The 115,343-nt window shown below is 35.0% G+C and carries 101 protein-coding genes, 1 tRNA gene, 4 pseudogenes, 1 riboswitch and 1 other annotated feature (2 of these 108 cut by a window edge); of the genes and pseudogenes, 20 read left to right on the forward strand and 86 right to left on the reverse strand.

Annotated elements, in window-relative coordinates; all coding sequences use genetic code 11:
• From LZ578_RS10335 to LZ578_RS10345, 3 genes are all read right to left on the reverse strand, one after another.
• Positions 1–374: the 5' portion of a Gfo/Idh/MocA family protein gene (locus LZ578_RS10335; RefSeq protein ID WP_235145098.1), read on the reverse strand. Its footprint begins 625 nt before the window's first position; the window shows 374 of its 999 coding nt (coding positions 1–374); its start codon is at positions 372–374; its stop codon lies off the left edge, out of view.
• A gap of 121 nt (positions 375–495) precedes the next feature.
• Positions 496–1,365 (reverse strand): aldo/keto reductase, encoded by an 870-nt coding sequence (locus LZ578_RS10340; RefSeq protein WP_235145099.1) that lies wholly within the window; start codon positions 1,363–1,365, stop codon positions 496–498.
• Between the two features lie 184 nt (positions 1,366–1,549).
• Positions 1,550–2,422, reverse strand: a complete 873-nt coding sequence (locus LZ578_RS10345) for a metallophosphoesterase (RefSeq protein WP_235145100.1) — start codon at positions 2,420–2,422, stop codon at positions 1,550–1,552.
• A 242-nt stretch (positions 2,423–2,664) separates the two neighbouring features.
• On the opposite strand from LZ578_RS10345, the gene LZ578_RS10350 reads away from it, so the two are divergent.
• The 4 genes from LZ578_RS10350 to LZ578_RS10365 all read left to right on the forward strand — a co-directional run bounded on the left by LZ578_RS10350 (position 2,665) and on the right by LZ578_RS10365 (position 6,689).
• Positions 2,665–4,164, forward strand: coding sequence for a DUF1538 domain-containing protein (locus LZ578_RS10350; RefSeq protein ID WP_235145101.1), 1,500 nt, complete (start codon positions 2,665–2,667; stop codon positions 4,162–4,164).
• Positions 4,157–4,834, forward strand: a complete 678-nt coding sequence (locus LZ578_RS10355) for a P-II family nitrogen regulator (RefSeq protein ID WP_235145102.1) — start codon at positions 4,157–4,159, stop codon at positions 4,832–4,834. The genes LZ578_RS10350 and LZ578_RS10355 overlap by 8 nt, the downstream gene beginning before the upstream one ends.
• Before the next feature lie 252 nt (positions 4,835–5,086).
• Positions 5,087–5,968 carry a transporter substrate-binding domain-containing protein gene (locus tag LZ578_RS10360; RefSeq protein ID WP_235145103.1) on the forward strand — a complete coding sequence of 294 codons (882 nt, stop codon included), beginning with the start codon at positions 5,087–5,089 and terminating at the stop codon, positions 5,966–5,968.
• A 46-nt stretch (positions 5,969–6,014) separates the two neighbouring features.
• The gene (locus tag LZ578_RS10365; protein ID WP_235146450.1) at positions 6,015–6,689 is read left to right on the forward strand and encodes an amino acid ABC transporter permease; all 675 of its coding nucleotides are present in this window, start codon (positions 6,015–6,017) and stop codon (positions 6,687–6,689) included.
• 65 nt (positions 6,690–6,754) lie between these two features.
• Here LZ578_RS10365 and LZ578_RS10370 read toward each other — a convergent pair whose 3' ends face one another.
• Positions 6,755–7,258, reverse strand: a complete 504-nt coding sequence (locus LZ578_RS10370) for a methylated-DNA--[protein]-cysteine S-methyltransferase (RefSeq protein ID WP_235145104.1) — start codon at positions 7,256–7,258, stop codon at positions 6,755–6,757.
• A gap of 198 nt (positions 7,259–7,456) precedes the next feature.
• Between LZ578_RS10370 and LZ578_RS12530 the strand changes: the two genes are divergently transcribed.
• The 3 genes from LZ578_RS12530 (at position 7,457) to ftsH (ending at position 9,807) form a co-directional block, all read left to right on the forward strand.
• Positions 7,457–7,582: a hypothetical protein gene (locus LZ578_RS12530; RefSeq protein WP_255763865.1), complete on the forward strand. Its 126-nt coding sequence runs from the start codon at positions 7,457–7,459 to the stop codon at positions 7,580–7,582.
• Between the two features lie 29 nt (positions 7,583–7,611).
• On the forward strand, positions 7,612–7,941 hold the full coding sequence (locus LZ578_RS10375) for a MarR family winged helix-turn-helix transcriptional regulator (RefSeq protein WP_235145105.1): 330 nt from the start codon (positions 7,612–7,614) through the stop codon (positions 7,939–7,941).
• Positions 7,942–8,007: 66 nt separating this feature from the next.
• The gene (gene ftsH / locus LZ578_RS10380) at positions 8,008–9,807 is read left to right on the forward strand and encodes an ATP-dependent zinc metalloprotease FtsH (RefSeq protein WP_255763983.1); all 1,800 of its coding nucleotides are present in this window, start codon (positions 8,008–8,010) and stop codon (positions 9,805–9,807) included.
• Positions 9,808–9,868: 61 nt separating this feature from the next.
• Here ftsH and LZ578_RS10385 read toward each other — a convergent pair whose 3' ends face one another.
• The 12 genes from LZ578_RS10385 to LZ578_RS10440 all read right to left on the reverse strand — a co-directional run bounded on the left by LZ578_RS10385 (position 9,869) and on the right by LZ578_RS10440 (position 20,330).
• Positions 9,869–10,342, reverse strand: coding sequence for a histidine phosphatase family protein (locus LZ578_RS10385; RefSeq protein ID WP_235145107.1), 474 nt, complete (start codon positions 10,340–10,342; stop codon positions 9,869–9,871).
• Positions 10,343–10,750: 408 nt separating this feature from the next.
• Positions 10,751–12,127, reverse strand: coding sequence for an MATE family efflux transporter (locus LZ578_RS10390; RefSeq protein WP_235145108.1), 1,377 nt, complete (start codon positions 12,125–12,127; stop codon positions 10,751–10,753).
• Between the two features lie 514 nt (positions 12,128–12,641).
• Positions 12,642–13,259, reverse strand: coding sequence for an aminopeptidase (locus LZ578_RS10395; RefSeq protein WP_235145109.1), 618 nt, complete (start codon positions 13,257–13,259; stop codon positions 12,642–12,644).
• 17 nt (positions 13,260–13,276) lie between these two features.
• Positions 13,277–13,573 carry a hypothetical protein gene (locus LZ578_RS10400; RefSeq protein ID WP_235145110.1) on the reverse strand — a complete coding sequence of 99 codons (297 nt, stop codon included), beginning with the start codon at positions 13,571–13,573 and terminating at the stop codon, positions 13,277–13,279.
• A gap of 34 nt (positions 13,574–13,607) precedes the next feature.
• Entirely contained in the window at positions 13,608–14,369 is a 762-nt protein-coding gene (locus tag LZ578_RS10405) for an IclR family transcriptional regulator (RefSeq protein ID WP_235145111.1), read from the reverse strand.
• Positions 14,370–14,465: 96 nt separating this feature from the next.
• Positions 14,466–15,737 carry a M20 family metallopeptidase gene (locus LZ578_RS10410; protein ID WP_235145112.1) on the reverse strand — a complete coding sequence of 424 codons (1,272 nt, stop codon included), beginning with the start codon at positions 15,735–15,737 and terminating at the stop codon, positions 14,466–14,468.
• Positions 15,721–16,686 carry a DUF1177 domain-containing protein gene (locus LZ578_RS10415; RefSeq protein ID WP_235145113.1) on the reverse strand — a complete coding sequence of 322 codons (966 nt, stop codon included), beginning with the start codon at positions 16,684–16,686 and terminating at the stop codon, positions 15,721–15,723. The genes LZ578_RS10410 and LZ578_RS10415 overlap by 17 nt, the downstream gene beginning before the upstream one ends.
• A 34-nt stretch (positions 16,687–16,720) precedes the next feature.
• Positions 16,721–17,536: an ABC transporter ATP-binding protein gene (locus tag LZ578_RS10420; protein WP_235145114.1), complete on the reverse strand. Its 816-nt coding sequence runs from the start codon at positions 17,534–17,536 to the stop codon at positions 16,721–16,723.
• Positions 17,537–17,552: 16 nt separating this feature from the next.
• Positions 17,553–18,203 carry an ABC transporter ATP-binding protein gene (locus LZ578_RS10425; RefSeq protein WP_235145115.1) on the reverse strand — a complete coding sequence of 217 codons (651 nt, stop codon included), beginning with the start codon at positions 18,201–18,203 and terminating at the stop codon, positions 17,553–17,555.
• Positions 18,200–18,484 carry an ATP-binding cassette domain-containing protein gene (locus tag LZ578_RS10430; protein WP_235145116.1) on the reverse strand — a complete coding sequence of 95 codons (285 nt, stop codon included), beginning with the start codon at positions 18,482–18,484 and terminating at the stop codon, positions 18,200–18,202. Before LZ578_RS10430 ends, LZ578_RS10425 begins: the two co-directional genes overlap by 4 nt.
• A gap of 15 nt (positions 18,485–18,499) precedes the next feature.
• Positions 18,500–19,372, reverse strand: coding sequence for an ABC transporter permease (locus LZ578_RS10435; RefSeq protein ID WP_235145117.1), 873 nt, complete (start codon positions 19,370–19,372; stop codon positions 18,500–18,502).
• Position 19,373: 1 nt separating this feature from the next.
• Entirely contained in the window at positions 19,374–20,330 is a 957-nt protein-coding gene (locus tag LZ578_RS10440; protein ID WP_235145118.1) for an ABC transporter permease, read from the reverse strand.
• Between the two features lie 284 nt (positions 20,331–20,614).
• Between LZ578_RS10440 and LZ578_RS10445 the strand changes: the two genes are divergently transcribed.
• The gene (locus LZ578_RS10445) at positions 20,615–22,213 is read left to right on the forward strand and encodes an ABC transporter substrate-binding protein (RefSeq protein WP_235145119.1); all 1,599 of its coding nucleotides are present in this window, start codon (positions 20,615–20,617) and stop codon (positions 22,211–22,213) included.
• Between the two features lie 130 nt (positions 22,214–22,343).
• Positions 22,344–24,344 carry a S9 family peptidase gene (locus LZ578_RS10450; protein WP_235145120.1) on the forward strand — a complete coding sequence of 667 codons (2,001 nt, stop codon included), beginning with the start codon at positions 22,344–22,346 and terminating at the stop codon, positions 24,342–24,344.
• Between the two features lie 68 nt (positions 24,345–24,412).
• Here LZ578_RS10450 and LZ578_RS10455 read toward each other — a convergent pair whose 3' ends face one another.
• From LZ578_RS10455 to LZ578_RS10465, 3 genes are read right to left on the reverse strand one after another with little or no spacing between them, the layout of a single operon-like run.
• On the reverse strand, positions 24,413–26,101 hold the full coding sequence (locus tag LZ578_RS10455; RefSeq protein WP_235145121.1) for a hypothetical protein: 1,689 nt from the start codon (positions 26,099–26,101) through the stop codon (positions 24,413–24,415).
• 1 nt (position 26,102) lies between these two features.
• Entirely contained in the window at positions 26,103–26,870 is a 768-nt protein-coding gene (locus tag LZ578_RS10460; protein ID WP_235145122.1) for an ABC transporter ATP-binding protein, read from the reverse strand.
• A gap of 22 nt (positions 26,871–26,892) precedes the next feature.
• On the reverse strand, positions 26,893–28,590 hold the full coding sequence (locus tag LZ578_RS10465) for a M3 family oligoendopeptidase (protein ID WP_235145123.1): 1,698 nt from the start codon (positions 28,588–28,590) through the stop codon (positions 26,893–26,895).
• 143 nt (positions 28,591–28,733) lie between these two features.
• Here LZ578_RS10465 and LZ578_RS10470 point away from each other — a divergent pair.
• Positions 28,734–28,823 (forward strand) — tRNA-Ser (locus LZ578_RS10470).
• Positions 28,824–28,902: 79 nt separating this feature from the next.
• On the opposite strand, the gene LZ578_RS10475 is transcribed toward LZ578_RS10470, so the two are convergent.
• The 20 genes and pseudogenes from LZ578_RS10475 to LZ578_RS10575 all read right to left on the reverse strand — a co-directional run bounded on the left by LZ578_RS10475 (position 28,903) and on the right by LZ578_RS10575 (position 48,675).
• Positions 28,903–29,610 (reverse strand): hypothetical protein, encoded by a 708-nt coding sequence (locus LZ578_RS10475; protein ID WP_235145124.1) that lies wholly within the window; start codon positions 29,608–29,610, stop codon positions 28,903–28,905.
• 197 nt (positions 29,611–29,807) lie between these two features.
• Positions 29,808–30,284, reverse strand: coding sequence for a polysaccharide biosynthesis C-terminal domain-containing protein (locus tag LZ578_RS10480; protein ID WP_235145125.1), 477 nt, complete (start codon positions 30,282–30,284; stop codon positions 29,808–29,810).
• A 5-nt stretch (positions 30,285–30,289) separates the two neighbouring features.
• Entirely contained in the window at positions 30,290–31,291 is a 1,002-nt protein-coding gene (locus tag LZ578_RS10485; protein ID WP_235145126.1) for a lipopolysaccharide biosynthesis protein, read from the reverse strand.
• 74 nt (positions 31,292–31,365) lie between these two features.
• Positions 31,366–32,028, reverse strand: a complete 663-nt coding sequence (locus tag LZ578_RS10490; RefSeq protein ID WP_235145127.1) for a sugar transferase — start codon at positions 32,026–32,028, stop codon at positions 31,366–31,368.
• A 19-nt stretch (positions 32,029–32,047) separates the two neighbouring features.
• Entirely contained in the window at positions 32,048–32,758 is a 711-nt protein-coding gene (locus tag LZ578_RS10495; RefSeq protein WP_311198576.1) for a CpsD/CapB family tyrosine-protein kinase, read from the reverse strand.
• A gap of 19 nt (positions 32,759–32,777) precedes the next feature.
• On the reverse strand, positions 32,778–33,539 hold the full coding sequence (locus tag LZ578_RS10500) for a YveK family protein (RefSeq protein ID WP_235145128.1): 762 nt from the start codon (positions 33,537–33,539) through the stop codon (positions 32,778–32,780).
• An 18-nt stretch (positions 33,540–33,557) separates the two neighbouring features.
• Positions 33,558–34,496 (reverse strand): dTDP-glucose 4,6-dehydratase, encoded by a 939-nt coding sequence (gene rfbB, locus LZ578_RS10505; RefSeq protein WP_235146452.1) that lies wholly within the window; start codon positions 34,494–34,496, stop codon positions 33,558–33,560.
• Between the two features lie 41 nt (positions 34,497–34,537).
• Positions 34,538–35,425, reverse strand: a complete 888-nt coding sequence (rfbA, locus tag LZ578_RS10510; protein ID WP_235145129.1) for a glucose-1-phosphate thymidylyltransferase RfbA — start codon at positions 35,423–35,425, stop codon at positions 34,538–34,540.
• A 19-nt stretch (positions 35,426–35,444) separates the two neighbouring features.
• Entirely contained in the window at positions 35,445–36,587 is a 1,143-nt protein-coding gene (locus tag LZ578_RS10515) for a DegT/DnrJ/EryC1/StrS aminotransferase family protein (RefSeq protein WP_235145130.1), read from the reverse strand.
• The gene (locus tag LZ578_RS10520) at positions 36,584–37,639 is read right to left on the reverse strand and encodes a glycosyltransferase (RefSeq protein ID WP_235145131.1); all 1,056 of its coding nucleotides are present in this window, start codon (positions 37,637–37,639) and stop codon (positions 36,584–36,586) included. Before LZ578_RS10520 ends, LZ578_RS10515 begins: the two co-directional genes overlap by 4 nt.
• 36 nt (positions 37,640–37,675) lie before the next feature.
• On the reverse strand, positions 37,676–38,941 hold the full coding sequence (locus LZ578_RS10525) for an O-antigen ligase (protein ID WP_235145132.1): 1,266 nt from the start codon (positions 38,939–38,941) through the stop codon (positions 37,676–37,678).
• A gap of 60 nt (positions 38,942–39,001) precedes the next feature.
• The gene (locus LZ578_RS10530; RefSeq protein WP_235145133.1) at positions 39,002–40,168 is read right to left on the reverse strand and encodes a glycosyltransferase family 4 protein; all 1,167 of its coding nucleotides are present in this window, start codon (positions 40,166–40,168) and stop codon (positions 39,002–39,004) included.
• Between the two features lie 81 nt (positions 40,169–40,249).
• Positions 40,250–41,284, reverse strand: coding sequence for a GNAT family N-acetyltransferase (locus LZ578_RS10535; RefSeq protein WP_235145134.1), 1,035 nt, complete (start codon positions 41,282–41,284; stop codon positions 40,250–40,252).
• 135 nt (positions 41,285–41,419) lie between these two features.
• Positions 41,420–42,415 carry a GNAT family N-acetyltransferase gene (locus tag LZ578_RS10540; protein ID WP_235145135.1) on the reverse strand — a complete coding sequence of 332 codons (996 nt, stop codon included), beginning with the start codon at positions 42,413–42,415 and terminating at the stop codon, positions 41,420–41,422.
• A gap of 77 nt (positions 42,416–42,492) precedes the next feature.
• Positions 42,493–43,527 carry a GNAT family N-acetyltransferase gene (locus tag LZ578_RS10545; RefSeq protein ID WP_235145136.1) on the reverse strand — a complete coding sequence of 345 codons (1,035 nt, stop codon included), beginning with the start codon at positions 43,525–43,527 and terminating at the stop codon, positions 42,493–42,495.
• Positions 43,528–43,581: 54 nt separating this feature from the next.
• On the reverse strand, positions 43,582–44,076 hold the full coding sequence (locus LZ578_RS10550; RefSeq protein ID WP_235145137.1) for a terminase gpP N-terminus-related DNA-binding protein: 495 nt from the start codon (positions 44,074–44,076) through the stop codon (positions 43,582–43,584).
• Positions 44,051–45,054, reverse strand: a pseudogene (locus LZ578_RS10555) (DUF6625 family protein). Before LZ578_RS10555 ends, LZ578_RS10550 begins: the two are co-directional and overlap by 26 nt.
• Before the next feature lie 22 nt (positions 45,055–45,076).
• The gene (locus LZ578_RS10565) at positions 45,077–46,144 is read right to left on the reverse strand and encodes a glycosyltransferase (RefSeq protein WP_235145140.1); all 1,068 of its coding nucleotides are present in this window, start codon (positions 46,142–46,144) and stop codon (positions 45,077–45,079) included.
• On the reverse strand, positions 46,137–46,778 hold the full coding sequence (locus tag LZ578_RS10570) for a sugar transferase (protein ID WP_235145141.1): 642 nt from the start codon (positions 46,776–46,778) through the stop codon (positions 46,137–46,139). The genes LZ578_RS10565 and LZ578_RS10570 overlap by 8 nt, the downstream gene beginning before the upstream one ends.
• Positions 46,771–48,675, reverse strand: a complete 1,905-nt coding sequence (locus tag LZ578_RS10575; protein ID WP_235145142.1) for a nucleoside-diphosphate sugar epimerase/dehydratase — start codon at positions 48,673–48,675, stop codon at positions 46,771–46,773. Before LZ578_RS10575 ends, LZ578_RS10570 begins: the two co-directional genes overlap by 8 nt.
• An 843-nt stretch (positions 48,676–49,518) precedes the next feature.
• On the opposite strand from LZ578_RS10575, the gene LZ578_RS10580 reads away from it, so the two are divergent.
• The 3 genes from LZ578_RS10580 to LZ578_RS10590 all read left to right on the forward strand — a co-directional run bounded on the left by LZ578_RS10580 (position 49,519) and on the right by LZ578_RS10590 (position 52,655).
• The gene (locus LZ578_RS10580) at positions 49,519–50,064 is read left to right on the forward strand and encodes a DUF4358 domain-containing protein (protein WP_235145143.1); all 546 of its coding nucleotides are present in this window, start codon (positions 49,519–49,521) and stop codon (positions 50,062–50,064) included.
• A 227-nt stretch (positions 50,065–50,291) separates the two neighbouring features.
• A complete protein-coding gene (locus LZ578_RS10585) occupies positions 50,292–51,521 on the forward strand; it encodes an MBOAT family protein (RefSeq protein WP_235145144.1) in 1,230 nt (409 codons plus the stop codon).
• 9 nt (positions 51,522–51,530) lie between these two features.
• Positions 51,531–52,655: a DHHW family protein gene (locus tag LZ578_RS10590; RefSeq protein ID WP_235145145.1), complete on the forward strand. Its 1,125-nt coding sequence runs from the start codon at positions 51,531–51,533 to the stop codon at positions 52,653–52,655.
• Positions 52,656–52,723: 68 nt separating this feature from the next.
• Here LZ578_RS10590 and LZ578_RS10595 read toward each other — a convergent pair whose 3' ends face one another.
• The gene (locus tag LZ578_RS10595; RefSeq protein WP_235145146.1) at positions 52,724–53,410 is read right to left on the reverse strand and encodes a DUF1361 domain-containing protein; all 687 of its coding nucleotides are present in this window, start codon (positions 53,408–53,410) and stop codon (positions 52,724–52,726) included.
• 133 nt (positions 53,411–53,543) lie between these two features.
• Between LZ578_RS10595 and LZ578_RS10600 the strand changes: the two genes are divergently transcribed.
• Positions 53,544–55,052: a YfcC family protein gene (locus LZ578_RS10600; RefSeq protein WP_235145147.1), complete on the forward strand. Its 1,509-nt coding sequence runs from the start codon at positions 53,544–53,546 to the stop codon at positions 55,050–55,052.
• A 143-nt stretch (positions 55,053–55,195) separates the two neighbouring features.
• Here the strand turns inward: LZ578_RS10600 and LZ578_RS10605 are convergent, their stop codons facing one another.
• The 17 genes and pseudogenes from LZ578_RS10605 to LZ578_RS10690 all read right to left on the reverse strand — a co-directional run bounded on the left by LZ578_RS10605 (position 55,196) and on the right by LZ578_RS10690 (position 75,839).
• Positions 55,196–56,197, reverse strand: a complete 1,002-nt coding sequence (locus LZ578_RS10605; protein WP_235145148.1) for an FUSC family protein — start codon at positions 56,195–56,197, stop codon at positions 55,196–55,198.
• A gap of 649 nt (positions 56,198–56,846) precedes the next feature.
• Positions 56,847–59,473, reverse strand: a pseudogene (gene mgtA / locus LZ578_RS10615) (magnesium-translocating P-type ATPase).
• 220 nt (positions 59,474–59,693) lie between these two features.
• Positions 59,694–60,815 carry a peptide-methionine (R)-S-oxide reductase MsrB gene (gene msrB, locus LZ578_RS10620; RefSeq protein WP_235145149.1) on the reverse strand — a complete coding sequence of 374 codons (1,122 nt, stop codon included), beginning with the start codon at positions 60,813–60,815 and terminating at the stop codon, positions 59,694–59,696.
• 175 nt (positions 60,816–60,990) lie between these two features.
• A complete protein-coding gene (ndk, locus tag LZ578_RS10625) occupies positions 60,991–61,386 on the reverse strand; it encodes a nucleoside-diphosphate kinase (RefSeq protein WP_235145150.1) in 396 nt (131 codons plus the stop codon).
• A 36-nt stretch (positions 61,387–61,422) separates the two neighbouring features.
• Positions 61,423–62,841 carry a glycosyltransferase family 2 protein gene (locus LZ578_RS10630; RefSeq protein ID WP_235145151.1) on the reverse strand — a complete coding sequence of 473 codons (1,419 nt, stop codon included), beginning with the start codon at positions 62,839–62,841 and terminating at the stop codon, positions 61,423–61,425.
• Positions 62,838–63,986 (reverse strand): HEAT repeat domain-containing protein, encoded by a 1,149-nt coding sequence (locus LZ578_RS10635; protein ID WP_235145152.1) that lies wholly within the window; start codon positions 63,984–63,986, stop codon positions 62,838–62,840. The genes LZ578_RS10630 and LZ578_RS10635 overlap by 4 nt, the downstream gene beginning before the upstream one ends.
• An 18-nt stretch (positions 63,987–64,004) precedes the next feature.
• Positions 64,005–66,113, reverse strand: coding sequence for a hypothetical protein (locus LZ578_RS10640; protein ID WP_235145153.1), 2,109 nt, complete (start codon positions 66,111–66,113; stop codon positions 64,005–64,007).
• Between the two features lie 51 nt (positions 66,114–66,164).
• Positions 66,165–67,655, reverse strand: coding sequence for a CotH kinase family protein (locus tag LZ578_RS10645; RefSeq protein ID WP_235145154.1), 1,491 nt, complete (start codon positions 67,653–67,655; stop codon positions 66,165–66,167).
• Positions 67,652–68,317, reverse strand: a complete 666-nt coding sequence (locus tag LZ578_RS10650) for a DUF4956 domain-containing protein (RefSeq protein ID WP_235145155.1) — start codon at positions 68,315–68,317, stop codon at positions 67,652–67,654. Before LZ578_RS10650 ends, LZ578_RS10645 begins: the two co-directional genes overlap by 4 nt.
• Before the next feature lie 14 nt (positions 68,318–68,331).
• Entirely contained in the window at positions 68,332–69,039 is a 708-nt protein-coding gene (locus LZ578_RS10655) for a polyphosphate polymerase domain-containing protein (protein ID WP_235145156.1), read from the reverse strand.
• A gap of 11 nt (positions 69,040–69,050) precedes the next feature.
• Entirely contained in the window at positions 69,051–69,791 is a 741-nt protein-coding gene (locus LZ578_RS10660) for a ComEC/Rec2 family competence protein (RefSeq protein ID WP_235145157.1), read from the reverse strand.
• A 265-nt stretch (positions 69,792–70,056) separates the two neighbouring features.
• Positions 70,057–70,737 carry a CPBP family intramembrane glutamic endopeptidase gene (locus LZ578_RS10665; protein WP_235145158.1) on the reverse strand — a complete coding sequence of 227 codons (681 nt, stop codon included), beginning with the start codon at positions 70,735–70,737 and terminating at the stop codon, positions 70,057–70,059.
• 277 nt (positions 70,738–71,014) lie between these two features.
• Positions 71,015–71,524, reverse strand: coding sequence for a heme-binding protein (locus LZ578_RS10670; protein WP_235145159.1), 510 nt, complete (start codon positions 71,522–71,524; stop codon positions 71,015–71,017).
• Positions 71,525–71,618: 94 nt separating this feature from the next.
• A complete protein-coding gene (locus LZ578_RS10675) occupies positions 71,619–72,488 on the reverse strand; it encodes an AbaSI family restriction endonuclease (protein WP_235145160.1) in 870 nt (289 codons plus the stop codon).
• Between the two features lie 28 nt (positions 72,489–72,516).
• A complete protein-coding gene (locus tag LZ578_RS10680) occupies positions 72,517–73,083 on the reverse strand; it encodes a hypothetical protein (RefSeq protein WP_235145161.1) in 567 nt (188 codons plus the stop codon).
• Between the two features lie 212 nt (positions 73,084–73,295).
• Positions 73,296–74,681, reverse strand: a complete 1,386-nt coding sequence (rlmD, locus tag LZ578_RS10685) for a 23S rRNA (uracil(1939)-C(5))-methyltransferase RlmD (RefSeq protein WP_235145162.1) — start codon at positions 74,679–74,681, stop codon at positions 73,296–73,298.
• A gap of 144 nt (positions 74,682–74,825) precedes the next feature.
• Complete coding sequence (locus LZ578_RS10690) at positions 74,826–75,839, reverse strand: diacylglycerol kinase (protein ID WP_235145163.1); 1,014 nt, start codon at positions 75,837–75,839, stop codon at positions 74,826–74,828.
• A 375-nt stretch (positions 75,840–76,214) separates the two neighbouring features.
• On the opposite strand from LZ578_RS10690, the gene LZ578_RS10695 reads away from it, so the two are divergent.
• A complete protein-coding gene (locus LZ578_RS10695; protein ID WP_235145164.1) occupies positions 76,215–78,782 on the forward strand; it encodes a vitamin B12-dependent ribonucleotide reductase in 2,568 nt (855 codons plus the stop codon).
• A gap of 90 nt (positions 78,783–78,872) precedes the next feature.
• On the opposite strand, the gene LZ578_RS10700 is transcribed toward LZ578_RS10695, so the two are convergent.
• The 4 genes and pseudogenes from LZ578_RS10700 to LZ578_RS10715 form a co-directional block, all read right to left on the reverse strand.
• Positions 78,873–79,082, reverse strand: a complete 210-nt coding sequence (locus tag LZ578_RS10700) for a hypothetical protein (RefSeq protein ID WP_235145165.1) — start codon at positions 79,080–79,082, stop codon at positions 78,873–78,875.
• A 188-nt stretch (positions 79,083–79,270) separates the two neighbouring features.
• Complete coding sequence (locus LZ578_RS10705) at positions 79,271–80,656, reverse strand: sucrose-6-phosphate hydrolase (RefSeq protein WP_235145166.1); 1,386 nt, start codon at positions 80,654–80,656, stop codon at positions 79,271–79,273.
• Between the two features lie 52 nt (positions 80,657–80,708).
• Positions 80,709–82,088: pseudogene (locus LZ578_RS10710) on the reverse strand (sucrose-specific PTS transporter subunit IIBC); the annotation flags it as partial.
• Between the two features lie 151 nt (positions 82,089–82,239).
• A complete protein-coding gene (locus LZ578_RS10715) occupies positions 82,240–83,283 on the reverse strand; it encodes a LacI family DNA-binding transcriptional regulator (protein WP_255763870.1) in 1,044 nt (347 codons plus the stop codon).
• Positions 83,284–83,429: 146 nt separating this feature from the next.
• On the opposite strand from LZ578_RS10715, the gene uvrC reads away from it, so the two are divergent.
• The 3 genes from uvrC (at position 83,430) to LZ578_RS10730 (ending at position 87,665) form a co-directional block, all read left to right on the forward strand.
• The gene (uvrC, locus tag LZ578_RS10720) at positions 83,430–85,217 is read left to right on the forward strand and encodes an excinuclease ABC subunit UvrC (protein ID WP_235145169.1); all 1,788 of its coding nucleotides are present in this window, start codon (positions 83,430–83,432) and stop codon (positions 85,215–85,217) included.
• 95 nt (positions 85,218–85,312) lie between these two features.
• Positions 85,313–86,164, forward strand: a complete 852-nt coding sequence (locus tag LZ578_RS10725) for a DegV family protein (RefSeq protein WP_235145170.1) — start codon at positions 85,313–85,315, stop codon at positions 86,162–86,164.
• A 74-nt stretch (positions 86,165–86,238) separates the two neighbouring features.
• A protein-coding gene (locus LZ578_RS10730) for an IS3 family transposase (RefSeq protein ID WP_235145171.1) occupies positions 86,239–87,665 on the forward strand; the annotation gives its coding sequence in 2 pieces (ribosomal slippage) (positions 86,239–86,716 and positions 86,716–87,665; 1,428 coding nt in all).
• Between the two features lie 86 nt (positions 87,666–87,751).
• On the opposite strand, the gene LZ578_RS10735 is transcribed toward LZ578_RS10730, so the two are convergent.
• The 8 genes from LZ578_RS10735 to LZ578_RS10770 form a co-directional block, all read right to left on the reverse strand.
• Positions 87,752–88,882, reverse strand: a complete 1,131-nt coding sequence (locus tag LZ578_RS10735; RefSeq protein ID WP_235145172.1) for an HIRAN domain-containing protein — start codon at positions 88,880–88,882, stop codon at positions 87,752–87,754.
• Complete coding sequence (locus LZ578_RS10740) at positions 88,879–89,748, reverse strand: hypothetical protein (protein ID WP_235145173.1); 870 nt, start codon at positions 89,746–89,748, stop codon at positions 88,879–88,881. Before LZ578_RS10740 ends, LZ578_RS10735 begins: the two co-directional genes overlap by 4 nt.
• 227 nt (positions 89,749–89,975) lie before the next feature.
• Positions 89,976–90,188: a YdbC family protein gene (locus tag LZ578_RS10745; protein ID WP_235145174.1), complete on the reverse strand. Its 213-nt coding sequence runs from the start codon at positions 90,186–90,188 to the stop codon at positions 89,976–89,978.
• Between the two features lie 99 nt (positions 90,189–90,287).
• Positions 90,288–91,682, reverse strand: coding sequence for a YfcC family protein (locus LZ578_RS10750; protein WP_235145175.1), 1,395 nt, complete (start codon positions 91,680–91,682; stop codon positions 90,288–90,290).
• A 106-nt stretch (positions 91,683–91,788) separates the two neighbouring features.
• A riboswitch (Lysine riboswitch) is annotated at positions 91,789–91,944 on the reverse strand.
• 85 nt (positions 91,945–92,029) lie between these two features.
• Complete coding sequence (locus LZ578_RS10755) at positions 92,030–92,689, reverse strand: SIMPL domain-containing protein (protein WP_235145176.1); 660 nt, start codon at positions 92,687–92,689, stop codon at positions 92,030–92,032.
• Positions 92,682–93,539 carry a nucleotidyltransferase domain-containing protein gene (locus LZ578_RS10760; RefSeq protein WP_235145177.1) on the reverse strand — a complete coding sequence of 286 codons (858 nt, stop codon included), beginning with the start codon at positions 93,537–93,539 and terminating at the stop codon, positions 92,682–92,684. Before LZ578_RS10760 ends, LZ578_RS10755 begins: the two co-directional genes overlap by 8 nt.
• 153 nt (positions 93,540–93,692) lie before the next feature.
• Complete coding sequence (locus LZ578_RS10765; RefSeq protein ID WP_235145178.1) at positions 93,693–95,129, reverse strand: MATE family efflux transporter; 1,437 nt, start codon at positions 95,127–95,129, stop codon at positions 93,693–93,695.
• Positions 95,130–95,153: 24 nt separating this feature from the next.
• Positions 95,154–95,633 (reverse strand): GyrI-like domain-containing protein, encoded by a 480-nt coding sequence (locus tag LZ578_RS10770; protein ID WP_235145179.1) that lies wholly within the window; start codon positions 95,631–95,633, stop codon positions 95,154–95,156.
• A 169-nt stretch (positions 95,634–95,802) separates the two neighbouring features.
• On the opposite strand from LZ578_RS10770, the gene LZ578_RS10775 reads away from it, so the two are divergent.
• Complete coding sequence (locus LZ578_RS10775) at positions 95,803–96,480, forward strand: CAP domain-containing protein (protein WP_235145180.1); 678 nt, start codon at positions 95,803–95,805, stop codon at positions 96,478–96,480.
• 76 nt (positions 96,481–96,556) lie between these two features.
• Here the strand turns inward: LZ578_RS10775 and argS are convergent, their stop codons facing one another.
• The 6 genes from argS to LZ578_RS10805 all read right to left on the reverse strand — a co-directional run bounded on the left by argS (position 96,557) and on the right by LZ578_RS10805 (position 102,085).
• The gene (argS, locus tag LZ578_RS10780) at positions 96,557–98,248 is read right to left on the reverse strand and encodes an arginine--tRNA ligase (RefSeq protein WP_235145181.1); all 1,692 of its coding nucleotides are present in this window, start codon (positions 98,246–98,248) and stop codon (positions 96,557–96,559) included.
• 84 nt (positions 98,249–98,332) lie between these two features.
• Positions 98,333–98,550, reverse strand: a binding site (T-box leader).
• An 84-nt stretch (positions 98,551–98,634) separates the two neighbouring features.
• Entirely contained in the window at positions 98,635–99,891 is a 1,257-nt protein-coding gene (uvsE, locus tag LZ578_RS10785; RefSeq protein ID WP_235145182.1) for a UV DNA damage repair endonuclease UvsE, read from the reverse strand.
• A 19-nt stretch (positions 99,892–99,910) separates the two neighbouring features.
• On the reverse strand, positions 99,911–100,705 hold the full coding sequence (locus LZ578_RS10790) for an alpha/beta hydrolase (protein WP_235145183.1): 795 nt from the start codon (positions 100,703–100,705) through the stop codon (positions 99,911–99,913).
• A gap of 122 nt (positions 100,706–100,827) precedes the next feature.
• Positions 100,828–101,106, reverse strand: a complete 279-nt coding sequence (locus LZ578_RS10795; protein WP_235145184.1) for a barstar family protein — start codon at positions 101,104–101,106, stop codon at positions 100,828–100,830.
• Positions 101,094–101,606, reverse strand: coding sequence for a ribonuclease domain-containing protein (locus tag LZ578_RS10800; protein ID WP_235145185.1), 513 nt, complete (start codon positions 101,604–101,606; stop codon positions 101,094–101,096). Before LZ578_RS10800 ends, LZ578_RS10795 begins: the two co-directional genes overlap by 13 nt.
• A gap of 38 nt (positions 101,607–101,644) precedes the next feature.
• Positions 101,645–102,085: a hypothetical protein gene (locus LZ578_RS10805; protein ID WP_235145186.1), complete on the reverse strand. Its 441-nt coding sequence runs from the start codon at positions 102,083–102,085 to the stop codon at positions 101,645–101,647.
• 178 nt (positions 102,086–102,263) lie between these two features.
• Here LZ578_RS10805 and LZ578_RS10810 point away from each other — a divergent pair, with 178 nt between their 5' ends.
• The gene (locus LZ578_RS10810; RefSeq protein WP_235145187.1) at positions 102,264–102,797 is read left to right on the forward strand and encodes a DUF2812 domain-containing protein; all 534 of its coding nucleotides are present in this window, start codon (positions 102,264–102,266) and stop codon (positions 102,795–102,797) included.
• A gap of 46 nt (positions 102,798–102,843) precedes the next feature.
• Here the strand turns inward: LZ578_RS10810 and LZ578_RS10815 are convergent, their stop codons facing one another.
• From LZ578_RS10815 to LZ578_RS10865, 11 genes and pseudogenes are all read right to left on the reverse strand, one after another.
• Positions 102,844–103,836, reverse strand: coding sequence for a diacylglycerol kinase (locus LZ578_RS10815; RefSeq protein ID WP_235145188.1), 993 nt, complete (start codon positions 103,834–103,836; stop codon positions 102,844–102,846).
• 206 nt (positions 103,837–104,042) lie between these two features.
• The gene (gene gatB / locus LZ578_RS10820; RefSeq protein ID WP_235145189.1) at positions 104,043–105,473 is read right to left on the reverse strand and encodes an Asp-tRNA(Asn)/Glu-tRNA(Gln) amidotransferase subunit GatB; all 1,431 of its coding nucleotides are present in this window, start codon (positions 105,471–105,473) and stop codon (positions 104,043–104,045) included.
• A gap of 12 nt (positions 105,474–105,485) precedes the next feature.
• The gene (gene gatA, locus LZ578_RS10825) at positions 105,486–106,940 is read right to left on the reverse strand and encodes an Asp-tRNA(Asn)/Glu-tRNA(Gln) amidotransferase subunit GatA (protein WP_235145190.1); all 1,455 of its coding nucleotides are present in this window, start codon (positions 106,938–106,940) and stop codon (positions 105,486–105,488) included.
• Positions 106,937–107,242: an Asp-tRNA(Asn)/Glu-tRNA(Gln) amidotransferase subunit GatC gene (gatC, locus tag LZ578_RS10830; protein ID WP_235145191.1), complete on the reverse strand. Its 306-nt coding sequence runs from the start codon at positions 107,240–107,242 to the stop codon at positions 106,937–106,939. Before gatC ends, gatA begins: the two co-directional genes overlap by 4 nt.
• 121 nt (positions 107,243–107,363) lie before the next feature.
• Positions 107,364–108,467, reverse strand: coding sequence for a CamS family sex pheromone protein (locus tag LZ578_RS10835; RefSeq protein WP_235145192.1), 1,104 nt, complete (start codon positions 108,465–108,467; stop codon positions 107,364–107,366).
• 46 nt (positions 108,468–108,513) lie between these two features.
• Positions 108,514–110,540 (reverse strand): annotated as a pseudogene (ligA, locus tag LZ578_RS10840) (NAD-dependent DNA ligase LigA).
• Positions 110,541–110,630: 90 nt separating this feature from the next.
• A complete protein-coding gene (gene pcrA / locus LZ578_RS10845; protein WP_396326760.1) occupies positions 110,631–112,883 on the reverse strand; it encodes a DNA helicase PcrA in 2,253 nt (750 codons plus the stop codon).
• A 204-nt stretch (positions 112,884–113,087) separates the two neighbouring features.
• The gene (locus LZ578_RS10850; protein ID WP_311198625.1) at positions 113,088–113,855 is read right to left on the reverse strand and encodes an ATP-grasp domain-containing protein; all 768 of its coding nucleotides are present in this window, start codon (positions 113,853–113,855) and stop codon (positions 113,088–113,090) included.
• Complete coding sequence (locus tag LZ578_RS10855; protein WP_235145194.1) at positions 113,846–114,187, reverse strand: hypothetical protein; 342 nt, start codon at positions 114,185–114,187, stop codon at positions 113,846–113,848. The genes LZ578_RS10850 and LZ578_RS10855 overlap by 10 nt, the downstream gene beginning before the upstream one ends.
• 21 nt (positions 114,188–114,208) lie before the next feature.
• Positions 114,209–114,772: a glycoside hydrolase family 73 protein gene (locus tag LZ578_RS10860; protein WP_235145195.1), complete on the reverse strand. Its 564-nt coding sequence runs from the start codon at positions 114,770–114,772 to the stop codon at positions 114,209–114,211.
• Between the two features lie 99 nt (positions 114,773–114,871).
• Positions 114,872–115,343, reverse strand: partial view of a D-alanyl-D-alanine carboxypeptidase family protein gene (locus tag LZ578_RS10865; RefSeq protein WP_235145196.1) — the 3' portion only. The gene runs 125 nt beyond the window's last position; 472 of the gene's 597 nt are visible here — the last part of the coding sequence; its start codon lies off the right edge, out of view — the gene reads right to left on this strand; its stop codon occupies positions 114,872–114,874.

Raw genomic sequence — 115,343 nt, forward strand, 5'->3', positions numbered from 1 at the left:
TGAATATGACGAGCTGCTTCAAAAAGAAACAGGCCTTGTTCATCTGCCAACTGAAAGGCAGCGTTCCATTCTTTTGTATTAGAAAAAGAGGGCTTCTCCACAATAACATGTTTTCCGTGTTGTAAAGCCAACATCGTTTGAGAAAAATGAAGACTATTTGGAGATGCTATGTAGACTACATCGAGTTCTGGCGAAGCCATGAATTCTTCTAGATCATCAAAAAATAATTCTGCATCATAGGTTTTTCCAAAATTTTTCGCAGTTGACAGTGTTCGGCTGTAAACAGCTTTCATTTGAAATTCTCCTGACAACTGAAGGGCTGTGGCAAATGTATGTGAAATACTACTTGTTCCGATCATTCCAATTGCAAACATATTCATCATCCTCTACTTTTTTACTATCTTACCATTTTATTTGGATTTCCTATAGCTCTAAACCAAAAAAGCTTTGCTCCAAATTAGTTTTATTGGAGTAAAGCCTTTGAACGTTCCTTTATTAGCTTCTTCTTGAACCGTGTCGTCTTCCTTGATTATCATCTTTTCGTTTTCTAGAAGAATCATTCTGCTGGTCTATACTATTCAGTAATTCCATATCTTCTTCCGTTAATTCAAAATCAAATAACTCTAAATTTTCAACCATTCTTTCAGCATGACTTGTTTTGGGGATAGGCACTACATCTCGATCGATGCTCCATTTTAAAGCAATTTGTGCGGGTGATTTGTAATATTTATTTCCAATAGTAGCTAACTTTTTGTCTTTATTTACTTTCCCTGCTCCCAGCGGGCTGTATCCCATCACCACAATATTATTGCTGTAGCAAAAATCATCCAAATCAGCATTGCTATTCTCGGGATTAACTGGGAGTTGATTGACACTCGGTTTGACACGGGATTCTTTGAGGATTTCATTTAATTCGCCACGATTAAAATTAGAAACACCAATACTTCTCACGCGTCCCGAATCTTTTAGTTCTTCTAGTGCTCTCCACGTTTCTAAATTTTCTCTTTCTTTACTACTAGGCCAATGAATTAAATAGAGATCAATATAATCCAAACCTAATCGTTCGTAACTTCTCTCAAAAGCCTCAGCAGTTTCATGATAGCCCATCTCATCTTTCCATACTTTTGACACGACAAAAATATCTTCTCGTGAAATACCCGCATTAATGGCTTTTTTTATTCCACGACCTACCCCTTCTTCATTCTTATACCAACTAGCTGTATCAATTAGTCGGTATCCACGCATAATTGCCATAAAAATCAGTTCTTCTGCGTCTCGATCAGGAATCCCCGAAGTTCCAAAGCCTATTCCTGGAATCGTATAACCGTCATTCAAAGGTAAGCGATCCATTACATTTTTCAACATGTTGTCTGCACTCCTTCATTCGTTTCCTTTAGTTTACCTTTTCGTGATAGCGTTTGCAAAGGTGTTCCTTCTGCTTATGGAAGACTCTATGATATTTGGAATCTTTTCCAAACAAAAAGAAAGAAACTGGGGGGAAGCCCAACCTCTTTCCTATTTAGGTACCATTTTTGTGACTCTCTTTATTTTAAATTTTATCTTGCGAAGGCTTCTTTAGAGTCACCATCACTAATTCTGGGCGGTTATTAATCCGCAATGGAAATTGGGAAGGTCCTAACCCCCTGCTAATTACCATTTTCTTCGTTTGATCAGAAGCTAGTACGAATACTCCTGCGGTATGCTTTGGCATTTTTCCTTGTCCGGGTGAGAAAAGGCCTCCTATTTTTGGAATTCGGATTTGTCCGCCATGGGCATGACCTGAAAAAGTCAAATCAGGTTCATTTGCAGAATCTTGATGGTATTTTTCAAATCGTTCTGGGCGATGGGCTAATAATAATCGAGTTTGTTCTTGCCAGTCATCTCGAATGATGATTGGTTTCATTGGATCACTTAATTGCTTTTGTAAAAGAGTAGTGGGTTCTGCCAGTCCCATAATAACAAGGGGCCTTCTTCCAGGAAGTAAAACAGAATAAACATCATCAACCAGTAAGGTTACTCCTGACTCCTCATACACTTCTGGCAGCTGATCTATATTAGGTGAATGAATATCATGATTTCCATTTACTGCATAAACGGGTGCTATTTTTGTTAACTGTTTAAAAAAAGCTGTTGTTTCTTTTACATCAAATGGATAAGCCGCATCTACCTGATCTCCCGTCATAAAAATAAAATCGGGCTGCTCATCTTTGATTATCTCCAAGAGCTTCTCTAGATTAATATCTTGGTTCGGCATATGAATATCAGAAAGGTGGGCAATTTTTATTCCTTCATTTTGTGAATCTAGATTTTCTAACGAAATAACATACTCTGTTTTTTCAATCCATCTATTTTGCGTATAAAGATACGCAGCTACTCCACCAATAGTGGCTAGGCTCTTCGTTAATTTTTTCTTCATACTCATTAATTACCACTCCAAATGATTGATAGTTTTTTTCTTCGATTGTTTATGCTTATTTTACGTTTCTATTGAAGAGACGTCAAAGTTTTACTACTTTTATTTATAAGATTCAATGACATCAACCAACTACCTTCATTCGCTAAGAATGAGTCTCCGTTCTATTCTTTTGGGCTAATCAGTGTTATAATTGGTTGTATACGTAAATTTAGTGTAATTTAAAAACAAATAAGAAAGGGAGTAGCTATATGGAAGTATTTTTCGAAAAGCTGAAGGAAGTCCTTCAGGCTGTTTTACCGATTACCTTACTGGTAGTCTTCTTACATTTTACACTTGCCCCTTTACCTCAAATGGAATTTTCACATTTCCTTGTTGGTGCCTTATTAATTGTTATCGGTTTATCTATTTTTCTGTTTGGTGTTGATATTGGAATCACCCCCATCGGAAACTTCCTAGGTAAAGGAATTGCTCGAAGTAACAGTTTAAAATTTGTATTAGTTATGGGACTTTTACTAGGATTCTTTATCTCGATTGCAGAACCAGATTTAATCATTTTGGCTGGACAAGTAGAAGAAGTAACGGGTAGTGCTATTTCTAGTATACTCTTACTTGTTACGGTATCCATTGGTGTTGCTGCATTAATGACATTAGGTTTATTCCGCATTGTATATCGTTATCCTCTGCGAAATGTTTTCTTAATCATTTATATTGCTATTTTTATTTTGGCATATTTTAGTTCTTCAGATTTATTCGCTATAGCTTTTGATGCATCCGGTTCCACAACTGGTGCGTTAACCGTTCCCTTCATGCTAGCATTGGCATTAGGTGTTTCCTCATTGAATCGTGATTCGGCTTCATCTGAGATTGATAGTTTTGGATTGGTAGGAATTTCCTCAAGTGGTGCCATCCTTGCTGTATTAGTATTGGGATTGTTTGTAGGAAACGGTGAAGGATTAACAGGAACTCTTGAAGTAGATACTACTCCATACACTTCCATATTAGCTCCTTTTACTAAAATGTTACCTGAAATCGCTTGGGAAGTCGTGATTGCTCTTGCACCCATTTTACTCATTTTCTTGATGTATCAATTTTTCATCGCAAAGAAAAAACTTTCCTTTCAACAAATTAATCATATCTTATTAGGGGTCTTTTATCTTTACATTGGACTTGTATTATTTTTAACGGGTGTAAATGCAGGGTTTATGAACGTAGGACGCCAATTAGGAATGATTATTGGTGGTATGGAAAGTAAAGTACCACTTCTCGTCATCGGTTTTGTACTGGGGCTTGTCGTTATTCTAGCGGAACCTGCCGTTTATGTACTAACCCACCAAATAGAAGAAGTTACAAATGGATCCGTAAACCGCGGAATCGTTCTGTCTTTCCTTTCTGCTGGGGTTGGACTGGCAGTCTTCCTTTCTGTCATCCGTGTATTGGTTCCTTGGATTCAATTATGGCATTACCTTGTTCCAGGTTATATTATTGCACTTATTTTAGCTTTCAAAGTACCCAATCTCTTCGTAGGAATGGCTTTTGATGCCGGAGGAGTTGCTTCCGGTCCAATGACCGCAACGTTTATCCTAGCTTTCATTCAAGGCGTTGCGGATATTATTCCTCATGCCGATGTTTTACGAGAGGGTTTTGGAATGATCGCTATGGTTGCAATGATGCCCATTCTTTCATTACAATTACTAGGTGCGATCTATGAGCATCGATCTACTAAAAAGGAGGGAGTACACATTGAATAACTCATCAAAGGAAACGCCTATCTTTGATTTGATTTTTGTGATTGTAAATATTGGTAAAGCTAGTAAGGTTTTAAATGAAGCTAAGAAAGAAGGAGTAACTGGTGGAACCATTACTCTAGCACGTGGAACGGTTAGTAGTGGGCTTTTACGGAAATTAGGTTTACGTGAAGTTCGAAAAGAAGTCTTGTTAATCGTAACTAAACGTGAGAAAACACTGCCAGTCATTGAACATATTAATCGATCGTTCCATTTAGACCAACCGAATCGAGGAATCATTTTCTCTACTCCACTTTCTCACATTGTCGGAACTCAAGGAGAACGGTTGAATATTCTTGAAGATTCCCCTCCACAACAATCAGATTATGAACTATTCGTTTCGATTGTAGCTGAAGATGAAGGAGAAAAGGTTGTCGATGTCATTAAAAAAACTGCTGGAACCGGTGGAACTTTATTACAAGGCCAAGGTGCCTTTGCTGAAACCGTCATTAAAGTTTTTGGGATTGAACTGAATTCTGAGAAAGATATTGTCTTAAATTTAGTAGATAAAAAAATGGCAGACACCGTCGAAAAGGAATTAGTCGAACAGTTACCTTTTCATGAAAAAGATTTCGGTATTTTCTTTAGTATGGATGCAATGTATGTAAGAGGGATTTATCAACGAAAAAAATAATTTTTTTATAAAAGAATCAGGCTCGGAGCTTATATCTGAGCCTCTTTTTTGTATCCACTATACACTGTTCTATTTTTAAATACATCTGTACTACTCTTATTCATTTCGTTATATAGACCCTTTAAATGATAATATTTTCACATATAAACAGCGTTTTTTAACTGTACCATTTTTAATAAAAATATGGTTGCTATCCTCTTTTAACCATGCTATGGTTATATGTATGTAAAACAAAAAAGGAGCGATTCATAAATGATTTTCAATAAAAAAAAGCTATTAGGCGGCATTGCGGTACTTTCTTCTTTTATGCTTGCAGCTTGCGGGAATTCAACCGATGGGAACTCTACAGAAGGTACTGATTTATCTGTCTCTGAGACTCAATGGGACAAAATTGAAGAAAAAGGCGTTTGGAAAGTAGCTACATCTGGAACTCTTTTCCCAAGTTCTTATCATGGTGAAGATAATGAATTAACTGGATATGAAATAGAAGTAGTAAAAAAAATTGCCGATCGTCTAGACGTAGAAATTGAATTTATGGAAATGGGTGTGGACGGCATGCTGACTGCGGTACAAAGTGGTCAAGTGGATGCGGCTGCTAATGGATTTGATATTACTGCTAAGCGTGAAGAAGATTACTTATTCGCTGATCCTTATAAATACTCATTTGGTGGTTTGGTTGTTCGTACTTCTGATGATTCAGGAATTAAAACAATGGAAGATTGGGAAGGTAAAAAAGCAGCAGGTGGTGCTACAACAACGTATATGACTTTAGCTAAACAATTAGGCGCTGAACCTGTTACGTATGATAATGCTACAAATGATATTTTTTTCCGTGATGTTGCGAGTGAAAGAACCGATTTTATCCCGAATGACTATTACGTTTCCAATACCGCTGTTCAGAAATTTGCAGATTTAGGTGTCAAAATGTCCGATTTGAAATATAATCCTTCTGAGCAAGGAATCGTTTTAAGTAAAGATGATTCATCTGTAAAAGAAAAAATTGATCCTGTTATTGCTGAATTGAATGAAGAAGGGATACTAGCTGAACTTTCTAAACAATTCTTTGGTGGCGAGGATGTTTCTCAACCTTTAGACAATGTAGATGATTTACCTGTTATTGAAATCAAAGAGTAGTTTAGGAACCTTATATTCTAGGTAGAAAGTAGGTATAGACGTGGATATAACAAACATAAAATGGGAATACATCTTTAATGTGGGACTAGCCATTGACAGTTTTGGGTACGTCCTTAGTGGAATTGGATATACGCTCCTCATATCAGGATTAGGATTTCTATTCGGAATGATTTTGGGCTTTTTCCTAGCTTTGATGCGACTCTCTCCCTTTTCCATTTTAAGAGGTTTTTCACGTCTGTACGTTTCTTTTATGCGTGGGACTCCTACTCTCGTTTTATTGTTTATTTTATACTTCGGTTTCCCATTTATCGGTATTTATTTTGATGCGGTACCGGCAGCAATCCTTGGATTCAGTCTAAGCTCTTCTGCTTACATCGCAGAAATTATTCGCTCAGCTCTTTCCGCAATCGATAAAGGGCAATGGGAAGCAGGTTTGTCCCTTGGGTTAGGTAGACAAGCAGTTCTATGGAAAATTATTGTTCCTCAAGCTATGCGGATTGCTGTTCCGCCTTTATCTAATGTGATTTTAGATTTAGTGAAGGGCTCTTCCTTAGCAGCCATGATTACAGTTCCTGATATTTTTCAAAATGCCAAAATTGTAGGTGGTCGTGAAAATGATTATATGACCATGTACATTCTGGTTGCTCTTATTTATTGGGGAATTTGTTCTATGTATTCGCTCCTTCAACAACGGTTAGAGAAACGATTTGGATCTTATTAAATTTCTTACAAAAAACGTACATACTCGGCTTATATAATCGTCGAATGTGTACGTTTTTTAATGTTTTAATGCGTATTAAATTGGTTGACCGTTTCTAAATTCAATAAGAATTCTTTTACATCGAGTCCTCCGGCATATCCAACTAAAGATCCGTTGCTTCCAATTACACGATGGCATGGTGTCATAATAGAAATCGGATTTCGATTATTTGCCATCCCTACTGCACGGACTGCCTTAGGATTATCTATTGCAGCTGCAATTTCCTTGTACGTACGAACTTCACCGTAAGGAATTCGTTGCAGCTCAAGCCATACTTGTTGTTGGAAAGGGGTGCCATGGGTATCCATAGGTATATCAAATGTATGACGTTCTCCTTTAAAGTACTCTTCCATTTGTCGTGCCGTTTCCAAAAGAAGCGGAGTATCTTTGCGAGTGGCTTCTGCTCTATTCATTTTCTGGCTTTCTGCTTCTTCAGAGTCTAAGTGTTCTACAAAGGAAATCCCTTTTTCACTTTCTACAAGCAGATACATTCCAATCGGTGACGTTATTATTTTATAAAAAATATCCATCCCCTCCTTCTATTCTTTCATTTTACCATATGTAGAGTAACAGATTAATCATATTTTCTTCAAACTCTTTTGCTATGATTGACTTAGGATATTAAAATATTTAATTATTTATAAAGTTGAGTATCTGATTACCTATTTTTTTATTTTTGTAGTAGAATAGTTATTGTTCAAAACTATTTTAGAAATGAAGTGTTTTTCTTGAAAAATCAATTTTTAGTCAAGGAACTTTGGGACTTGCTGGAAGTAATTCAGGAATCAAAAGACCTGATTGTTGCACCTACTGCTAAAAAATATGGGCTCACCCCCTTCAATTTCGACTTTTAATTGAATTGGATCGTTCGAAAAATCCACCCTTGAACAATCTAGCAACTTCCATGAAAATGAGTAATGGAAATACCTCTACACTCTGCAAGAAATTAGAAAAACAAGGATGGATCGTGCGAGAAAGACGTCTTGATGACGAACGTTACATTTCCTTAAGTCTTTCCAAAAAAGGAAGAGAAGCGATTCATTCTCTGAATGAATATTTGCATGCTCACTATGAGCCATTTCTTGATGAAGTAGATGAGGAGACTATTTCTCACATTCATCTGGGGCTAAAAGAACTAAAGAAAGTTATAGAATTAATTAATTTGGAACAACGAAAGGAAGAAAGTCAGGATGCCAAAAGAACAAAAGAATAAAAACAAAAAAGAAAAAAGAGTTTTTCATTTAACAACCCCCTTGGTAATAATAACCGAAAACCATTAATTTATTATTTATTAATCAGTTTCGCAGTTGTAATGGTGTGGGATGCAATTATTTCACCGATTCTAACAAAAGAAACGATAGAAGAAGTTCCTTACAGTCAATTTATCAGCGAGGTTGATAAAGGAAATGTAACAGAAGTTAAAATGCTCTCAAATGAAATTACCTTTGTTGTAAGAGATGAATCTGATGAAGCAACTATTTATAATACAGGGCTCATAGATGATCCTAACTTGGTAGATCGTCTGGAAGAAGCAAATGTTGTTTTTGCTAGTGAAATCCCTACTGAAGTTTCACCTATTACCAGTTTCCTTTTCTCTTGGGTATTAATGATTGGTATTTTCTGGCTGCTAGGTTCGTTTCTTTCTAAACAAATGGCGAAACGAATGGGCGGTGGCGGTGCTGGAGGAGCTCTTTCTTTTGGAGACTCTAAAGCAAAAGTGTATGTAAAAGCTGGCGATTCTAAACGTTTTGGTGACGTTGCTGGACAAGACGAAGCAAAAGAAGCTTTATCTGAAGTAGTTGATTATTTACATCAACCAGAAAAATATAAAGAGATTGGTGCAAAAAATCCAAAAGGTGTTCTATTAGTAGGACCTCCTGGGACAGGGAAAACGTTGCTTGCCAAAGCTGTTGCTGGTGAAGCGGATGTGCCATTCTTTAGTATTTCCGGTTCAGAGTTTGTGGAAATGTTCGTTGGTCGCGGTGCTGCTAAGGTACGTGATTTATTTAAACAAGCAAATGAAAAAGCTCCTTGTATTGTCTTTATTGATGAGATTGATACGATTGGTAAAAAAAGAGATAGTGGTGGATTCTCTGGAAATGACGAGAGAGAACAAACCTTGAATCAACTATTGGCAGAAATGGATGGATTTGAAGCAAACAAAGGCGTAGTCATTTTAGCTGCAACCAACCGTCCTGAATCTTTAGATGCTGCTCTCTTACGACCAGGTCGTTTTGACCGTCGTGTACCGGTGGAACTTCCAGACTTGGCTGGCCGCGAAGCTATTTTACGTGTACATGCTCAAAACTATAAAATGGATTCAAGTAACATTGACTACAATACGATTGCTCGCGCAACTAGTGGTGCATCCGGTGCTGAGTTAGCAAATATCATCAATGAAGCTGCTTTACGAGCCGTACGTGAGAATCATAAAGAAGTAAAACAGGAAGATTTAGAAGAATCTGTAGAAACAGTTATTGCTGGATATCAACGTAAAAATGCGGTTATATCACCAAAAGAAAAAGAAATTGTTTCGTATCATGAGGTGGGTCACGCATTAGTAGCCGCACTTCAAACAGAATCTGCACCTGTTCATAAGATAACCATTATCCCCCGCACTTCTGGTGCCTTAGGATATACGATGCAAATCGAAGAAGGCGAAAAATCATTGATGAGCCGAAACGAATTGTATAATAAATTGGTTACACTAGCTGGTGGACGTGCTGCGGAAGAAATTATTTTCGGAGCCCAGTCAACTGGAGCTTCTAATGATATCGAACAAATGACTAAAATTGCTCGTGCGATGATTACTCGTTACGGAATGAGTGATACATTCGGTATGATGCAAATTGAAACACAAACCAATCAATATTTAGGTGGCGACTCAACGATGAACGTTTCGTCAGGAACTGCTGAACGAGTGGATCAAGAAGTAATGGAACTTCTTCGCACTGCTCATGAAAAAGCAGGAACTATTCTAAGTGAAAACTTAAATAAATTACATGAACTTTCTCATCATTTACTTGTTAAAGAATCTATTTCTGGGCAAGAATTCATGAATATCCTAAACGAAGCTTAAAATAGTACGTAGATAAAAAATCTCCCACAAGCAGTTTTATTTTCTGCTGTAGGAGATTTTTTTATTTGGACTTCGGTGTTAGTTTCCAATCTAATTTCCCCAGACCATCTTCCGAATCATCAAAAATAATCCGAGCCGCAGTTCCTTTCTCAAAATTAACATTAATCCCCGTTAATTCTTTTGTCCAAAAACCTGTATAAGGTTCGTGCCCTATACAGATAAGGGTAAAATCATCTTTTTCTGCTTGTAGTTGTTTCAAAAACTCTTCAAAGTTTCCACTAGCAAGAAACCTTTTTTCTTCTATTTCTGAGCAATCAAGAGTATTCATTAAAATTTCAGCGGTTTCCTTTGCCCGTATTAAAGGGCTCGTCCATATTTTCAGATGAGATTTTTCTTTTAAAAATGGATACAAGGTTTTTGTAAATACTTTGAATTCTTCCTTTCCTTTGTCAGTCAGTCTTCGTTCAGAATCCGGTTTATCAGTCGTTCTTTTTTCTGCATCCCCATGACGAATCAGAATCAATTCACCTAACATCTCGTTTCCTCCTCATGATTAAAAAAAATGGTTGTTTGTTGTTTCATCCTATCTTAAGTATACCATCTCGAACTTTTGTAAAAAATTAAAGGATTATTACCTTTTTCTGTGTTGTTTGTGCAGCTATGTGGTGAGGCTTGTTGCGGTACAGATGTAATTTGGAGGGATAGCACAACTAACATGAGCTCTTCGTCGCGCTATAGACGTAATTCGCGGGCATACCGCAACCAACATGAGCTCTTCGTAGCGATATAGACGTAATTCGGAGGCATACCGCAACCAACATGAGCTCTTCGTGGCGCTACAGACGTAATTCACGGGCATAGCGCAACCAACTACCTCACTTCTCTAAACTCTAGCATTTTTACCAAAGAAAAAAGGACTGAGAATATTCTCAGTCCTACTTCTTTAAACAAATTGTACATGTTTCCATTTTCCTGAACGGAAGCGCCATTGAATCATCACCCAGCGAACAAATTGGTCAATGATCACAGCAAGCCAAGCACCCATTAAGCCTAGAGCAAACACTTTGATAAAGACATTTGCTAAGATTACCCTTACTCCTAAAATCCCGATAAAGGTGGAGATTAGTGGGAAACGTGTATCCCCGGCACCGCGTAGCGATCCAGCTACAATAAGTTGATTCGCTTGAAAGGGTTGCATCACTGCTGCCATGCGAAGAGCGATCGCTCCGTTCTCGATAATGGCTGGATCACTGGAGTAGAGCCCTACTAGAAATGGTGCACCGACAAACATCAGGATTCCAATAATAAAACCGGACGCACTTCCCATCTTGGAAGCTTGATGGGCATACCTTTGTGCCGCATCAGAATCTCTAGCTCCGAGAGACTTCCCTACTAATGAAGAAGCGGCAATACCAAATGACTGACCAATTACGAAAGAAAGCGACAAGATATTTGTACCAATTTGGTGAGCCGCAAAAACAACCGTTCCTAATCCTGATACGACTTGTACAAATAAGATGATTCCTGTTCGTAAGACTACTTGTTCCAATGCAGAAGGTAATCCAATGGTAACCAGATTTCTCATTGTGCGTTTAGAAAACTTAAATTTATTTTTAAAGGAGAAAAGTAATTCGCTCTTCCCAGACATTAAGTAGCGTGTCATAAAGATACTAGCGATTAGGTTCGCAAATGCTGTTGAAACAGCTGCTCCTACTACGCCTAAAGTAGGAAAACCTAGTAGACCGTAAATTAAAATAGCATTTCCAATTACGTTGAGAAAGTTCACTCGTATATTGATGTGCATCGGTACTTTGGTTTCTCCAATTCCACGAAGAGATCCCGTAATACTAAAGTTATAAGATTGGAATAAGTAACTAATACAAATGATTCGGAAGTAATTAATTCCTATATCAATGGTGTGTTGTTCGGCACCCATAAATGCCATAATTTTCCCTGCATAGATAAATCCGAAAACGGCAATTGGTAAGGAGAGGATCATACTGATAATCATTACATGTTTCGTAACATTTTCCATTTTGCTTTTTTTACCAGCACCATAGTACCTCGCTACGATTGCTGTTCCTCCAACATTTAAGGCTTGTACAACGGCTAATCCTAGAAAGAGAGGTTGATTGGTAACTCCAACTGAAGCAACCGCAGAAGCCGCATAATCTGGATTGGCGATATTCCCTAACATCATCATATCAATCATTCCAAAAACAGAGCCTAGAATTAATTCGATTAAAACAGGCCATGCAATATTTAAAATTTCATTATTTACAGGATTCTTGAACTCAAACTTTTTCTTACTCCCCAACATGTTTTGTAACTTCCAATCTTTTTTATTTTTGAATTTAAATAATGTAAACAGTATACTACAAATTGTTTTGGTTTTCTAATATTCGATTTTGTTAGAATGTGGCAATATAGTTAAAGTAAAGTTTACCATAAATTTTTTTATTAATATTTCTGTTAATAAAATGACACCTAATTCAATGAATGTTTTAAAATATATACAGGTGATTTAAGAAATTACTCCCGTTAAAAAATAGAGTAACTTTCAAGTGGTTCTTTTTAGACTCTTATGTTTTTCAAGTAGTAATGGAAGTTGAACGACTAATTTTTCCTTGCCTTTACAAAATAGACCTCGTAGAGGGACATTTTTAATTGTCCATTATACGAGATCTACTTTATAAAAAAAGGCTTTTATCTACCTATTTAGAATATTCAACAAAAAATTGAAGATCTTTTTGTAATTATCTACAAAATAAAAAGCAATTAGAATAGTAGTATACAAAACAGTGTCATCAAATCGATTTGAATCATATTTTTCCTTATTTCACTAATTCAATTCGTTTTCCATCTAAGAAAACGATTGGTTCAGTAACAACACAATCGATATGAACTCCCGCTTCAGTTACTCCACCGAAAGGTTTGTTGCTTCCAAAAGCAATATGAATCGTCGAAAAAACTTTCTCATCTTCTAATACTATTCCTGTAATTCGAGCAGCAGGGTTGGTTCCGATTCCGAATTCTGCAATGGTACGGCCGTTCCCTTCACCTAGCATTTCCAACAGTTTCTTTCCTAACTCTCCTGTTGCTTCCATTAGCCGACCTTGTTTAATAGTCAATAAAATGGGTTCTTTTACCTTTCCTAATCCTGCAATCGACCCATCAACTAGTAACTGTCCATTAGCAGAGTCTTCAACGGGAGCAATGTAACTTTCCCCAGAAGGAATATTACCGGAATCTCCTTTATTACGGAAAATACCCGTACTAGAAATCCCCTGTCGCTGTTCAATAGAAAAATTAAGTGAATACCCTGCTTTTTCAACCTTTACAGTAGAAGCTGCATTCAACTTAGAAGTATACTTTTCTGTTAATACTACTATTTCTGTAGGATTAGCAGTAATGGCACCTTCCTCTAGCATTTCTTCCGTAATTCCTGGCATTGTTCCTACTCTTACACCTAATTTAGAAGCTTTTTTCGGGCTATCGTGTGAGTTAATGAAGCACTGGTCACACACAAAACAATATCAACTTGGAGCATGGCAGCAGCTACTGCTTTTGGTGGTTCCTCACCTGAATGATAATGAGCCGGAAATTGTAAATAGCATACTTCGTGATTCATCTCTTGAGCTGCTTGATAGAAATAGCTAGCAATCTTTTTCATTTTATCGTCACAAATAATCAAAATCGTTTCATTTGATTGGATAGCAAAGTTATTCAGAAATACTTTCTTGGCATTTTCTATTTGTGAAGACACGTTGTCCCTCCAATACTTCTATCATTTCTCTTCTTTAATAAAACTTGTACGATGTATTACGTAAAATACGTTCAATATCTAAGGCAGTTTCCTTTAATTGGAGAATCATTTTGTTTTGATTGGCTTTTTTCAATCGATAAGTTGGTCCTGAAAGTGTGACAGAGCAATTCACTTTATTCTCAGCATCTCGAATCGGAACAGCTAATGCTACAACATCCGATGTATATTCTCCTTCACTCTTAGCATATCCTTCTAAGCGTATTTTGGTTAATTCTTTTTTAAGTAAATCTGGATCTGTCAGTGTATGAGGAGTGTACTGTGGTAACCCCTCAGCAATTAGTTCATCAACAAAGTATTCTGATTGATAAGCTAGGATTGCCCGATAAGAGGCCCCAGGAAACAATGGGACACTCAAACCAATCTCAGCCGCATACTTTATTTTATAAAGAGGCTCTTCTACCATTAAAGTAACACCATTACCTCCTCGTCGAATTGTAAAAAAGACAGACTCATCCGTTTCTTTTTTCAATTTCAACAAGGAAGGACGAACCAATTCTTCTAAATTTAACGAATCATACATGGTCTGACCCAGCTGCCAGACAGCTAGACCTAACGAGTACTCTTTGGTAACAGAATCAAAATTTAATAATTCCTGCTTAGATAAGGTTTTTAAAATCCGATAAATCGTAGCATAATTTTGTTCCATAGCTGTAGCCAAATCTTTTCCTGACCACTTATTATTCTCTTGAGTAAACATCATTAATACTTGAGCCGCTAAATTAACTGTTTTCAACATACTCTTGTCTCTCCTAATGACCAAATTTCTTTAAAATATACTATCCCTATTTTAAAGAAAGGGAGTTTTTTTAGCAATACTCATACAACTATTCATTTATTCATATAAATAGTCAATAATAGCAGCAGCATATACTTTAGTAGCTAGAATGATTTTTTCTACTTCTACTCGTTCATTATAACCATGAATCGTAGATAAAAAAGCAGGTCCATATTGTAATACAGGTATATCATAGTCTCTGAAATGTCTTGCATCGCTGGAAGCCCATTGCATCACACCATAGGATTCATGTCCGGATATTTCTTGAATATTATTAACGATTGCTTTACAGATTGGATCGGAAGGAGACGTATAGTTCGCTGCGCTCTTAATACCAAACCGGATCATTTCATACTGGATATCTAATTTATCTAGTTCTGAAGTAATGTATTCCGTCACTTCATCTTCTGTAATTCCAAAAGGAAGACGGCAGTCGATTTCTACTTTACATGATTCCGGTACTACATTTGCTTTTGTTCCACCTTCAATTACACCAATATTACAGGAAACACGACCTAGAATTTCTTGGAAGGCTTCTTTTTCTGTTTCTACTTCTCGCATATAGCGTTTCGATATTTCAATTAGCTCTTCAGCTTCAGGAGGGACATCAATTTCGATATCAAAGACCGTTTGGATTCGTTCAATTGCTCGCATCATATCGACTATAGCGTTATTCCCAATAAGTGGAGACAAACTACCGTGTCCTGGTTCACCAAAAACCTCTAAAGAAAACCAGTAAGAGCCCTTTTGACCTAAAGTGGGATTGAATTTAGAAGAAGGTTCTGCGATTAGACAGCCATCTCCTTTTATGAGTCCCTTTTCAAGCAACCAAGGAACACCGTTTTCACCGCCCGTTTCTTCGTCTGGCACGATTGCCAAAACAACTTCACCTGGCAAATCAATATTCAGGTGTTTCATCATTGCGGTTGCAAACATTAATCCACCTAGACCCGCTTTCATATCCGATGCACCACGTCCTAAGAGAAAGCCATCTTTGATTTCGCCACTAAAAGGGTCAAAATCCCATTTATCTAAATTTCCTGCTGGTACAACATCTGTGTGTCCACAATAGATTAACTTCTTGCCTTGTGAATTCCCATAACGAGAAATCAAGTTGAATTGTTTTTCTGCAGCTTCATGCACTTCTGTGTCGATTCCGTATTCTTTCAAATAATTTATAATGAAATCAGATATTTCCGTGGAATCACCAGGAGGATTTTCACTGTTGATTTGAATCAATTGAGAACAAAGCTCCAACAGTTCCTCCTTCTTTTCTTCTACTGCCTGGACGACTTGCTGTTTCAAAGCTTCTTTAGTTGTTTTGCTCATTTTTAACTGCCCCCTTTTTTCCTAATGTTTGAAAATGCTTCATAGATCCATATAATTCTTGAATTTTCTTAAATTCAGCTTCATCGTAAAAGTCACAGTTCTTTTCGCCAAAACGTTTAGCAACTTCGATTCCATATCGCACAACTCCTTCGATATCAATCAAGTGGCTTGCACCAGATGCCGAACCTGCTACTGCTACTTCCGTAGTAATTGCTACACCGACAACTGGTGCATTTACTGCTACACATGGCTGCATGATGCTATTAATATGGAAAAGACCATTTCCATATGGAGTGATATCTTGCATCGTAATCGGCATAGTCACCGGTAGAGTACCAGTTGTCTGTTGGTAAATATCTAGTAGGTCATTACTCATTCGTAAAATATATCCTTCTTTGACGGTTGGAGTAATAGCGAAACCACGATGATTGGTAACAACATTTCCCTTCGTTGTATCGATTGTAAGCACTGCATCCATTTCATCTGAAGCTTCATATTCATTCATCGTTAAAATATCAACAGGAGAACCCATAAATGGAACAGGATGATGTGGCTGTGTAGGAGCAGTTGGACAAATGTGGGTACTAATAATAACATCGCCTGGCAAACGATCCCCTTTCTTTGTCATGTTTAATAATTTAGCTGCGGTTGCAATTGCAGCTAATGCACCGTCTCCGTCGGAAACAAATCCCAACACTTCAGGACGCGCACCAATTCCACCCAAACGACCTATAATTCCTAACGTGGGAGCATCTCCGTCACTTTGTTTTCCATTACTTCCTCTGATTTGAATCTTGATGAAATCAGTACTTCCCTTTTCTCCGTATACTGTTTCTACGTCAATTTCTTCTTCATTCGAGATTGATTCCAGGAACTGTTTAACCTCTTCCCCTGAAATCTTTTTATCATCCAACAATTCATATGCTTCCATTACGTATTTTAATGACATATTTTTTACCCCCTCTTTTTTTAATTATGCGTACTTATCCCATTCGCTCATATGGACTACTAATGGGAATAGCCTGAAGAAGACTCTTGGTATACTCGGTTTGTGGCTGATTATATACTTCTTTTGATGGACCCATTTCTATTATTTTCCCTTGATTCATTACGATGATTCGGTCACACATGTAACGCACAACATTTAAGTCATGAGAAATAAAAAGATAGGATAGTCCCATTTCTTCTTGCAACTGGTTTAATAAATTTAAAATTTGAGCTTGCACCGATACATCTAAAGCTGATACGGATTCATCACAAATAAGTATCTCAGGCTGTAACGCCACCGCTCGAGAAATGTTGATTCTCTGAAGCTGTCCACCAGAAAATTCGTGTGGGTATTTGTTTGCTGAAGAAGCAGGTAGGTCGACCATTTCTAATAAGCGATGTACATTTTTAAGGCGTTCTTCACGGGACCCGATTTGATGAATGATATAAGGTTCCATCAAAGAATAGCCGATTGTCTTTCGTGGATCCAATGTGCCATAAGGACTTTGAAAAACCATTTGAATAGCTCGGCGAAACCCCTTCATCTCTTCTTTTGAAGTTGTAGTAATTTCTTGGTCACGGAAATAAATTTCCCCTTCCGTCGGTTTAATCAGACGGTTTACAAGGCGAGCAATCGTCGATTTTCCACTCCCAGACTCCCCGACTATTCCCAACGTTTCCCCTTTGTATAAATCAAAACTTATATCGTCTACAGCCTTCACGTATTCTCTCTCTCGTTGAAAAGGGAGCGCCTTAGGGATAGGGTAGTATTTTTTTAAATGACGAACACTGATTATTTTTTCTTCCTCCATCTCAACTACCTCCCTTTTATATTTGGACTGGTTCATCCAAAGTAAATTTTGCTACGTAATGTCCTTCTTCTACTTCATTCATTGCCAACTGTTCTTCTTGTTGCATATCTTTAACAAATGCTCCATATGGAATGGTGGGCAGTTCTTCATCATGTATGGTTCCTTGGTTAATTTGTGAACGCAATAGACCTTTCGTGTAAGGATGAACGGGATTATCATAAATTTGTTTGGTCGTTCCACTTTCTACTACATGTCCTTTAAACATGACTATTACACGGTCACACGTTTCCCAAATGACACCCAAATCATGGGTAATCATAATTATGGACGTACCACTGGTTTTCTGTAGTTCTTTCAATAAACTCAAGATTTGAGCTTGGATGGTTACATCTAAAGCAGTAGTTGGTTCATCTGCAATCAGTAATTTGGGCTTACAAGCTAATGCGATAGCAATCATTACCCGTTGCCGCATCCCTCCTGAAAATTCATGTGGATACATCTTGATTTTACGAACCGGATCTTGAATACCTACTCTTTCCAACATTTCCAAGGCTAATTCTCTAGCTTCTTTTTTGGATATAGAATTATGTGCACGAATTGTTTCCACAATTTGATTTTCAACTGTATAAACTGGATTGAGAGTAGTCAATGGATCTTGGAAAATCATTGAGATATCATTTCCACGGATTTTCTGGAATTCTTTTGTGTAAACCCAAGTAAATCCTTTCCTTCAAAGCTCATTTCCTCTGCTGTCACAATAGTTCTCTTCGGTAGTAATCCCATCACAGAAGTTGCTGTAACACTTTTTCCAGAGCCAGACTCCCCTACAATTCCAACTGTTTCATTTTTCCCAATAGTAATATCAATTCCCTTGATGGCGTGAAAGTTTACTTTGGAACTACTTTGAAAGGTCACGTGAAGGTTTTTTATTTTTAATAATTCATCCATATGATGTTCCTCCTTTTAATCATTCAATTTTGGATCCAATGCATCGCGGATTCCATCACCCAGGGTATTTATACCTAGAACAGTAATCAAGATTGCAAGTCCAGAAAAAGTAGCAATTTCAGGATTCAAGAAAAGAAAATCCTTTCCATCTTTTAGAATGGATCCCCAAGAAGCAGTGGGAGGTTGTACACCGAGGCCCAAGAAACTTAAAGAGGCTTCCGAAATAATTGCACCTGCAATACTCATCGTGCCATGAACGACCAATGGTGCCATGCTATTCGGTAATATATGTTGAAAAAGAATATGCCAGTGTCCTGCTCCTAGTGAACGTTGGACCTCAATATACTCCTCTCCCTTTACATTAAGTACTTGTCCACGAACAATTCTCGTGAATCCAGGGATATTTCCTACACCAATGGCAAAAATAACATTCCATAAGCCTTGACCTAGTATCGTCATTAAAAAAATAGCCAGTAGTATGAATGGAAAAGCAGAGAAGCCATCTACTAAACGCGTTATAAAGGTATCAATTGCCCCCCCAAAATAACCAGCAATTAAACCTAGAACTGTACCAATTAGGCCACCTACAACTACAGCGCCTAAGCTGACAACTATAGAGATACGAGCACCATAAACGATTCTACTGAATAAATCTCTTCCAAAACTATCTGTTCCTAAAATATGTCCCATAGCTCCTGGCTTTATAAAAGTTTCTGTGATTTGGATTCGATTAGGCTCATGTGTTGCAATCCATGGAGCAAATAGCGCTACTAATATGACTATTACAATAATAATTAAACCGAAGACAGCAAGCTTGTTTTTTATGAGTTTTTTGAAAAAACCTGGTTTTGTTTCGCCCAATCCATTTTCAACGATTGCTTTTTCCATATTAATTTCCACCTCCGTCATAAGTAATTTTTGGATTAACTACCTTATATGAAATATCAATAATTAAGTTGGTAACTACATAGATTAATGCAATAAAGATGACAACTCCTTGCACTACCCCGTAATCTCTCCGATCAATGGCATCTGTAACCAACTTTCCCATTCCTGGCCAGCTGAAAATTGTTTCTGTCAATACTGATCCACCTAATAATCCTGCTACTTGCATTCCTAAAACAGAAAGGATGGGATTAAAAGCATTTTTCAATGCATGCTTCCAAATAACAGTTTTTTCATTCAATCCTTTTGCTCGAGCCGTTCGAATATAGTCCTGTGAGAGAACTTCCAACATACTAGATCGGGTAATTCGTGCAAAGTTTGCCATAGGAATTGTGGCAAGCGTAATACTAGGCAGTAATAGATGCTTAAAGAAAATAGCAGGACCTTCCGACCAGTTTCCCATACCTGTTGCTGGAAGAATCCCTAGATTGACACTAAACAATAGAACGAGCATGACTCCTAGCCAAAACACTGGCATTGATACTCCAATTAAAGAAATCATCATAACTAGATAATCCAAGAAGGTATTTCTTTTATAGGCAGAGATGATACCAGCGGGGATTCCGATCAACAGGGCAATAAGTAAAGCCGCAGCTGACAAGATAATTGTATTAGGAAATCTTCCCAATATTAATTCTGAAACATCCATGTTATAGGCATAGGAATAACCTAGGTCTCCAGAAAAGAGGCCTTTTAGATAATTAAAAAATTGTTCCGGATAAGATTTATCCAATCCCATTTGTATGGTCATCTTCTGAATTTCTTCTGCACTGGCTTGAGGTCCTAGCAAAGCTGCAGCAGGATTTCCAGGTATGATACGAGTTACAGCAAAAACAATGACTGCTACGATAAAGAGCGTTGGGATTACATTGATGATTCGTTTAATAATATATTTTGACATGGAGTTGGTCCCCTTTCTTAATTACACTATCTGTAATTCTAGTTCTTTTTTGTAATGCGCTTATTCTACCATCATCTTAATTTAATGTAAATCTAATCTTCTTTTATTCTATAAATTCACCAACAACCCTATATAATGAGTTTAAATTTCAAATTTATTCACTTAATTATTTACACTTTCTATATTATGTGTTACATTCTATTAAAGTTGAATGAGATTAAAATCGTTTTCTCATTTACACTATATACAAAGTTATTTCTATAACTAAAAAGGAGGAAGATATTTTGAAAAAGAAAACAAAGACATTTCTTACTCTACTTTCCAGTATCGCACTATTAGCAGCATGTGGAGGAGGAAATGAAGAAAATGATAGTACACAATCAGCAGGCGCAGAATCTACAACTACTCAAACTGGGGGCATTCTTAATATTGGGCTTGCTGCAAATGTAAGTTCATTGGATCCAACTAGCTACACCAGTCAATACGAAGCAAATGTGGTCCGCCAAATTGGTAATACTCTCATCGTATACAGTAAAGACTTTTCTGAATTCATACCTTCTTTATCTACAGAATGGGCTGTTTCGGAAGATGGTCTGACCTATACCTTCCAATTAAGAGAAGGAATAAAATTTCAAGATGGCGATTATCAAGATGGACGAGAAGTAACTGCAGAAGATGTGAAGTTTAGTTTAGACCGTTCTGCTTTTGACTCTGCATTGAATCGGTTGAGTGGAATTGAATCAATAGAAGTGCTAGGGGATTACGAAGTAGCTTTCCATTTAACAACTCCAAGCTCTGCTTTCATGTCGATGCTGACTGATCCAGGGAACATTATTGTTCCAAAAGAAGAAGTAGAAGGATGGGGAGATCAATTTGCTCAGCATTTAGTTGGTACTGGTCCATTCAGTTTAAAAAACTTCCAATCTGGTCAGCAAATTGAATTAGTACGTAATGATAATTATTGGGGAGCAAGTCCAAACCTGGATGGAGTAACATTCAAAATTATTACGGATGGAAATATGATGGTTAATTCTCTTCTTTCTGGTGATATTCATATAGCAACAGATGTACGCGGTCAAAACCGAGAGGTCATTAAACAAGGAAACAACGTGGAACTTGTAAGTATTCCTGGATTCTCTACTTTCTATCTAGATATGAATATGATGAAAGGTCCTACTATGGATAAGAAAGTCCGCGAAGCAATCTATATGGCTACTAATGTAGATGATATTGTTAATGGCGTAAATCAATGGGGAGGTGCTGAAGTTTCCTACTCTCCTCTTCCAAAAGCTTCTTGGGGTTATATGGAAAATTCCAAAGATTTTATTCCTGAATATGATCCTGTAGCAGCAAAAGAACTACTGGCAGAAACTGAATATGCAGATGGTTTCTCTATTAATCTATATCTATCTGATGCACGTATCCCATATGGTACGATTTTCCAAGATCAAATGAAGGAAAACTTGAATATTGATATTCAACTTAATCCACAAGAATGGGGTACCTACAGTGAAACAGTCTCCTCTGGTGAAGCTGACATGAACATTGGTGGATGGTCTTGGGACCCAGATCCTTTCTTCTATCTAAACCAAGAGTTCCATTCTAACAATATCGGTTCATTAGGTAATGGACGTGGGTACAATAATCCGGAAGTTGATGCTCTTTTAGATAACGCACTAACTGAAACAGATCGTGAAAAACGAGTAGATTTGTATCATCAAGCATTAGAAATCATTATGGGAGATCATTCTCGTATTGAAATTGAATTGTCTGAAACAGCAAATGGTCTTTCTAAAGATGTAGAAGGCTATGATGTACGTGCAAATAATGAAGTTGTTATAGTAAATGACGATGGAGTCAATGTATCATTGAAAGATGAATAAAAAATTTTAACGAAAAAACTGGAGCACGAACACTCGTGATCCAGTTTTTTTACTATTTACCTACTAGCACCTATTGCGTATTCATCTGAGAATACTGGCCTACTACTCATACTGTTTGGAGGAATGATTTATGAAAACCTTTAGTAATGCTGAGAGTCTTTACGATTTAATTTCTCTTTCTTCTCCTGCTCTGGGAGAAAATAATGAACGACTCTTCTATGTTAAAACAACGATCAATAAAGAGCAGGACGATTACCAGTCTGCTATTTTTGCTATTAATCTTAGCAAAGGTGAAGAGATAGCCATTGTTGAAAATGGAATGCAAAACACCTGTCCTAGCATCCAGAATCAGCAACTCCTTTATTTATCAAACAAAAAGGGAATAAATCAAGTATTTCTCTTGAATTTAAAGAATGGAAAAGAGAAGCAACTTACCTTTTCATCCCATTCTATTTCACATGTTCAGTGGATTCCGGATGAAAATAGTTTTTTATTTACTTCTCAGCTAGAAAAAAAAGGTAGGAAAACATTCTTTTGGAACGAACATAGAGATAAAAAAGAGAAACCCAAAGCACCTTTCTATCGAATCGATCATCTGAATTACCAAGCAAATGGTATCGGTTTTATCAATCAAGATCTTGCCCACTATCTCTGCCAACAAGATATCGAAACAGGTGAAGTCAAAGTTATCTCTACTCAATCAACAGGATACGGCTTACGTAGAACTGTTGATAATAATAGAGAAGGAACCATTGTTTATTTCGAAAAAAGTCTAGTGGAAGATGATGAATACAATCATGATTCAGGGATATTTGCTTATGAACGAGAAACAGAATCACTACAACATATTACCAAAAAATTCCAAACGGGTATATTTAGTGAAGCAGCTATTAGTCCCAATGGAAATTATCTAGCTATGGTAGGTAATCCTCTTCCTTATGAAACACCAAATCAATTCAGTCTCTTTCTTTATAGTATAAAAGAAGAAACAATAAAAGAGATTACTAAAAAAATTGATATCCAGTTCGCAGATAATAGTGTTTCTGACTTTTTCCAAAATGTTGGTAACCCAATTCTTCAATGGAATCCCGATTCTTCTACTTTTTTTGTTCAATCTTCCGAATATGGAAGGGTCAATCTATATGAAGGAACTCTTGATGGGGAATTGAAAAAGATATCTCCCGATAACTCCGTTGTAAAAGAATATATCGTTTCTGAAACAGGAGTTCTTTATGCATTCATCAGCCAACCTGAAGACCCCGTTCAGATTAAAAAATTTAAAAATAATGAGTGGACAACTCTATCTCATTCTACAAACCAATACTATTCAAATTATTCTTATGCAACGTACCGAGAGATCCAATATGAAGCAACGGATGGAGGAATCATCCATGGCTTAATGGTGTTACCAGCTCATTTTGATGAGAATCAAAAATATCCACTAATCTTAAATATCCATGGTGGACCTTATACAATGCATTCTCTTAATTTTTACTATGAAGCACAATATTTAGCTGCTAATGGTTATATCGTTTTGTTGGTGAATCCAAGAGGAAGCTATGGATATGGGCAAAAGCATACATCTGGCGTCTATAAACGATATGGAAAAGAAGACTATACTGATCTTATGACTATAATAGATCAAATTATTCTAGATTATTCTTTTGTAGATGATAAAAATTTATTTGTAACCGGTGGAAGCTATGGTGGTTTTATGACAAACTGGATTGTAACACAGACAAATCGCTTCAAAGCAGCAGTTTCACAGCGTTCAATGTCCAACTTTGTCTCTATGTTTGGAACAAGTGATATTGGTTATTTTTTCTATAAAAATGAAATGGGATATGACTTATCTAATGCGAAAGAGCTATGGAAAATTTCACCTTTAGCCTATGTTCAACAAGTAGAAACACCTACCCTTTTGATTCATGCTCTAGAAGATTTGCGGTGTCCATTTGAACAAGCGCAACAGTTTTATAACGGACTAAAGACTTCAGGTAAAGTTGCAGAAATGCTAGTATTTCCTGATTCCAATCATGAGTTGTCACGAACCGGTCGTCCTAGCTACCGAGTAGAGAGATTGGAAGCTATTTTAGAATGGTTTGGACGAGCTCATAACAAAGAAGAATAAAACTTTCTCTGACACTTATTAAAGTAATATAAAAAAAGTAGGCAAATCCCATCATACCGGGTTTCTGCCTACTTTTTTAAAAACTCATTCTTTATTTTAATCACTAAACTGTGCCAAAATTTCTTTTTATATCGATACGTAACTAACCATGCAATCATTAATGGAAATAGAGCCATGGCGGAAGAAGCAATGATTCTCCAAACTGAATCTAGACTAAACAACAGGAACGTAAATGCCACAATAGTAATAATCCCTACGAATACAGAACCAAAAATACTCATAGATTGTACAAAATTTCCTCCACCTCTTCCAAATAGTTCGGTTAGATTTTGCCAATCTAGACTTAAGAATCGATAATCTCTCACAAAATAAAATTGACTCATCGTAAACAGCCCTGTCAATAGACCCAGGATAAAACAAACTCCAAATAATAATGGAATTTTTGCCATGAATAGTAAGATCACAACAATTAAAACAGGCAATGAAGACTGCACAGTAAAGGCAAATAAAAATTTCTGTTTTAAATAGCTTTCCATTGAAAAAGGTAATGATTTCATATAAAGAAAGTTTTCACGATCCAATGAAATAATAATTCCAACAACTGATACCGCATTTAATGTTAGAAACGTGTATACAAACCCTGCGAAGAAAAATAATCCCCAAAAATAATTTGGTATTTCAGGAATCGTATTGCCACCTAACAACAAAGGGCCCAACATAAAGATAGGTAAAATAAGGTTTGAGCTAAGGTATTGCATCATTAGTGTTCCATCTTGAATTAATCCCAAATTATATTTCCATAATATTTTATGAATGGTTTCAGGTTGTTTTCCTACCTTTTTAGTTTTTTTCCTACTTTCTTTGGAAATAGCATCTTTATTTTTCTTTGTTTTTTGTACCGGTTGATCTACAGATGCTTGGTAAAAAGTAGGGATGATCCATTTAAATAAAATTCCACCTAATACCAAAACGATGATAAGCCAAAATGCCATGCCTAATAAACTCTCTTGACTGAGTGGCTGAGTGGCTGTCGTATGGAATGCTTTTATAAATGGAATCGGTTGATAATCGGGAAGAACCTGATCTATTGGCATATCTAGCTCTCTATTACTCAAGTTTGTAATAAAGAAAATAACGGCAATCATTCCAATACTAGATATCGTGTATAGTGCTGTCGTCATCATTTTCTTATGTTTCTGGAAAATAGCTAATTTTGTAATGAAATGAACAAAGACGATTGCTAGCATAAAAACGACTACCATCAATAAGATAAATAATAAGAACGCGATGAGCAGAGCTGGTAAAACGCTACGCCCCGCATCTCTACCAGTCATATATAAAACAGCCCCGGCTGGAGCCAAGTAAGGAATTACTGATAAAAAAATAACGATTAATTTCGCTAAAAAAATTTCAGTTGTCGTAAAGGGTAAAGGTAAATAATATTCTAAATCTTTACTCTCATAGAAAAGATTATAAATAATATAGAAGCCTTGCAAGATCGTCATGATTGAAAACATTAAAATATAAATAGTGAAAAAACCAGGGTACTGATTAAAATCAATCGTTCCTAACATAAAACTATAGAGGAACATAAATAAAACCAGAATAAATAAATTATTCAGTAATACCGATGCAGGAGCCGATATTTTAGAAACTTCGCCTGTTTTCTCTTCTTTTTTACGTTTTTTTTGAATCATTTGTGGGTTAGCATAAAGTAAATTCACTTTACTTAATTCTACTATTTTCTTGAACTGCATCTTATTCACCCCTTTCAAAAAGGGCTGAGCTTTCATTTTCTTCTACCTTTGATTGACGACCAGCTAATTTCAAATAAATGGTCTCTAAAGACTCATTTTCATTTTGTGCAATTAGATCTTGAGTCGTTCCATCATAAAGAATTTCTCCTTTTTTCAAAATAGCGATATGATTGCAAAGCTGCTGGGCAATTTCCAGAGCATGAGTAGAAAATAAAACAATGTTTCCTTCTGCGGCATGTTGTTTCATTAATTCCTTTAAGTCAAAGGAAGCTTGTGGGTCTAGCCCCGTCATTGGCTCATCTAAAATCCAAATATCTGGATTGGGTAGTAAAGCTCCAATGATAAAGGTTTTTTGACGCATTCCGTGTGAAAAAGAAGAAATCACTTCCGATTGGTGCTCCGTCATATCGAAAAGTTCCATAAATTTTTTAAGTTGTTTGGTCTTTTCTTCTTCTGAAACATCATAGGCTACCGCAATCAGATTCCAATATTCTGCTGCTGTCAGTCGTAAAAACATATCCGGAGAATCTGAAACATATCCGATTCTTTTTTTAATATTTAAACGATTTTCTGAAAGTTGTTCTCCGTCTACCCATATCTCTCCTTCGCTAGGTTCGATAATACTTACTAGTGATTTAATTGCCGTCGATTTCCCAGCACCATTATGACCAATCAAACCAAATATTTCACCTGGTTTGATTGTCACATTTATATTTTTTAGTGCTTGCTTCATCCCATAGGTTTTACTAATGTTTTTTAATTCAATCACTCTTTATCCCCTTCCCTTTTTCTTATAAGTTTTGATCATCTACTTTTGATAAGACGTCATCGATTGCCTGTATTACATCGGTTAACGAACCTTCTTCAAATGGTGATTTTAAGTTTGCACGCTCTACCATTTGTAGGAATGTCAACGTACCGCCCACTTCACAAATTCTTAAATAATCTCTCCAAGCTTCATCATCTTTATCGACAATCGCTCGTTTCCAAAATTGCAAAGCACAAACTTGAGCTAAGGTGTAATCGATATAGTAAAAAGGTGTATCAAAGATATGCCCTTGTCGATACCATAACGTTCCTTTATCTAAAAATGGATTTTCTGAATAATTTTTATGCGGAGTATACATTTTTTCTAGTTTTCGCCATACATCTTTTCGTTCTGCTGGAGTCATTTCAGGTTTTTCATAAACCTCATGTTGATAGTGATCGACTAGTACACCGTAAGGTAAGAACTCTAATGTACCGGATAGGTGTGAGAATTTATATTTTTCTGTTTCTTCTTTGAAAAATAGTTCCATCCATGGATAGGTGAAAAACTCCATGCTCATTGAATGAATTTCTGCACTTTCACTCGTTGGGAATACTAATTCAGGCTGCTTAATCCAGCGGGACTGAAACACTTGAAAAGCATGTCCTGCTTCATGAGTTAACACATCCACATCTCCACTTGTTCCATTGAAATTGGCAAAAATAAATGGAGAATCATATTCTGGTATAAAGGTGCAATATCCGCCGCCTGATTTCCCTTCTTTGGTTTCCAAATCCATCAACTCATCTTCAAACATGTAATCAATGAAATGAGCTGTTTCTGGTGAAAGCTCATGGTACATCTTCTTACCCATTTCTTTAATATAAGCGGAGTCCCCTTTTGGAGTTGCGTTACCATCCAGGAACTTTAAGTTCAAATCATAGTATTGAAGGTCTTCGACACCAATTCTCTTTGCTTGGCGATCATTTAATTTATTGACCACGGGAACTACTTCTTTAAGGATTTGTTCTCGATACACTTGTACCATTTCACGATCATAATCATATCGTTCCATACGAATATAACCCAATTCCACAAAATCTTTAAAGCCTAATTTTTTAGCCATTCGATCTCGTACTTGTACTAATTGATCATAAATATGATCTATTTTATCTTCGTTTTGTTGATAAAATTCTGAGGACGCTTTGGAAGCTTTTTTACGTATTTCTCGATCAGTAGATTGCATGTACGGACCTAATTGCGATAAATTTAATGTTTTATTATCAAAATCTATTTCTGCACTAGCAATTAATTTGTTATACGCACTTCCTAATTCGTTTTCTTTTTGAAGAAGCTCTATCACTTCTGGACTAAAAGTTTTTAATTTATACTCAGCCATTTTGAAATATTGTTCTGGTAAAACCGTAACTAAATCTGACTGATAAGGTGAATCCAGTAGTGCGCGGTAATATTCATCATAAATTTCATCATATAAGGGTGAATATTCATTCCAATAATCATTTTCCGCTTCATAAAAAGCATCTTTCGTATCAATGGTATGTCTAACAAATGCAATTTGAGCTTGTTTGTCTTGTTCGATCATGAGACGATTCATTTCAATCACCGCTGCGCATGCTTCATCTTCATCGGTAGCCTGTTTCAATTTTTCAATTACTGCTTTTGCTTCTGCTTGGTATATTTTAAAATCTGGACGTATATATTCATATTCTGAAAATTTCATCTGTTCATCCACCTTTTTAAAAATCGTTTGTAACTATTAGTATCTCACAATCTAGATCATCATTCGACCCTTAACAGAATAATTTTTATCGTTTTTCAAAAACCGTTTACAAAACCCGTTTTTTTGTTTATAGTATTTTTTATGGAGAGTTACTCAAGCCCGGCTGAAGAGGACGCACTCGAAATGCGTTAGGTGTCGAAAGACATGCAGGGGTTCAAATCCCCTACTCTCCTTAAAAAAATACCCTCTTGAGAAAAGCGCTTCACGACGCCTTTCTCAAGAGGGTATTTTGGGTAGAAAAACCTTTTTTTATTATTCCCATATTCCACTTATTTGATTTAATTGGAAGGTACGATTTCCTGTTGCATCATACTGGTAGATTCCAACTAAATTTACATGATCATTTTCTGGTGAATTTGCGTAGAACTCATACTGGTACACATAATTAGATGGACACGTATCAATCACAAAGGAAAAATCTTGAATAGAATACGTTTCTACAATTAGCTGCAGTCCTTGTGTCGCGGTTTCTTCCACGTACCAAGACTCACTCACTTCTGGTGGAACTGGTTCTGGTTTGCCATCTTCACCATCACGTTGTGTTAATTGGTCATAGGTTAATTCTTCTTCCAGCGTTTCCGGTTCAATTACTTCTTTGTCCAGTTCCGGTTCTACTTGCTCTTCTAAAATAATTTCTTCCGATACAGTCGGTATAATTGCTTGTGTTTCTGTTTCTATTATTTCGTTTTCTAATTCAATCACTTCTTCAATTACTTCTGACTCTATATCTACTTGGAGTTGTACGACTTGTTCTGGTTCCGTTTCTATTTCAACGTCATCAAGTATTTCCTCATCCTGTACTTTTTCTGCATATCGTTCTCCTGACTCTTCTCTCCCTATTTGAATATGTGTAAAAGAAATCGCTGAAGAATCAAAAACCCCTGCAGTTTCTTCTCCAGATAAATTTCCATACATCCCATTTATCCCGACCAGTGCAATTGCTATTAGTAATTTATGCATAACCTTTTCCCCCTATCTTTCATTCATTCTATACTCATCCATACTTCCTAACAAAAGCAGTTACAACCGTTTACATCGTTGCTAGTATGAACTTCTGTATATCTTTATTATACTACATATAACAGAAAAACCGAAATTCTACAGTTCGGAATTATTAAATAAAGAGGCGGAAAAATTTGATTCTTTCCTCCTCTTTATTATCTGCTTGGAGCAACCTTTTTAAATATCTTTTTTTGAATAGGTTGTAGAATTTGATAAATCGTTTTTAATTCTTCTATTTTAAAAATCCAAGATAACAAAATGTACACACTCACTCCAAATACCACTTGAATGAGTACCATTAAAATATCATTTATCGTTAATAAATAACTCAATGAGTAGGTAAGACCTGCCATCACAACGGCAATCAAAAAGATGGGTCTTAGATCTTTTAATTGTTCGGGAATCGAATATCCCAAAAACCGTTTGGAATAAAAAGCATTAATAAAATAAGCCATAATAGAATCAATAACCATTGCCCATAGCAATCCCATGATTCCTAATCGAAGAAGTAAGGCAATACTGATGGCAATAAATCCTGTTGCTTTTTGAATTAATCCTAATTTTAAGAATAAATCGGAACGTCCTTTTACCTGAAGAACACTCAAGTTAATGGACTGAATAGCAACAAGCATTCCACCTATACAAAGCAGTTGAAAATATGGAATGGAAGGAAGCCATGCTTCACCGAGAAGAGCTCGTAAAAGGGTTCGGCTATTGCTGCTAGACCTAACATAATTGGGAATGATAAATAAGCAGCATTCTTTATGATTTTCTTATACCCTCTCTTCAATCTTGCTGTATCGTCTTGAATGGAGCTTAATACAGGAAAACTCACTTTTTCTACAGAAACAGAAAGTGAATAGGCAGCCGTATCACTGAATTTAACTGCATTTGAATAATACCCTAGTGTAGTAGCAGAAAAACTTTTTCCAATAATGAAGGAGTATAGGTTGCCATACAGTTGAGTAATTAAATTCGAAAGGAGTAATTTCCAACCAAACTGGAATAGTCTTTTAAATGAAGAAATGCTAAACACCAACGATGGAAACCAGCGATTGGAAATACAAAGTAAAGATGCTTGAATAAATTGCATGGCCATCGTTCGTACAACTAAACTCCATACTCCCCATCCACTTATCGCACAAACAATAGCAATTACTCCTGAGAGGATAGATGAAAACACATTTATTTTCATTTGAGTTCGAAAGTTAATATTTTTTGTTAAAATTGTTTTTTGAATAAGCCCAAATGCGTTGATGATCAGAATGAGTCCAATCACCTTAATAATATTTACTAACTGAGGTTGTTCAAAAAATACACTTATATATTCTGCGGATGCAAACAAGAGAATATACAAGATGATCGCCATAGAAAGATTAAAATAGAAAATTGTGGAGTAATCTTCTTGTGTAGATTCCTTTTCTCTAATCAATCCATTCGTTAAACCACCATCTACAAAAACAGATGAAAGAGCAATAAAAATCGTCACCATACCTACAATCCCAAAATCTTTAGGAGTCAAAAGTCGTGCTAAAATTAAGTGAACAATTAGTTGAATCACTTGTGTACCTGCTGTATCCATAAAACTCCAAAGCATGCCGTGGATTGTTGTTTTTTGTAATGTTTTTTCCTTTTCCATAAGTTCCCTCTATTTCTATTCTCATAAATTCCTCTTGTATGAAAGAGAAAAAGAATAAGATGATCAAATTTATTTCAGCGAATAATGGATTTTTCATTAGGATGTGACGGTTGTGATAAAGTTTTCCAAGGTAATTCAAATGTTAGTAGTAAGATTTTCATATCCAACCAAATACTATATTGACTTACATATTCATTATCCAACCGTACTTTGTCTCCATAAGGCATATTACAGATTCCTTGAATTTGAGCCAATCCAGTTATTCCAGGTTTTATACTTAATCTCTTCATCTGTTCTTCATCGTAATGATCAGCAATTTCGCGAACTTCTGGTCTAGGACCCACGATACTCATATTACCAATGGCGACATTCCACAATTGAGGAAGCTCATCGATACGAGTTTTCCTCAGAACTTTTCCTAAACGCGTAACATTACCAAGCGTTTGTGTATCTTTATCGTATTGAAAAGAATCAGGCACGCTGGTTACCCATTCCACTGGAACTTTCCCCCAATTTTCTGGAGTAAGTGCTTCTACTTTCCTTGTGCGTAGCTTATACATTACAAACAGTTGACTTTTTTGACCAACCCGAATATGCTTGGAAATCATTGGTCCCCCATCTGCTATTTTGATAGCAATTCCAACAGGGATGATTACCAGTAAACTCAAGATGAAAAAGATGCTTCCAAAAACTAAATCTAATAATCGTTTTATTTTATATTGAGTAGGTGTCATCATGTATCTTCCTCCCTTTAAGTCATCCAACTCCATAACCATAATAGTCAGATTTGCTTAACTTTTTATTTTTCTTATCATTTAGAACGGCTCCTATTATCGTTGCTTTGGCATATTGCAATAGTTCCTTAGCTTTTAATAAATCTTTTTTATCTGTTGAACCACTTCGGATAACAAAAACTGTTCCATCTACCCGAGCAGCCATAATTTGCGAGTCAGAAACAGGAAGGATAGGGGGCATATCAAAGATAATAAGTTGAAATTCATCTTTAAATTTCTCTATCAATTCATTCATTTGATCGGAATCCATTAGTTCAGCAGGATTAGATGGATTTGGACCACTCGTAAGTAAGGTAAGATTTGAATGGGGTGTTGGCTGAAAGACTTGAGAAAAAGATAGATAAGGATCACTCAATAAATTTGATAATCCACTCTTGTTTTTTACTTGAAATAGCTTATGTAAGGTAGGATTACGCATATCAGAATCCACTAACAGAACTTTTTTTCCTTGTTGGGCAAAGGACATTGCTGTATTGGCACTTATGGTTGTCTTCCCTTCTCCTTCGTTAGCAGAAGTAACCATGAGCGTTTGTAAAGGACTATTAGCCATTGCAAACTGAATATTTGTACGAAGGGTCTTAAACTCTTCTGAAATAATCGAGTGCGGATTTGTGTGAGTAATAAGTGTGTCCACATCTTTCTGAGAAAATAAGTTTAATTTTTTTAACATCATGAATTCCTCATTTCTTCTTTTATCCGTTTATACTACTTTTCACTTGTTCAATAGGAACTGATTTTTCTTTTTTGTTGTCTTTTTCTGGAGATTTTACAGGTACGTGATCTTCATTTCGAATAGAGGTAATCGTACCTAGACGGTTCCACTCTAACTGTTCTGATATAAAGTATTCATCATATACTCGTGTATCCACCATAGTAAAGATCAAAATGGATGCTACTCCTAAGACAGCTCCGGCTATTGTTCCTACAGCTTGGTTGAATTTTATATCTGGAGAAACAGAAGTGGGATTGGGGGTGGCTGGAGATAAAATAATCATATCTTTCACATTAATGATACTTCCGATACTATCCTTAAACACTTCAGCTACTGCATTGGCTATCAAGGCTGCACGATTAGGGTCTGAATCGGTTACTTTAATACTGAATATTTGGGAATCTCCCTGTGTCTGCACTTTAATTTTATCGTATAGTTCTTTAGCTGATATGGAATTTGGTAATTGTTCCATTACTTTTCCTAAAACTACTGGATTTTCAATCATGTCTCGATAAGTACTAATCATTTGAATATTTGTATTAATTTCGCCTTGTTGCAAGGGTTCTTCTTCTGTTTGTGATCGACTAACCAACAAACTGATTGTTGAAACATACTGCGGCTGGATAACATATGTACTTACTGTAAAAGCTAATAAAAACCCAGCTAAACTTGTCAATACGATAACAAACCATTTGTTTTTAATTAACTTAATTAATTCAAAAACTCCAATTGTTTCTCCCATTTTCTTCATCCTCCAATTTTATTGTTTCAGGACTGGATTTAAGTAGTAGTGAAGGGTTTGACGTAGACCATCTTCAAAGTCAACGACCGGTTCCCAGCCTAATTCTGTCGCAATTTTAGTATTATCGATTGCATAGCGTCGATCATGTCCGGGTCGGTCAGTTACAAATTCAATTAAATCAGGAGATTTATCTAACGCTTCAATAATGAGTTTAACTATTTCTAAGTTTGTTTTTTCTGTTTTCCCGCCAATATTGTAGACTTCGCCTTCTCTCCCTTTTTTCAATACGAAATGAATTCCCCGACAATGATCATAAACATGGAGCCAATCTCTTACTTGTAAACCATTTCCATAAATTGGTAATTTCTTGTCTTGCATACATTGAGTAATCATGAGTGGGATGAGCTTTTCAGTATCTTGATGAGGTCCATAGTTATTACTGCAACGAGTAATATTCATAGGTAGACCATATGTTTCGTTGTACGCGCGGACCAGCAAATCAGCACTGGCTTTTGAGGCTGAGTAAGGACTATTCGGTTGAAGTGGCGTTTCTTCAGTAAATGAACCTGTTTCTGGTAATGTTCCATAAACTTCGTCCGTTGAAACTTGAAGAAACTTCACACCTGGTCGAAAACTCCGATCGTTTTTATCATTTATATTTATTTTCCAGGCGGTCATCGCTGCATCCAAAAGACTTTGTGTTCCTAAAACATTCGTAGAAAAGAATAATTCTGAGTCATCAATACTTCGGTCTACATGAGATTCTGCTGCAAAGTTTACAACCGTATCAATTTGATAAAGCGAGAAGATTTCATCCATTTTTTCACGATTGCGAATATCTGCATGAATGAAATGATAATGAGGATGTGCTTCGAAATCGGCGATATTTTCGTACTTCCCTGCATAGGTGAGCGCATCTACGTTTATGATTGTTGCATCCGGATACTCTTCCATCATGTAATGAATAAAGTTACTACCAATAAATCCTGCTCCACCTGTTACGAGTATATTTTCCACTTTGAGCCCTCCAATATTTTCAGTAAGTACTGTCCATAGTCGGTCATCGATAAAGATTCTCCAATTTCCCTTAGCTGTTTATCATTTAGAAACCCTCTTCGCCAGGCAATTTCTTCCAAACAAGAAATATATAATCCTTGTCTCGTTTGTATCATTTCAACATACTCTGCTGCGGTTAGAATTCCTCCTGGTGTTCCTGTATCCAGCCATGCCATCCCTCTTCCTAAAGGAATAACTGCTAATTCATTCATTTCCATGTACGCATTATTGATCGCCGTAATTTCTATCTCTCCTCTTTCAGAGGGTTCAACAGATTTAGCAATTTCTACGACTCGATTATCATAGAAATAAAGACCAGGAACTGCATAATTTGACTTAGGATGAGTTGGTTTTTCTTCAATCGAAATAGCTTTAAAAAATTCATCAAATTCAACCACTCCAAAGGCAGTAGGATCACTTACTTCATATCCAAAAATGACTGCGCCTGTATCTAGATTTTTAGCTTCTTGTAAAACTTTCGTAAAATCCTGACCATAAAAGAAATTATCTCCTAGAATTAAACAAACATCATCATTTCCGATAAATTCTTCCCCTAAAAGAAATGCATCTGCTAATCCTCTTGGTTTGTGTTGAACTTGATACGATAACTTAATTCCTAAACGGTCACCATTTCCTAATAGCCTTTCAAAAATAGGAAGATCGTTTGGTGTAGAAATTATTAAAATCTCACTAATTCCTGCCAAAAGTAACGTACTTAACGGATAGTAAATCATCGGTTTATCATAAATAGGTAATAGTTGTTTGGAAATTGCCTGTGTCATGGGATATAGTCTGGTTCCTCTTCCCCCTGCTAAAATAATGCCTTTCATCAGTTTTTTCTCCTTTCTCCTATTTCAGATTTAATTGACTACTTTGCTCTTTTTCACTTTTTAATGGACTCATTTCACGAATCATCTTACTAATTTTCTTTACTTCTACAAGTGATAGATCGGCATACAGTGGTAACGTGATCACTTGGTCTGCAATTCGTTTAGCAACCGGATTCTCTTCACTACAACTTAAATGTTTATAGCAGTCGTAATCACTAATTAATGGATAAAAATACTTACGAACAATAACTCCTTTTTCAGCCAGTGCATCCACTACTTCATTACGATTCCAACCTTCTCCTTCAAACACAATTGGGAAGTATGCGTAATTCGTCTTTACCCCTTCTTGATGCTGAATCAAACGTAATCCTGGTACATCAGCTAACTCATTCATGTAGCATTCAACGATTGCTTGTCTTTTTGCAATCTCTCCTGTTACATAAGGTAAGTTCGTAATTCCCATTGCTGCTTGAAACTCATTCATTTTTGCATTTCCGCCGACATATTCGACTGTTTCTGTACCGGTAATTCCAAAGTTTTTCAGATGGTTCAGTCTCTCGTTCAACCACTCATCTTGGAAGGTTACTGCTCCTCCTTCAATCGTATTAAAAACTTTTGTAGCATGGAAACTGAACATCGCTGCATCTCCGAAATTTGCAATTCCTTTTCCATTCACTTCTACCCCAAAAGCATGAGCTGCATCATAAATCACTTTTAAATTATGTTTTTTGGCAATACGTTCAATTTCTTCTACGTCACATACGGTTCCATACACATGAACCGGAACAATAGCAGATGTTCGCTCGGTAATTAAGCTTTCGATTTTACTAGCATCCATCGTATACGTTTCTGGATCAATGTCACAAAATACAGGGATCAATCCATTTCGAACAATCGCATGTGTGGTAGATGAAAAAGTGAATGGTGTCGTAATAACTTCACCACTCAAATCAAAAGCAGCAATTGCATCTTCCAAAGCGAGATGTCCATTTGTAAATAAAGACAAATGTGGCGTCTTCAGATAATCCATTAACAGATCCGCTAATTTTTCATGCTTTTCTCCCATATTTGTGAGCCAATGAGAATCCCACAAACCACGGATTTCTTCTATGTATCTTTCAAAAGGAGGCATGGAGGAACGAGTTACTTGTATTTTCTTCATATCAATTCAACTCCCATATTTTTTGTGTCCGTCTCTAGTGGAATGGAAAATTCACTCACAGGAAATGTTTCCTTAGGTTTAAAAATATATAGTTTTCCAGTTTCTTTTAGCCAATCGTTAAAGGTAAGTGTAAAAGGTAGGTAATAAGATACGTGTAGTTTTATTTTTTGTGTGAGGGGTAATTCGTTGTATAAATCGCGGTATGTTGGAGACTTTATTTTTCTTAATCTTTTATTTGTTAGTAACAATATGAATTCATCATGAAATATTTGATTCTCGACAGCTTCTGTATATTGATACTCCGTGTCACTATCAAAATCTTGTAAGGTCCTTCTTAACTCTTCATAATGTTTTTTTCTTTTTTCAGAATCCAAATATACCGTACGAGTCCAAGAATTCAATGCTGCTCTTCGATAGGCAGACATCACTTCATTCTTATAGTAGATTTTTCCATGTAGAGCAAAGAATAATAAGAGAGGATAATCAGAAACGGGAGCATCAAAGTACCAATCAGGCATTTGGTTGTTTTCGATATGTTCATTTCGAAAGAGCATAGAATTTTGAGCAAATTTACCATCTAAATAAATAGCCTCTTCTACTTCTAAAAAATGATCTTCTGAAAAAGCTCTTCGTTCGCCAATTATTTTTTCTCCTGATTCATTAATCGTTTTATCTGCATGAATATAGGCACTAACGTGTGGATGCTCTTCCATAAAATCAACTTGCTTTTGTAATTTGCCAGGATCTGTCCAGTAGTCATCCCCTTCACAGTACGCTACATATTTTCCTGAAGCTCTCGTAAAGTTGTAGACGTAATCAATTTCGATACCTTGTGACATTTTATTTTCCTTTTGAAGAATAGGTTTTATAATGGTAGGATACATCTTTTGATACTCTCGAATGACATCCGCAGTGCGGTCAGTCGAAGCATCATCATGAATTAATATTTCAAACGGAAAATAAGTTTTTTGCATTAAAAAGCTTTCTAAGGTATTCGCAATATATGTTTCTTGGTTATACGTGATACAACAGATACTGACTAATGGTTTCATTATTTTGCATTCCTTTCTTATGAAAAACATTCTCTTCTAAGGAGAGTCTTTTATTCTTAAGGGTCGGATATTTGCCACGGGAAATGAGTAAAAAACCATCATTCCTAGTAAAAGCCAAAAGATTCTAGAATAGTTAAATGAAACTGCCATCGATCCGATTAGAAATGTAAAAAACATTTCTTTTACAGTTAAGGACCATTGCTCATTTCTTTTATCTGCTACCGGTGAGAAAAATACTTTGCCCATATAAATCAACAACACACTGGTTATCGGAAGTCCCCATTCAGCAGCCATGGTAATAAAGGTGTTATGAGCAATATTTGCATCTTCAGTAATCAATCCAGCCAATCGTAGATAATTTTGACCAATCCCTACTCCCGTTATAGGATGCGTTTTAATGAGTTGGATTCCGGTTTCCCATTGGATGTTCCGACTGGATCCTCCTCCAGAAACAGCTTGTTCAAAATCTGTTAGTAACATCTGTACGCGAGAAAAGATCGGAAATCTTTGGGCTACTAGATCTAATGCAGATAAAAGAAGTTGTAAGATAAAAGGGGAAAAAAGTAAGAGGATAGAGAGTGCTAATAAAATATAAAATAAATTAATTCCTTTTAACTTTCCTTCTTTAACAGAATGAATTACTTTAATAAGGAATAGACAGAATAAAGTAACGAATCCGGTTTTCGAACCAGAACTAAAAATAGATAGAATCAAAATGACGATACTCGCATATTTTAACCAGGGCTGTTTTGTTTTAATTCTTAAAACAACAGCTAAAGCTGCACATTGAATGACTGCAAAGTAATTAGGGTCATTCATGAAGCCCGTTAAGCGAGAGCCCATATAGAGCATTTTGTCTGATAAACTGGGAATTCTTATAAAAAATAAAGAAATCCCAATCAAACCAATCAGGGTGGAAGCTATTAAAAACCATTTTAAAAGATGCTCGGTTAACTTTATTTTGGCAACTTGAATTCCTACACTAAAGTACAATAAAGATACAAATAGTTTAAAGTAGTCCTTTAGCAAGTCTTTGCGTCCAATTTCAATTTGATGAATCCCAGGAATGTGAAGAATACTGTTCATTAATAAAAAGAAAGAGAATAGAAAGAACAGAGCGAACGTTCTTGCTGGCAAGTCCAGTAATTGATTCATCAATAATAGTAAAAGAATCATGACAATAGTAATATCAGCAAGAGATAAGTTAAACCCGAACATCACATTCGATTGATTCAAAAAGATTCCTAGTATACTTATAAAAAATATCAGAGAACGATTATTATCTGTAGCTTGTACGTTCACTTTCTCTAACTCCATATGAGATCACCTTAACTTTTTTCATATTGTTGTTCCTCAATCATGTTAGTTTAAAATTTTGACAGGACTTTCTTTTGCAAGAGTTCCTTTATCCGTTTCCATGTACGTACTGTAAATGATATCCAATTCATCCATTACTGATTGAAGCGAATAAGCTTCCATTAACTGGATACTTCTTCGACCAAACCTTTTCTTTAGCAATTCATTGCTAGCGAGACTTTGAATTCCTTCTACGAATGTATCCACATCATCTATTTCAGTTACATACCCATTTACATTTTGATGAACTAAATCTTTGTTTCCTCTACAAGCAGTAACAACTAAAGGTAATCCAGTCGCCATAGCTTCCATTACGTTCACTGGCAGTCCTTCTTGTCGAGAGCTTGAGACTGCAATATCACTGAGCTGCATCAGCTTATCTACATCACTTCTATATCCTAGTAAATGGATTTTATCAGCTAGACCAAATTGATTGATTTCTGCTTGATACTGATCATGAAGATCTCCTTTTCCAACCAAAAGTAATTTTACTTGCGGATAGTCTTCTTGAAGTTCTCGCATCACTTTTATTAGCATCGATTGATTTTTCCTTGGAGATAATTCCGCTACGTAAATCATGACAAAATCATCTGGACTTATATCATATTCTTTCCGCAGAGCTTGTTTTCTTCCAGATGTTGGTGGCTGGAACCGTTCTAAATCTACACCTACTCCATGAACAAATTTAATTTCAGTAGCTTTAAATTTTCTTTCATGGGCAGCTTGAAAGTCTTCTTCATTCATCGTAATCAAACAGTCTGTAAAACTAGCTAGTAATTTTTCAATTGGATAATAAATAATCCAATTCTGAACGGGCGCGCCTTTAAAGAAATGGAACCCATGTGCGGTGTAGAGGACTTTTGTACCTTCTTTACGAAGACTTTTTGCGGCAAGTCTGGTTAAAACGGCCCCCATGGGAGTATGACAATGAACAATGTCATATTGATTACTCTCGAGTAAGAGTTTTAGCACCTTGTAAGCTTCCCAACTATTTACTTTAAGTGGCTTTCTTTCAAAAGGGACATTGAATTTTTGATCTACTCCTTCTAACTGAGTAGCTCCATTACTGGCTACATGTACTTCATATCCTTGTTCTTTAAACCATTGAATGTGGGGCATGTGAAAGTGGAGGATATGACTATCTACGGTGGCTGTAAAAAGTACTTTTTTCATAAGTGTAGTCCTTTCTTAACTGTTTGATCAGTTAATGAGATGAGGGGAGAAACGTGGGTTATTGAGGGGTATTCTAATTTTTTACGATCGGTAGAGTGGATAAAATAAACTATCTGGTTCATAATTTCCTTGCTGACTTCGCATATCAGTTAGTTGTTTATAGACTTCGGGAAGGTGAGTTTTTTTACCAATATAAAAGGGAACTTGTCCTTGTTGAGAAAATTTTGTTTTATATTGATAGAGACTATCCTCTCCTCGGTACCCTCCACCAAAAATATAGTATTCTTTTCCAGCTTGTTTCAGGTAGTTGATAATTTCATAGTCTAGATAACTAGCCGCTTTATAAGTACTGTATTCGCGGAGGGCCCCTCCTAAAAAGTAATAAGCATATTGATCGCCGAAAAGAATTAATCGTGTACCAATGATTTTTCCACCCAAACGTGCATGAACGTAAAGGTAATGGCCATCCATTGTTTCATGAATTTGTTCGAAAAATGACTTATCAAAATAGTAAAATCCTTTTGCATCATGCCAATCCATTGTCGCTGTGTATACCTCTAGAAATTCGTCTAGATATTTACCAGTTGGATCAAAAACTATTTCTACCTCTAACCGTTCTGCTCTTCTTACTGATTGAAGAATACTTTTATGAAAGTCTTCTTCTTTATTTTTCTTTAAATCACGAACGATATGTGGGCCAATCAGCTGTACCTCTCCATTAAACTGTTTCCAAATCTCTTCATTATCAAAAAGATGGAAACGAACAAACTCGGAGATGATTTGTTCTTGAATACAATACTGATGAAACGCTTCAAAATATTCCTTTAATAATTGCGTAACATTTGTAGTCTCTAATACTACGGGGCCACCATATCCATACGCTGTGGTGATATCATAATACTCTTGACCTTTTATTTTATAAGGAATTTTTCTTTTAATAAAAATATTTTTCACTTTACCGTATGGGGAGACGAAATCGAATACTCTTACTTCTCCCTCTTCTTTTTCTTCAAATAATTTTGCATATACTTTCGTTAAATAAATATCTTTTAATTCTTGTGAGGAGGCATTTTTATCGAATGATAAATTGATTGAGTTCTTATTTATTTGTTTCATATTAATAAACCTTCCTTCACTACACCCTAAGCACAAAGAATATTCATTATTTTGTGCTGGTATGGAAGTGTTATTTTTAATCTTTTATGGAGAAGGAGTTTTAATTAGACTATTTAAAACTATTATAAAAATTTTTCAAGAACGATATAAAGGGAAGAAATTTGAATCAGCATCAAAAGTTTCTTTTTCTTCTGCACGTACTGCGTTTAATGCCTCATATATTTTTTCATTATGGATTTTCTTACCGATATAGAATGGGTAATCACCTTGCAAGTCAAATTTTTTCTTGTATTTATATATCCCATCATTCTCTTCGTACCCGCCGCCCATAATGTAATACTGCAATCCTTTTTCTTTTGCATATTTTATCGTTTGATATTCTAAATAAGTGGAAGCATTATAGTCAAAGTATTTCTCTTTCGTACCACCTAAAAACCCATAAATATAATCCTTGCCAATAATATTTAAATAGCTAGCAATAATTTCTCCTTCAAATAGAGCTTGTGAATATAGAAATTTCCCTTTTAAAGATTGATGGAGTTCTTCAAAAAATGATTCTTTAAAATAATAGAATGGTTCCGCATCATTTCGGTTCATCGTTTCGTAGTAAATTGATAAGAAATCTTTGATGTTTTCACCTGTTGAATCAAAGCTAACGCTTAATCCTTCTCTCTTGGCCTTTCTAATAGATGTTCTAATTGATTTATGGAAGTTTTTATCTAAAGGTTCTTTTAGATTTCTAGCAACATGATTGCCAATCATACTCACTTCACCGTCAAAATATGTTTGTACTTCTTGATTTTCAAAAAGATGGAAGCGAACAAATTCACTGACGATATCATTTTTATTACAATATTTTCTAAAGGATTGATTGAAATCTTCTAAGAGACTCTTTGCATCTATACAGTCTCTTATGCACGGTCCCCCGTATCCATACGCGGTTGTAATATCATAGTATTGTTTTCCTTCCACTTTAAAAGGTGTTCTTCTTTTAATAAAAGTATATTCTACTTTGCCAAATTCATTTTCAAAATAAACCGTTTCTGTTTTTCCTTTTTCTTTTTCTTCATATAATTGGATATATTCACGACTATAGTAAACATCGGAATGAGTTAGTATGTTTTCATCCATTTTGATTACTTGTTTATCGGCCTTTTTTTTAGATTCTGCACTTCTTCACTCCTTATAAACCTGTTTCATTACCTTCACTACGAACGATAAAGTGGGAAAAAAGTAGTTTCTGGATCAAATTCTCCTTCTTCTTTTCTTAATTGATTTTGAAGTTGATAGATTTTTTGATTATGTACTTTATTCCCAGTATAGAAAGGATAACTACCTTGTAAATCAAATTTTCTTTTATAGTTGTACAGACTATCCTTATCTCTGTACCCTCCACCAATAATAAAATACTCTACACCTTTTTCCTTTAACCACTCCATTAGTTGATATTGTAAAAAGGCAGATGTCCCATATCTCAAATATTCTTTTAGGACACCACCCAAAAATCCATATCCATATGTATCACTATAAATAACCGAGAGGCTCCCAACTATTTCGTCATTCATATAACCATGAATATAAACGATTTCTCCTTCTAGATGATGATGTAGCTTTTCAAAAAAGGCCCGATCGAAGTAATAAAAAGAGGTTGCTTCATTTCGTTTCATGGTTTCGTAGTAAATAAATAAAAATTCATCTAAATGTTTCCCACTTGTATCTATCGTAAAGGTGATTTCATTCCGCTTTGCTTTTCTAACGGATGATAAGATATCTTTATCCATATTTTTTGTCATAGTTTGTTTTAAATTTCTAGCTACGTGTGGACCCATCAGTTTTACTTGTCCATCAAAATTTGTTCGTACCTCTTCGTTTTCAAATAGATGGAAACGGATAAACTCACTAATAATATCCTGTTCCAAGCAATATTTAGTAAATGCAGCGTTAAACTCCTTTAACAATCCTTCAGGATCTGTACAGTCTTGAATACAAGGCCCACCATATCCATACGCTGTCGTAATATCATAGTACTGTTTGCCGTCTATTTTGTAAGGAACTTCTCGTTTAAGGAAGGTATACTCTACCTTTCCTAGTTCATTCTCAAAATAGATAGTTTGAGTTTCTCCTTTTTCTACTTCTTCGTATAGTTGTGCATATTTATGAGTAAAATAAACATCATTGTAGTTGAGTTTATTTTGATCCGTTCGTATGACATTTCTGTCCATCTTTTTAATTACATGTTGCATTGATCCACTTCCTTATCTGATTGATTGATCGATTAGAGGCGGATGAATATTTTCTCACTTCGCTTTCTTTTCATCCAACTTTGATTTAGATTCTGTATAGCTTTTTTCCATTGTGTAGCGAGGCCTTTTGTAAATTAAACCCAACCGTTTTAAAAGAAGGGACATGCCACGAAGGGAGTATGTATATCCCCATTCTCTTTCGACATATTTAATCATTACAGCTAGTGTCCAGTGCTCTTGCTCACTTATTTGTACATCTATAGGGGTTTTCTCTGTTACCACTTCAACTAGCGTTGCTTCTTGATTTGGATTCAATCTTCTCGGTTTTCCACTGGAATGTCCCAGAGTCAATCCAGCTATTCCTTCTTTTTTATAAGTACTAATATAGGTACTAACCGTTTCACGACTACGACCGATAATTTGTCCGGTTTCTTTCATGGTGTACCCTTTTAGATAGAGATATACGGCTTGATAGCGCTCAAATAAACGACGGTTTTTTGCTTTCTTCATTGCTTGCTGAAGTTCAGCTAATTGTTTTTTGGTTTCCATCCATCCATTTTCCTTTTCTTTTATTCTTACTACTCTGGGTATACTTTAGTAAGAATAGTTGTATTTTTCGTTTCACCTTTTTAGGTGTTACATTGGTATATCTATTTTTATAATAAGTGTACGCATGGGAATAATCGGGTTTTAGTTTATCTTCTAGATGAGGGTCTTCCAAGGAGTAAAATCCATGAGGAGTAATGATGTAGGTATCTTCTTTTATAAGTTCTGGTCCTGGTTTGGGAAAGGATCGTTTTTGCAAATGGATATAACTGTATTCTCGCCTTTTGGTTTCTTCCTCTTCTTGCCAGATTTTAAATATTTTTCCTTTTTGCCAAATAAAGAACTGATTTTTATAGTTTTGATCGTTATGAAACACACGATTTTTAAATGAGGCTTTCTGTGGCCAGATATCTGCAAAGGTAGGATACTCATATTGAGCAATGCCGTGATAATCTAGGAGACGATTCATTCCTCCTTCATCGAAGTACATCGGTTCGGGGAAACGAATGCAGTAATAAAAATCTGTATCTTTTTTTCCTTTTAATTGATAATATCGATTAACTTGATTATTGTTTTTATATAAAGTCAAATGTCCAAAAGTAAAGATGCGATCATACTCTTCCAATGGGGCTTCTCTAATATACTTACTAACATCACCGTAGATTAAATCCAAATCACAATGTCCCCAAAAATCATATCCCTTTATATATTCACTAAAAATTTCTCCATACGCTGGTCGATAGTCACACAGTTTATAGGGGCTGGAATAGCGTCCGTTACTTGTAACGTTTCAGAAATGTGTTCCGTTAGTTGTTCAAACGTCCAATGAATCTTATGAATATTGGGAAAAGAACTATTTAATTCATTGTCTGTCACAAACAACCAATCGATATCTTGGTTGTAGGAACAACTTTTTAAGAATAAGTCAAAATAATTTGGAAACTCTCCAAAATAGGGAATAATCAGTACTACTTTGTTCACAAATAATTCCTCCTTTCTATATTCAAAACTTCATTTTTAAAACTTTCCTTTGGGTAGAGTAGAAGGTACTAATGATGGCCAGTGCATACCCCATTTTCTTCCCAATTGTTAGTTTTAAAATACGATCCACTATATTTTGAGGAATAAACAATTTCACTCTTTCTTGAGTAAGTGGTCTTTCAATCACCTTATTTAAATACTCACATTTCTGTGTAAACGTTAATTGGTTTTCATTTAGAAAAAGATTAACACAGAACCCTTTAACTGCATGTACATGTAGGTACGCAACAACTTGTTCTAGTTGAGGGGTTTCTAGTCCCCACTCTTGCAAGATACTTTTTCTTTTTAGAATGGATTGAAGTTGCATGTCAAAATCTTCTTCTCGAAAAGTTGAAACTAAAGTAGTTCGACGTCTTCGTTTATAATGGTATAAACAGTTTTCCAACACTAGAAAATCCTCTGCATATTTATATGCTGCGGCATTAAAATCAATATCCTCTAAAAAATTCATTTCTTCATTAAATAGAATATGATTTTCAATAATCACTTGTCTTCTATACCATTTATTCCAAATATAACCGAGCATCGCTAATGAATTTGCATCCACTTCCCAATCTGGTGGATGTTCTTTTGTAAATGTACCTGCTCTCATTCTTACAGGAACTTGTTTGGTCATTCCTTCTTTTTCATCTAGGTGCTCTACGTAATACCCACACATCAGCATATCTACTTGGATATTTTTTGTATGCTCTACCATCTTAGCTAAAAAATTAGGTTCTACTTCGTCGTCACTATCCATAAAACTAAGGTAGATTCCTTTTGCCATTTTAATTCCATCATTTCTAGCAGCAGAAACACCTGCGTTTTCTTTATCGATCACTGTAATTCTCGAATCATCTTGGTACTTTTTTATACGTTCCAATGAATGATCAGTAGAGCCATCATTTATGATAATGAACTCGAAATTTTTAAAACTCTGATTGAGAATACTGTTGATTGCTTGATCAACGTACTGTTCTACGTTATAAACTGGCATAATCACACTTACTTTGGGCATCTGTGCACCCCTTTCTTTTGGCGATTCATTCACTTAGTTCCTTCGTCTGGGTGCGTAATAAAATATTTTCTTTGAATTCGGTTTTGCTTCCTTCCACTACTCCTTCTTTCTTTAAAATAGAAGTAAAGGTTTTGAAGAAACAGTATATATCAAACCAAAACGATATTTTTTTTACGTATTCTCCATCTAAATGAGCTTTGTCAGAAATAGATAATTCATCTCTTCCATTAATCTGAGCCCAACCAGTAACTCCAGGTACTAGCTCATTTACTTCATATCGATCTCGTTCTTGAATTAAATCGGTTTGATTCCAGAGAGCGGGTCTGGGTCCTATCAAGCTCATTTCCCCTTTCAAAATATTAAATAATTGAGGAAGCTCATCTAAGCTTGATTTACGAAGGAATTTCCCTATTTTAGTAATGAATTGATCGGGATTATCTAGTAAATGTGTGGGCATATCTTGAGGAGTGTCTACAGACATAGTTCGGAATTTAAGAATATTAAAATATGTTTTATTTTTTCCAACTCTTTTTTGTTTAAATAGTACAGGACCTTTCGAGTCTAGCTTAATCAGAAGAGCAATGATTAGAAAAATTCCTGATAAGACAATGATTCCAATAGAAACGATTAGAAGATCTATAAGTCTTTTTCCCCATCGTTTATACATTTATGTATCCTCCCTGAATCCTCTTCTCTGCTACATGGGACTTCGAGTCTTCCACCAACTCTCTTTCTTCCTGTTCATCTATATAGCTGTGATTTGTATTAGCAAAGGCAAGAATTTCTTTTTTTAACTCCTTTTCTGGTAACTCCATCCATTTCTCCACTTGATTGATTGTACTAATCAATGGTTGGTTCATTACTTTTCCAACAAATATTTTCTCAGCAACTTTTTGGTCGGTTCGTTCGCTTGCGACTAATAACTCTTCATATAGCTTTTCTCCTGGTCGCATTCCTGTTTCTACAATAGGGATTTCTTTTTCTGTATACCCACTTAATTTGATGATTTTTTTAGCAAGATCCAATATTTTAACCGGTTCTCCCATATCTAAAATAAAAATCTCGCCTCCTGATGCTAGTGCACCTGCTTGAATCACTAATCGACTGGCTTCTGGAATCGTCATAAAGTAACGTGTCATTTCAAAATCAGTAACGGTTAGTGGACCTCCTTTTTTAATTTGCTCTTGGAATAAGGGAACAACACTTCCACGACTTCCTAATACGTTTCCAAAACGAACTGCCGCGAACTTTGTTTTTCCAATTTCATTCAAACCAGTAACGATCATTTCTGATACACGTTTCGTTGCTCCCATCACATTAGGTGGATTAACTGCTTTATCTGTTGAAATCATTACAAAGCTTTCGACATCTGCGGCTTTGGCAGCTTCTGCCATATTTTTTGTGCCATAAATATTGTTTTTAACGGCTTCATGAGGATTATATTCCATCATCGGAACATGCTTATGAGCGGCTGCATGATAAATCTGGTTGGGTTTATACTTTTTCATAATTTCAAATATTCTTTCTCGATCTTGAATATCCGCTATTAAGGGGATGATTTCTATTTGTTGACCATATTTTACAGTTAGTTCTTTATCAATTTGATAAATAGAATTCTCACCATGCCCTAGTAACAATAATTTTTGAGGATGATATGCAGCAATTTGACGACAAATCTCCGATCCAATCGAACCACCTGCTCCACTTACTAAAACTACTTTGTCGGTTAAATGAGTGGAAATTTGATGCATATCCAACTTCACTTCTTCTCTTCCTAACAAATCAACTACATTTACTTCTCTAAATTGACTTACTTCCAGTTTTCCTTGTAAAACATCTTCGATATAAGGCATCTTATTAACGGGGACACCCGCATAATTGCAAAGGTCCACAATTGCTTCGTATCGATCGGCTGGTAGAGAAGGTGCCGCAATGGTTACTTGTTCAATCTGATATTTCGTTACTAAATGGGGAATATCTTTAATCGCTCCCATTACTTGAACCCCAAATATGATTCCCCCTTGTTTCGCAGGATCATCATCTACAATTCCCATTACCTTTAACGAATGAGAATGATTCCGTAACCTTCTAATAAGAATACTTCCTCCTTGTCCCCCTCCTACAATTAATGTACGAGTAGGATCTCCAGTAGCTGGTTTATGAATCTTTCGATATTTATACTCAAAGTACAAGCGCATAGCTGTTCTGCTACCAATAATTCCTAATGTTGAGAATAGATACGTTAATAAAATAAAGCGTAAACTTAAAAGGCGTACAGGTAAAAGAATTGTTAAGAGAACTTCAGAAGTCAGAAAGGCTGCAGTCACACAACTTGTTAAAATAATGACTTCTGTTAAACCGGTATAGTGATTCATCCGGGAAAACATTCGAAAATATAAAGCAAGAGATAGGTAGGTAACGGAAATAAAAATGGTGCTAAGAAGAACGGTTTCGGAAGTAAGAATAATGAAAGGATCTAAAAAAATAGTGGCTAGTAGAGCGGAACTTACAATAATAGATACATCTATGCCTGCCATAATCAATTTCTTGATTTTTCTATTCATACATATCACTACTTTCTGAGGGGGATTTAGTTTTTAGGGGGAGTTTTGTGGTGGATGGATCTTTGTTTATGAAAGAGGTGGGAGTTTTAAGAGGATTTTCTTTATTGTGTTAGAAATGGGTACGCTAAAAAAAGGTGCAATGCTTAATTTTTTGAAGGATAACTCTTACTTGGGTTCGTTGTGGAGGTAGGTTAAAAAAATAGATGGTTTTTAGATCAGGGTGGATGAAAAAACAGATGTGAGTTTGTGAGAAAAATAACGTAGGAATTTAGGAGTATAAAGAATGATGAATAATATTATTTTTATCTGATTGGATCAATATTTTCTTTGTAATTGAACTGTTTGTAGAACTTTTAAAATTAAATGTTTAGGGTTTTTATGGTATAAAGGGGGGGGAATACCATTTGTGAAAAGTCGAAATTCTTTTATGCGTTCAAAAAGAGCTTTCAATAAACTTATGAGGATATCATTAGCTTAATGTTGAAAACCTCTTTTGTCAAGTGAATTTCAAACATTTGTATAAAAACGTTGTTTTTTAGATACTTATACACCATGTTGTCTAATAATTCGTTGCTTTTATAAGTTAATCAAACGTTCGACATGAAAGCGCAACCATGGTTTTTAAGTCTAACTGATGAATAATAGTTGCCTATACATCTTTGTACATTCATTGATTTTGTACTTTTCATTTCTCTTCATTCTTTTTCTTTCTATTTTATTAATACTAGCCAGTATCTTTTATTTCATAATATTTTGTATTTTGCAGGAAATCTCTTGAGAGCTATCCAGAGAAACGATATACTCATCATGTAAATAAAATATAAATATAGGGAGTTAAATAAAATGTCTAGAAAAAATAAACACATCTTTGGGATGTTTTTCACGTTATTCATCATTACTTTTTTAATAGGATGTTCCCCTTCAGATCGGAACAACGAAAATAAAAATGTTGAGCTTTCAAAAGTCCATGAGCAAGTCAAACAAGAATTAGGAGAGGATTACCTACCAAGCCGTGAAATGGATTTAGGCGAAATAGAAGAACTAACAAATATCGATGAGGCTGATGTAAAGGAGTATATTGCTGAAGCACCTCTTATGTCTACTCATGTTGATACCTTTATTGCTGTTGAAGCAAAAGATGGAAAAGGTGATTCCATAGCAGAAGGCCTAGAAAAATATCGGACATACCTTGTTGATCAGTCTATGCAATACCCTATGAATCTAGCAAAAGTAGAAGCTGCAAAAGTAGTTCAACATGGTGATTATGTATTCTTTTTAATGGTAGGTAAAATAGATGATTCTTTTGATGGTGATAGTAAGGAAGCACTAGATTTCGCTACAGCTGAAGTAGAACGTGTTGAAAAAGTCATTAATAGTTTTTTTGAGTAAAATCTAATTTCTATCAAAAGAAATACTGGAGGAGTTCTGTGGTATTTAGTAGTATCTTCTTTCTATTCTACTTCCTGCCTATAGTGGGAATTCTATATTTTGTATCACCTAAAAAATATCGCAATGCCATACTGCTTTTATGCAGTATTTTTTTCTATAGTTGGGGTGAACCCAAGTATATCTTTTTACTGTTTTTCTCCATTCTCCTGGATTACACCTGTGGACGGATGATTGATTGGTTTAAAAGTGTGAATCAACCGACTTTTTCAAAAATTTGGTTAGCCCTATCTATTATTGGAAACGTTGGACTACTAGGATTTTTTAAATATGCTGACTTTTTTCTCGCTACTATTAATAATATTTTCCAACAAGATCTTTCTTTATTAAATGTAGCTTTACCAATTGGGATTTCTTTTTACACCTTTCAAACGATGTCTTACAGTTTCGACATTTATAGAGGAGAGGCACCTGTTCAGAAAAATATGATCACATTCGCTACCTATGTTGCTCTTTTCCCTCAATTGATTGCTGGTCCAATCGTTCGCTATCAAACTATTGCAGATGAATTGGAAAATCGAACCGAATCATTTGAGCTTTTTTGGTCGGGAACTCGGAAATTTTTAATTGGATTAGGCAAAAAGGTTTTGATTGCGAATAATATTGGGTTGCTTTGGAGTCAAATCGAAGCGATGAATCTTGCTACTCTTCCTGTTTTAACAAGTTGGTTGGGAATCATTGCCTTTGCTTTTCAAATCTATTTTGACTTTTCTGGCTATTCCGATATGGCGATAGGTCTAGGAAGGATTTTTGGATTTCATTTTCTAGAAAATTTTAATTATCCGTACATGTCTCGATCTATTACAGAATTTTGGAGAAGATGGCATATTTCGCTTGGGACTTGGTTTAAAGAATATCTTTACATTCCCTTAGGTGGCAATCGGAAAGGTCTAGCCAAACAAGCTCGAAATATTTTAATGGTATGGATATTAACAGGAATCTGGCATGGAGCTAGTTGGAATTTTGCTTTATGGGGACTTTATTTCGGAGTTTTCCTTTTATTCGAAAAAATATTTCTTTTGCATTGGCTCAAAAAATTACCTTCTGGACTGCAAAGAGTTTATACCTTATCTCTTGTGCTCTTTTCATGGATTCTATTTTCCTTTGAAAAAATGGAAGACGGTCTACTATTTTTAGGTAGCTTATTTGGAACTTCTAAAGTTCTTTATGATGGAACCTCTCTTTATCTTCTTTATACACATACGCTTTTACTTTGTATTTGTATGATTGGTTCTACTGATTTCCCTAAAAAGGTAATCTTGAAATGGAAGAGCCGCTACTCTTCCACTAGCTATTTTCTCGGAAGTATTGAACTTCTATTTCTGCTTCTCATTTTCTTCTTATCAACTGCTTATCTAGTTGATCAAAGTTATAATCCCTTTTTATATTTCCGTTTTTAGGAGGCGAACATGAATTACAAAAGAAAAAGTATATATTTTATAATAATCTTTCTTCTCTTTTCCTTGTTGAATTTGTTGTCTCCCGTTCGCTCTTTTTCACCTAAAGAAAACCGTTACCTCCAAACCTTTCCTGATTTGAATCAAAAAGATTTTTTCTCAGGGAAATTTGGGCGTTCCATTGAAGTTTTCTTAAGTGATCAATTTATTCAGCGAGATACATGGACAGGAATAAAAACCATTAGTGATTTGGCTTTATTAAAAAAAGATAATGGACGGGTTTATTTTGGAAAAGATGGATATCTTTTTGAGGTTCCTACTGCATTTAAAGAAAAACAGTTTGAAAAAAATATGAACAGTATCCAAGCATTTATCGAAAATACTTCGGTTGATAACCATCACATTTCCTTTCAAGCTATTCTTGTTCCTTCAAAAGAAAGCGTATTGAGTGATAAACTTCCTTTTTCTGCACCTATTTTAGATGAAGAACATGTACTAGAAAGAATCCATTCTTCGCTTTCGAATTCAATTACATTCATAGACTTGCTACCTGTATTAAAAAACGAAGAATCCTTTTATTATCGGACGGATCATCATTGGACTACTGAAGGAGCTTTTGTTGCCTATCAAACTTATCGAAATCAACTTGATAAATCTTTGTTGAAGGAAGAACAGTTTGTAAAGGAAGAGGTATCCAACCATTTTTATGGCACTCTTTATCGAAAAGCAAACTTTTATACTCATCTACCTGACAGCATTTTTCGTTATCAGCCTCTAGAAGACTGGGTCTACCAAATTACACTAAATGAACAAACAAAACTATCTAGTTTCTATCAGGAATCTTTTTTAGAAAAAACAGATCAGTACGCTTATTTTCTAGGTGGAAATCATGCTGTAGTAGAAATTGAAACTACAAACAAGAATGGTCAAACAATAGGAGTGATTAAAGATTCCTTTGCTAACAATTTTATTCCTTTTCTTTCCTTACATTACGAAAAAATTATCGTAATCGATCCCCGTCACTTTGGTGGGAATGTTCAGGAATACTTGTTGGATCAAAAAGTGAATGAAATTCTTTTCTTATTCACTATTCAAGATTTTGCACAAGAAACTACTCTGCATAAGTTAGGAATATAATCAAAAAAGTCAGCCCTTATTCTTTATGTCATAAAGAATAAGGGCTGACTTTTTTAGTATATCTATCCTTAATTTTCAAATCGATTTTGTTGATGAATCATCATTTTTCGAAATAATTTAAAAATTCCATAACTCACAACTGCATAAATAGTAAAGGCAAAAACAAATTCCAACATAAAGAAATTTATTGCTGAAAATATTTCTTTTAAAAGCAACCATGGTCGTAAAATTATATCCCAACTATTTAAACGTAGGAACCTTCCCCAATAAACGGCTATTCCTGTCAAAAAGGTTACTAGAAGTACTACTTTTTGGCCTTTTCGTTTGGAATAGTCCATTCGAATCATCCATTCAAAAATATATAAAGAATACAGTCCGACTATAATCGAGGCAAAAAAACCAATTCCAATCATGAACAGTTTTAGCCAAATAAAAATATCATCTCCATACACCACATCTTCTGTTGGGTAATTTCCTTCTACCCAATAAAAAGTCTCTATGGATAGGTGTATGAAACTACTAATCGGATACAGAGCATTAGGAAAAAAGATAAACCAAAGTATTCCCCAAATCCGAGCCCATTCTTGTCGGGAAGCTGAAATTGCTTTTTCAATAAAAAATAATGGCAAAAAAGCTAAAAATAAATTCCAAGCTAAACCAATATAGATTAGTTTATTCGTTAGCAGTAAAGTCATTACACATAGAGCCCAATATCCAAACATAAATAATAGTAATTCTTTATACCTTTCAAACATAGACAATACCTCCTTCTTTTTTAAAAATCGAATAAATTTCGTAATTTAAATGATTATGAATGTAAAATGATTTGTCTTCCGTTATAATATACAGTGTTCAAGAAGCTATTTTGTGAAAAAGGAGAATTTACTCATGGAGCATGCAAAGAAAGAAAAGAACAAACAATGGAAGATGCCTTCCTCATATACTATATTATTAATGATTATTACTTTTGTAGCTGTGCTTTCTTGGATTGTTCCGGCTGGAATGTACGATACAGATGCACAAGGAAACATTATTGCAGGTACTTATCAAGTCGTTGAACGGAATCCACAAGGACTATGGGATGTTTTCATGGCCCCTATTAAAGGGATGATTGGGACTAAGGATACTCCTGGTGCCATTCAAGTTTCTTTATTTATTTTATTTATCGGGGGCTTTTTAGGAGTCGTCAATAAAACCAATGCAATCAATCAAGGAATTGCTTCGATTGTAAAAAAGAATAAAGGTAAAGAAAAACTACTCATTCCTATTTTGATGGTTATCTTCGCACTAGGCGGTACATCTTTTGGAATGTCAGAAGAAACAATGGCGTTCTATCCATTAATCATTCCCGTTATGCTTGCTGTGGGATTTGATACAATTGTAGCGGTTGCTGTTGTCCTACTTGGCGCAGGTATTGGGGTACTTGCCTCAACCGTAAACCCCTTTGCTACTGGTGTTGCTTCACAATCTTTAGGGATTACTCCCGGTGATGGAATTATTTGGCGTTTGCTTTTACTTCTCATTCTAAACATCGTTGGAATTATTTATGTCTATCGTTATGCTACTAAAATAGAAAAAGATCCGTCTAAATCATTTATGCCGACTTCTGAAGAGCATGTGATTGAACCAGAAAAGGAAACAAAGGTAGAGTCAATGACTCAACGTCAAAAAGGTGTTCTCACTCTTTTTGTACTCACGTTCTTGACTATGATTGTTAGCCTCATCCCATGGTCTTCCATCAATCCTAGTTGGACTTTCTTCGAAGATATCCATGCTTGGATTACCTCTTTTTCTTTCAGTGCCGTACTTTTCGGAAAAAATAGTTCTGCATTGGGATCCTGGTACTTTGAAGAAATAACCATGTTATTCTTTGTTATGGCAATTATTGTTGGATTGGTCGATCGTATGAAAGAAGATGAAATTGTTGCGAATTTCTTTGTTGGTGCTAGAGATTTATTAGGTGTTGCACTCGTTGTAGGTGTGGCTCGAGGAATTCAAGTAGTCATGAACGAAGGATTAATCACCGCCACTGTTCTTCATTTGGGGGAACAAAGTCTAGCTGGATTGTCTCCAGTATTATTTTCAATATTTACTTTTATTTTTTATATTCCCATGTCTTTCTTAATCCCATCTACTTCAGGTTTAGCAGCCGCTACAATGGGAATTATGGGGCCACTTGGCGATTTTGTAGGCGTTCCTTCCCATGTTATCGTTACTGCATATCAATCTGCTAGCGGTATGGTAAATCTGTTTACTCCTACTTCAGGAGTTGTAATGGGTGCATTAGCAATTGGTGGTATTGGATTAACTACTTGGTGGAAGTTTGTATGGAAATTAGTGGCCATCGTATTCGTTGTAATCTGCCTAGTCTTGGCACTTGCAGTAATAATGAGTTGATTTTTATGAGGTTGAAAAGTCCTATACGATTGCGAAAGCAACTTGTGTAGGGCTTTTTATTGTTTCTAATATAATACAACTAGAAAAATTATACAAGTTTACGTCATACAAAAAGAGAGACTACACATGCTTAGCCCCTCTTTTTATAGAATATTCTGTTGTATTCCTTTTTTTGTAAATAGAAATTTATCTACTACGATTGCTAATAAAATCCCTACTAAAACATAAATGATTCGTTCCATAATCGTTTGAAATGTTCCATTCATTAGTGCCGTAGAAGCTACTGCAGATATGGTGACAAAAATCATATTATCTCGATAATTATTTGTAAAGCCACTTAAATATCCAGCAATTAAAATAATCACAGTTCGCATTGCCATTCCTTTAGCTAAAATAAATAAAACTAAAATTGCAGCTGCACCAATCATGGTTCCTTGAAGTCTCTGCTTAGAACGGATATTGAATTGCTCTGAATAAAGTTCTGTTAATGAAAAAATTGTATAAACAATCCATCTTCCTTGTTGTAGTTGGAAATAAGCTACTATAAATGCTGACAGAGCTGTCAATAAGCCAATTTTTAGAGCGAACTCTGCACGAACTTTATGATATTTAACTGCTATGCCAAACACAGTTGTTACTTTATATTCACTTTCTTCTTTATCTATTGGAACAAATTGAGTTGTTTTCTTCTTTTTATCTTTTTTACCATGAACGATTAATTGTACCACCATAATTAAAACGGCACCTACTCCTAAACCAACTAATCGATTCTGAAAGTCTATCCCTGATACTGGGCTATATAATAAAAATAAATATTGTAAACCAAATGGCACAACCATCGTTTTTGTCATTCTAAAACTAAATAAATATCCAATAAATGATAAGGTTACGAAATTCAAAATCAATCCAAGCCACATATTGGAAGCTGAAAGATATGTAAAAACTCCTGAAATTAGATTGATTGAAAGAAGTTTAAATAAATTTTTTACTGGTGTTTTGGTTAAATCCTCTTGTAAAAATACTAGTATTGCAATGATAACCGTGATACCTACTTGTGTATTATTCACTCCAAACATAAACTCAAATCCACTTACAAATACTAAAATTACAGCAAACAGAAGTGTTTGGGATATAACTTTCTTCAATAGATATTCCTCCTCTATAACAACGAACAACATTATCACAAAGGACGCTGACTGACAACTAGCTTCTCTTGAAACTCTTCGAAAACAAATAGTATTATAAGATCATCGATGAATAATAAAGGAACTGTTTAAAGTTTTTAAACTTGTAAAAAAGCTTTTAGGTAATTAGTTTCTTTGGGGTTGGGGTTGGGGTTGGGGTTGGGGTTGGGGTTGGGGTTGGGGTTGGGGTTGGGGTTGGGCGTAGTTCATTGCGATATCTCAACTTTTTGGCTCCATTGCGCAATCAAGATGGCTAGTCAGTGGCGGTATCTCTACTTTTTAACTCCATTGCGCAATCAAGATGGCTAGTCAGTGGCGATATCTCTACTTTTTAGTTCCATTGCGCAACCAAGACGGCTACTTCGTTGCGATATCTCAACTTTTTAGATCCATTGCGCAACCAAGACGGCTTCTTCGTGGCGATATCTAAACGTTTTGGCTCCATTGCGCAACCAAGATGGCTATTTCCTCTAAAACTCTTCAAAATTCATCAAAAGATTTTGAACTTGTAAAGAAGCAGTTAGGTAATTAGCTTTTGGGCTTCTTTACTACGGTCTAGATAACAAACCAACACAAAAACTCCACAAATATTTTTTGTGGAGTTCATTTTTTAAATCCAACTATCAAATTTCTTAATATACAATACTTTTATAACTTCCATCAATAGAGAATAGGCGATTAGGATTCCTATTAGCCAGATGAAATAAGAACCTGGAAGTGGTACTAGATTTATAAAGGTTCCAAATCCTGTATAAGGGATGATTACTCCTGCAATCATGATAACGACGGTCATTATTAATACAGGTGCAGAAGCAATACTTTGAATGAACGGTATTTTTCTTGTTCGGATCATATGAACGATAAGTGTCTGCGTCAACAAGCCTACTACAAACCAACCTGTTTGGAATAGTGCCATTTGGCCGATATTATCTGCACCAAACACAAACCACATAATCGCAAACGTTATAACATCAAATATCGAACTAATTGGACCAATGAAAATCATGAATTTTGAAATCTCGCCTGTATTCCATTGTTGTGGTTTTTGTAAATATTCTTCATCCATGTGGTCCCAAGGAATTGAAATTTGGGAAATACTGTATAGTAAATTTTGGATAAGAAGTTGAATCGGTAACATTGGTAAGAAAGGTAAAAAGGCACTTGCTATCAACACACTAAAAATATTTCCAAAGTTTGAACTAGCAGTAATCTTAATGTATTTGTTGATATTACCAAATACTCGTCTTCCTTCAATAACTCCTTCTTCTAAAACATTTAAATCTTTTTCTAGCAAAATAATATCAGCAGACTCTTTTGCGATATCTACTGCTGTATCTACTGAAATTCCAACATCTGCTTGTTTTAGAGCTTGCGCATCATTAATTCCATCCCCTAGAAAACCAACTACGTGATTATTTTCTTGTAGTACTCGAATCACTCTTTCTTTTTGAGCTGGAGATAATTTAGCAAGGATACTTGCTTTGGATGCAACCTCGTATAATTCTTTGTCCGTTAACCCTTCTGTTTCATTTCCTAAGATGACATTGTTTACAGGAATTCAACTTCTTTTGCTATTTTTCTAGTTACGATATCGTTGTCACCGGTTAATATTTTCAAATCCAATCCATGTTCGTAAAGCGCTTTAATTGCTGTGATTGCGGATTGTTTTGGTGGATCTAAAAAGCCCATATATCCGATTAAAGTCATTTCACATTCATCTTTCACTCCAAAAGTTAACTCATCCGGAACATCATTTTTTTGAGCAATTGCTAGCACTCGCATACCGTCTTCATTTAATTTATAAACCATACCCATAATTTTTTCAGTGATTTCTGGAGTTAGCTCTTGCACTTCTCCATTAACCTTTACTTTGTCACAAATAGAAAGCATCTCTTCAACTGCTCCCTTTGTGATGAGTTCCCGGTTATTTTCTTCACTCTTTACAACAACAGACATTCTTCTTCTTTTAAAATCAAAAGGAATTTCATCTACTTTTATATACTTTTCAACTTGTGCTTCAATTCCTCTTTCATGTCCTCGTTTAATGACTGCTTTATCTAATAAGTTCTTTAGTCCAGTTTGATGGAAGCTATTTAAGAATCCATGAATGAGAACATTTTGATCTTCTTTTCCTGATACATTTAAATACGTTTCTAAAACAATTTCATCTTCTGTAAGAGTTCCTGTTTTATCTGTACAAAGAATATCCATTGCGCCAAAGTTTTGAATAGAGCTTAAGCGTTTAATGACAATTTTCTTCTTAGAAAGAGAAACGGCACCTTTTGCTAGGTTTGTAGAAACTAGTGTAGGTAACATTTCTGGTGTTAACCCTACCGCTACTGAAATAGAAAATAGAAGCGCTTCCAACCAATCGCCTTTGGTTAAGCCATTAATTAAGAATACGATTGGAACCATTACAAACATAAACTTCATTAAAAGAAGACTAACACTCTTTACACCTTCTTCAAAACTAGTTTCTCCGACGTCTTTTGCAATGGATTCGGCGATACTACCAAAATATGTATGGTTCCCTGTTTGAATGACGACCCCTTGAGCGGCTCCACTCACTACAATCGTTCCCATGAGACCAATATTATCCAGGTCAGCTACGTTTTTATTTTCATTTGGACTTTTATTTTCAATAAATTTTTCAACGGATTCGGACTCACCTGTTAAAGACGATTGGCTTACGAAAAGGTCCGTTGCACTAATAATCCGCATATCAGCTGGGATTAAATCGCCGGCCGCAAGATGAATGACATCTCCTGGTACCACTTGATTCATATTGATTTCTTCTGGCTTCCTACCTCTTCTTTTAATTGCAGTTGTTGTGGGTACTAGATCTTTTAAATTATCTGCTGTAATTTGTGACTTATATTCTTGCGTGAATCGTAACCCGACACTAATCGCAATTAGAATTGAAATGATGAGCATCGTAATATAACTTTTGTCTTCTGTAGGTACAAATGCAACGTCAGTAAAATAAGAAACTAAAACAATAAATAAAAGAATAAGAATAAAAGGGTCTAAAAATGATCTCATAAGATAGATGTACCAAGGCTTTCTTTTTTCATAAACTACCTCATTTAATCCAAAAGACTCTAACCTTTCCTCAGCCTCTCCTTCATCCAATCCATCTGGCGAAGAATAAAGTTCATTCCAAACATCATCCATAGGGTTATTGCTCATTGTTTGTAGCCGTTCCTTCAAATCCTGTTCTAGATTTGAAGTTTTCATTTTCTTCTTTTCCAAAACAATACCTCCAGAGAAATTTTATATTTAAATATATTTTCCACAATATTTTATTATATCTTCAATTTATCAGAGTCCCATAGTCTTATCAACAAATATGACCATTTCTCTCCCTTTACGTTGCATTCAATCAAAAAAGACCAAGATACAATCTCAGTCTCATCCATATTCAGTTTTTATAAGCATTACTTTTTCGGAAATTATCTTATTTAAATAAAGCTAATAAATATCCATATCCTTCTTTTTCCATTTCTTCATAAGCTACAAAGTGGAGGGCAGATCCATTCATACAATATCTTTTCCCACCATCATCTGCAGGACCGTCATCAAAAACATGTCCCAAATGTGAATCTCCTACTCTACTCCTTACTTCTACTCTTTTCGTAAAAAATGTGTCATCTTCAGTGAGCTTCACTGCATCTGGATCGATTGGTCTTGTAAAACTAGGCCATCCTGTTCCTGAGTCAAATTTATCTACGGATGAAAACATCGGCTCTCCAGTAACGATATCTACATATATTCCTTTTTTATCTAATTGATCGTATTCATGATAAAAAGAACTTTCTGTAGCATCATTTTGAGTAACATCATATTCTGTTGTTCCTAATCTTTCTTTTATTTCTTCTTCGCTAGGTTTAGTATATAATGTTTGATCTACTTTTATGTTATACGGATTTTTTTCTTTTCTTTCTAAAGGTTTCTCTGCAAGACTTAAATCGATACTACAATACGTACTTGGATTTTTCTTTACATAGTCTTGATGATATTCTTCAGCAAGATCAAATCGTTCCAGCGGTTCCACTTCTACAACCAATTCCTTTTCATAATTCTCTTGTTCTTTTTTTATAATATTTTCAATCGTTTCTACTTGTCCTTCATTTACATAATAGATTCCGGTTCTATATTGTGTTCCTATATTATTTCCTTGTTGATTGAGTGAAACTGGATTAATTACTTTGAAATAATATAATAGAATCCCTTCCAAATCGATAACATCTGGATCAAATTTCACATGAACGGTTTCTGCATGACCAGTAGTTTGGCTAACTACTTCTTCATAACTTGGTTGATCCGTTGTTCCATTTGCATATCCTGAAGTTGCATCGATTACTCCATTTACTCTTTCCATGTATGCTTCTATTCCCCAAAAGCATCCACCTGCTAGATATATTTCCTCAAAATCATTTCCTGTGTACGAGGTATTAAGACTATCATTTACCATATTTTCTTTTGTTCCATTATTTTTTGATATATTGGGAAGAATGAATGCTAGAGTGACTGCCACAATGACGATTGATATGATCCAGACGATTTTTTTATTTTTCATGTATCTACACCCTCTTTTCAGCTTAGTTAAATTTTACCACATTCCCTTCGTATTCCCTTTTAAAAGGCTTACAAAAAAAGGTATCCTTCATCTATTTTCTGATGGAGGAAACCTTTTTGTAACTTCATGAGTCTTCAATTTTTTAAAAACACAATAACCTGTTCAAACATATACGCTAGAACCATAACTCCAATTCACGTTTTGCACTTTCTACTGAATCCGAACCATGAATCACATTTTGATTCATTAAATGAGCAAAGTCTCCTCTGATTGTTCCAGGGATTGCTATCTTTGGATCTTTATCTCCTATCATTAAACGCATGACTTCAACAACAGATTCTCCCTCTACTTCTATTGCAAGAACAGGTCCACTCAAAATATAAGTAATTAATCCTTCGAAAAAAGGTTTACCTAGATGTTCTTCGTAATGTTCTTCCACTAGTTCTTTAGAAGGTTGAAATAGTTTGGCTTGTACGATTTGAAATCCTTTTTGTTCTATTTTTGTTATAATTTTCCCCATGATTCCTCTTTTTACCCCATCAGGTTTGATCATTATAAATGTTTTTTCCATTTGAATCACTCCTCCTTTATTTCTTCCATTTATTTCTCATATACTAGAGTCAACGGGTTCTTTTTTTCTTTCTTTTCGTACCATTTCTCCCCATTGGTGACTCTTTTTCCTTTTAAATACATTTCCAATTCTAAAGAGTGAAATCATTTGTCTATATCCAAACGCCTCTAGAATACTAAATAAAATTAGTTTAAGAGTAAGTGTTGTATTAGTCGTCGAACTAAACATGTATCGCTCAATAATAATAGAAATCATTGACACAATAATATTATATCCCATGTAAACTAATAAATAAAATAGAAAGAAATTCAAGTTAATAATTCCTAGTAGGTATGATAACGAAATGGTAACAATTCCTATTACTTCTAGAAAAGGAGTAATATATTCAAAAAATAAGAAGTAAGGAAAAGCAATCAGTCCAACTAATCCATAGTTAGGATTTAAAAACATGTACTTATGCATTTTCAGACTTTGGCCCAGACCAACATGCCATCTTCTTCTTTGTCTTTTCAATGTGCTTATATCTTCTGGTACTTGTGTCCAGCAGATAGCATCGGGTACATAGGATGTTTTATATGGAAGTTTATTTTTCCTATAGAAAGAATGAACCTTCATGATGATTTCCATATCTTCACCCATGAGTCCATTTGTATAGCCACCTACATTAATGATGGCCTTTTTATTATATAAACCAAATGCTCCTGATATAATCAAGTTTCCATTTATACCATTTAGAGAAATTCTAGAGTTTAAAAATACACGAAGATATTCGATCATTTGGAAAATAACAAGCGGTTTTTTAGGTGTTTCTACAGATTGCACTTTTCCATCCTCCATGACTACATGGTTTGATATCTTAATATTTCCACCGACCGCAACCATCGTATCATCTTCTAAGAATGGCTCTATAATTCTTTGAAGTGCGTCAACTTGTAACATAGAGTCTGCATCCACACATAAGAAAGTTGGATACGAGCTAATATTAATTCCCATATTTAAGGCATCTGATTTGCCACCATTTTCCTTATCTACTAAAATAATTTTTACCTTTCCACTTCCTTCATAGATTCCCAAGGATTTTTTTGATTCCACTAATTTTCGATATGGTTTGGAAACTTTTTTTAAATGAAAAGCCTCGATTACTTTTTCAACCGTTTTATCCTTTGATCCATCATTAACAATAATTATTTCATACGCAGGATAGTCCAAATTTAAAAGGGAATGAATACTATCCACAATCGTTACTTCTTCATTGTATGCTGGAACCAGAATGGATATGGGTATATAATTCACTCGATTATTTATAACCGTTTGACTCATATGCTTCTTTCGTTTGAAAAAATCATCCAAGTTAAACGCCGAAAAAATGGTTGTTGCAAAGAAGACCAACGCGTACATAAACATGTAAAAAAAGAAAAACACATTAATCCAATAAATAATGGTAACGAGATTCATGTTGCAACAACTCCTTCCATACGTTTAGTCGCTTGATCTTCGTCGACCAATTGTTGGTACTCTTCTACAGTAATCATTCCTCTTATATTCATAGCGTACAGAAGGATGTCTCTTGCGAAACGGTCCTCATTTCTTATGGCTTCTTTAATAACTGTTTCTCTATCCGCTAGTTTTAGAAATGATTCTGCACTATTGAAGCGAACATAGTAATTTTCGTCAGTAAGGGTTTCTTTAAGCTGAGTTATAATTTCCTTACCTGTATATTTGGAAATCACTCTTACACTCGTTGCTCGAATAATCCAGTTGCTATGACGCATATTTTTTAAGATGGGTTCTTTAGCTCGTTGATCAATAATTTTATTGAAATATCTAATACCGGAGATAATCATTTCTTTTTCATCTGATATTTGAATCAGATCCAGCATCTTCACTCTTACTTTTTCTTCTCCATTATTTCTATTCATAAAATGACTAATCATATTTTTTTGGAGACTGATATTGTATCCATCCATTTTCAGATATAATTTCTCATCTAATTGATTCATATCGCCTATATAATTATCTAGAAAATCGATAATCATCTTATCATTGAAATAATAATTTTTATTATTTATCATATCAATCGCTCTCATCATAATGGTTATATCTTCGTTTTTATTGATTACATTTAATGCATTATTTCTTACATGTAACGATTTCTTATTAAGAGAGGCTAAAGCAAACTCACCTGCTTCTTGATTTCCTAGACCGAATTCAGATAGTAAGTATAACGTGTAACTTTCTTTATACTCTTTTCTAACTACTCCACTTTTGAGTATTTTATTTATATTTACGACTTCTTCTAATAAGTGGGTTAGTTCTTCTTTATTCGTATGAGTACTCTGATATTCTTTTACCGCATAGTAAAAAGCTTGTGTATCCGTTTTCCTATTAAAGCTTAATTTTAACTTGTTTATTTTTTCTTGTTTATTTATGTTATTTTTTTCAAGAACATCTATTAGGTCTTGCTTTATTATTTCTTTACGTTTTTCAATTTTATCATTTTTTCTTTTTTCAATCCGAAGTGATATTAAAAAATAAGAGTTTACTAGAAGCAATAATACTACAAACACAATAAAACTAACGTATGCCATATAAACAGTCATATTTTTTACTCCTCATTTTTACTCGATTTCAGAATGTACATCCCAATAATCTTTTACGATATAATAAGAATCTTTCAAACGTTCAAAATAATCGTTTGATTTAAGATTTTCCATTTTATATTTTGAATCTTCCGTTATAATATTTTGTCCATTGCCTTTGTAATGGATTGAAAAACCAATTTGTTTTAGATCTTGCTGGCTGCTCACTCCATTTAAATAAAAGTCTCCATAAGATTTACCTTCTAAAGGATCTTTTACATTTATTAAAGACCAAGGGATTTTTATTTCTGTTTGATCGCCTTCTTTGTGAAAATCTGCCAAAGAATCAAACTCCGGATTTTCTGGATGATTAATTCCATGAGTGAGGTGACCCGTTTCATAATAAAGAGGAGATAAAACTTGATTGCTATCTTTTAAATAAAATTTCTTTCTATTTAATAAGTAGATAGCTTCAAATTGATCACTATCTTCATCAGGTCTTACTGATTCTTTCTCTATTATGTTTGAATAATATTTATATAAATAATTAAATAAATTGTATCTTTTATTTACGACGACTCTAGATTCATTATATCCTTGTAACTTGATAACAAAATCTGCTTGATTGGAAAATTCAGCTTCTTTTTCCCATGTTTTTGAACCACTTAAAGGTGTGATATCCAATCCTATATATACGGTATCTTCGGTTAAGGACCAATCTTCTTTTTCTACTAAAAGATAAAGATTGGACAAATCACTTTTTACTTTTAGCTTTATTCCTTTTTCATCTACAATCGTTTTTACATTTTCCCAATCAGAAAAATTCCCATCTACATAAATTTGATCGATTTCTTTACCAGATTCAAATTTCAAAAACCCAAAACTCTCATCACTTGATTGTAAGTCATGCCAATAACTAGAATTATTTTCATCTAAATAATCTTCTACAGGACCAAAGCTAGTCAGTTTTGTCCAATCGTCTTGCCATGAGCTTAATAAAACACCCGCTGCCTCAACTTTTTGGATTCCTTCTAATAGCTCAACTATTTTCTCTCCTTGTTCCTTTTCCGAAAATCCGCCTCTGTCAAAACCGTCATTCAAGTCCACCTTAGATTTCGCTCTAGAAGAAGAGAGGCCTGTATCAGAAATTACTAATGGTAATTCATAAAATTCTGATAACCGTTCTAAATGTTTTGAAAAAACAGGTACTTGATTGGTTGCTTCTGCGCTATCAGAAGAGGTGTATTCAAAGTCTAAAAAATCTGATGAATTTGGGTGATACTTATAACTTACAAATAAATTATCTCCCTTTTGGGGTACAATTTTCCCGATATCTATATCTGCCTGTTTGGTTACATTGGATTCATGCTTGTATTCAAATGAATCTGTTTCCAGCGTTGTTAAGTAAGACAAAAGACTAGAACGTTCATATTTTTCTATTTCATAGGTAGCGGCATAATCGAGTATCTCACTTATAAATACTTCAAATGCATTGCCATTTTGAAGAGAAAAATATTCTCCAACGTATTCTGTTTTTTCACCGTATCTTACGTTTGAAAGACTTACAAGTTCTGCATTTGTGTTAGTACCAATTATAAATCCTAAACTATATTTAGAAATATCTTTCAAATACAATCCTCTATGATTTCTTTTATTACTCAATAATAGTGCTTGTCCATTAACTACATTTATTGTACTTTTAATATCTTTTTTTAAATTTGTAAGAATCTCTTTGTCAAAAGCATCATATTCTTTTAGAATTGCTTTTTCATCTAAAAGAATCTCATGAATCACATAAAGTGGCTTTTCTCTATTTAAATTATAATCATATAAAGCAGAGTAAAAGGCAGGAGGTTGAATATAAGGAACTTTAATTACATTCGCATTCATTTCTCCTATATTTTCTAACCATCCGATTATTTCTTTCTTAGGTATACTGGTTTGAAATCTACCATATCCTGGATGAAAAGAACTTAATTCGACTCCTTTTAATTGAATGGTTTCCCATTTATTATCTTTATATATCTTTATGGCAGTTCCATCTGTTTTTACCATTCTTGAATAATTAGAAATGGTTTCTGTTTCTGTATGTAATTGGTTTGAATAGTATTTTTGATACGAAATCATATATAAAAATAACAGCAGCATCAGTGTACTCATTGAGATTAGTGTAAACTTCCTTATATTCACATGTATCTCCTATTCTACAGCGTTTTCTTTAACTCTATTAATTAGATTGATATTTTTATCCATCCAATTTAATCGTTTTTTTAGAAAAACTCTAAGCTGTTCAATTTCTTCATTAAAATCCTGTTTAGAATCTTTCGGAAACCATCTTTCTCTATTTCTATCCGTACTTTCTCCTAAAATAAGAAGAGCTTCATCTATCATCTTATCAACATTTCGATCAGACCATATGGTATTTCGATACTGCTTGTACATCGTTTTGTATCTCTTTGCAAAAGCTTCATCTTGAAAGAGTCTTTCGTACCAAATAACATCCACCATCCGAAATCCTGTTGGTTCATTTGCTTCTTCTATAGGTGTATTTCCTAGGCTCTGATCAAAGTCCCAAATTGGACCTGCCTGCAACAAGCCTCCAATATCTTTGTAGAAATACGTACTTACTTCTCCACCATCTATATTCCTAGTAATTTCATTAATCATGGCATACTTTATAAAAGAATCGACATCTATATATTTTCGATAACCTTCCCTCGTATCTTCGAAATTACTAGAACGTAATGAATATTCAAATTTATTGATGTAATCTATTATTTGTTGTTCAAATAAGTCCGTCATATTCGACTTGCTTGGATAATTTGTGGTAAACACCGTTCTAGCTTTTATGTTATTCATAGCATCTAAAACGAAATCTTCTTCTAACGTACTCCAGTCGGTTGTTAAAACAGGATCGCCATATTTTATTTTATCTCTTGCGACAATAAAACTAATATCTTTGTATTCATCGCTATTTTTATCAATCGCAATTCTATTCTCATCTCTTTCAATTTTTTCCGTTAATAGATAAACGCCTCTATAGTGATCCTCAAAATTCAAATCTTCATCGGTATCTTTTAAATAAACTTCTACAAACCTTGTATCCGGTGCATAGTCCATAATATCTCGTCCCATTTTATATGCAAGATAGTTTCTGATCAGACTTTTATCACTATACATTCCATTTAATACCCACTTATCATGACTTTTCATTCCGAGTAATGGCTGTGCATTCTCTAATTTATAATCATCGATTAGTCGAATCGTATATTGTTTTTTATCATATTTTAGAGAAGATTGTCCCCTAATATTTATAATCAAATCTGATTCTAATGTAGGTGTTATTTTTTGGCTCAATAGTTGTTCTGAATATAAATTTGGTTCATACAGTTTCATTTGAACCGCATACTTTTCTGTAGGCAAAAAGAGGTTTCTGGACATTCCATTTACCTCTGCTTCTTTTCTTTCTAAACTAGGCTCTATTTCTTCTCCATTTGTATCAATAACCATAATTGGAAGATTATGCTGTCTGCTATCTGTACCGGAAATAAATGGTTGGTTTACAGAAACTTCGCTAGTAGGTGAGCTCTGATATACACTTATTATCAGAAAAAAGAGCGCTATCATCAGCATTACATATAGTACACCATACTTCTTCCTCTTTTTTCTAATAAATTTTGTATGCTTCATCCTAATGTTTCACCATCTCTAGAAACCATATTCACAAAATAAACACCTTCAATATTTTTTATTTTTTCATATTCACTAATTGCATTGTTATCTTTTAACATAACCTGATAAACGATTTCTGCATAATCATCCGTTATCGTTTCTGCTCTAAGTTTTCCAGCTTTATAAATCTTGAATAGAGTTGAACGCACCTCTTCTAAACTATTCAAATCTCCTCTTACAATTACTAAATAAACTTCTTTTCCTTTAAAACTAATATCTCCAATTACTGTAATAATAGCTACAAAAATAGTTCCAATAATAATAATAAAATAGTTAGATGAACCAGCACCTAAGCCAATGGAGATGGCCCAAAATATATAAGTAGTATCTCTTGGGTCTTTGACGGCTGTACGGAATCGTACAATCGACAATGCTCCTACCATTCCTAAAGATAATGCCAAACTACTACCTAGAATACTCATTACCATTGTGGTGATGAGACTCATCATTAGCAGAGACGTATTAAATTTTTTGCTATAAGAAACGCCACTATACGTTAATTTATAGGTTACACATACGATCAATGCCAATAGCAAAGCAATAACCATATTCTGGATTACAAATAGCGGTGAAATTGCGGTTGAATTTTCATACATTAAATTATAAAGAACTTCTTTCATTTTAAAACTCCCCTTTATCCCATATATCTTTCAAAAATCCCTCTAGAAACCATATATTTACTATATGATTGTCTTTCTAAATCATACGATGCAAATAAATCAGTAATATATTTAAATATAAAATTATTATACTTTATCTCTAAAATATTTGTATCATAATCATCTGTTGGAACTAAGACCGTATCTTCTTTAAATAAGCCAAAATTTGTTTCGCTTGATCGAATATCATTGTCCAGCGTAATTCTAATGTTATTCATTGGATGCGTAAATGCTTTTCTTCGGTATTCGATTAATACTACTGGTCTCAGTTTATTTAATTTCATGATGTGATAAATCGAACTTGCTGTTTCAGAATCATATTTCCTTAAAACTTCATAGTTTTGTTGAATCAGTTCCTCCGCATCTGATTTATCAATAAGAACGGTTTTCTTTTCTTGACTATCTCCATATTTTCTTTTGATTTCAAGTTTTGCTTTGCTATCTGTTGGGCTATAAACTCTCAATCTTATCTTCTTTCGATTCTCTAACCCTGCTAGTTTTTGGTAGAAATCACTGTCCCCATAATCATCAAAATAAAGGGAACGGACCGTATACCCTCTATCTCCATTATGTTTATCTTCAACTAAAACGTTGGAAAGTCTTTGTGAAAGAGAAATATACTGAAAATAGTTTATATGATGCTTGAGTTCTACTCGAGAAACGCTTAACGTTTTATCAGCCATAAAAAATCCTCCTATCGAACCGTTAATTTTTTTCCATTACTAGTAAAACGAAGTTCTTTTTCAGAAACGTAATAGATAGTTACGTCTTCTGCATCTAAAAGATCATCAATTTCTCCCGCCTCTTCAAAATTTGTTATTACAGCATAGGTAGGAGATACTTTTTTTATAAAAGCTTCAGAATTAGCATTTTTTCTGCCATGATGAGCCACTTTATATAAATCAATCGGTGGTAAATCAAGCTTCAACGTTTCTTCTAACAACTCTTCTTCTGCATCTCCGCCAAATAGATAATGCAAGTCTCCATCCTCTATTAAAGTAACCAAGGAGTAATCATTATCTTTTTTATAGTCATCTCTTTCTGGAGTATAGATTGTAATTTTGAGACTTCCTACTTCAAAATGCATATCTTCGGTTGGTCGTACATTGTTTATATTCTTTTCATCGATAACTTTTTGGATGCGTGCTTCACGGTTCGTATCCTTTATATGAATGGATTGGATCAGCTCTGTGACTTCAAATTCATCTAGAATATAAGAGGCAGACCCAATATGATCTTTATCAGGATGTGTTAAAATTAAATAATCTATCTTTTGGACTTGTAACGATTTTAATTTAAAAATTAATTCATCTTTGTTTGCTTTTAAGCCTGTATCAATTAAAATATTCTCATTTCCATTTTCTATATAAATACTATCTGCTTTTCCTAGTCCAAAAAATACAATATCCGTACGATCTGTTGTAGAAGAAAACATTGGTTTGAATAAGAAAAAGCCGATTATTCCTACTAGAAAAATAAAACCTACTTTAATCCATCTTGAGTGAATTATAATCTCCTCTTTTCATTTAGTTAACTTTCGTCATTAAAAAAATCGTTCGCAATTCCTCTATTAGGTGTTTTCAACCAAAAGAAATAGAGGGTTGATCAAGAACGACTTATGCTTATCTTAGCATATTTTTTACCTAACAATAGAATAACACGACTGGAAAAATAACGGATTTCTTTTAATCAAATCATTTTTAAATGATACCGAACATCATAAAGCCAATCGTATTTAACGCAAAGTTTGCAAACATATGAACCAACCAAGAATTATAAATATTTTTATTCTTTTCATTAATATAATTAAAAATTAGTCCAGCCGCGAATAGTGCCGTCAGTGCTAACAAGAAAATGGCTATATTAAACCAATCCACCATAATTCCAATATGGTAAATACCAAAAGCCATCGCACTTACTAAATAAGCTACAGGTTTCGTTGTTGTCTTATTCAAACTTAAAAATAAAAATCCTCTAAAAAAGAATTCTTCTAAAAGTGAATTTAAAAATGAAATATATACGGCTACATAAAAAAAGTTGTTTCGATTGATATCTTGACTCTTATATAATAGTTCCCTTATTTGAGAAAGATCAATATAAGTTGTTAGTATAAAATAAACACCAATAATCAACATATATACGGATAACCCCAAAATAATCGAACTTGTAAACTGTTTTCTAGAATAAATTTTAAAATAATCTAATAGGTTGATACTTTTATCTACGCCTACATAAATAAGCGGAACAATTAAAAACAGAGTTACTTTTAAAATCGATTTCACAATATAGCCTGGTACGATATAAAATTCAACGATAAACATAATCAATACAGATACAGTCATAATACCCATGATATTTAAAGTCGTTTTTTTATTTTTCACAAGCATTCCTCCTATTTTATACATCCATTTTTTAATCATAAAATAGTAAATAATAAACTGTTAACGTTGATTTATAACCTTTTCGTACTCAGTTTAATTATATCATACCTTTATACTAACCTTGATTTCCATTCAATCAAAAGAATGTACATACTAAAAAAGTAAAAGCAGACTTTTCCGTCTGCTTTTACTTCATATATTATTGAAAGAAAAACAAGTAATCATTCTCATAGCTAAAAAAGAAGGTACTATTTTATATTTTTATTTAAACTAGTACTTACTCTTTAACTACTCGAACCCAAATTTCATTTCTTCTAAGCATTGGAAGTGTAAAAGGTGCGTTATAAGAAGCCAGCATATCATTTGATTCTCTTTTATAACCATTTTCTAGTATCCATGCTTCTAGTTTATTCTTCATTTCTAATTCTTTTGTTTCATTAGATAAACCTGAATATCGAATAGTTCCAAACAAACCTTCATCAAACGGTTTTATTTTTAAATTGGGATTATTTGGCTCTGGTATTTGTTCAGTAAATTTTCCTGGTACAACAAAAGCCATTTTTTTCATTTCTTTCGTTACCTCTTGGATGACAGGTACCGTCATTGAAATTTTTTCATTCTCTTTATTATCACTAGAAATATACTTAAAAAGAGAGCGAAATCCCTTTGTAATTTCTGGATCACTTGCATCTTCATATTCAACAATCGAAAAGTCAACATATTTTCTGATTTCAAAGGCACCATCTTTTATCAACACTTCATAATCCGGTGTTTCATACTTACTCATAAAATCACTCCTTTCAAAATCAACTTTATCCTCTCTTCTATTATATTCGTTTCTAGATGGAAACGCTATCTATAGACAACCATGCGCGTCAACGTTAACTTATTTTTTTGTGTGGAAAAGTTTTAACAGTAACTGAAACTCTTTTCCAAATTAAACATCTATTTTTTATTGAATCTGTTATATCTAGTTTGAATTCTCCTTTAAATTTATACATGATATGTCCTAAAGGTCCTTTTACTTTAGCAAAAACAATTCTTTTGTGTTTTTTATTTTGAATTACTCTGTTTATGTGCTCATCTCGCTTATGTTCATGCTCATTTCTTTCCCTAATTAAAGTACCATCTGGTGAAATTGAATTATCCCACTCTCCATTTGGAAATAACTTTGGAAACCAAAGGAGAACATCATCATAATAGGGATGAATAGCTCCACCTTTTTGGTATCCTTTATAATTATGGCCAAACACATTTGTAACATCTTTAATAGTTTTAAACGCTACATTATCACTTAATCTAATTTCTCCTTTTTTTATATAAGTATCAGGAGAATATTCTTTTTCGACATCCCAAGGAATAAAGTCGTTTCCCATTTTCTTTACTTTTTCATTTATATAATCAACTATTTCATGAATTTGTTCATGAACTTCTTTTATACCTTTAGTTACATCTATTCTCTTTATTTCATGATTCGTAACACTGATTATATCCCTTTCTCTGAATCGATCTCTTTCATTTTGAATAGTTGATTGGTGATAACCTTCATCAATTTCAATATGTAAATTGAGTTGTGGAAAAAACATATCAGTGAGTGCATACTTACCATCTTCTCTTATTACATATTGTTGAGTAACAAACTTTATATTTTCATTATCCAACCTATGCCATATCCTTGTAATTACATAGTTTTCATCATTTTTTTTATTTGTTTTAGCTAACTGTGCTTTAATAAATTTATACTTTATCATCCATTTCCTCCCATTCATATTTATTTTTTTATTGAAACATTTCATTACTAATATTTCTAATCAATTCACAAAAGCATTCCCATTCAGCTGGGTATTTATTACTGCCACTTCTTTTCAAGTTTCGTTTTTCACGGATCATTTCTACTTCCCATTGCATGCCGTCTAGCACGTCTGGTTCTTCGTATCTTCTTTTCCAATTTAGTAAGTTGACCTTCCTTAATCCACTAATAAACATCGCTAAATCTTCATCTGAAAATTCTTTTTCAAGCGAATTACGGTCTCCCCTATATTTCCATCTGAGTTTTTTATCTTGGAAATGAATCATCACTTCATAGTGCCCATTAAAGAATCCCCCAACGGAGGCTCGTAGACCGATAATCTCATTGTAAGCTGCATGAATTGCTTCGTCTGCTGTCCAATTTTCACCGCATTTATTACAATGATATTGTGGCCGATATTCAGAATTCATATCGCCACCTAACTTAGTTTTACATTTTTCTTGCTTCTTAAATACCTCTGCTGTCGGATAATCATATCTTATTTTTTGAACATCGAGTGTTCCGCAAGTAAAGCATTTTTTATAACGAATTGCCATTGTCTCATCCACTCATTTCTAATTTATAATTCTCTATTATAAACGATGAATCTTTCATTACTTTCTAAAACCTACTCTGTAAACTCACCTACTGATAACTAATTCTATCAAATAAATCCTATTTCCGTTTCTTTTCTACAAAAATAAGGTTTCCCAGTTGGACATTATTTCATGCCGCTGGAAAACCTTATTCTATCAATGTTTTTTAATTATTACTCTTCAATCTTTGACAGCAATACCACAGTCTCTACATGTAGTGTTTGTGGGAACAAGTCAACTGGTTGAGCAGACTTCGTAATATAGCCATGTTCAGCAAAGATTCCTAAGTCTCGTGCTAATGTAGCTGGATTACAGCTGACATAGACAATTCGGTCTGCGTCTACTCCAATTGCTGCTTCAATAAACGCAGGATCTAATCCTTTACGTGGAGGATCAACTACTAACACATCCGCTTTAACACCTGCTTTTACCCATTTCGGCATAACTTCTTCTGCTGCACCTAATTCGAAAGTTACATTGCTGATGTTGTTTGCTTTTGCATTTTTTTCGGCCATTAAAACGGCATCTGGAACAACTTCCATTGCATATACATGTTTTGCTTTGTCGGCTAGTGCCAAAGAAATGGTACCAATTCCACAATAAGCATCGATTACTGTTTCTTCACCTGTTAATTGAGCAGCGTCGATTGCTAATTGATATAATTTTTCGGTTTGTACTGGATTTACTTGATAGAAGGACTTAGAGCTGATTGCAAAGGTATGTCCAAGTAACTCATCATGATAGAAATCTTCTCCGTAAAGTACTTTTGTGTCTTCACCTAAAATAACATTTGTACGTTTTTGGTTAATGTTTTGAACAATACTAACTACTTCAGGAAGTTGTTCTACAATTTTTTTCACGATCTCTTTTACGAATGGAATTTTCAACGAACGGGTAACTAGTACAATCATCATTTCACTAGTGTACGTCCCTCTTCTTACCATAATATGACGAATGGTTCCTTTATTACTTGCTTCATCATACGCTTGAACACCATGTTCTTGAAGGATATCTCTTACTTTGATAATCGCTTCGTCAATTTTAGCATCTTGAATATGGAAGTCTTCCATTTCAATTAGTGTATGTGTGTTTTTACGGAAAAATCCGGTAATTAACTTACCATCTTTTTGACGTACAGGAATTTGGGCTTTATTACGATATCTCCAAGGATTATCCATACCAATCGTAGGAAATACTTCTACATCTGGTAATTTACCAATGCGAGTAAGATCTTGTTTGACAATGTTTTGTTTGAAACGCAATTGTCCTTCATAACTTAAATGTTGAAGGGGCATAGTTCCGGCTCTCATTCCTAGGTGGTCTACTTCTTTTACACGATCTGGAGAAGTAATTAGTAATTTTTCTAAGCGGGCATATCCAAATGATTTACCTACTTTCATAATTTTGATAACTGCTTTTTCACCTGGTAATCCGCCGGCAACAAATAGAGGAAATCCTTCTATTTTAGCTACTGCCATTCCTTCTGATGTTAAGTCTACAAATTCTGCTTCATACGTTTCATTTTTTTCTACTGGTGCTTTTCTTTTATCTTTGCTCATATCGTTCTCCTTTTATGGGTGGTGTAATTTTTTATTTTTTGATTTTTTTGTCATGTCAATTGAGTGAGTAGTTGGACCAACACTATACCATTTTTAAAGCTTAATTCGGTAATAAAAAGTATTTTTTTTAGATAAGATAGTCATTTAATTAATTCCATCGTAAGGAAGGCTGTTATCATCTAATTCTTCTGGTCGAAGAGTCTCCATTTCTTTAATGAAAGCCACTTTATTCTTTTTAGAATCAATTGGATCGGCATATTCCGAAGTATTTCCCATTATGTAAATATGCTGTTGTAGGTTCACAAAAGTAACGGGATCGTCTCCCCCATATTCTCCATCCAAATTAATCATGAGACGTTGTCCATCCCGAGATTCTGCTTTTACATAAGAGGTTTGTTTGTATAGCACATTTGGATTATTAATATGATTTCCATTATTCAAAACAGAAGCCAAAACTTGTAGTATTTCAAAAATACTTGCTGTTTTAACTACAAACAGTGTAAATTTTCCATCTCCCAATAACATATCTGGATCAATCGTTTCAAATCCCCCAGCAGAATTGGTTAAAGCGACAATGAACATAGAGGCAATTCCATCAAATACACCATCATCATATTCAATCCGCATGTGAATCGGCTTAATACTGGGAAGCTTTTCAGCACCTTTTACTAAATAAGCAAGGTATCCAAAGATTGTCTTCAATTTGATCGGAACTTCATAACTTACATCTGATAAGTAGCCACCTGCCGCAATATTCATAAAATATACATCATTTGCTTTCCCAATATCCATCGGGATGGCATGTCCAGCTGCAATAATCTCTGCGGCCTCTAACAAATCAGAACGAGGGATTTTAAGAGCACGAGCGTAATCGTTTGTTGTCCCAGCAGGAATAATACCAACTTTAGGGCGATTTTCTAAGACAGCAATGCCATTGATCACTTCATTTACGGTACCGTCGCCCCCAGCAGCAACAATCAAATCAAAGTGATTTAGAGCCGCTCGTCTTGCCTCATCACGTGCTGAGTATGGCTTTGGAGTTGTCTCAAACGCACTTGTTTCATAGCCTGCTTTTTCTAAAATTTGAAGAATTTCCACCATGTTTCTTTTTAACTGCTCTCTTCCTGCTGTTGGATTATAGATTACTCGAGCTCTCATCTGATGATCCTCACCTTTCTTTACTACGTTTATTTATCGTTCTAAAAGGTTCATATAAAGAAGAAATACAAGCCTCTCCACTTCTTCTGTTATTAAAATCATACCATAAATAAAGTGTTTTTTTCCTAGAAGTATGTCAAGAATTTTATTATATAAAAATTGCTCGCTCTATATATTCAAGATGACATTTCTTATATTGGGTTTTTTTAATGATAAATCGTCCTGTCACGTGCTTTCATTTTTATATCCTTCCTTCCACAGAATTGTTCACTAGCTTTTTCTTTGTGTGTGGTTTAGTATATATAGTGAATAAAAAGAGCGTTTAGCACTACATATAGTGTTTCTCTTTACGATTTTAAGATAGGAGTGATAGAAGTGGCAACTGAAATTCCAACCACTTTGAAGCAAGGTTATGAAAAACTAAATAAAGATATTGAACATTTTGATCATGTCTTTCCAATTACTGAAGATATGAAAATTACTTATGATGGAGTAGCAAGACTAGTCATGCTCGATCGTTATTCCTTTAAAGATACAAAAAAAGAAACACTTTCCGAAGGTGACTTCGTTATTTTAACTGTTAAAGAGGACCCAAAATATCCTGCTAGAGGAACAGGTACCATTCTTTCTCTTGATTGGGATAAAGGTACGGCTCGCATTGAAGTTTCAGATGCGTACAAGCAAACTCTTGATACATTTGGAATGGAAGAAGAAGGAATTGTAAACCGTCCTATTATTACACTGGATAAACCTTTAGAATTATACTACGAGCAAATTGCGATGCGAAATGCACATGGTCTTGCCGAAGTTGAAATTTCTCCAGAATTACGTCAAGAGGCTTTCTTAGAATTTTATGAAGAACAAAAAGCTAAAAACTTTATTCCTGCTGGACGTGTCCTTTATGGAGCAGGGTCTGGTACGGATGTTACCTATTTCAACTGTTACGTAATGCCTTTTATTCCTGACTCACGAGGTGGTATTTCTGAACACCGTAAACAAGTCATGGAAATTATGAGTCGTGGTGGTGGTGTAGGTACAAACGGTTCTACTTTACGTCCTCGTCATGCACTAGCACGTGGAGTAAACGGCCGTTCCTCTGGATCTGTTTCTTGGTTAGATGATATTGCAAAACTAACCCACTTAGTAGAACAAGGTGGTTCACGTCGTGGAGCCCAAATGATCATGTTGACCGATTGGCATCCAGATATCGTTGAATTTATTATTTCTAAAATGCAAAACCCACGTATTTTGCGTTATATCATGGAAAACTTTGAAGATGAACAAATTCAAATGATGGCTCATGATAAATTAAAATTCACACCTTTTTCACCTAAAGAAATTAATATGTATACAGGAATTGCAAACTACAAAAACATTTCTGGAAATGGTGGTTTTGATCCTTCTGTCATTCGTGACGCTGAAATGAAATTACGTGATGGTGGGACCTATTCTGTAACAGATCCAGAATTCCTTACCGGCGCAAATATCTCAGTATGTATTACCGATGACTTTATGCAGGCTGTTAAAAATGATGAAGACTATGAGCTTCGCTTCCCTGACGTAGAAAATTATTCTCCTGAAGAGATGAAACACTACGACACAGAATGGGAAAATTGTGGAGATGTTCGTGAATGGGAAGCGCAAGGAAATGCGGTTCGTACCTATCGTACAATCAAAGCGAGCGATTTATGGAAACTAATTAATGTATGTGCTACTTATGCAGCAGAACCTGGTATTTTCTTTATCGATAACGCGAATGAAATGACGAATGCAAAAGCATACGGACAAAAAGTTGTAGCAACAAACCCTTGTGGTGAACAACCTCTTGCTCCTTATTCTGTTTGTAACTTAGCAGCTGTTAATTTAGCTGAAATGGTTAATAAAGATATGCAAATGGTAGACTTTGAAAAATTAGAGCGTACGGTTCGTATGGGTGTTCATATGCAAGACAATGTCATTGACTCTACTCCTTATTTCTTGGAAGATAACCGAAAACAAGCATTGGGTGAGCGTCGAGTTGGTTTGGGAATCATGGGATTAGCGGACATGTTGATTTATTGTGGCGTTCGTTATGGTTCTGAAGAAGGAAACCAATTAATTGATCAAGTCTTTAAGACAATCGCGGTTACGGCTTATGAACAAAGTATTGAGCTAGCTAAAACAAGAGGTAGTTTCCCATTCTTAGTAGGTGAAACTGGAAAAGAAACACAACAATTACGTGAAAAATTTGTTAACACTGGATTTATGAAAAAAATGCCCGAACACATTCGTGAAGGAGTATTGAAATATGGAATTCGTAACTCCCACTTGTTAACTGTTGCTCCAACAGGTTCAACTGGAACGATGGCCGGTGTCTCTACTGGTCTAGAACCATACTTCAGCTTTTCTTACTTCCGAAGTGGACGTCTTGGTAAATTTATTGAAGTAAAAGCAGAAATCGTTCAGGAAGTTGCCGAGCGTAATCCAAAAATGGATCTCGACAACCTACCTGACTACTTCATTACAGCTAAGAGCTTATCTCCTGAAGAGCACGTAGATGTCCAAACGACGATTCAACGTTGGATTGACAGTTCCATCTCCAAAACGGTAAATGCTCCAAAAGGCTATACCGTAGACCAAGTACAAGCGATTTATGAGCGTCTCTATGACGGCGGAGCTAAAGGCGGAACCGTTTATGTAGATGGCAGTCGTGATTCCCAAGTTCTTACTTTGAAAGCAGAAGAGAACGTGATGGATGAAGGCGAGCAAGAAGAAGAAAAAGTAAAAGTTAATAAAGATAAAACATTCCTTATTGACTCTATCATTGATTTAGAATCTACAAATGTAACGATCGGAAATGAAATTGGGAATACTTGTCCAATTTGTCGTATGGGTACAGTTGAAGATTTAGGTGGATGTAATACTTGTTCGAACTGTGGCGCACAACTAAAATGTGGCCTCTAATAAAAAATCGGAAAAAGGACCAAACAACAAATTGTTGTTTGGTCCTTTTTTTGTTTAGAATAGCTGGACACTCTCGAAATAATTCATATCTTATACTTTTTCTTTTTCTGAATCTTTTTTTCTTCTATTTTTTATTAGATAAAGTAACCCTTGGAGTAAAGAAGTAGCTCCAAAAATAAAACAAAAATTAGCAATGAATCTTAAAGTTTCAGGGAAAATAATACCCATGAATCCTATGAGAAAAAGAACTGTCCCATACAGCAAAGTAATTTGATAGTGTTGTTTTTCAGTAACTTTCACTTCATTTCCTCCTTTTTTCTATTATTATATTAACACATTTTAATTTCTTTGGGGACTTTCGTAGCATGGTTCCCTTTTTCAATATGAATATTTCACTTCATTTTATTATAAAAAGACCCCCATAAGTTAGAATAAAATCTAAACTTCTGGGGATCAGTACCACAATAATTAGTCACCTAGTCTTTTTTTTAAGATAAAATTCCATCTATAGTTTGAAGAGGCCATATAGTGATTGTATTATTTCTAGTGCCTATTTGTTTTATTTGAAATCCTTTTTCCGATTCCTCTGCTACATATCTCATAGAAAAAACTTTTTCTCCTTCATTCACAAAGAACTCTAAACTTGAATGTTCCATAAATATTTGTAGGTGATGCATCGGTTGGTCTAACTGGGCTATTCTTTTTTCAATCATCTGCGTTTTCCAATTAGTCCGAGTGATTGTAATTTCTTGTTTGACCGCATCGTAACTGAGTTCTACTTCTTTCCGGATATGTATCTGAACGTTTTCGATTTTTTTCCAATGACATTCTATTTCATTTTGCAACGTTGGAAGTTGTAAATCAATTTCTTGCCGATTTTCATATATTAATGATTCTTCCGTTCGTAATTTTTTTAGTTCTGGAAGTGGTTTTTGTATTAATTTCCCTCTAACAACTTCTAACAAACGTGGAATGGTTAGTGCATGAATATATCCATCTTTTACAGACGGGAATGTTTTCTCGACTTCTGGATCCATCAAGCCTAACCAACCATATAAAATAGTTCGATTTGTTGAATCTTGATAGGTTTGTGGTGCATAAAATTCAAAACCATAATCTACTTTTTGGAATTTTGAGCTTTGTTGTTTACATGTATCATCTTCCAATACATTTCTGATTATATATCCTGATTGATATAAATTTTCATTTGGTTGACGATCTATTTCGGATCCTTGTGGACAGTATAAGAATACTTGATCGTCTTCAAGCGTAATGAAATCCGGACATTCCCACATATATCCCATTGAAGGTAGGGTTTCACCGATATCTTTCACTAGGTTCCAATCTATTAAATTGTTTGATTGATATAATAATGCAGTACCCTTTTCTTTTAGGGTTTGTGCACCTAATACCATGTTCCATAATCCAGTTTCATCTTGCCATACTTTTGGATCACGAACATGAGCTGTGTACCCTTTTGGTTGTTCCAGAATAGGACCTTGTTTAATAAAATGGATACCATCTTCAGACGTTGCGAGACACTGATAGCTTTCTCTTTCACCTCGTTCATTTCGAACGTTTCCTGTATAAAATAGATACATCTTTTCTTGATCAATTACTGCACTTCCTGAATAACAGCCATCTTTATCAAACCAATCACCTGGCTCTAAAGCAGGTGGATGAGTTTCCCATTTGATAAAGTCTTCACTACTCACATGTCCCCAACTTTTATTTTGATGAGTCGTCCCATTTTGATTCCACTGGTAGAATACATGATGTTTTCCATTAAAATAAGATAATCCATTCGGATCATTTAATAGTCCATGTGGGGGAACAATATGAAACTGTAATCTATTTTCTTTTTTGTTTATCATTGTTTCTCCTTTATTAGCCTCTTATTTATTTCCCTTCAATTTCTTCACGAGCTTTGTCAGTAAAACCAAAGAGATAGGTTAACGTAAACGCTACTGCCATAGCAACGATATTTACTAACAAATAGATCCAAATCTGACTATTCAAGTATAATAACGCTCCAGGAATTACCGTTAATGACATTCCCGTTGCTTCTAAACCAAGAATGGAACTCAAAAATCCACCAACTGCACCACCGACTAGACCAAAGATAAATGGTTTAACATAACGAAGATTTACCCCGAAAATAGCTGGTTCGGTAATACCTAATAGAGCAGAAAGTGTAGAAGGATATGCTAAAGCTTTTAATTTTTTCGATTTTGTTTTCATTGCAACTGCTAATGTAGCCCCACCTTGTGCAGCAACACTGGCTGTAATAATGGCATTATAAGGATTTACACCGTTATTGGCTAGTAATTGAATTTCTAAGAAATTGAAAATATGATGAATTCCGGTAATGACAATTAATTGATTTAAGCCACCTATAACAATTCCAGCCAAACCAAATGGTAATTGCAATACCCACACTGTTGCATCTAATAAAACTAGTTCTAATGAGTGAAAAATTGGTCCGATGAAGAATAGAGAAATAACGCTCATTAGTAATAAAGTGGCAAAGGGTGTAACTAATAAATCAAGATACTCTGGAACTTTTTTGCGAATTAATTTCTCTAATTTAGCTCCTAAAAATCCTGCGATAAAGGCTGGTAAAACCGTTCCTTGGTATCCAACTACTGGAATAAACCCAAACATCATGATCGCACTTGCATCCCCTGCAGCAACTTCATAAGCATTTGGCAAGGCTGGATTCACTAACATCAAACCTAATACAATTCCGATGACGGGAGAGCCACCAAAAACACGGAAACTAGACCATGCTACTAACGCAGGAAGGAATGCAAAAGCTGTGTCAGTTAATACTTGTGTATACAATATAAAGTTTTCACTGATACTAGCAGAACTAAGTCCGACTAATGCTAGAATATCATCTTGTGTAAGAAGTCCACGTAATCCCATAAATAATCCAGTTGCAACGAGAACAGGAATAATGGGAACAAATACATCACCAAAAGTACGAATGGCACGTTGGAATGGATTTCCCTTTTTTCCAGCTTCTTGTTTTTGATTAGAAGTTGACGTTTCAGGCATTCCTAGATTAATTGCTTCTGCATATATCTTATTAACGGTACCGGTACCTAAAATAATTTGATATTGCCCTGCATTGAAGAAAGCACCTTTTACTTTGTCAATTCCTTCCATTTTCTCTTCATCAATTTTTTCTTTGTCTTTCACCATGATTCTAAGGCGAGTAGCACAGTGGGCGATGGATTCAATATTGTCTTGGCTTCCTACTGCTTCAATAATCTCACGAGCAATTCTTTTATTTTCTGACATATTTCTCTCTCCTTTTGATTCGTTGTAAACGATTTCTAAACCCATTATATTGGAACCGGTTCTATTTGTCTAGAGTGAATTATAAAACTCTTGTTTTTTTAAATAAAAATAAATCTGCTCCTTAATAAATAAAAGGAGCAGATTTATTTTCTTAAGCATCTAATTGTTGATGATACCCTGAGGTTGACTCTTGAATATGTAATGAGTTAGAGAGGACTTGAAGCTCAGGAACTTCTCCTCCATCCATAGACTGTAATAAAGTTTGAACTGCTAGTTTCCCTAATTTTTTATATGGATAGTGAACGGTGGTAATCGGTGGAGTCACAATTTGTCCTGCGGCGTATCCTCCAAAACCACTTAAAGAAAAATCATTTGGAATTTTTAGACCTAATTCATGGATGGCTTTCATAGCAGCTAAAGCGATTGTGTCTGTCAAACAGATAATTGCCGTCGCATCCGTTTTCTGAATAATTTTTTTACAATCCTCGTACGCTTCATCAAAAACAAAGGAAGTCTCATGGCTTGTCCAAGTGCAATTTGAATTTTCTTGTAAAGCACGGATAATCCCCTTTTTTCTTCTTTGACCGATAGCAATATCCGCTTCTGTAACCGTTAGAAGTAAGATTCGTTCATGTCCTAACTCTCTTATATAGCTACCCATTTCATAGCCTGCTTGTTCATCATTATGAATAATACAGGCTCGTCCATCCACGGATTGTCCCAAGACTACTATAGGAATATCTATTTTTTGAAAAGCAACACGATGAGCATCGGTAATTGCCCCAGCGAATAATAATATTCCATCTACTTTTTGTTTTGCAAGTGTATAGATATTCTCTACTTCAATGAGTGGATCTTGGTTACTATTCGTAATCATATGTTGTCGGTTCTTTTTTCTTAATTCCTCATCTATAGCTGTAAGAGCTTCATTTGTTGAATAAGAATCTAACCGTGGGATAATCGTACCAATTAAATTAGTACGACGTGCCTTTAAGCTTTGAGCGAAAGGATTTGGTTTATACCCTGTTTCTTTGATAATTTTCTCAATTTTCATTTTAGTTTTTGGACTAACAGACCCACCATTTAAATAGCGAGATACTGTACTTTTTGCTACCCCAGCTTTATTCGCTATATCAGTAATAGTAATCATAGGTTCTCCTCTCTTTTTACGATTTCTTTCTTCAAAGCATAGCATATCCTTTCACTGATTACTCTGTTTTTCAGAAAAAGAAAACCTATTTTAGTAGCTAAAACTGGTTTGTGATCCTTAATCCTTCTACTGAACGAATGTTTGGTTCTGTGATATAATAATTGATACCAGTGATATAAAGGATGAACAAAATGAGCAGAGAACAAATTGAAAACAAATTAGCGCTGCTGCCAGACTTACCTGGCTGTTATATTATGAAGAATAAAGAAAATGAAATCATTTATATCGGGAAAGCAAAGAATTTACGAAATCGCGTAAAGTCTTATTTTCATGGAAAGCATGAAGGAAAAACTGCCCTACTAGTTGCCGATATCGATCATTTTGAGTTTATCGTTACGTCTACCGACAAAGAATCTTTGCTACTTGAAATCAGCTTAATTAGACAATATCAACCGCACTATAACATCAAATTAAAGCAAGGAACGATGTATCCTTATTTAAAAATTACGAATGAGAAAGACCCGCAACTAATCATCTCTTCTTATGTAGAAGAAGATGGTGGTATTTATTTTGGACCGTATCCTCACGTTTATGCCGCTACGGAGACTCAACAATTTATTCAAAAGGTGTATCCATTACGAAAATGTGCTAAAAATCAAAAAAGAGCTTGTCTTTACTATTCCATGGGACAATGCATTGGTTGTTGCGATCATGAAGTAACTTCTGAAGAATATCAAGAGCAAATCAAAAAAATCTCTCGCTTCTTAAATGGTGAAGTAAAAGATATTAAAAATGACCTCGTCCATAAAATGAAACATGCTGCGGATGAGTTAGATTTTGAATTGGCGGCCGACTATCGGGATCAAATTCATTACATTGAAACGACTGTCGAAAAACAAAATATTATGTCACGGGACTACACAAACCGAGATGTATTTGCATTTCATATGGATAAGAGTTGGATGAGTATCCAAGTCTTTCTTTTACGACAATCTACAATTATTAAACGGGAAGCTGCCCTTTTTCCTTGTTATGGTATTCCGGAAGAAGAGTTAGTATCTTTTATCGTTCAATTTTATCAAGAACAAAACCATATTCTACCGAAAGAAATTTTGGTTTCTGAAGGTGTAGACACAGATTTACTTACTGAAACTTTGAATACAAAAGTACACGTTCCTAAAAGAGGAAGCAAGAAGAGTATCTTAGAATTAGCGATTACAAACAGTGAATTAGCTTTAAACGAAAAATTTATGATGATTGAACGAGATAAGAAAAAAACGATTGGAGCTATTCAAGAACTTTCTGAAGCTTTGGGAAGTGAATATATTGAAACGATCGAAGCCTTTGACCACTCGAACATAATGGGAACGAACCCCGTTTCTGCTATGGTAGTCTATCGAGATGGAAAACAAGACCCCAGTTCTTATCGTAAATTTAAAATTAAAACGGTTGAAGGAAGTAATGAATTTGCGACAACTCAAGAAGTCATTCGCAGAAGATATACCCGTTTATTGCGAGAAAGTCGCCCTCTTCCTGATTTAATTTTAATGGATGGTGGAAAAATTCAAATTCGTGCGGCTAAAGAAGTGCTTGAAGACGAATTAGGACTAGATATTCCTGTAGTGGGAATGGTTAAAGATAGTAAACACAAAACAGCTTCTCTTTTATTTGGTGATGAATACGAAATCATCAAATTAAGTCCAAATAGCCAAGCTTTTCATTTGGTACAACGAATCCAGGAAGAAGTTCACCGCTTTGCCATTACTTTCCATCGACAAATACGAGGGAAAAACAGCTTTTCTTCTCAACTGGATCAAATTAATGGAGTGGGACCAAAAACACGTACAAAAGTGTTGAAAGAATTTAGAACATTAAAAAATATACGTGAAGCTTCCATAGATGATTTCAAAAAACTAGGTATACCTGAAAAAGTAGCACATAGTATCTTAGCCACCTTTGCAGAAGTAAAAAAAGGATAATCATCTTCTGGTCCTCCAAAACATTTTTTTGTTTGTTTAAAAATGATATACTGAAATAAGATATTCATTCCAAATATTTTGGAGGAGGAAAATGAATGAAGATTATTGTCGATAGTGCTTGTGATTTACCTTTATCCTATCTTGAAGAAAATCAAGTTGAAGTTTTACCTTTATTTGTTATTATGGGCGATCAGGAATATACAGATATGTATGAAATTACGAATGAAAAAATCTATGATTTCATTAAAGAAGGAAAGCACCCTCGTACCAGTCAAGTATCTTTAGAAAAATTTTATACATGTTTTCATAAATTAGCTATGAAAAGTGAGAACAGCATTTATATTACTCTTTCTTCTGAATTATCTGGGACGTATCAAACAGCAATGATTGCTTATAATCAAGTTAAAGAGGAATTCCCGAAATGGGATTTACGGATTATCGATTCACAGAATGCTTCTTTAGGGATTGCTCTGATGGCACGAGAAGCCATTGAAATGCTAGAAAATGGCTTTTCTATAGATGAAATTGAAGAACGAGTACGGTTCATGATTGATCATACGGTTTCACTTTTTACGGTCCAAGATTTAAATTATTTAGCAGAAGGTGGGCGTCTTTCGAAATCTGGTGCCTTCTTAGGTTCTTTACTCAATATTCACCCTCTTTTGCAAGTAGTAGATGGAAAATTGGTTCCACAAGAGAAATTCCGGGGTCGTAAAAGGGTATTGAATCGAATGTATGAACGTCTTGAAAAAGAAGCCGATCAAATAAAAGAACAAACCATTTTGATTGTTCATACAAATGATCATGAAATCGTCCAAGAAATGAAAGAATATATTACTCAAAATATGAAACCAGCAGAAATTATTGATTATCCTATCGGAGCAGTCATTTCTGCTCACACTGGAATGGGAACAATCGGAATCTTCTACTTAAATCAATTTGAATAATAAAAAAGAAATGATCCCTTTGAGCCGACCCCCGAAAGTTAGACCTTAAAAATCTATCTTTTGGGGGTATTTTTATGGCTAAATATAGTTACGAGTTGAAATTAAAAATCGTTGAAGATTATATGAATGGCAAAGGGGGATATTATTACCTCGCCAATAAATATGGTGTTACGTCTGATTCAACTGTTAAAAAATGGGTGAATAGCTATAAAGCAATGGGAAAGGATAGTTTAAAACGTAGTCGTCAAAATAAGAGTTATTCTGTTCAATTCAAGGTAAATGCGGTAGAGTTATATTTAACTACAGAAATGTCCTATCAGAATCTCGCTATAGAACTTGAAATTAATAATCCCAGTCTCTTGGCAAGATGGGTTCAAGTCTTTCATAGCGAAGGTATGGAAGGCCTTTCTAAAGCGAAAGGAAGACCGCCTAAAATGACTCCAGATCAACATTCTAAAGACCAAGAGTCTCGTGAGACCAACGGGTCTCAAGAACCCCATATTGAAGAGTTGAAAAAACAAGTCCATCGTTTAGAAATAGAGAACGCCTTTTTAAAAGAACTCAGGAGGTTGCGGAGCGAGGAATCGCACAAAGCAACGAACAAATCTCAAGAGTCATTCACACCCTCCGAGGACGATTCAAATTAAAAGACATTCTTGAGGTCGTAAAATTTCCTAAATCAACGTATATGTACTGGCAAAAACGTTTTGATCGAGAAGACCCAGATAAAGAAATCAAAGAAGTGATGATGACTATAAGAAAGCAGCACGCTGATTATGGGTACCGACGTATGAAAAAAGAGTTACTTAAGTATGGTGTTGAAATCAATCATAAAAAGCTTCAACGACTCATGGTTGAACTTGATATCCGCGTTAAATCTTATTCTCGAAAATCACGAAAATACAGTTCTTATAAAGGTAACGTCGGAGTTCTAGCTCCTAATCGTATAAATAGACGGTTTAACTCCTCTATCCCTTATCAAAAAATCACTACGGACACGACGGAGTTTAAATATTATGAGAAAGACGAATCAGGTCGTTTGCAAATTAAAAAGTTATACCTCGATCCATTTATGGATTTATTTAATCGCGAGATCATTAGTTTTAAAGTGACTAAACAACCCAATGGCGAAAGCATTATAGCAGCTTTAAATGACGCTATCCAGGCTTCGAGAACGTGTAAATATAGACGAACGTTCCATTCAGATCAGGGCTGGGCGTATCAAATGAAGGCCTATGGTGTAGAATTAGAAGACAACAACATTTTCCAAAGTATGTCCCGTAAGGGAAACTGCTTCGATAACAGTCCAATGGAGAACTTCTTTAGTATATTGAAACAGGAAATGTATCATGGACGTATTTATAAAAGTTACGGGGAATTAAAGAAAGCAATAGTGATCTTCATTAATTATTACAATAACGATCGAATGAAGGAGAAACTTAATTGGTTAAGTCCAATTGAATACCGATTATCATCACCTTCTTTAAAACAAAGCGCATAAAAAACAGAGTAGAATAATCTACTCTGCAAAAAAGTCTAACTTTTTGGGGTCACTATAATTTTCAATAAAAGGATATCATTTCTTTTTTATTTTTTAGATATTTTACTTTGAGGAAATTGTACAATATTTTTGCTAGAAATTTTTTCTTTCTGAGGTGGCCTTTCCCCTCTTTGCCTCAGCATAATCGTAATACGCGGATCTGCTTCATAAATATCCTCACTAGTCATTATGGCATACAAGATATCATTATTTTCTAAAAGATTGGCAAGTACCCGATTATCTATACGGGGAATATATCCTAATAGATAGCCGTTCTCCAACGTTACCGCAATTGCATGACGATCGAGCTCGTGATCTTTATCGCGTACCAATTGTAGAAGGCTCCCTTTTCTAATTAAGACATCAATGACGGATAAATCATGTTGATGGGCGCCTGTAATGTACGTATCTAATAACTTTCTATCTGCGCTACTTTTTTTGATCACTGGATTTTCTACTTTTAAAAATTTCCGTTCTTTTTCTGCTTCCGCTTCTGGATCTAGTAAAAAACGCAATAAATTGGAGTTTTTTCTATTTTTTTCTAGCTTCGTTAAAGCTTCCAATTCTCCTAAAACTTTTTCATTCCATTTCTCACGATTTTTCTTTAGTCCTTGTAATGCTATTCTACGTATTTTAGGTTGGTAGTAATGAATCCCTTTTAATAGCCATTCTTCGTCATATAAATCCTTCTCAATCATCAGTTCAAAGAGTGTTTCTAACCACATGTTCACACGAAATAAATCATGTGTTTCAGGTAATTCTTCCTCGTCAAACTCTAAAGTCAAAGTAAAGAGTTCTTTATTTAACAATTGTTTTAGATAATCACAAACCTTCATAAAGTAGGTATTGGGGTGATTGATGAGAAAGAAGTCCAATAGATGCAATCCTAAGGGGTTTCTTCTTAAAATGGGAATAAAGATATTTATTTCCGGGGTCATTTCCATAAACTGTAAGACGGTAACAATCAGATAATCTGATTCAGTAGGATTTGCTAACTCCTTGTTACTAATTAAGTTCCATTTTGGTTTGTTTAAGAAAATTTCAATCGAGCGAATAATTTCTTCATAACGTTTAAAACGAAGTTCCCAATACTCACTAATTTCTTCTTTATCTTCAGAGTCTTGATCTAAATCTTGGTAATCTTGTTTCCAATTATCAATAATTTGATGCCAAATCATAACCATTCCTGCTTGATCAATGAACGAGATTGCGAATTCTTTTTTTCAACAATTTTTTCCATAAACGTTAGCATTTTATCTGAAATAGATTCTAGATCATTGACTTCTCGATAGGCTAAAAAATACATTAAATCACTATAATTGTTTTCAGTAATTTCTACATCAAACAAATATTCACGAATATCCGTTTTTTGAAAGGAAAGGCTAGAGTATATATTTGAAAGAAAATAGCTTTTGATCCCTTCTTTTATTACCCATCCTTTTTGCTCTTCCGTTACAGGTCGAAGAAGAAAAAGTGCTGCTAACTTCCCATATCCAATCGTATGTTGAGCTAAGTCAAAAATAAATTTATTTTGTGAAAAATAAGAGTGCCGTAAACTTTCTGCAACATATATTGTAAAATCACTATGATAACCCAACGTTTTGAATATCTGCTGGGTTAAATCATTAGGAAAAAAACCTAAAATAATAATACCTAATTTCACTTCTTCAGGATGCAAACTTTTCCGTACTAGATCCATGGCAAAAGTGTGGAGTTTTTTTTCATTAAAAGTTTGGTGTTCTAAAAGCACTCGCAGTCGTTCTCGGAGTTCAATGAAGAATAGCCGTAAGGGATTCTCAGTTAGAAATTCAGTGATTTCTGAATCATTTTGAAAATCTTCCTCTTTTTGTAAAAGATTTTCTAATAGTACACAACACTCACAGGCTAAATCTTCCTTTCTACTAAAAGGGATTCCTTCCGTAAGCAATACAAATAGCGTATCTTCTCTTCCAGAAACTTGTGGATTCTGAAATGAATAAGGTAAATTTGGATCTTCTTCTTTTTCTTTTAGAATCGTTTCGTAAATACTACTAGTCGTAATCATTACATGGCTCTCCTTTCATCCGTTTTTTGACGAATACTCTTTAAATTTTAATGTATTGATTTGTTCTGTTAGTTAAATCATATCATAAGATGCTTCCTTTTTGACTAATACTAGACAACGATTTTTAGATATTTCTATTAAAACAAACGAAATAACACTTTAATGATATAAAGTGCTACCTCGTTGTCTATTATTTTATACATTTATCGATATAAAAATCTTTTTTCTTAATTAATAATGAATAAACGGAGTTGACCAATCTCTTCTTCATTCATGGTAATGCCTTTTCCCATTTTAGTATGATCAGGATTCCATTCACGAATATCGTACTTGGGTTCATTATCATTCCACTTAATCACATTCAATTCTTTTGTCCACCCTTTTTCTGAAGTACTTAACACTCCAATATGGGCTACTATTTCATACTTAAAATCACTCATTGTGACCGCTCCTTTTCTCTTAACTTCTATTGATTTCTTCCCTTAAATTTACCACTGGAAAGTATATCCGTCAAAAGAAAGCCTTTTTTTAGTAGACTATTAGAATGGACCATAACCGATATTATAAGCATACAGTAGGAATGCCATTCCAATTAATAGCCAAATTAACATAAGTGGAGCTAAATATCTTACCCATTTCGTATAAGGAATTCTGGCTACAGAAAGCTGCGCCATTAGCACACCACTTGTGATCATAATCGAATCCATAAAGCCACTACCTAGTTGGTACGCCAAAACTGATGTTTGACGTGTGATTCCAATTGCATCTGCGAGAGGTACCATAATTGGCATTGTAGCTGCTGCTTGTCCACTTCCAGACGGAATAACAAAATTAATAATAATTTGGATTATATACATAGCAACAGAGGCAACTGCACCAGGTAAAATTTGAACGCTACCTGCAAGGAAATTTACAATTGTATCGATAATCATTCCATCTTCCATCACAATGACAATGGAACGAGCAACCCCTACGATTAGGGCAGCAAAAATCATGTCTTTTGCACCTAAAACAAATAATTCAGCAATTTTAGAAGGTCCATATCCATATACAAAACCCGCAATAATTCCAGTTGCCATAAAAATGGCACCAATTTCTTGAACAAACCAACCGTATTGAATAACACCATACGCGATTAGAATCATTCCAGCTGCAAAAATAATTCCTACAGCCACATGACGTTTATTCATTTGAACTTCTTCAAGTTTCTCTTGTGTTCGTTTTGTATCATAAGGAGAGTACATAAAACTTTTTGTCGGATCTTTTTTTATTTTATTCGCATAAATCATGACATAAATGGATGTTACAATCCAAAGAACAAAAAACATAACAATCCGTAAACCCATTCCAGAAAACGTTGGTAATTCAGCAATCCCTTGTGCAATTCCAACTGTAAATGGATTTAGAAATCCAGCACTAAATCCAATCGCTGCACCTAGTGCGATCATACTCATTCCGACGATTGCATCGTATCCTAAAGCAATGGCTAGTGAGACCCCCATTGCAATAAAGACAATTGTTTCTTCTGAGAAGCCTAATGTAGCTCCTGTAATTCCAAAAATCAAAATAAACACTGGAATCACTAAACTTTCTCGTCCTTTTAGAAGTTTAGCTATTTTAAAAATAAATGCGGCTACCATTCCTGTTTCATTAATCACCATAAATGCTCCACCAATTAAAAAGATAAAAATTGAAATACTTGCAGATTCAACCAATCCTTTTGGGATTGAGTTAATTATTTCAAAAAAACCTTGGGGACTAGACTCTACGGCGTGCCACGAATTAGGAACAACAACCGTTCTTGTTCCTTCTTTTATCACTTCGAATTGCCCTGCTGGAATAATCCAAGTAAGAATTGCCATAATAATCATAACTGAAATCAATAGTACATATGTATGGGGCATCTGAAACCCTTTATTTCTTTTTTTATTCATATCTAATCCGCCTTTTCTATTTTTGAAACAACGTTTTTTCGAAAAAAGAGTACACAAAAACTCCACGATGAGCAAAAGGTTCATCGTGGAGCTTCCTTCTGCCCTCAACTTTGGAAGCACTCCTTGAATGTCTTTGGGCAAGACATTCTGGCAGCATCAGTCTTATTTAGACTGACCCCAACACAGATTATTTTCTGTATTTCGGCGAAAAACCCTTTCGAATGAAATTCTACTCTTGTTTTTCGCGACCTCTTCCAAAATCGAACGTTATTCTTTTATTTGTTAATAGCTATCTTAAAACAAATCTCATCAAGTAGCAAATCAAAACTTCATGATTTTTAAAAAAATTATTCGTTTGCTAAATTCCACGTAATGGAAACCGTTTCACTATTTTCTATATCCTCTGGCTGTATATCCATTACAGAACTTGATGCTCTCATCATTTGTGTATCTTGAAGGAAATTTGAAGAATAAAGTTCTATTTCACTCCAATCATATTGAATGGACTCAATACGATCCAACTTTACTCCGCTAGCTTTGGTAAGAATGAGGGCTTTATCTCTAGCATCATGAACAGCTTCTTCTAGCATTATTTTTTTAATCTTTGTTTGATCTTTTAATTTAAAGCGTACTGAAAAATCAGGATTCATTTCTGATTTTGATAGTGATTCAAGAACCTCACCTAAAAATTCGCTATCATTCTGAAACTCAAAATATAATTTATGTATATATCGATACCCTACGAGTCGACGTTGTTGGACTCCATCCTTATTTTCTGGATAATCATATTCGGTATCAATATGAAAATGTGCTGTTTTTAGATCTTCTTTATTAAAATGATGAGGACGTAAGGCAGTACGAATCCCTTCTAGTCGATTACTAGAATCGTTCATTGCTTCTTCATACGTATCTTTTGTCGCTGAGAGTTCTATCGCAACTTCTATCGTATCAGGTGGGGCACTTGCAAACCCTTTTCCTTTAACCGTTATGGTTCCTTTTTTAGTCATTCTTTTCTTCCTTTCTACGTAAACGATATTTCTGAACAAGGTGGATGATTTCTTCATGAAGCATTTCGAATTCTTGAAATCCTAGTGCAGGTCGATGTTCAGCTAAATAGAAATAGGCTTGATTGACACGAACTTGATACTCACGTGGTGCTATTGGGAAGTTTCTAGCAGTTGTTATGCTTCCTTTTTCATTCATAAAGTACGTATCATTTAGTGCATATAGAACCTGATTCCAACAGGTTACCGTTCTAAAAAAACAGCCCATGATATAATGTAAATCTCCTCTAAAAGCTGCTTGATGGCCACTTTGCATCGAAAATTCAGCTTCAAACATAAAACGTTCAATAAGAGATTCTTTCATATTAGGTGGGAGAGAATCCGTTACATTTTCTTTTAAACAAGTAAGCGGGCGGGAATCTGTCTCCCATAATAGAATTGCATAATATACTTCTGCTACATAGATTGCATTTACAAAGCCAAATGGATGACCAGTCTGGTAGTCTACTGTAATTTCTCCAGCAAGGACCTCTTGAATAACGGAGGCTACTCTTTTGGTTTCTCGAAGAATAACATCATAAGATTTTCCATCTACTCGTAATCCAGAGCCACCATTTACCCATGGTCCCCATTCTCCAGGTAGATAGAGAATCTTTTCTGATAAGCTCGTCTCATCCATCAATACTCTTAACGTATTTTCGAGTTCTTTCCAATCAATCTGGTCATTGTAATACACTCCAATATCCGTATCTGACTCTTTGTCTGCTTCTCCACGACTTTGAGATCCGCCGATTACGATTGCATCAATTCCTTCAACAGAAGAGAGCATGGAAATCCACTTATCTTGATTCATTTAATCCCCTCCGCTTTTCTTTTTATCATAGCCCAAACCATCTGTTTTCGCTACTGAGAACCCTATATGTGCTTTTATAGATATTTTTTAAAGTGCTTTCCTTTTATGAAAAGAAAAAAACCGCTCTCAAATGAGGCGGCCTCTGTATGATTACTATTTTTCAGCTTTAATCACTTGTTGGTTTGATTCTTTCATTTTTCTTTTTTCTCCCTGATGACCATCACTGTCATCCAATCGATTAATTATATTTTTAGTAACCACACGTAAGAAGAAGAGACAGACGATTACTGAAACTGCTTCGGAAATCGGATAGGCCCACCAGACCAGATTCAAATCTCCGGTTTGAGCCATAAAATATGCAACAGGCAATAGAACAATCACTTGTCGGATAAGAGAAATAATTAGACTATACTTCCCTAATCCAAACGCTTGGAAACTTGAACTCATCACAATCGTAAACCCTGCCATAATAAAATGTGTACTGATGATTCGCATGGCAGGAATTCCAATTTTCAGCATTTCTGGAGAAGCGTTAAACATACTCAATAACTGTTCTGGGAATAACTGGAAAAGAATCGTTCCAATAAACATGATACTTAAAGCATACTTCACTCCTAGTCGCAGTACTTCTTTAATTCGATCTGCTTTTCTCGCTCCATAATTATAACCGATGATAGGAACCATTCCATTATTCATTCCAAAAATTGGCATGAATACGAAACTCTGCAGACGGAAATAAATTCCAAAGACTGCTGTTGCAGTTGGAGTGAATGCAATCAAAATATTATTCATTGCTAAATTCAAGAATGAAGCAAGTGACATCATTAGAATGGAAGGAATTCCAATCGCATAGATGTCTTTCAAAATTTGAAGTCGTGGCTGGAATTTTTTTAATGAAAATTGTAATTCTTTGTTATATTTTAAATTGAAGTACAGTCCTAAACTAGCCGCGATACTTTGGCCAATTACGGTAGCAATTGCTGCTCCTTTTGTCCCCATTGCGGGTAAACCAAGTAATCCAAAAATTAGAATAGGGTCCATAATAATATTAATAACTGCACCGGCACCTTGAGAAATCATTGAATAAAATGATAATCCAGTCGATTGGAGCAGACGTTCAAAAGTAATTTGTAAGAACTTACCTAAACCAAAAAAAGAAATGACATACAAATATTCTTGTCCATGGCGAATGATTTCGGGATCATTCGTTTGAGAAAGAAAAAACTGCTTCATAAAAAGAATAGCTAATCCTGCAAATAAAAGATAGTGAAGCATATTTAGAAAAATTCCATTTTCCGCGGTTTGATTTGCCTCTTCAAAACGTTTTTCTCCCAAACGTCGAGACACTAAAGCGTTAATTCCTACCCCTGAACCGACCGCAATCGCGATCATCAAGCTTTGCACCGGAAAGGCTAGCGAAACACCTGTCAGAGCCTTCTCGTCGATTTGAGCAACGAAAATACTGTCTACAATATTATATAATGCTTGTACCAGCATCGAAATCATCATTGGAACAGACATACTGATTAAAAGACGATTAATCGGCATCGTTCCCATTTTGTTTTCTTGTGGTTTTTTAAATTTATCCATAGAGTCGTACCTTTCTTTTCCTTTTTAAGTTTCTAATTTTTCAATCGGAATCAATACCATGGAGACTAACTGGTTTTCTTTCACACGACTATTTTCTTGATTATAGTAAATTTCTTCAGAAACACCTGTTGTCTTAAAATGATTTTGCTCCAACCATTGATTCATTTCTGTATATATTTTTGGAATCTCCTGATGAGGCCCCAAGTGAAGTGCTGTAAGAAATAAACCACTTGTTAGGTGGCTCGGTTGAATATCTTCTTTACCAGTTCTTTCCATCCTTACAGGAAATCCAGCTTCCATTTTTACACTCTTTTTTGAAAATTCGTGATAGATTACAAAGAAAGGGCCTGATGGTTTCATATCGAGTTGTTGGATATAAGCTGCGACTTTTTTATGAGATTCAAATATTTCTGAATGGATCTGTTTGAGTTCAACATCGGAATAGATCGTTAGAGTAGCTTGTGGTCCTCTTTCAATCACTTGGAAATCACTAATTCTCGGCATTTTTATTCCTCTCCTTTTATTTTTGAACGATATACTGCTATAAAAATCATAGCATATTCTTCATACGTTCACTACTGTTTGGCCCCATGTAGTCCTATCTCCTTTTAACCCACTCGCTTCTTTGCTATAATGCAGTGAAATAATTGAAAAAAAGAGAGGTGAAAATCATTTGAAAAAAATCCTGAAAAACTTTATAAAATTAATGGTTCTCTTTCTAGTTGGGTACTTCGTTATTCAATCTGGTTGGATAGAAACCGTACTCCTTCCTCGTATGAGCAAAGACATCACCTTATTCACTGAAAAAGTAAAGGAAGGTTCTCTTTCTCTACAAACAAATCTACCCAGTCAATCAGAAAATGAAATTCATTCTTCTCCAGAAAAGATTCCCACTTCTACCATGATCCCTAATGAAGATTATCGTCCCTTACCAGAATCCATTGAGGAAGATTTAATTCGTGCCCGTATTCTACAACTAACAAATGATTTACGAATAGAACAATCCCTAGAACCTCTTTCTTCAAATGAGCAGTTAGAGCAAGCTGCTCATATACGCGCAGAAGAAACAGAACGTAGCTTTTCTCATACTCGCCCTGATGGTAGAGATTTCTATACTACCTTAAATGAGAACGGTCTAAATTATACCTATACCATTGCCGGAGAAAACTTAGCGATGGCTACCCATCACTTGGAAGATGAAAAAATGGCAGAATTTCTTTTTAATGGCTGGGTAGAAAGCCCTGGCCATTATGAAAACTTAATCAAGCTAGAGTACCGAGAAATTGGAATAGGTGTTTATTTTGATGGAGAAATTTTATACATCACTCAAATATTCGGAACCCCCTACTAACCATTATGACTTAGAATTCTACTGGTAAACCAAAAAAATGACTGACTCTCTAAATAAGAATCAGTCATTTTTAATTTTACATTTTTTCTGGAGCTTTCACGCCTAGTAAACGTAAACTTTCTTGTAAAATAATGGTAGTTGCTTTTACTAGCACAAGACGAGCATTTAACTCTTCATCATCTTGTAAAATTCTAGAATTTCCATAATATTTATTGAAAGATTGAGATAATTGTAAAGAATATTTTGCAATTACAGACGGTTCAAATTTTTCATAAGCATGTAAAATTACATCCGGGAAACTATTAATCAACTTGATTGTATCCCATGCATAATCATCACTCAAACTTAGTTCTGCATCCAAATCCAACTCTTTTGAAGCCTTACGCAAGATGCTTAATGCTCGTGCATTCGTATACTGAACATAAGGACCCGTTTCTCCTTCAAATTGAACGACTTCTTTTAAAACAAAGTCAAAATTATTTAGGCGATCATTTTTCAAGTCATGGAACACAACCGCTCCGATTCCAACTTGTTTGGCAACTTCTTCTTTATTTTCTAAGGTTGGATTTTTCTCATTAATTTGTTCTATAGCTAGTTCGGTTGCTTCATTCAACACTTCTTCTAGCAAAATAATTTTCCCTTTACGAGTGGATAATTTTTTACCTCCTTGGGTAATGAGACCAAAAGGAATGTGGTGCATATTTTCTGCCCACTCTAACCCTAATTCTTTCAATACTGCTTTTAATTGTTTGAAATGGTTAGATTGTTCATTCCCAACAACATATAAGGACTGTGCAAAGTTATACGTACGTTGACGATAAATAGCTGCGGCCAAGTCTCTTGTAATATAAAGAGTAGCACCATCTTTTTTCTTAATCAAAGCTGGATTCAAGCCATATTCTTCTAAATCAACAATGGTTGCCCCTTGATCTGATGTTAAAAGATTTTTCGCTTCTAAGAGTTCTACTACTTCACCCATTTTGTCGTTATAGAAGGCTTCTCCATTAAAGGAATCAAAGGTAATATCTAGCATCTCATAAATTTTCATAAATTCTTTTAAGGATTCATTTCGGAACCATTCCCATAAATTTTGAGCTTCTTGGTCGCCATCCTCTAATTTTTTAAACCAGGCGCGAGCTTCATCTTCTAAATCCAAATTGCTTTCTGCTTCTTCATGGAATCGTACATAAAGTTTTAAAAGCTCTGCAATCGGATTTTTTCGAACTTCAACTTCACTACCCCATTTTTTATACCCAACAATAAGCTTTCCGAATTGAGTACCCCAGTCTCCCAAATGATTGATTTTAACAGGGTGGAAACCTACTTTTTCAACAATATTTGCTAGCGCGTTTCCGATGACAGTGGAACGCAAATGACCCATTGAAATAGGTTTAGCAATATTTGGTGAAGACATATCAATCGGAATATTTTGGTTGTTCCCTATCGCCAAATCACCAAAAGTATCTTTTTGTGATGCAATTTCATGAAGGACATCTCTACTGACCGCTTCTTTATTTAAAAAGATATTTAAGTAGGGACCTACTGGCTCTACTTTTTCGATATAGTCATTTTCAATTTTTTCTGCTAATTCTGAAGCGATTGCTTGAGGTGCTTTACGGAAAACTTTTGATAAAGAAAAAGCAGGAAAAGCAACGTCTCCATATCCAGAGTGTTTTGGATTTTCCAATAAGTTTGTAATTTGTTCTACTGACAAATGCTCTCCTGTATGACGATGAATCTCTGTTGCAACTATTTTTTTATAATCCATTTTCGTTCTCCTTTTTTATTAACTACTTTAATCTTTTATTGGTTCCCTCTTCAAATAAAAAAACGCCCCCTTTTGCACATGCAAAAGAGAGACGATCATTCGCGGTACCACTCTCATTCGACAATAAAAACCTTATTGTCCTTTTACCTGTTAACGAGAGGTGACCCGAATGATCTTACTTTTTATATATTCAGATCATTTTCTTTAGAAGTGCGCTTCTTTTTCATCTTTGTTATGGGTTTCCACCATCCCCACTCGCTTGGAACTCCAAAGAAAAATACTCTCTTCCTCATAGAATTTCTCTATATCTATCCTAATATAGCAATAAAAATTATTCTTGTCCATTCCTTTTCACATTTTATGAGAACATAAAAATTCATTATTTATTAAAATGAAAAATAAAGAGAACGAAGAATGTAACTCACTTGATATTTTTCAGCTAATTTCCATAGATATCGTTTCATTGCAGCAAGCGACAAGGTACCTTCTCGAAATTTTTCTAATTTTTTATGGAATACTTGTCCTTCGTTTTCAGTAGCGATATCTTTAAAATACCCCCATACATGCAAGGCAGCATTCTCAGAATACCCTATATTTTCTGGCAAATAATAGATTTCTTCAATCATTTGATAAAAAGGTAGAGCTATTTTGGGATTTTTGTCTTTTAATAATTCTCGTACTTTTTGATACAGCACAGGTGACTTTTCTAACACGGCATATTTATAACGTGCCCATTCTTGTTCTAGTTTCCGAATACTACTATTCTCTTCGGTAGCAAGAATACATTTCACGGCTGAAAGGTTTTTATCCTTTACCTCTAACATAATATCTATTTCTGAACCCGAAACTTGTTGATAGAACTCTAAAAACGGTGCAAGATGAATAGTTGCAGTATGAGCACCTGTTCTTTTTTCGGAAGCTTGTTGTGAATAATGAATTTTTTGTCGTCCATCTTTTTCTTTCCAAGTACGTGCTACTTGTTGAATCCAATACGCATCTGTTCCTTCTTGGCTAGATGAATTTATTGCATGGTGTAAGTTATCATAAACGACTGGAATCGAACAGTGGTCAGCAATTTTTAAAACATCTTCAATGGTATATAAGCGATCATCATTTTCAATAATCAGATGGTCCTTGATTCTTTGTTCCAAGGTTTCATAGGTATCAATAAATCTTTGAATAGCCAACTCTTTATCTCCGTATACTCCTCCCACATGAAGAATAATTTTATGAGAAGAATCCATTCCCAAAGCTTCCAATACTTTGACATGATAATCCAAATCTTTAATAGCTCGTTTCACTACATATGCAGTAGGTGAATTTAAAACAGTATATTGTCCCGGATGAAAGGACACACGCATTTTATGTGTACGAATTTTTTGACCGATTCTTTCAAAATCTTTTTTAAAAAGAGAGGACCAATCCAATTGGTTTACGGGACTAGAACCAAAAGGAATTAACCCCGAACTAATTCGATACAAGTAAATATCATTTTCAATATTAAAGTCAATCATATTTTCTAAAGAATGAAGGTTATAAGCAATCAGTTCTTTTAAACGGTCTTCTGTTGCATTTTTTTGGATGGTCGTACTTATTTTAGTATGAGAAACCCCTACAGCTAAACATGCATATCCAATACTCATTTTTCACTCCCACTTTCTCTTACTTATTATTCTCATGGATAAAGCTATGGATTAGCTCCACTGTTTCTTCTTGTTGTTCAGAAGCAGAGATCGTTGCTTCTCCATCACCTTCTTGAAATCCATAATTTCCAAACAAGGCGTGATTACCACCTTCTAACACATATTCCTTAGCTCCTAGAGGAAGGTTCTTTTGGTTTTCTTTTAACTTCTCTACATCTAGAACTTCATCATGACTTCCATAAATAATGATCACAGGAAGCTCTTGACTAGAAAGGTCATTTGCTGAATAGGCAGCTAATAAAATTAACCCTTCGATTTGTTGAGTTGTTTTATTTGTGTATGCTGCAGCCATTGCTCCACCTAATGAATGTCCTGCTAGATACCATTCTTTTATTTCGGGATGATCTTCGATAATGCCTTCTGCAGCATTACTATCAAAAACTGCTAAATGGAAAGGAACAGAGGCTACAAAAACTGTATACCCTTCTTTAGCTAACTGTTTCATGATAGGAGCGTAAGCTTTTTCATCCACTTTTCCACCTGGATAAAAAATAATTCCAATTTCATCTTCTGGTTGTTTTTCAGGTCTAAATATAATTGGATCTTCTCCTGACACTTCAACCGTTTGAGTAGTTTGCAATGCCGCTAATGCTTCGTCAGATGCTTTATAATAATCACTAAGATAACCTAATACAATACCAAATAATAGGAATAGCATAAATCCAATTGCTAGGAATATTTTACTTGTTTTTGAATACTTATTTTTTTCTTTCAACGGTTCTTCTTTAAATGACGACTTCTTTTTCTTTGACATCTGCACTCACTCCTCTTTATCTCTCTTAATTTTAACCTATTATCCATTATTTCACGAGCCACAAACTCTACGAAACAACAAAAAAACAGAGATTCGATTAAACGAGTCCCTGTTTCACACTTTTAAAAATGATAGGAATATACAATATGAATGTGACTGTTTTCTTGCTTTGACTCTTCAAATAATCGGAGCAAAGAAACTCCATAGCCACCTAAATTTTTAAGAATTGACTCTGGGTGACGAATGACAATCATCCGTTCAGAAAAATCACTGGTCAAAACATCCCATAAGGCATCTAAATTCGCACCATAATAATCTGGAAGCCCCAAACCTTCTTTTAAAATATGATGAGTTGTTTCTTTCGTCGTACATTTTTCTCCATCTAGTATCAATCGTTGCATGCAGCGTCCTCCTTTGCATAAAGCTGTTCAAAGGAATCATAATGATCATCCGTATAGAAAATCAATCCATCATTTGAAAAAACAATTCGCTCTGCATTGCGGTAGCCACCTTGATAGTTGATATCCGCTTCATAGTACACTCGACCTTTTTCCGTTGGAAGTAGACCTTCTCGATTTCCAAATCGGTCTCCACCAATGGACATCTTATCGGTTACATCCCATAGATTTCCTTGTGAGTTATCCCAACCAAGTTCTCCCGCTTCCCTTTTGGTAAGGTAATTGAAAGGTAATTCATCATAGCGACAAAGGTACTCCGCTACTTCTTCTCTAGAAGAATACCGTTCTTCCTCTTGGACTCCTTGTTGGATTGTATTTTGGGAATTGGGGGATTCTTCTATAAATAGCTCCCTATCTACATATTCACAGCCCACTAACATCCCCATGATTAACACAAGAATAAATGGTAAAATGCCCTTGAAAAATGGTTTAATTTTTTCCATACGACTCTCCTTACTTTTTAATTCTAAACTTTTTAATTCTAACTTTTTTTAGTAAATTTCGTAGCACACTTTGGACACGTAATGGTTATCTTCCCTCGGCCTTTTGGTACTCTAACTTTTTGACCGCAAGAAGGACACTTATAAAAACGATGTGTTTTTCTTTGTTGTCGATTCCATTTTATCTGTTTAAGTGCACGTGTTTGACTTTGGAAATACGTATCCATTTTTTGTTTATATTGAAGGAACGTTCTATTTTGACGTGAGAATTTTTGTTTGTCTTTTGAAAAAGTGCGAATGTAAAAAAATAACAGGATTGCAAATCCAATCCATGAAATAAATTTCACTCGAAATAGCACACTTAGTATCAAGAAAGCAATTCCGGTCTGCATTAAAAATTTTGAAAAAGCATCAAAACCATTTGCCGTCATCCAAATATTTTTTATTTTTTCAAAAATATTTCTTAAAAACGAAGAGTTCAATAGTAAATTCCTTTCTTTATCCAGATTCTGGAGTAGTCTATTCTTTTATTATAACGCAAATCCCTCTCACAAAAAATAAAATTCCTTATAAGGGAGGTCTTTCTGGATCTAGTGGATTAGTTCTTGAGAAAACGCTACAATAGATGTACAAGATGGATATTTTTTTGGAGGTACAAACATGAACAATAACGAGATCATCACTAAAAATAAAGTCTTCTTCAATTATGAAAAAGAAGAAGAATGGATTAATGAAATGGCACAACAAGGATATGATTTAACTGATTTTTCAATTGGGAAATATACCTTTAAACAAGGCATACCAGGTGAATATTTGTATCGCTATCAATATGTAGCGGACAAAACAGAAGAAGAAATCCAAAAACAAAAAGATTTACAAAAAAAGGCTGGAATCGAAATCGTCATCAACAACTCCAACTGGATCGTTATTCGAAAGAAAAGTTCTCAGGGACCTTTTGAAACCGTTGCTGATTATGAATCAAAAATTCGTCATTACCAATCCATTATGCGTTTTTTAAATGTACTCGCACTGGGTAGTATTGTGCTTGGTATTTCAAATATAGTGAACACTTCTCCGTTAAGTCAAATAATCGGAATCACATGTTTTTCTATTGCTGCTCTTTTGTTTGTCGTTATTGGAGGCTACTCTTCCCAAGTTCGTAAAGTAACAAAAGAAAATAAAAATAATCTATGAATTTTATAGATTTTGTATAATAAAAAACTGCCAAATGGCAGTTTTTTTATTTGCTTGAAGGTAAATCTTCCGATTGTAATTCTTCAATCATTTCTAGGAAGGAAGTCTGTTCCTCTAATGGTTCGACTGTTTCTGCATAATCAGAAGTATTTCCTATAATTTCTATATGTTGTTGGTGATTCAAGAACGTGGTAGGACAATCTCCACCATATTCACCATCCAAGTTAATTTGAATCGTTTGTGAATCCATTGAATGTACTTTTACAAAAGTTGTTTGAGCATATAATACTTGGGGATGATCAATGTGCTTTCCACCCATAATTAAGGATCGGATAATTTGCAGAATTTCTAAAATATTGGCTGTTTTGATAACAAATAAAGAAAATTTTCCGTCTCCCAGTACGATGTTAGGATCTAACATTTCAAATCCACCGGTAGAATTGGTCATCGCAATAAAGAACATCGAAGCTACGCCTTCATAGACGCCTCCTTCATATTCGATATGCATCGGAATCGGTTTTATCTGAGGGATTTTCTCTGCGCCTTTAGCAAGATACGCTAAATATCCAAATGCAGTTTTTAATTTTGAAGGGACTTCATAGGTTAAATCAGTCAAATATCCCCCCGCAGCAATATTCACAAAGTAAGTGTCATTTGCTTGACCAATATCCATTGGAATGGCATGTCCTGCAGCAATTACTTCCGCTGCTTTCAAAAATCCAGTTCGTGGAATTTTTAATGCTCTTGCATAGTCATTCGTAGTTCCAGCAGGAATAATACCAACTTTTGGTCTTTGGTCCAATCCAGCGATTCCATTGACCACATCATTAACCGTACCATCTCCTCCGGCAGCTACAATTAAATCAAATCCAGCTAAGGCAGCTCGTTTTGCTTCTTTAGCAGCAGATTGAGGTTCTGGCGTAGTTGCAAAGGCACTCGTTTCATATCCTGCTTGTTCTAAAATATGAAGAATATCAATCATGCTTTTCTTTAGTTGTTCCCGTCCGGATGATGGATTATATATCACTCTTGCTCTCATTGTCTTTTCCTCGTCTTTCAATCGTCATCTATGCTGTAATGAAATATAAATGATGTATTTTTAGCACAATTCTTTTTCTACTATACGCCATTCTTTCTTGTTTCACTAATCATATAGACGAAATTTGTTTTTTAATCAAAAAACAATTAATTTTATGTAGTCAAAAAATTGGAGAGCAGTTTATTCTGCAACTCCAATTTTTCTATTTATCTTTTTCCTAATTCTTCAGCCAGTAATTTATTAACGACTCCTGGATTAGCTTGTCCTTTGGTTTGCTTCATAATTTGACCAACCAAGAAGCCTTTCGCACGATCTTTTCCTGCTTTAAAATCATCAACAGATTGCTGGTTGGCATCCAAAATAGCGTTGATAATTGGCAATAGTTGACCGGGGTCTGATAATTGAATCAGTCCTTCTTTTTCAACTACTTCACGAGCTTCTCCACCTTTTGTTGCCAATAGACGGATTACTTTTTTAGCCATCTTCGTACTAATGGTGCCATCTTGAATTAATTGAATCATTCCAGCTAAGTTTTCTGGAGTTAATTTTGTTTCAGAAAGTTCTAATTTTTCACTATTTAAGTAGGCAGATACTTCTCCCATCAACCAGTTGGATGCTAGTTTTGGATCAGCTCCAGCTTTTAAGGTTGCTTCAAAGAAGTAGGCCATTTCTCTCGACAAAGTAAGAACCATTGCATCATAATCTGGTAAGCCAAATTCTTGCGTATACTTCTTCCGTAATTCAGCTGGCAATGCTGGAATACTTTCTCTTACTTCTTCAACCCACTCTTTTGATATTTCTAATTCAGGAAGATCTGGTTCTGGGAAGTAACGGTAGTCACTCGAACCTTCTTTCACTCGCATTAAAATAGTCTCTCCAGTTGTTTCATCGAAACGACGAGTTTCTTGCTGGATGGTTCCACCGGAGTTCAATACTTTCGCTTGACGGATTTCTTCATGAGCCAAACCACGTCGAACAAAGTTAAAGGAATTTAAGTTTTTCAGTTCTGCTTTGGTACCAAATTCTTCTTGTCCATAGGGACGTAGAGAAATATTTGCATCACAACGCATAGAACCTTCTTCCATTTTCACATCAGAAACACCTGTAAACATGATAATCTCACGAATAGCTTCCAAATAGGCATAGGCTTCTTCCGGAGAACGCATATCTGCCTCGGAAACAATTTCGATTAAAGGTGTTCCTTGGCGGTTTAAATCGACATAGGAATATCCACCTGTTCCGTGAGTGTTTTTCCCTGCATCTTCTTCTAAATGAACCCGTTCAATACGGATTTTCTTTTTCTTGCCTTCGACTTCAATCTCAATCCAACCATCATACCCAATTGGATCATCCATTTGAGAAATTTGATAAGCTTTTGGATTATCTGGATAAAAATAGTTCTTACGATCGAAATGGGTAGAACGATTAATTTCACAGTTCAATGCTAAAGCTGCTCTCATTCCAAATTCCACTGCACCTTTATTGATTACTGGCAGAACTCCTGGATATCCCCAGTCAATCACATTTGTGTTTGTGTTTGGCTCTGCCCCAAAGTGTGCTGGAGATGGGGAGAACATTTTTGAATTTGTTTTTAGTTCTACGTGGACTTCTAGTCCAATGACTGTTTCATAGTTCATCTGTTTCTCCTCCTACAAGTTTGGGTGTTTCGTGCTATAATCATTTTTTTGTTCAAACGCATATGCTGCTTGATAAATTTTTTCTTCTTCGAAATAATTTCCAATTAATTGGATTCCAATTGGTAATCCTTCTGAAGAGAAACCACCCGGTAATGAAATGGCTGGAACACCAGCTAAGTTGATTGTAACGGTTAATAAGTCAGCCATATACATTTCAAGCGGATTATCACTTTTCTCACCCAAATTATAAGCGGTTGTAGTCGTGGTTGGTCCAAGAATTAAATCATAATCAGAAAAAATACGTGCAAAATCTTCTTTAATTAATGTACGGATTTGTCCCGCTTTTTTAAAGTAAGCATCATAAAATCCAGCACTTAGTGAGAACGTCCCTAGCATGATGCGACGTTTTACTTCCATTCCGAATCCTTCCGAACGACTCTTCACGTATAAATCTTCTAACGTTACAATATTTTCGGCACGGTATCCATAACGAATTCCATCAAATCGTTGTAAATTCGAAGACGCTTCTGAAGAAGCAATAATATAATATGCAGGAATTCCATAAGAAAGGGTTGGTAGGCTTACCTCTTCTACAATAGCGCCCATTTCTTTAAATTGAGCTGCAGCTTTTTCAACGGCAGTCTTTATTTCATCTGAAACGCCTTCTTGGAAATATTCTTTAGGAAGAGCAATCTTCATTCCAGAAATCTTTCCAGTTAAGTTGGCGCTAAATTTTGGTACTTCTACATTTGCACTCGTAGAATCTTTTGGATCATACCCACTGATTGCTTCAAGCATCAAAGCATTATCGGTTACATTTCGAGTAAAGGGTCCAATTTGATCTAAGCTAGATGCAAAAGCAATCAAACCGTACCGTGAAACACGTCCGTAAGTTGGTTTCATACCTGTCAGACCAGTAAATGCAGCTGGTTGGCGAATACTTCCACCGGTATCCGTTCCTAATGTAGCCAGTACTTGTCCACTAGCTACCGCTGCTGCGGACCCACCAGAAGAACCTCCTGGAACTTTTGTTGTATCCCATGGGTTCTTTGTTGTTTTGAAATAAGAATTCTCGGTACTTCCACCCATAGCAAACTCATCCAGGTTTAGTTTTCCAACGTTAATCGCACCCGCTGCTTCTAATTTCTCAACAACCGTTGCATCATAAATCGGATTAAAATCTTCCAACATTTTACTTGCGGCAGTCGTGGTTAATCCCTTCGTTACGATATTATCTTTAATACCGATTGGAATCCCGTTTAACATACTACCCGTTTCGTAGCCTCTTTCATCAGCAGCTGCTGCTTGTTTAAGTGCTGCTTCTTTGTTTAAAGTTAGGAAAGCATCCACTTTTGGATCTACTTCTGCGATTCGTCTGAATGCTTCTTCGGTTAACTCAACGGAAGTAAACTTTTTGCTAACGAGTCCTTCATGAAGGCTTGTTAATGTTTCATCAAAAATATTCATGCATCTTCCCCCTCATTTTCCAAAATAGCGGGAACTTCAATCATACCGTCTTCCGCTGTTTTAACATTTTTAAATAATTCTTCTCGATCTGTACCTGGTTCCGCGATATCTTCTCGCATTACATTTTTTAGACTGTATCCATGAGTGGTAACCGCAACTCCGGTTGTATCAACCTTTTCCAATTGTTCTACCATATCGATAATATCACTCATCTGTTCGGTAAAATGATGAATTTCATTTTTTTCAAATTTTAATTTTGCCAACTTCGCTACATGGCGTACTTCTTCTTCACTGATTGCCATTCGTTTCCCCTCTTTCTCTCACTCTAATATGGAGCCTGCTCCTATATACCTTATCATTTTAGCATAAAAGGCACTGTATCGGCTTTTTTATTTCTATCAAACAAACAAAACACAAAATAATTTATTCGAAAACATGATAATTGAATGTTTGAGTGTTCTCAGAACGAGTTAAAAATGCTTCAATTCCATTTATAGATTCCACTTTTAATTCTATTTCAATGTTTTTTGGAAGGTAACGATTTGCTGCATCCGTAATCTGCTGTGTAAAAGCAATGATTTCGGTTTGACCGTAAAATTGGGTCATAATATCAACATGCAAGGAGATTATCTTGTCCTCTTGATACAAGCCAACTCCCGTCACTCCGCTTAAGTTAGGAAAAAATAACTGAATTTCATTTTTAAAGTTATTAAATTGTGTATTAACATCCGTTTCTTCTCCATCAAAAGTCGGGAATAGAATCCTTTTCTCATTTCTTTGAATCCATTCTTCGACGGTTCGACCTTCAGTAGATTTACCTTCTAATACGTAATTGCCACTTGCCAAACTATCCTTTGGTGATTGAAGAAAGATCCCTACAACAATTGGAAGTGACTCTACTCCAGTTTCATCTCGTAAACGAGAAACAATTTCATTTCCATAGGATTTGGCTTCTTTTAATATTGTTTCAAGGTCTAGTGATTGTTCGTAGAAATTAAGATTTGAATTTGAATCTTTCACATTATAATAGTCGATTTGATTCATGGCCAATCCAACCGCAATCCCACCTAATTCAAATCCTTTTTCTGTTTCAATCATGAAGTCTTGTTCTACTATTTGTGATAAATATTGTGGACTTCGATCGGTTGAATCTATTAATTCATTTGATTCTGGATTCAAACCTTGCGGATTATCCTCTGATTTCCTATTAATCCAACTAAGAGCCATTTCCTTTGTAATGATCTGTCCTTCTTGGAAAAAGTATTGATCAGTAGGAAACACTTTTTTAGCAACCTTCAATAAGTCCGTTTCAAAAGCTTTCATATTTACAGAAGAATTTAAATCCAGACTTACACCACGATTTTGGCTGGATTGATATTTCCCATCAACAATCAATGCACGATAATAGTCATCAGAAAGTTGATTGGGAGTTGGTTGTACGGGGACAACTGTCTGGGTGTTATCATTGGTTACTGTACCTTCTGGCTGATTATTTATAGACGTACAGCTAGTTAGAAATAATAACACCGATAAGACTCCTCCTAGTTGCCAAACTCTTCTACTCTTTTTCACTTCATTCACTTCTTTCTAAGTGTCTAAGCATTTCTTCTTCTGTCCAAACGGGCACATGTAATGATTCGGCTTTCTTCAATTTACTTCCCGCCTCTTCACCCGCTACTAGAATATCTGTTTTCTTGGAAACACTTCCTGTGACATTTCCACCCAGATTTTCAATCATTTCCGTTGCTTCTTGTCTATTAAAGTGTGTCAATTTCCCTGTGAGAACTACTGTTTTCCCGTGCCAAACAGATTCAACTTCTGTCATTGCAACTACTTTTTTCTTCTTTCCTGTATACCTTACATTTACCCCAGATTTTCTAAATTCTTCAATCAAATCTGCTACTTCAGGTAAACTAAAATATGCAACAACACTTTCAGCAATAATCTCACCAAACCCTTCGGTCGCGATGATTTCTTCTTTGGTAGCTTCCATAATTCGATCAATGGTCTCAAATTCTTCAGCTAACATTTTAGCCGCTTTTGAACCTACATGACGAATCCCCAGTCCAAACAGCAGACGTTCGAGTGAGTTGGTTCGACTTTTATCAATTGCAGCTAAAATATTCTGTGCTGATTTTTCTTTTATTTTATCCATTTGAAGTAAATCATCCATCGTTAGTGAATAGAGACCAGCAAAGTCTTGTACCAGTCCTTTTTCAAACATTTGACTAACAACTCGAACGCCTACCCCTACAATATTCATTGCATTCCGAGAAACAAAATGAGACAAGCCTTCTTTTAATTGCGCCGGACATTTTGGATTGATACAACGCAAAGCAACTTCGTCTTCCAAGTGAACCAAGTGGCTATGACAAGCTGGACATTCTGTAGGAATCGGATAGCGTTCGCTTGTATCTACTCTTTTTTCTACGAGTACTTTTTTATCTCTGGGATAATATCACCTGCTTTATGCAGAATGACCGTATCACCTAGACGAATATCTTTTTCTTGTAGTAAATCTACATTATGGAGACTAGCACGTTGAACGGTACTTCCAGCAACAAAAACTGGATCCATTACTGCGGTGGGAGTTACAACTCCAGTCCTTCCTACCGACCATTCAATGTCTCTCACGACTGTTTCCGCTTCTTCAGCGGGAAACTTATATGCAATAGCCCATTTTGGTGCTTTCACCGTATAGCCAATTTCTGCTTGTGTTTCAAAATCATTTACTTTGATAACAATTCCATCAATTTCATACGCGAGGTCAGTCCGTTTAACGCTTATTTCTTCAATAAAAGACCAAACGTCTTCAATAGAGTCAAATTGTTTTCGTTCTGCATTTGTACGTAGTCCTAGAGTGGCTAATCGTTCCAATAACTCTGATTGAGAATGGACTTCTAATTCTTCAAAGTTTGCTGCACTATATAGAAACACGCTCAGATTACGATTTGCTGCGACACGAGAATCAAGTTGGCGTAAGGAGCCTGCCGCTGCGTTACGAGGGTTGGCAAAAACATCCTCTCCTTTTTCATCTCGTTCTTGATTGAGTTTCATAAAAGAAGATTTGGGCATATAACACTCTCCCCGCACTTCAAACGAAATCGGTTCTTGTACTCGTAAGGGAATTGCTTTAATCGTGCGTAGGTTTTGAGTAATATCTTCCCCTTCTACACCATCACCACGGGTAGCTCCTCTTGTAAAAACGCCATCTTCATAACGTAAAGAAACAGCTAAGCCATCTATTTTTAATTCACATATGTATTGAATAGGTTTGGCTGTTAGTCCTTTGATTCGTTGATCAAAAGCCAATAAATCCTCTTGATTGAATGCATTCCCCAAACTAAGCATAGGAACATCATGTTGTACCTTTTCAAAACCGGGTAAAATTTCTCCTCCAACACGTTGGGTAGGAGAGTCAGAAGTAATCAATTCCGGATATTCGGTTTCGATTGCAACTAGTTCCTGATACATTTCATCGTAGTCCTGATCAGAAATACTTGGTTTGTCTAAAACGTAATACGCATAACTATGCTTTTGTAGCACGGAACGCAAATAGAATACACGTTCCTCTGCCTCAGCAATCGGCCATTTTTCCATCTATTGCGGCAGATCTTTCCATATATTTTCATTGAGTTGTATGGAAAGATAAACTGCCTTCACTCCTCTCGATTACTACATTAGAATGTGCTACATTTTCTCAATAGGTGCAAATGATGCCAGCAAACGTTTAATTCCAACATCTTTAAAGGCAATATCCAGTGTCAGACCATCACCTTCACCCGTTAACTGGACTACCGTACCGACACCCCATTTTTTATGACTTACTTTATTGCCTACATTCCAATCTAATGCTTCCGCTCCACTTGTTCCTGTTTGGGAGACAGATTGTGTTGGTTCACTCTTTTCATTCTTTTGATGCGGTTGACTGAATGCTCGATCATATCGCTCGTTCTTCTGACGCCAACGAGAAGTTGGAACGTTTTTTTGAGCACTTTTGGGAGTAGAATTTGTTTTCAATAACGATTGATCCATTTCTTCTAAGAAACGAGAGGCTGGATTATTTTGAACGCGTCCATACAACATACGAGAATATGCATTTGTTAAATAAAGTTGTTTTTCCGCTCTAGTAATTCCCACATATGCTAAACGTCGTTCTTCTTCCATTTCATGTTCTTCCATTAATGAACGGAAAGACGGGAAAATCCCTTCTTCTACTCCAATAATAAAGACAACAGGAAACTCTAGTCCCTTTGCAGCATGCATCGTCATTAAGGTAACTTCTTCTTGAGGAACTTCCTCCACATTATCCAAATCAGATACAAGTGCTAGGTCTGAAAGGAAATCCGTCAAGCTCGTCGGCTCTGAAGTAGTTTTTTCAAATTCTTGTGTAACCGTAAGAAACTCATTCAAGTTATCGATTCTAGCTTCTGATTCTAACGTATTCTCTGCTTTCAAGCTTTCCATATAACCAGATTTTTCCAATAATTCTTCAACTAATTCGGTTATCGAAACGAATTCTGACATATTTTGTAATTCTTGGAGTACTCGATAAAATGTATTAATTTCTTTGGCAGCTCTTCCACTTAAAGGCGACATCTGAACATTCTTAGCCGCTTCGAAATAAGAAAAATCATATTCATTTGCAAATCCATATAATTTTTCTAAGCTGACATTTCCAACGCCACGCTTGGGTACGTTAATAATTCGGTTAAAACTCAAATCATCAGCCGGATTGGCTATCAAATGTAAGTACGCTAAAATATCCTTTATTTCTTTGCGATCATAGAACTTATGTCCGCCAACCATTTTATATTGAATATTTGACTTTACTAAGGTGTCTTCTACAACACGTGATTGCGCATTGGTTCGATATAAAATAGCAAAGTCTCCGTATTTATGCTGATTGTTTCGAACTTCTTCTTGCATGACAGAGACAATATAGCGAGCTTCATCATGCTCGGATTGGGCTCGATAATAGATAATTTCTTCACCTTCTGGATTATCGGTCCAAAGTTTTTTATCTTTTCGATTTTGATTATTTTGGATGACATCATTAGCGGCTTGCAGTATTTTTTTGGTAGAGCGATAGTTTTGTTCTAGTAAGATTACTTGGGCTTTTGCATAGTCTTTTTCAAAGTTCATGATATTTTCCATGTCTGCTCCACGCCATCCATAAATACTCTGATCAGCGTCTCCTACTACACAAATATTTTTGAATTTTTGTGCTAGCAATTGCACTAATTTATATTGTGCATAGTTGGTATCTTGATACTCATCCACATGAATATAATGGAATTTATTTTGATAATATTTTAGGGTTTCTGGATGGTCCTCAAATAACTTAACCGTTAGCATAATTAAATCATCAAAATCCATTGATTGTGCATTTTCAAGTGCTCGTTGATAGGTCTGGTAGCATTCTGCAATAATATTATCAAAATAATTGTCATGTCCATTTGCAAATTCTTTAGGTGTTTGTAATTCATTTTTTGCATTTGATATTCTCGCCAAAATCATTTTCGGCTCAAATTTTTTAGAATCCAAATTTCGTTCTTTTATAATTCGTTTCATCAATGATTTTGTTTCACTCTGATCACAAATCGTAAAGTTTTTTGAGTACCCAATGTGTTCTGCTTCTCGCCGAAGGATTCGTACACACATGGAGTGAAAGGTGGATACCCACATATCATTTCCTGCGGTCCCTACTAAACGAGTAACTCGTTCTTTCATTTCTTTTGCTGCTTTATTTGTAAAAGTGATGGCTAAAATATTCCAAGGATTTACTTGTTTTTCTTCTAGTAAGTATGCCATACGGTGTGTTAAGACACGCGTCTTTCCACTACCTGCTCCCGCCATAATTAAAAGCGGACCTTCAGTTGCCAATACGGCTTCTTTTTGTTTGGGGTTCATCCCATTTAAGAGTTTATTTGGTTGCACAATTGCCATCCTTTCTACTTGCTTCTTCTTTATATTTGTTTATTTATTCATAGGTTATTTTGAATATGTATCATGTTCTAGTCTATCATTTTATAGGTCCTACAGCAATAAATGGTCCTGCTTATATATGGTGCTTTATTAAATCTTTTTTAGTTGTTTCTTTTTCAAAATAAAAATGCTTCAGCGGAAAAACGCTGAAGTCATTTTTTATTCTTTAGGGAGCTCTGCCTCTTTTTCATCCAAAACAGTAAGATGTCCCACTTTCCTTTCTGGTTCTTTCGCAGCCTCTCCATAGAAGTGGAACAACCATTCAGGATGAGCTTGAATATCTCTTAATGCCTTTTCAAATCCTTCTTCAAGAACCGGATAACTCTTATTAGATTTCCAAAGAGTAATTTCCGGAAGAGGAAACCCACAAATAGAACGAACGAGCAATTCATATTGAGAAACATTACAGGCATCTACTGAATAATCACAAGATTCATGTGGATATAAAATAATTTTCTTTACATATACAGCACCCGCAGCCGTTATAAATAATTCTACTGTTAAAATTCCAGGCATTTGTAAAGAACGCGCAATCGTTTGAGCAACTTGTTGAATCGCTTCGTTTATTTCTAAATCAATTTGTGCAGGCGTTATGGTTGTTTGCAATATTCCTGCTTTATAAATCGTATGAGAAACGGGGAAATGAGTAATATTCGCTTCCGTTGATCCCATTGCCACCGTTATTGCTAATTCTTTTTCAAAAGGAATCCAAGCTTCTAACATACACGTACCTGTTTGAAGAAGTTCTCTGGCTTTTTCAAAATCTTGTTCACTATAGAGAACGATATTTTCTGGTTTATTTCTTTCTACACGAACAGGTTTTAAAATAGAGGGGAAACCTATTCCAGTGGCAGCATGTTGAATATCTTCAAGATTTGTGATGGTAGCATAGGGAGCTACATTGATATTTAGAGATTCTAAAAAAATCTTTCAATCAAACGGTCTTCCATGATACTAGATACATCTGAAAGTTGTGGAATATCAATATAAGGTTGTAGTGATAAGAGTAAATCAACATCTATTTTTTCAGATTCATACGTCAAAACATCAGACTTCTCTGCTAAACCCATTAAGTCCTCTAGTTTTAAAAAGCTACCAAGGATATACCAATCCGCCACTTGAGCAGCTGGACTGTCTTTTTCATTTGTTAAAACACCTACGAAGTATCCTAACTTTTTTGCTGCCAAAGCAATCATCCGAGCTGTACTTCCGCCACCAATAATCCCAATGGTTTGACCTGGTAAAATCTTTTCCGTCATTTACTTCCCCCTATTCCGCCTTTATGACGATTGATCATACTGATATAATTCGTATTGCTCTATTAATTCAATTATTTTTTCATGATAGTTAGGATCAGTTGCATATCCTGCTGTTTGCAAAGCTTTTGCTGCTTCTTGATACGTACTTGCTTGAAGAACACGATGGTATAACGTGTTATCCCAACTAGTTCCTTCTGCCATTAGTTGAGCATGGTCTTCAATAGAGTCATAAAAACTATCATAAACTTTAAAAGAGGCTTGAACCGTTATTGCTTTTCCATTTACATATTCGGTTGTTTTCATTAAGGCTGATTGAGAGGGATCATTTGTCTTTACACCATACAGGTTATTATAAAGAATGGTTAAGTCACTTTTCCCCCAGTCAGATTCTAAAATGGCTTGAGCAATGCTAATGCTTGCCCATACCCCGTATTTTTCTTTCATTTGTTGAGATATGAGGCCTACTTCTTCTACAAAAGCTTCTTTTTCTTCTAGAACACTTCGGGTTTCCCCTCTCATCATTGGATTTTGATATCCATTTGTCAAAGATTGAACAGCCATGTAAATAATTAAAGCTGCAAACAAGAAAGGAATGATCCAATTAAGGAAAAAGGACTTTTTCTGTTTCTTTTTTTAAATTGATTTTTCTTTCTCATTTCTTTCTCCTCATTTACTATTCATCGACTACCCATTTTCATTCTTTATTTTTGCACGGATTTCTTCATTCTTTTTCAAAATTTCGACATACTCTTCTAAAGTGAGCTCATTTTCTTTTATATAACGAGCATGCTCTATACCGACATAACGGAAATGCCATGATTCATATTCAATAATGGTTATGTCTTCTTTTCCACGAGGATACCTTAAAATAAATCCATAATCAGCTGCATGTTCATGTAACCATTTGCCTTCTGCAGTATCTTCAAACTCTACGACTAATCCATCACCAAGACTATCGAGAACAGGTTCTGTAATGTCAACTGCCAACCCTGTTGAATGTTCACTTGCATGTGGCAATGCAATATACTCTTCTGTTTCTTGAGTAGCTTCTTCTTCTGAATAGCCTTTACTTATATTCGATTGATACACCGAATCATAAATTTCTTGTTGGCGAGCGATACTTCGATAACTAGAAATCAAGATAAACTGAAGTCCT

The sequence above is a fragment of the Jeotgalibaca sp. MA1X17-3 genome (assembly GCF_021513155.1).
GTDB lineage: Bacteria > Bacillota > Bacilli > Lactobacillales > Aerococcaceae > Jeotgalibaca.

What these genes read in the sequence shown, in the direction of transcription:
- LZ578_RS10340 (WP_235145099.1), bottom strand. Translation starts at nt 1,365, where the DNA reads ATGTTGAAAAATGTAATGGATCGCTTACCTTTGAATGACGGTTATACG.
- LZ578_RS10345 (WP_235145100.1), bottom strand. Translation starts at nt 2,422, where the DNA reads ATGAGTATGAAGAAAAAATTAACGAAGAGCCTAGCCACTATTGGTGGA.
- LZ578_RS10350 (WP_235145101.1), top strand. Translation starts at nt 2,665, where the DNA reads ATGGAAGTATTTTTCGAAAAGCTGAAGGAAGTCCTTCAGGCTGTTTTA.
- LZ578_RS10360 (WP_235145103.1), top strand. Translation starts at nt 5,087, where the DNA reads ATGATTTTCAATAAAAAAAAGCTATTAGGCGGCATTGCGGTACTTTCT.
- LZ578_RS10370 (WP_235145104.1), bottom strand. Translation starts at nt 7,258, where the DNA reads ATGGATATTTTTTATAAAATAATAACGTCACCGATTGGAATGTATCTG.
- LZ578_RS10385 (WP_235145107.1), bottom strand. Translation starts at nt 10,342, where the DNA reads ATGTTAGGTGAATTGATTCTGATTCGTCATGGGGATGCAGAAAAAAGA.
- LZ578_RS10390 (WP_235145108.1), bottom strand. Translation starts at nt 12,127, where the DNA reads ATGTTGGGGAGTAAGAAAAAGTTTGAGTTCAAGAATCCTGTAAATAAT.
- LZ578_RS10395 (WP_235145109.1), bottom strand. Translation starts at nt 13,259, where the DNA reads ATGCCAGGAATTACGGAAGAAATGCTAGAGGAAGGTGCCATTACTGCT.
- LZ578_RS10405 (WP_235145111.1), bottom strand. Translation starts at nt 14,369, where the DNA reads ATGTTGAAAACAGTTAATTTAGCGGCTCAAGTATTAATGATGTTTACT.
- LZ578_RS10410 (WP_235145112.1), bottom strand. Translation starts at nt 15,737, where the DNA reads ATGAGCAAAACAACTAAAGAAGCTTTGAAACAGCAAGTCGTCCAGGCA.
- LZ578_RS10415 (WP_235145113.1), bottom strand. Translation starts at nt 16,686, where the DNA reads ATGTCATTAAAATACGTAATGGAAGCATATGAATTGTTGGATGATAAA.
- LZ578_RS10420 (WP_235145114.1), bottom strand. Translation starts at nt 17,536, where the DNA reads ATGGAGGAAGAAAAAATAATCAGTGTTCGTCATTTAAAAAAATACTAC.
- LZ578_RS10425 (WP_235145115.1), bottom strand. Translation starts at nt 18,203, where the DNA reads ATGATTTTCCAAGATCCATTGACTACTCTCAATCCAGTTTATACAGTT.
- LZ578_RS10430 (WP_235145116.1), bottom strand. Translation starts at nt 18,484, where the DNA reads ATGGATGAATTATTAAAAATAAAAAACCTTCACGTGACCTTTCAAAGT.
- LZ578_RS10435 (WP_235145117.1), bottom strand. Translation starts at nt 19,372, where the DNA reads ATGGAAAAAGCAATCGTTGAAAATGGATTGGGCGAAACAAAACCAGGT.
- LZ578_RS10440 (WP_235145118.1), bottom strand. Translation starts at nt 20,330, where the DNA reads ATGTCAAAATATATTATTAAACGAATCATCAATGTAATCCCAACGCTC.
- LZ578_RS10450 (WP_235145120.1), top strand. Translation starts at nt 22,344, where the DNA reads ATGAAAACCTTTAGTAATGCTGAGAGTCTTTACGATTTAATTTCTCTT.
- LZ578_RS10455 (WP_235145121.1), bottom strand. Translation starts at nt 26,101, where the DNA reads ATGCAGTTCAAGAAAATAGTAGAATTAAGTAAAGTGAATTTACTTTAT.
- LZ578_RS10465 (WP_235145123.1), bottom strand. Translation starts at nt 28,590, where the DNA reads ATGAAATTTTCAGAATATGAATATATACGTCCAGATTTTAAAATATAC.
- LZ578_RS10475 (WP_235145124.1), bottom strand. Translation starts at nt 29,610, where the DNA reads ATGCATAAATTACTAATAGCAATTGCACTGGTCGGGATAAATGGGATG.
- LZ578_RS10480 (WP_235145125.1), bottom strand. Translation starts at nt 30,284, where the DNA reads ATGCTTGTTGCTATTCAGTCCATTAACTTGAGTGTTCTTCAGGTAAAA.
- LZ578_RS10485 (WP_235145126.1), bottom strand. Translation starts at nt 31,291, where the DNA reads ATGGAAAAGGAAAAAACATTACAAAAAACAACAATCCACGGCATGCTT.
- LZ578_RS10490 (WP_235145127.1), bottom strand. Translation starts at nt 32,028, where the DNA reads ATGATGACACCTACTCAATATAAAATAAAACGATTATTAGATTTAGTT.
- LZ578_RS10495 (WP_311198576.1), bottom strand. Translation starts at nt 32,758, where the DNA reads ATGATGTTAAAAAAATTAAACTTATTTTCTCAGAAAGATGTGGACACA.
- LZ578_RS10500 (WP_235145128.1), bottom strand. Translation starts at nt 33,539, where the DNA reads ATGGGAGAAACAATTGGAGTTTTTGAATTAATTAAGTTAATTAAAAAC.
- rfbB (WP_235146452.1), bottom strand. Translation starts at nt 34,496, where the DNA reads ATGATGGAAGAGTATCCGGATGCAACAATCATAAACGTAGATGCGCTC.
- rfbA (WP_235145129.1), bottom strand. Translation starts at nt 35,425, where the DNA reads ATGAAAGGCATTATTTTAGCAGGGGGAAGAGGAACCAGACTATATCCC.
- LZ578_RS10515 (WP_235145130.1), bottom strand. Translation starts at nt 36,587, where the DNA reads ATGAAGAAAATACAAGTAACTCGTTCCTCCATGCCTCCTTTTGAAAGA.
- LZ578_RS10520 (WP_235145131.1), bottom strand. Translation starts at nt 37,639, where the DNA reads ATGAAACCATTAGTCAGTATCTGTTGTATCACGTATAACCAAGAAACA.
- LZ578_RS10530 (WP_235145133.1), bottom strand. Translation starts at nt 40,168, where the DNA reads ATGAAAAAAGTACTTTTTACAGCCACCGTAGATAGTCATATCCTCCAC.
- LZ578_RS10535 (WP_235145134.1), bottom strand. Translation starts at nt 41,284, where the DNA reads ATGAAACAAATAAATAAGAACTCAATCAATTTATCATTCGATAAAAAT.
- LZ578_RS10540 (WP_235145135.1), bottom strand. Translation starts at nt 42,415, where the DNA reads ATGGATGAAAACATACTAACTCATTCCGATGTTTACTATAGTCGTGAA.
- LZ578_RS10545 (WP_235145136.1), bottom strand. Translation starts at nt 43,527, where the DNA reads ATGCAACATGTAATTAAAAAGATGGACAGAAATGTCATACGAACGGAT.
- LZ578_RS10550 (WP_235145137.1), bottom strand. Translation starts at nt 44,076, where the DNA reads ATGGAAACCAAAAAACAATTAGCTGAACTTCAGCAAGCAATGAAGAAA.
- LZ578_RS10570 (WP_235145141.1), bottom strand. Translation starts at nt 46,778, where the DNA reads ATGTATAAACGATGGGGAAAAAGACTTATAGATCTTCTAATCGTTTCT.
- LZ578_RS10575 (WP_235145142.1), bottom strand. Translation starts at nt 48,675, where the DNA reads ATGAATAGAAAAATCAAGAAATTGATTATGGCAGGCATAGATGTATCT.
- LZ578_RS10580 (WP_235145143.1), top strand. Translation starts at nt 49,519, where the DNA reads ATGTCTAGAAAAAATAAACACATCTTTGGGATGTTTTTCACGTTATTC.
- LZ578_RS10585 (WP_235145144.1), top strand. Translation starts at nt 50,292, where the DNA reads ATGATTGATTGGTTTAAAAGTGTGAATCAACCGACTTTTTCAAAAATT.
- LZ578_RS10590 (WP_235145145.1), top strand. Translation starts at nt 51,531, where the DNA reads ATGAATTACAAAAGAAAAAGTATATATTTTATAATAATCTTTCTTCTC.
- LZ578_RS10595 (WP_235145146.1), bottom strand. Translation starts at nt 53,410, where the DNA reads ATGTTTGAAAGGTATAAAGAATTACTATTATTTATGTTTGGATATTGG.
- LZ578_RS10600 (WP_235145147.1), top strand. Translation starts at nt 53,544, where the DNA reads ATGGAGCATGCAAAGAAAGAAAAGAACAAACAATGGAAGATGCCTTCC.
- msrB (WP_235145149.1), bottom strand. Translation starts at nt 60,815, where the DNA reads ATGAAAAATAAAAAAATCGTCTGGATCATATCAATCGTCATTGTGGCA.
- ndk (WP_235145150.1), bottom strand. Translation starts at nt 61,386, where the DNA reads ATGGAAAAAACATTTATAATGATCAAACCTGATGGGGTAAAAAGAGGA.
- LZ578_RS10630 (WP_235145151.1), bottom strand. Translation starts at nt 62,841, where the DNA reads ATGAATCTCGTTACCATTATTTATTGGATTAATGTGTTTTTCTTTTTT.
- LZ578_RS10635 (WP_235145152.1), bottom strand. Translation starts at nt 63,986, where the DNA reads ATGACTGTTTATATGGCATACGTTAGTTTTATTGTGTTTGTAGTATTA.
- LZ578_RS10640 (WP_235145153.1), bottom strand. Translation starts at nt 66,113, where the DNA reads ATGCTGCTGTTATTTTTATATATGATTTCGTATCAAAAATACTATTCA.
- LZ578_RS10645 (WP_235145154.1), bottom strand. Translation starts at nt 67,655, where the DNA reads ATGAAGCATACAAAATTTATTAGAAAAAAGAGGAAGAAGTATGGTGTA.
- LZ578_RS10650 (WP_235145155.1), bottom strand. Translation starts at nt 68,317, where the DNA reads ATGAAAGAAGTTCTTTATAATTTAATGTATGAAAATTCAACCGCAATT.
- LZ578_RS10655 (WP_235145156.1), bottom strand. Translation starts at nt 69,039, where the DNA reads ATGGCTGATAAAACGTTAAGCGTTTCTCGAGTAGAACTCAAGCATCAT.
- LZ578_RS10660 (WP_235145157.1), bottom strand. Translation starts at nt 69,791, where the DNA reads ATGTTTTCTTCTACAACAGATCGTACGGATATTGTATTTTTTGGACTA.
- LZ578_RS10670 (WP_235145159.1), bottom strand. Translation starts at nt 71,524, where the DNA reads ATGAGTAAGTATGAAACACCGGATTATGAAGTGTTGATAAAAGATGGT.
- LZ578_RS10675 (WP_235145160.1), bottom strand. Translation starts at nt 72,488, where the DNA reads ATGATAAAGTATAAATTTATTAAAGCACAGTTAGCTAAAACAAATAAA.
- LZ578_RS10680 (WP_235145161.1), bottom strand. Translation starts at nt 73,083, where the DNA reads ATGGCAATTCGTTATAAAAAATGCTTTACTTGCGGAACACTCGATGTT.
- rlmD (WP_235145162.1), bottom strand. Translation starts at nt 74,681, where the DNA reads ATGAGCAAAGATAAAAGAAAAGCACCAGTAGAAAAAAATGAAACGTAT.
- LZ578_RS10690 (WP_235145163.1), bottom strand. Translation starts at nt 75,839, where the DNA reads ATGAGAGCTCGAGTAATCTATAATCCAACAGCAGGAAGAGAGCAGTTA.
- LZ578_RS10705 (WP_235145166.1), bottom strand. Translation starts at nt 80,656, where the DNA reads ATGATAAACAAAAAAGAAAATAGATTACAGTTTCATATTGTTCCCCCA.
- LZ578_RS10715 (WP_255763870.1), bottom strand. Translation starts at nt 83,283, where the DNA reads ATGCTATGCTTTGAAGAAAGAAATCGTAAAAAGAGAGGAGAACCTATG.
- uvrC (WP_235145169.1), top strand. Translation starts at nt 83,430, where the DNA reads ATGAGCAGAGAACAAATTGAAAACAAATTAGCGCTGCTGCCAGACTTA.
- LZ578_RS10725 (WP_235145170.1), top strand. Translation starts at nt 85,313, where the DNA reads ATGAAGATTATTGTCGATAGTGCTTGTGATTTACCTTTATCCTATCTT.
- LZ578_RS10735 (WP_235145172.1), bottom strand. Translation starts at nt 88,882, where the DNA reads ATGATTTGGCATCAAATTATTGATAATTGGAAACAAGATTACCAAGAT.
- LZ578_RS10740 (WP_235145173.1), bottom strand. Translation starts at nt 89,748, where the DNA reads ATGATTACGACTAGTAGTATTTACGAAACGATTCTAAAAGAAAAAGAA.
- LZ578_RS10745 (WP_235145174.1), bottom strand. Translation starts at nt 90,188, where the DNA reads ATGAGTGATTTTAAGTATGAAATAGTAGCCCATATTGGAGTGTTAAGT.
- LZ578_RS10750 (WP_235145175.1), bottom strand. Translation starts at nt 91,682, where the DNA reads ATGAATAAAAAAAGAAATAAAGGGTTTCAGATGCCCCATACATATGTA.
- LZ578_RS10755 (WP_235145176.1), bottom strand. Translation starts at nt 92,689, where the DNA reads ATGACTAAAAAAGGAACCATAACGGTTAAAGGAAAAGGGTTTGCAAGT.
- LZ578_RS10760 (WP_235145177.1), bottom strand. Translation starts at nt 93,539, where the DNA reads ATGAATCAAGATAAGTGGATTTCCATGCTCTCTTCTGTTGAAGGAATT.
- LZ578_RS10765 (WP_235145178.1), bottom strand. Translation starts at nt 95,129, where the DNA reads ATGGATAAATTTAAAAAACCACAAGAAAACAAAATGGGAACGATGCCG.
- LZ578_RS10770 (WP_235145179.1), bottom strand. Translation starts at nt 95,633, where the DNA reads ATGCCGAGAATTAGTGATTTCCAAGTGATTGAAAGAGGACCACAAGCT.
- argS (WP_235145181.1), bottom strand. Translation starts at nt 98,248, where the DNA reads ATGGATTATAAAAAAATAGTTGCAACAGAGATTCATCGTCATACAGGA.
- uvsE (WP_235145182.1), bottom strand. Translation starts at nt 99,891, where the DNA reads ATGAGTATTGGATATGCATGTTTAGCTGTAGGGGTTTCTCATACTAAA.
- LZ578_RS10790 (WP_235145183.1), bottom strand. Translation starts at nt 100,705, where the DNA reads ATGTCAAAGAAAAAGAAGTCGTCATTTAAAGAAGAACCGTTGAAAGAA.
- LZ578_RS10795 (WP_235145184.1), bottom strand. Translation starts at nt 101,106, where the DNA reads ATGCAACGATTGATACTAGATGGAGAAAAATGTACGACGAAAGAAACA.
- LZ578_RS10800 (WP_235145185.1), bottom strand. Translation starts at nt 101,606, where the DNA reads ATGGAAAAAATTAAACCATTTTTCAAGGGCATTTTACCATTTATTCTT.
- LZ578_RS10810 (WP_235145187.1), top strand. Translation starts at nt 102,264, where the DNA reads ATGAACAATAACGAGATCATCACTAAAAATAAAGTCTTCTTCAATTAT.
- LZ578_RS10815 (WP_235145188.1), bottom strand. Translation starts at nt 103,836, where the DNA reads ATGAGAGCAAGAGTGATATATAATCCATCATCCGGACGGGAACAACTA.
- gatB (WP_235145189.1), bottom strand. Translation starts at nt 105,473, where the DNA reads ATGAACTATGAAACAGTCATTGGACTAGAAGTCCACGTAGAACTAAAA.
- gatA (WP_235145190.1), bottom strand. Translation starts at nt 106,940, where the DNA reads ATGAATATTTTTGATGAAACATTAACAAGCCTTCATGAAGGACTCGTT.
- gatC (WP_235145191.1), bottom strand. Translation starts at nt 107,242, where the DNA reads ATGGCAATCAGTGAAGAAGAAGTACGCCATGTAGCGAAGTTGGCAAAA.
- LZ578_RS10855 (WP_235145194.1), bottom strand. Translation starts at nt 114,187, where the DNA reads ATGACGGAAAAGATTTTACCAGGTCAAACCATTGGGATTATTGGTGGC.